The 115,343-nt window shown below is 50.8% G+C and carries 95 protein-coding genes and 1 pseudogene (2 of these 96 only partly in view); 48 read left to right on the top strand and 48 right to left on the bottom strand.

Translation table 11 applies throughout. The features are described from left to right. The 6 genes in view from gatZ to AC3RPL_RS01625 are tightly spaced (at most 36 nt apart) and all read left to right on the top strand, a layout consistent with a single transcriptional unit that may run on beyond the window. Positions 1–96 carry the 3' portion of a tagatose-bisphosphate aldolase subunit GatZ gene (gatZ, locus tag AC3RPL_RS01600; protein WP_490738727.1) on the top strand. The gene continues 1,200 nt to the left of window position 1, outside the view, so 96 of the gene's 1,296 nt are visible here — the last part of the coding sequence; the start codon falls outside the window, past its left edge; its stop codon occupies positions 94–96. Beyond that, the gene (gene gatA / locus AC3RPL_RS01605; RefSeq protein ID WP_034934389.1) at positions 89–547 is read left to right on the top strand and encodes a PTS galactitol transporter subunit IIA; all 459 of its coding nucleotides are present in this window, start codon (positions 89–91) and stop codon (positions 545–547) included. The genes gatZ and gatA overlap by 8 nt, the downstream gene beginning before the upstream one ends. Positions 548–579: 32 nt before the next feature. Then, a complete protein-coding gene (gene gatB / locus AC3RPL_RS01610; RefSeq protein ID WP_034934387.1) occupies positions 580–864 on the top strand; it encodes a PTS galactitol transporter subunit IIB in 285 nt (94 codons plus the stop codon). A gap of 4 nt (positions 865–868) precedes the next feature. Beyond that, complete coding sequence (locus tag AC3RPL_RS01615) at positions 869–2,245, top strand: PTS galactitol transporter subunit IIC (RefSeq protein ID WP_490738728.1); 1,377 nt, start codon at positions 869–871, stop codon at positions 2,243–2,245. 36 nt (positions 2,246–2,281) lie between these two features. After that, positions 2,282–3,346 carry a zinc-binding dehydrogenase gene (locus tag AC3RPL_RS01620; RefSeq protein ID WP_490738729.1) on the top strand — a complete coding sequence of 355 codons (1,065 nt, stop codon included), beginning with the start codon at positions 2,282–2,284 and terminating at the stop codon, positions 3,344–3,346. Further along, a complete protein-coding gene (locus tag AC3RPL_RS01625) occupies positions 3,346–4,200 on the top strand; it encodes a tagatose bisphosphate family class II aldolase (RefSeq protein WP_490738730.1) in 855 nt (284 codons plus the stop codon). The genes AC3RPL_RS01620 and AC3RPL_RS01625 overlap by 1 nt, the downstream gene beginning before the upstream one ends. Positions 4,201–4,224: 24 nt before the next feature. Here the strand turns inward: AC3RPL_RS01625 and AC3RPL_RS01630 are convergent, their stop codons facing one another. The 13 genes from AC3RPL_RS01630 to AC3RPL_RS01690 form a co-directional block, all read right to left on the bottom strand. Next, entirely contained in the window at positions 4,225–5,463 is a 1,239-nt protein-coding gene (locus tag AC3RPL_RS01630) for an ATP-grasp domain-containing protein (protein ID WP_490738731.1), read from the bottom strand. Positions 5,464–5,525: 62 nt separating this feature from the next. After that, positions 5,526–6,773 (bottom strand): ATP-grasp domain-containing protein, encoded by a 1,248-nt coding sequence (locus AC3RPL_RS01635; RefSeq protein WP_034934377.1) that lies wholly within the window; start codon positions 6,771–6,773, stop codon positions 5,526–5,528. A 133-nt stretch (positions 6,774–6,906) separates the two neighbouring features. Further along, positions 6,907–8,007: an amidinotransferase gene (locus AC3RPL_RS01640; RefSeq protein ID WP_490738732.1), complete on the bottom strand. Its 1,101-nt coding sequence runs from the start codon at positions 8,005–8,007 to the stop codon at positions 6,907–6,909. A gap of 565 nt (positions 8,008–8,572) precedes the next feature. Further along, positions 8,573–10,336 (bottom strand): gamma-glutamyltransferase, encoded by a 1,764-nt coding sequence (ggt, locus tag AC3RPL_RS01645; RefSeq protein ID WP_490738733.1) that lies wholly within the window; start codon positions 10,334–10,336, stop codon positions 8,573–8,575. Between the two features lie 60 nt (positions 10,337–10,396). Continuing rightward, positions 10,397–11,176 (bottom strand): phytochelatin synthase family protein, encoded by a 780-nt coding sequence (locus AC3RPL_RS01650; protein WP_490738734.1) that lies wholly within the window; start codon positions 11,174–11,176, stop codon positions 10,397–10,399. A gap of 74 nt (positions 11,177–11,250) precedes the next feature. Continuing rightward, positions 11,251–11,802, bottom strand: a complete 552-nt coding sequence (locus AC3RPL_RS01655; protein ID WP_490738735.1) for a disulfide bond formation protein B — start codon at positions 11,800–11,802, stop codon at positions 11,251–11,253. A gap of 8 nt (positions 11,803–11,810) precedes the next feature. Then, entirely contained in the window at positions 11,811–11,969 is a 159-nt protein-coding gene (locus tag AC3RPL_RS01660; protein ID WP_034934368.1) for a DUF5993 family protein, read from the bottom strand. A gap of 541 nt (positions 11,970–12,510) precedes the next feature. Next, entirely contained in the window at positions 12,511–12,840 is a 330-nt protein-coding gene (locus tag AC3RPL_RS01665; protein WP_490738736.1) for a hypothetical protein, read from the bottom strand. A gap of 1 nt (position 12,841) precedes the next feature. Next, positions 12,842–15,472 (bottom strand): family 78 glycoside hydrolase catalytic domain, encoded by a 2,631-nt coding sequence (locus AC3RPL_RS01670; RefSeq protein WP_490738737.1) that lies wholly within the window; start codon positions 15,470–15,472, stop codon positions 12,842–12,844. A 37-nt stretch (positions 15,473–15,509) separates the two neighbouring features. Then, positions 15,510–16,787 (bottom strand): MFS transporter, encoded by a 1,278-nt coding sequence (locus AC3RPL_RS01675; protein WP_490738738.1) that lies wholly within the window; start codon positions 16,785–16,787, stop codon positions 15,510–15,512. Between the two features lie 216 nt (positions 16,788–17,003). Next, positions 17,004–17,690: a FadR/GntR family transcriptional regulator gene (locus AC3RPL_RS01680; RefSeq protein WP_490738739.1), complete on the bottom strand. Its 687-nt coding sequence runs from the start codon at positions 17,688–17,690 to the stop codon at positions 17,004–17,006. Positions 17,691–17,714: 24 nt separating this feature from the next. After that, entirely contained in the window at positions 17,715–18,740 is a 1,026-nt protein-coding gene (locus tag AC3RPL_RS01685) for a zinc-dependent alcohol dehydrogenase (protein WP_490738740.1), read from the bottom strand. 794 nt (positions 18,741–19,534) lie between these two features. Beyond that, on the bottom strand, positions 19,535–20,125 hold the full coding sequence (locus AC3RPL_RS01690) for a cyclic nucleotide-binding domain-containing protein (RefSeq protein WP_034934001.1): 591 nt from the start codon (positions 20,123–20,125) through the stop codon (positions 19,535–19,537). Positions 20,126–22,064: 1,939 nt separating this feature from the next. Here AC3RPL_RS01690 and AC3RPL_RS01695 point away from each other — a divergent pair. The 13 genes from AC3RPL_RS01695 to AC3RPL_RS01755 all read left to right on the top strand — a co-directional run bounded on the left by AC3RPL_RS01695 (position 22,065) and on the right by AC3RPL_RS01755 (position 41,174). After that, on the top strand, positions 22,065–23,381 hold the full coding sequence (locus tag AC3RPL_RS01695) for a TolC family outer membrane protein (RefSeq protein WP_052018654.1): 1,317 nt from the start codon (positions 22,065–22,067) through the stop codon (positions 23,379–23,381). 23 nt (positions 23,382–23,404) lie between these two features. Then, on the top strand, positions 23,405–24,664 hold the full coding sequence (locus AC3RPL_RS01700) for an HlyD family secretion protein (RefSeq protein ID WP_490738741.1): 1,260 nt from the start codon (positions 23,405–23,407) through the stop codon (positions 24,662–24,664). Positions 24,665–24,694: 30 nt separating this feature from the next. Continuing rightward, the gene (locus AC3RPL_RS01705; RefSeq protein ID WP_490738742.1) at positions 24,695–26,749 is read left to right on the top strand and encodes a peptidase domain-containing ABC transporter; all 2,055 of its coding nucleotides are present in this window, start codon (positions 24,695–24,697) and stop codon (positions 26,747–26,749) included. Positions 26,750–27,067: 318 nt separating this feature from the next. Continuing rightward, a complete protein-coding gene (locus AC3RPL_RS01710; RefSeq protein ID WP_490738743.1) occupies positions 27,068–27,595 on the top strand; it encodes a winged helix-turn-helix domain-containing protein in 528 nt (175 codons plus the stop codon). Positions 27,596–28,496: 901 nt separating this feature from the next. Beyond that, positions 28,497–29,027: a fimbrial protein gene (locus AC3RPL_RS01715; protein ID WP_490738744.1), complete on the top strand. Its 531-nt coding sequence runs from the start codon at positions 28,497–28,499 to the stop codon at positions 29,025–29,027. Between the two features lie 55 nt (positions 29,028–29,082). Further along, on the top strand, positions 29,083–29,766 hold the full coding sequence (locus AC3RPL_RS01720) for a fimbrial biogenesis chaperone (RefSeq protein ID WP_490738745.1): 684 nt from the start codon (positions 29,083–29,085) through the stop codon (positions 29,764–29,766). A gap of 79 nt (positions 29,767–29,845) precedes the next feature. Continuing rightward, a complete protein-coding gene (locus tag AC3RPL_RS01725) occupies positions 29,846–32,398 on the top strand; it encodes a fimbria/pilus outer membrane usher protein (RefSeq protein WP_490738746.1) in 2,553 nt (850 codons plus the stop codon). Positions 32,399–32,430: 32 nt separating this feature from the next. Then, the gene (locus AC3RPL_RS01730; protein ID WP_490738747.1) at positions 32,431–33,372 is read left to right on the top strand and encodes a fimbrial protein; all 942 of its coding nucleotides are present in this window, start codon (positions 32,431–32,433) and stop codon (positions 33,370–33,372) included. Between the two features lie 250 nt (positions 33,373–33,622). After that, positions 33,623–33,979, top strand: a complete 357-nt coding sequence (locus AC3RPL_RS01735; protein WP_490738748.1) for a hypothetical protein — start codon at positions 33,623–33,625, stop codon at positions 33,977–33,979. A gap of 506 nt (positions 33,980–34,485) precedes the next feature. After that, positions 34,486–35,127 carry a response regulator gene (locus AC3RPL_RS01740; RefSeq protein ID WP_490738749.1) on the top strand — a complete coding sequence of 214 codons (642 nt, stop codon included), beginning with the start codon at positions 34,486–34,488 and terminating at the stop codon, positions 35,125–35,127. After that, positions 35,120–38,290 (top strand): ATP-binding protein, encoded by a 3,171-nt coding sequence (locus AC3RPL_RS01745; RefSeq protein WP_490738750.1) that lies wholly within the window; start codon positions 35,120–35,122, stop codon positions 38,288–38,290. The genes AC3RPL_RS01740 and AC3RPL_RS01745 overlap by 8 nt, the downstream gene beginning before the upstream one ends. Continuing rightward, positions 38,283–38,843: a DUF1090 domain-containing protein gene (locus tag AC3RPL_RS01750; RefSeq protein ID WP_490738751.1), complete on the top strand. Its 561-nt coding sequence runs from the start codon at positions 38,283–38,285 to the stop codon at positions 38,841–38,843. Before AC3RPL_RS01745 ends, AC3RPL_RS01750 begins: the two co-directional genes overlap by 8 nt. Before the next feature lie 183 nt (positions 38,844–39,026). Beyond that, positions 39,027–41,174 carry a fimbria/pilus outer membrane usher protein gene (locus AC3RPL_RS01755; RefSeq protein WP_490738752.1) on the top strand — a complete coding sequence of 716 codons (2,148 nt, stop codon included), beginning with the start codon at positions 39,027–39,029 and terminating at the stop codon, positions 41,172–41,174. Between the two features lie 41 nt (positions 41,175–41,215). Here the strand turns inward: AC3RPL_RS01755 and AC3RPL_RS01760 are convergent, their stop codons facing one another. Further along, entirely contained in the window at positions 41,216–42,079 is an 864-nt protein-coding gene (locus AC3RPL_RS01760; RefSeq protein ID WP_490738753.1) for an SDR family oxidoreductase, read from the bottom strand. Positions 42,080–42,224: 145 nt separating this feature from the next. Between AC3RPL_RS01760 and AC3RPL_RS01765 the strand changes: the two genes are divergently transcribed. Next, positions 42,225–42,644 (top strand): winged helix-turn-helix transcriptional regulator, encoded by a 420-nt coding sequence (locus AC3RPL_RS01765; RefSeq protein ID WP_490738754.1) that lies wholly within the window; start codon positions 42,225–42,227, stop codon positions 42,642–42,644. Positions 42,645–42,735: 91 nt separating this feature from the next. Here AC3RPL_RS01765 and treF read toward each other — a convergent pair whose 3' ends face one another. Next, the gene (gene treF / locus AC3RPL_RS01770) at positions 42,736–44,382 is read right to left on the bottom strand and encodes an alpha,alpha-trehalase TreF (RefSeq protein ID WP_490738827.1); all 1,647 of its coding nucleotides are present in this window, start codon (positions 44,380–44,382) and stop codon (positions 42,736–42,738) included. A 346-nt stretch (positions 44,383–44,728) separates the two neighbouring features. Here treF and AC3RPL_RS01775 point away from each other — a divergent pair, with 346 nt between their 5' ends. Then, positions 44,729–46,060, top strand: coding sequence for an MFS transporter (locus AC3RPL_RS01775; RefSeq protein WP_490738755.1), 1,332 nt, complete (start codon positions 44,729–44,731; stop codon positions 46,058–46,060). Positions 46,061–46,181: 121 nt separating this feature from the next. Further along, the gene (locus tag AC3RPL_RS01780; RefSeq protein WP_490738756.1) at positions 46,182–47,078 is read left to right on the top strand and encodes a LysR family transcriptional regulator; all 897 of its coding nucleotides are present in this window, start codon (positions 46,182–46,184) and stop codon (positions 47,076–47,078) included. A gap of 35 nt (positions 47,079–47,113) precedes the next feature. On the opposite strand, the gene AC3RPL_RS01785 is transcribed toward AC3RPL_RS01780, so the two are convergent. Both AC3RPL_RS01785 and AC3RPL_RS01790 read right to left on the bottom strand, forming a co-directional pair. Beyond that, on the bottom strand, positions 47,114–47,893 hold the full coding sequence (locus AC3RPL_RS01785; protein ID WP_490738757.1) for an L-threonylcarbamoyladenylate synthase: 780 nt from the start codon (positions 47,891–47,893) through the stop codon (positions 47,114–47,116). 188 nt (positions 47,894–48,081) lie between these two features. Then, on the bottom strand, positions 48,082–49,149 hold the full coding sequence (locus AC3RPL_RS01790) for an SDR family oxidoreductase (protein ID WP_490738758.1): 1,068 nt from the start codon (positions 49,147–49,149) through the stop codon (positions 48,082–48,084). 101 nt (positions 49,150–49,250) lie between these two features. Between AC3RPL_RS01790 and AC3RPL_RS01795 the strand changes: the two genes are divergently transcribed. Further along, complete coding sequence (locus AC3RPL_RS01795) at positions 49,251–50,156, top strand: LysR family transcriptional regulator (RefSeq protein WP_490738759.1); 906 nt, start codon at positions 49,251–49,253, stop codon at positions 50,154–50,156. A 12-nt stretch (positions 50,157–50,168) separates the two neighbouring features. Here the strand turns inward: AC3RPL_RS01795 and AC3RPL_RS01800 are convergent. Further along, a pseudogene (locus AC3RPL_RS01800) lies at positions 50,169–52,284 on the bottom strand (putative bifunctional diguanylate cyclase/phosphodiesterase); the annotation flags it as partial. 521 nt (positions 52,285–52,805) lie between these two features. On the opposite strand from AC3RPL_RS01800, the gene sbmA reads away from it, so the two are divergent. Then, positions 52,806–54,026, top strand: coding sequence for a peptide antibiotic transporter SbmA (sbmA, locus tag AC3RPL_RS01805; RefSeq protein WP_034932856.1), 1,221 nt, complete (start codon positions 52,806–52,808; stop codon positions 54,024–54,026). A gap of 25 nt (positions 54,027–54,051) precedes the next feature. Here the strand turns inward: sbmA and AC3RPL_RS01810 are convergent, their stop codons facing one another. The 3 genes from AC3RPL_RS01810 to gltP all read right to left on the bottom strand — a co-directional run bounded on the left by AC3RPL_RS01810 (position 54,052) and on the right by gltP (position 59,433). Further along, positions 54,052–55,689: a dihydroxyacetone kinase subunit DhaK gene (locus AC3RPL_RS01810; RefSeq protein WP_490738760.1), complete on the bottom strand. Its 1,638-nt coding sequence runs from the start codon at positions 55,687–55,689 to the stop codon at positions 54,052–54,054. Positions 55,690–56,280: 591 nt separating this feature from the next. Further along, positions 56,281–57,825: a methyl-accepting chemotaxis protein gene (locus tag AC3RPL_RS01815; protein WP_490738761.1), complete on the bottom strand. Its 1,545-nt coding sequence runs from the start codon at positions 57,823–57,825 to the stop codon at positions 56,281–56,283. Positions 57,826–58,128: 303 nt separating this feature from the next. Beyond that, positions 58,129–59,433: a glutamate/aspartate:proton symporter GltP gene (gene gltP, locus AC3RPL_RS01820; protein WP_490738762.1), complete on the bottom strand. Its 1,305-nt coding sequence runs from the start codon at positions 59,431–59,433 to the stop codon at positions 58,129–58,131. 537 nt (positions 59,434–59,970) lie between these two features. Between gltP and acs the strand changes: the two genes are divergently transcribed. The 3 genes from acs to AC3RPL_RS01835 all read left to right on the top strand — a co-directional run bounded on the left by acs (position 59,971) and on the right by AC3RPL_RS01835 (position 64,130). After that, positions 59,971–61,926: an acetate--CoA ligase gene (acs, locus tag AC3RPL_RS01825; RefSeq protein WP_490738763.1), complete on the top strand. Its 1,956-nt coding sequence runs from the start codon at positions 59,971–59,973 to the stop codon at positions 61,924–61,926. A gap of 237 nt (positions 61,927–62,163) precedes the next feature. Then, on the top strand, positions 62,164–62,475 hold the full coding sequence (locus AC3RPL_RS01830; protein ID WP_034932868.1) for a DUF485 domain-containing protein: 312 nt from the start codon (positions 62,164–62,166) through the stop codon (positions 62,473–62,475). Next, positions 62,472–64,130, top strand: a complete 1,659-nt coding sequence (locus AC3RPL_RS01835) for a cation acetate symporter (protein WP_490738764.1) — start codon at positions 62,472–62,474, stop codon at positions 64,128–64,130. The genes AC3RPL_RS01830 and AC3RPL_RS01835 overlap by 4 nt, the downstream gene beginning before the upstream one ends. A 52-nt stretch (positions 64,131–64,182) precedes the next feature. Here the strand turns inward: AC3RPL_RS01835 and AC3RPL_RS01840 are convergent, their stop codons facing one another. From AC3RPL_RS01840 to AC3RPL_RS01850, 3 genes are all read right to left on the bottom strand, one after another. Next, positions 64,183–64,728, bottom strand: coding sequence for a YfaZ family outer membrane protein (locus AC3RPL_RS01840; protein ID WP_034932871.1), 546 nt, complete (start codon positions 64,726–64,728; stop codon positions 64,183–64,185). A gap of 133 nt (positions 64,729–64,861) precedes the next feature. Next, positions 64,862–65,560 carry an LrgB family protein gene (locus AC3RPL_RS01845; protein WP_261642306.1) on the bottom strand — a complete coding sequence of 233 codons (699 nt, stop codon included), beginning with the start codon at positions 65,558–65,560 and terminating at the stop codon, positions 64,862–64,864. Next, complete coding sequence (locus tag AC3RPL_RS01850) at positions 65,553–65,975, bottom strand: CidA/LrgA family protein (protein ID WP_490738765.1); 423 nt, start codon at positions 65,973–65,975, stop codon at positions 65,553–65,555. The genes AC3RPL_RS01845 and AC3RPL_RS01850 overlap by 8 nt, the downstream gene beginning before the upstream one ends. A gap of 101 nt (positions 65,976–66,076) precedes the next feature. Between AC3RPL_RS01850 and AC3RPL_RS01855 the strand changes: the two genes are divergently transcribed. Beyond that, a complete protein-coding gene (locus AC3RPL_RS01855) occupies positions 66,077–66,979 on the top strand; it encodes a LysR family transcriptional regulator (protein ID WP_261642303.1) in 903 nt (300 codons plus the stop codon). A 376-nt stretch (positions 66,980–67,355) separates the two neighbouring features. On the opposite strand, the gene AC3RPL_RS01860 is transcribed toward AC3RPL_RS01855, so the two are convergent. The 4 genes from AC3RPL_RS01860 to soxR form a co-directional block, all read right to left on the bottom strand. After that, positions 67,356–69,005, bottom strand: coding sequence for a Na+/H+ antiporter (locus tag AC3RPL_RS01860; protein WP_490738766.1), 1,650 nt, complete (start codon positions 69,003–69,005; stop codon positions 67,356–67,358). Positions 69,006–69,178: 173 nt separating this feature from the next. Beyond that, positions 69,179–70,528: an NCS2 family permease gene (locus tag AC3RPL_RS01865; RefSeq protein ID WP_490738767.1), complete on the bottom strand. Its 1,350-nt coding sequence runs from the start codon at positions 70,526–70,528 to the stop codon at positions 69,179–69,181. A 217-nt stretch (positions 70,529–70,745) separates the two neighbouring features. Continuing rightward, a complete protein-coding gene (locus AC3RPL_RS01870; protein ID WP_490738768.1) occupies positions 70,746–71,408 on the bottom strand; it encodes a glutathione S-transferase family protein in 663 nt (220 codons plus the stop codon). Between the two features lie 44 nt (positions 71,409–71,452). Continuing rightward, positions 71,453–71,920 (bottom strand): redox-sensitive transcriptional activator SoxR, encoded by a 468-nt coding sequence (soxR, locus tag AC3RPL_RS01875; RefSeq protein ID WP_490738769.1) that lies wholly within the window; start codon positions 71,918–71,920, stop codon positions 71,453–71,455. 125 nt (positions 71,921–72,045) lie between these two features. Between soxR and soxS the strand changes: the two genes are divergently transcribed. Together soxS and AC3RPL_RS01885 are read left to right on the top strand one after the other, a co-directional pair. Further along, entirely contained in the window at positions 72,046–72,387 is a 342-nt protein-coding gene (gene soxS, locus AC3RPL_RS01880; protein ID WP_490738770.1) for a superoxide response transcriptional regulator SoxS, read from the top strand. Between the two features lie 223 nt (positions 72,388–72,610). Then, the gene (locus tag AC3RPL_RS01885; RefSeq protein ID WP_034932894.1) at positions 72,611–72,892 is read left to right on the top strand and encodes a YjcB family protein; all 282 of its coding nucleotides are present in this window, start codon (positions 72,611–72,613) and stop codon (positions 72,890–72,892) included. Between the two features lie 49 nt (positions 72,893–72,941). Here the strand turns inward: AC3RPL_RS01885 and AC3RPL_RS01890 are convergent, their stop codons facing one another. Both AC3RPL_RS01890 and AC3RPL_RS01895 read right to left on the bottom strand, forming a co-directional pair. Then, positions 72,942–73,895, bottom strand: coding sequence for an ATP-grasp fold amidoligase family protein (locus AC3RPL_RS01890; RefSeq protein WP_490738771.1), 954 nt, complete (start codon positions 73,893–73,895; stop codon positions 72,942–72,944). Then, positions 73,889–75,172, bottom strand: a complete 1,284-nt coding sequence (locus AC3RPL_RS01895) for an MATE family efflux transporter (protein ID WP_490738772.1) — start codon at positions 75,170–75,172, stop codon at positions 73,889–73,891. Before AC3RPL_RS01895 ends, AC3RPL_RS01890 begins: the two co-directional genes overlap by 7 nt. 523 nt (positions 75,173–75,695) lie before the next feature. On the opposite strand from AC3RPL_RS01895, the gene AC3RPL_RS01900 reads away from it, so the two are divergent. Next, the gene (locus AC3RPL_RS01900) at positions 75,696–76,091 is read left to right on the top strand and encodes a transposase (protein ID WP_490738773.1); all 396 of its coding nucleotides are present in this window, start codon (positions 75,696–75,698) and stop codon (positions 76,089–76,091) included. A gap of 798 nt (positions 76,092–76,889) precedes the next feature. Here the strand turns inward: AC3RPL_RS01900 and AC3RPL_RS01905 are convergent. Beyond that, positions 76,890–77,855, bottom strand: coding sequence for a DMT family transporter (locus AC3RPL_RS01905; protein WP_490738828.1), 966 nt, complete (start codon positions 77,853–77,855; stop codon positions 76,890–76,892). A 261-nt stretch (positions 77,856–78,116) separates the two neighbouring features. Here AC3RPL_RS01905 and AC3RPL_RS01910 point away from each other — a divergent pair, with 261 nt between their 5' ends. Beyond that, positions 78,117–79,049, top strand: a complete 933-nt coding sequence (locus AC3RPL_RS01910) for a VirK/YbjX family protein (protein WP_034932899.1) — start codon at positions 78,117–78,119, stop codon at positions 79,047–79,049. Positions 79,050–79,061: 12 nt separating this feature from the next. Here the strand turns inward: AC3RPL_RS01910 and AC3RPL_RS01915 are convergent, their stop codons facing one another. From AC3RPL_RS01915 to AC3RPL_RS01925, 3 genes are all read right to left on the bottom strand, one after another. After that, positions 79,062–79,496 carry a DUF3828 domain-containing protein gene (locus AC3RPL_RS01915; protein WP_490738774.1) on the bottom strand — a complete coding sequence of 145 codons (435 nt, stop codon included), beginning with the start codon at positions 79,494–79,496 and terminating at the stop codon, positions 79,062–79,064. A gap of 134 nt (positions 79,497–79,630) precedes the next feature. After that, positions 79,631–80,332, bottom strand: coding sequence for an alpha/beta fold hydrolase (locus AC3RPL_RS01920; RefSeq protein ID WP_490738775.1), 702 nt, complete (start codon positions 80,330–80,332; stop codon positions 79,631–79,633). 90 nt (positions 80,333–80,422) lie between these two features. Then, positions 80,423–81,349: a carbon-nitrogen hydrolase family protein gene (locus AC3RPL_RS01925; protein ID WP_490738776.1), complete on the bottom strand. Its 927-nt coding sequence runs from the start codon at positions 81,347–81,349 to the stop codon at positions 80,423–80,425. A gap of 77 nt (positions 81,350–81,426) precedes the next feature. Here AC3RPL_RS01925 and AC3RPL_RS01930 point away from each other — a divergent pair, with 77 nt between their 5' ends. From AC3RPL_RS01930 to AC3RPL_RS01950, 5 genes are all read left to right on the top strand, one after another. Then, the gene (locus tag AC3RPL_RS01930; RefSeq protein ID WP_490738777.1) at positions 81,427–82,323 is read left to right on the top strand and encodes a LysR family transcriptional regulator; all 897 of its coding nucleotides are present in this window, start codon (positions 81,427–81,429) and stop codon (positions 82,321–82,323) included. 118 nt (positions 82,324–82,441) lie between these two features. Further along, the gene (locus AC3RPL_RS01935) at positions 82,442–84,628 is read left to right on the top strand and encodes a TonB-dependent receptor (RefSeq protein WP_490738778.1); all 2,187 of its coding nucleotides are present in this window, start codon (positions 82,442–82,444) and stop codon (positions 84,626–84,628) included. Between the two features lie 16 nt (positions 84,629–84,644). Then, complete coding sequence (locus tag AC3RPL_RS01940; protein ID WP_490738779.1) at positions 84,645–85,643, top strand: ABC transporter substrate-binding protein; 999 nt, start codon at positions 84,645–84,647, stop codon at positions 85,641–85,643. Between the two features lie 108 nt (positions 85,644–85,751). Further along, on the top strand, positions 85,752–86,411 hold the full coding sequence (locus AC3RPL_RS01945; RefSeq protein WP_490738780.1) for a hypothetical protein: 660 nt from the start codon (positions 85,752–85,754) through the stop codon (positions 86,409–86,411). 225 nt (positions 86,412–86,636) lie between these two features. Then, positions 86,637–87,752, top strand: coding sequence for an endonuclease/exonuclease/phosphatase family protein (locus tag AC3RPL_RS01950; RefSeq protein ID WP_490738781.1), 1,116 nt, complete (start codon positions 86,637–86,639; stop codon positions 87,750–87,752). Between the two features lie 128 nt (positions 87,753–87,880). Here the strand turns inward: AC3RPL_RS01950 and AC3RPL_RS01955 are convergent, their stop codons facing one another. The 6 genes from AC3RPL_RS01955 to AC3RPL_RS01980 form a co-directional block, all read right to left on the bottom strand. After that, a complete protein-coding gene (locus AC3RPL_RS01955; protein WP_490738782.1) occupies positions 87,881–88,096 on the bottom strand; it encodes a hypothetical protein in 216 nt (71 codons plus the stop codon). Positions 88,097–88,264: 168 nt separating this feature from the next. Then, positions 88,265–88,816, bottom strand: a complete 552-nt coding sequence (locus AC3RPL_RS01960) for a chorismate mutase (RefSeq protein ID WP_034932927.1) — start codon at positions 88,814–88,816, stop codon at positions 88,265–88,267. A 194-nt stretch (positions 88,817–89,010) separates the two neighbouring features. After that, positions 89,011–89,235, bottom strand: coding sequence for a tautomerase family protein (locus tag AC3RPL_RS01965; protein WP_490738783.1), 225 nt, complete (start codon positions 89,233–89,235; stop codon positions 89,011–89,013). A gap of 15 nt (positions 89,236–89,250) precedes the next feature. Further along, complete coding sequence (locus AC3RPL_RS01970; RefSeq protein ID WP_490738784.1) at positions 89,251–90,189, bottom strand: pseudouridine-5'-phosphate glycosidase; 939 nt, start codon at positions 90,187–90,189, stop codon at positions 89,251–89,253. Next, positions 90,179–94,063 carry an amino acid adenylation domain-containing protein gene (locus AC3RPL_RS01975; protein ID WP_490738785.1) on the bottom strand — a complete coding sequence of 1,295 codons (3,885 nt, stop codon included), beginning with the start codon at positions 94,061–94,063 and terminating at the stop codon, positions 90,179–90,181. Before AC3RPL_RS01975 ends, AC3RPL_RS01970 begins: the two co-directional genes overlap by 11 nt. 151 nt (positions 94,064–94,214) lie before the next feature. Continuing rightward, positions 94,215–94,700: a MarR family winged helix-turn-helix transcriptional regulator gene (locus tag AC3RPL_RS01980; protein WP_034932933.1), complete on the bottom strand. Its 486-nt coding sequence runs from the start codon at positions 94,698–94,700 to the stop codon at positions 94,215–94,217. Between the two features lie 136 nt (positions 94,701–94,836). Here AC3RPL_RS01980 and upp point away from each other — a divergent pair, with 136 nt between their 5' ends. Genes upp through AC3RPL_RS01995 form a run of 3 tightly spaced genes read left to right on the top strand, consistent with a single transcriptional unit; the run spans position 94,837 to position 97,140 of the window. Further along, positions 94,837–95,502 carry a uracil phosphoribosyltransferase gene (upp, locus tag AC3RPL_RS01985; protein ID WP_490738786.1) on the top strand — a complete coding sequence of 222 codons (666 nt, stop codon included), beginning with the start codon at positions 94,837–94,839 and terminating at the stop codon, positions 95,500–95,502. After that, positions 95,495–96,415, top strand: coding sequence for an EamA family transporter (locus AC3RPL_RS01990; RefSeq protein ID WP_490738787.1), 921 nt, complete (start codon positions 95,495–95,497; stop codon positions 96,413–96,415). Before upp ends, AC3RPL_RS01990 begins: the two co-directional genes overlap by 8 nt. Positions 96,416–96,450: 35 nt before the next feature. After that, positions 96,451–97,140 carry an HAD family hydrolase gene (locus AC3RPL_RS01995; protein ID WP_490738788.1) on the top strand — a complete coding sequence of 230 codons (690 nt, stop codon included), beginning with the start codon at positions 96,451–96,453 and terminating at the stop codon, positions 97,138–97,140. Positions 97,141–97,266: 126 nt separating this feature from the next. Here AC3RPL_RS01995 and AC3RPL_RS02000 read toward each other — a convergent pair whose 3' ends face one another. Continuing rightward, positions 97,267–97,734, bottom strand: coding sequence for a DUF1203 domain-containing protein (locus tag AC3RPL_RS02000; protein WP_490738829.1), 468 nt, complete (start codon positions 97,732–97,734; stop codon positions 97,267–97,269). A 175-nt stretch (positions 97,735–97,909) separates the two neighbouring features. On the opposite strand from AC3RPL_RS02000, the gene AC3RPL_RS02005 reads away from it, so the two are divergent. Together AC3RPL_RS02005 and AC3RPL_RS02010 are read left to right on the top strand one after the other, a co-directional pair. Next, complete coding sequence (locus AC3RPL_RS02005) at positions 97,910–98,782, top strand: AraC family transcriptional regulator (protein ID WP_490738789.1); 873 nt, start codon at positions 97,910–97,912, stop codon at positions 98,780–98,782. Between the two features lie 52 nt (positions 98,783–98,834). Beyond that, positions 98,835–99,224, top strand: coding sequence for a cupin domain-containing protein (locus AC3RPL_RS02010; RefSeq protein WP_490738790.1), 390 nt, complete (start codon positions 98,835–98,837; stop codon positions 99,222–99,224). 155 nt (positions 99,225–99,379) lie between these two features. Here the strand turns inward: AC3RPL_RS02010 and AC3RPL_RS02015 are convergent, their stop codons facing one another. Next, positions 99,380–99,982 carry a glutathione S-transferase family protein gene (locus AC3RPL_RS02015; RefSeq protein ID WP_490738791.1) on the bottom strand — a complete coding sequence of 201 codons (603 nt, stop codon included), beginning with the start codon at positions 99,980–99,982 and terminating at the stop codon, positions 99,380–99,382. A 276-nt stretch (positions 99,983–100,258) separates the two neighbouring features. Here AC3RPL_RS02015 and AC3RPL_RS02020 point away from each other — a divergent pair, with 276 nt between their 5' ends. Both AC3RPL_RS02020 and AC3RPL_RS02025 read left to right on the top strand, forming a co-directional pair. After that, positions 100,259–101,113 (top strand): AraC family transcriptional regulator, encoded by an 855-nt coding sequence (locus AC3RPL_RS02020; protein ID WP_490738792.1) that lies wholly within the window; start codon positions 100,259–100,261, stop codon positions 101,111–101,113. A gap of 77 nt (positions 101,114–101,190) precedes the next feature. Then, positions 101,191–101,832 (top strand): LysE family translocator, encoded by a 642-nt coding sequence (locus tag AC3RPL_RS02025; RefSeq protein ID WP_490738830.1) that lies wholly within the window; start codon positions 101,191–101,193, stop codon positions 101,830–101,832. Positions 101,833–101,866: 34 nt separating this feature from the next. Here AC3RPL_RS02025 and AC3RPL_RS02030 read toward each other — a convergent pair whose 3' ends face one another. From AC3RPL_RS02030 to AC3RPL_RS02045, 4 genes are all read right to left on the bottom strand, one after another. Then, complete coding sequence (locus tag AC3RPL_RS02030; RefSeq protein ID WP_490738793.1) at positions 101,867–102,604, bottom strand: carbon-nitrogen hydrolase family protein; 738 nt, start codon at positions 102,602–102,604, stop codon at positions 101,867–101,869. A gap of 216 nt (positions 102,605–102,820) precedes the next feature. Beyond that, the gene (locus AC3RPL_RS02035; RefSeq protein ID WP_490738794.1) at positions 102,821–104,665 is read right to left on the bottom strand and encodes a M48 family metallopeptidase; all 1,845 of its coding nucleotides are present in this window, start codon (positions 104,663–104,665) and stop codon (positions 102,821–102,823) included. Positions 104,666–104,905: 240 nt separating this feature from the next. After that, complete coding sequence (locus AC3RPL_RS02040; protein ID WP_490738795.1) at positions 104,906–105,331, bottom strand: DUF2628 domain-containing protein; 426 nt, start codon at positions 105,329–105,331, stop codon at positions 104,906–104,908. A 63-nt stretch (positions 105,332–105,394) separates the two neighbouring features. After that, positions 105,395–105,685, bottom strand: coding sequence for a hypothetical protein (locus tag AC3RPL_RS02045; RefSeq protein ID WP_490738796.1), 291 nt, complete (start codon positions 105,683–105,685; stop codon positions 105,395–105,397). Positions 105,686–106,196: 511 nt separating this feature from the next. On the opposite strand from AC3RPL_RS02045, the gene AC3RPL_RS02050 reads away from it, so the two are divergent. Next, a complete protein-coding gene (locus tag AC3RPL_RS02050; RefSeq protein WP_490738797.1) occupies positions 106,197–106,751 on the top strand; it encodes a DcrB/PsbP domain-containing protein in 555 nt (184 codons plus the stop codon). A gap of 227 nt (positions 106,752–106,978) precedes the next feature. Here AC3RPL_RS02050 and ssb1 read toward each other — a convergent pair whose 3' ends face one another. Then, complete coding sequence (gene ssb1 / locus AC3RPL_RS02055) at positions 106,979–107,509, bottom strand: single-stranded DNA-binding protein SSB1 (protein ID WP_261644191.1); 531 nt, start codon at positions 107,507–107,509, stop codon at positions 106,979–106,981. 304 nt (positions 107,510–107,813) lie between these two features. On the opposite strand from ssb1, the gene uvrA reads away from it, so the two are divergent. Together uvrA and AC3RPL_RS02065 are read left to right on the top strand one after the other, a co-directional pair. Then, a complete protein-coding gene (uvrA, locus tag AC3RPL_RS02060; RefSeq protein ID WP_490738798.1) occupies positions 107,814–110,636 on the top strand; it encodes an excinuclease ABC subunit UvrA in 2,823 nt (940 codons plus the stop codon). Between the two features lie 1,320 nt (positions 110,637–111,956). Beyond that, positions 111,957–113,009, top strand: coding sequence for an NAD(P)-dependent alcohol dehydrogenase (locus AC3RPL_RS02065; RefSeq protein WP_490738799.1), 1,053 nt, complete (start codon positions 111,957–111,959; stop codon positions 113,007–113,009). A 111-nt stretch (positions 113,010–113,120) separates the two neighbouring features. On the opposite strand, the gene AC3RPL_RS02070 is transcribed toward AC3RPL_RS02065, so the two are convergent. Next, positions 113,121–114,038 carry an ABC transporter substrate-binding protein gene (locus tag AC3RPL_RS02070; protein WP_490738800.1) on the bottom strand — a complete coding sequence of 306 codons (918 nt, stop codon included), beginning with the start codon at positions 114,036–114,038 and terminating at the stop codon, positions 113,121–113,123. A gap of 539 nt (positions 114,039–114,577) precedes the next feature. Between AC3RPL_RS02070 and AC3RPL_RS02075 the strand changes: the two genes are divergently transcribed. Beyond that, positions 114,578–115,343: the 5' portion of a LacI family DNA-binding transcriptional regulator gene (locus tag AC3RPL_RS02075; RefSeq protein ID WP_367168232.1), read on the top strand. Its footprint extends 251 nt past the window's final position; only the first 766 of its 1,017 coding nucleotides appear in the window; its start codon is at positions 114,578–114,580; its stop codon lies beyond the right edge, outside the window.

Genomic DNA, 115,343 nt, shown 5'->3' on the forward strand with positions numbered 1-115,343 from the left:
TCACTTATCATCGACAAAATCCAGGACGTGCTCCGTGATTACGCCTTTGGATGTGAACCACAGATAAACCCGACAAAAGAGGTAAGCCATGCATAACTATCGCCTGAGCATCTCCTGCGGGCTGCAATTTGGCAGTGCCGACGAGGCACTTCGCTACATTGGGGAAAAGATGGTGAAAGACGGGATCTGTCGTGATTCTTATCCGGCAGCCCTGTTGGCGCGTGAAGTCGCTTTTCCGACAGGCATTGCGCTGGATGGTCACGCGGTTGCCATTCCTCACTGTGAAGCCACTCACGCCATTGAACCCGCCGTCTGTCTGATTCGCCCCGCATCGCCCGTTAAATTTCAGCAGGCTGACGATGACGGCATGATTGACGCCGAGCTGATTATTGCGCTGGTGGTGACACATCCGGAACAGCAGCTGGATCTGCTGCGTAGCCTGTTTGGCCAGCTGCAACAGCCTGAGTTTATCGAAAGCCTGCTCAGCGCGCCTGAAGAAGAGATTGCTGACGTCTTTAATAGCCGGCTTTTCGCACCGGCAGCATGACAACACCCTGACCCTGCAAACGGAGAATAACAATGAAACGTAAAGTGATCGTAGCCTGCGGCGGTGCCGTCGCTACCTCAACCATGGCCGCCGAGGAAATTAAAGAACTCTGCGAGGAGAACGGCATTTCAGTCGAGCTGGTGCAGTGTCGTGTTAATGAAATTGAAACCTATATGGATGGTGTCGACCTGATATGCACCACCGCCCGCGTTGACCGTCAGTTTGGTGATATCCCGGTGGTACACGGCATGCCCTTTATCTCCGGGGTGGGTATTGATGTCCTGCGCCAGAAGATTCTGACTATTCTCCAGGGTTAAGCCTATGTTTACTGAAATCATGCGTTACATCCTCGACCTCGGTCCGACAGTGATGCTGCCGATGGTTGTCATCATTTTCTCCGTTTGCCTGGGAATGAAAGTGGGAGATGCGTTTAAATCAGGCCTGTTTATTGGTATCGGATTTGTCGGTATCGGGCTGGTCATCGGGCTGATGCTGGACTCTATTGGACCGGCTGCCAAAGCCATGGCGACAAATTTTGACATCAGTCTGGATGTGGTTGATGTGGGCTGGCCGGGGTCTTCACCCATGACCTGGGCTTCACAGATTGCCCTGGTTGCGATTCCTGTTGCCATCGCGGTCAATATTCTGATGTTGGTGACCCGGATGACCCGCGTGGTTAACGTGGACATATGGAATATCTGGCATATGACTTTTACCGGCGCGATGTTGCACCTTGCGACGGGTTCATACTGGGCGGGGATTCTGGGCGTTGTTTTGCATGCTGCATTCGCTTACAAGCTGGGTGACTGGTTTGCGCGCGATACTAAAAACTATTTTGAGCTGGACGGGATTGCTGTTCCGCATGGGTCATCAGCTTACATGGGGCCGGTGGCCGTTATGGTTGACTGGATCATCGGGAAAATCCCTGGCCTGAGGCGTATACATTTCAGCGCAGACGACGTGCAGAAACGTTTTGGCGCTTTTGGTGAGCCGGTCACCGTGGGATTCATTATGGGCCTGCTGATTGGATTACTGGCTGGCTACGATGCAAAAGGCGTGTTGCAACTGGCGGTAAAAACCGCAGCGGTCATGTTACTGATGCCGCGTGTGATAAAGCCCATTATGGATGGCCTTAATCCGATTGCCAAACAGGCCCGCAAGCGTATGCAGGCAAAATTCGGTGGACAGGAATTCCTGATTGGTCTTGACCCTGCCCTGCTGCTGGGACACACCTCGGTGGTATCTGCCAGCCTGATTTTCATCCCGCTGACCATTTTGATTGCCGTCGTGCTGCCGGGCAACCGCGTGCTGCCGTTTGGCGACCTGGCAACAATTGGGTTCTTCGTCGCAATGGCCGTGGCAGTGCATCAGGGGAACCTGTTCCGCACGCTGATTTCAGGCATCGTCATTATGGGCATGACGCTGTGGATTGCCACCCAGACCATCGGACTGCATACGCAGCTGGCTGCAAACGCCGGGGCACTTAAAGCAGGTGGCCAGGTTGCCTCAATGGACCAGGGCGGCTCGCCGATCACCTGGCTGCTTATCCAGCTTATGACCTGGCAGAACGTCACGGCACTGATGGTGATTGGCGTGATTTATCTGTCGGGCGTGGCTCTGACATGGCGACGAGCCCGTCAGGCAACTGAAGCGGCCCCCAACAATCACCTGCCAGAAAACAACCATTTACCTGAATAACTAACTGGGGCACCCCGTCTTTCCGGAGTTAACCCAATGAAATCTGTCGTGATACACGCCGGAGGCAGCGTTACGGTTGAAGAAAAGCCGATGCCTCAAATTGCAGCCGCAGATGAGGCGCTGATTGAAGTCATCTGTTCCGGGCTTTGCGGTTCTGACATTCCGCGTATTTTTCATGGTGGTGCGCATTTTTATCCAATTACCCTCGGTCATGAGTTCTGTGGCCGGGTCAGGGACACCGGTGCCGACATTAGTGACCTGAACGTTGGCGATCTGGTCTGCTGCGTGCCGTTGCAGCCCTGTTTTGACTGTGATGAGTGCCTTCGCCAGCTCTGGTCGCAGTGCCGTCATTACCGTTTTATCGGCTCACGCAGTGACGGTGGCAACCGTGAGTTCATCGTGGTGCCGCGCAAAAATCTGTTCCGTCTTCCGTCCGGTACATCGCCCGTTGAAGGCGCATTTTTTGAACCCATGACGGTCAGCCTGCACACCATTGAGCTTGCGGGTGGTTGTCGTGATAAGGAAGTCATTATTGTGGGGGCCGGCACCATCGGGCTTCTGGCCATGCAGTGCGCACGGGCGCTGGGGGCACGTTCGGTGACGGCAATAGACATCAACCCGGCGCGGCTGGCGTTATCAAAAAGTCTGGGTGCCGACTACGTGTTTAACAGTGCGGAGATGCCCCCGGAAGATATCCGGCAGGCGATGGATAACCGCCGTTTCGGGCAGTTGATCCTTGAAACAGCGGGTGCACCACAAACGGTCGAATTGAGTATTCAGATTGCCGGCCCACGCGCGCAATTGGGTCTGATCGGCACCCTGCACCGTGACCTCACTCTCAGTAGCAGCACGTTCGGCCTGATTCTGCGTAAAGAGTTGCAGGTGCTTGGCAGCTGGATGAATTACTCCGGCGAGTGGCCGGGTGTGGAATGGCAGCAGGCTACTGAGCTGTTCAAGGCGGGCCAGATTGATTTGTCGTCACTGATTACCGTTCAGGGGAACGCGGATCGCTACGCTGGTGCCGTCAGTGAACTTCAGGGCAAACCGATGAGCGGCAAGATCATGCTCGATTTTTCAGTCGATAAAGGAGAACAGGCATAATGTATCTCGTCTCAAATCGCGCCATGCTGATAAAGGCGCAGCAGCAAGGCTATGCCGTTCCGGCCTTTAACGTGCACAATCTTGAAACCGTGCAGGTCATCGCTGAAACCGCCGCAGAAATGGCGTCACCGGTGATTATGGCTGGCACTACCGGCACCTACAATTACGCCGGACTCCATTATCTGGTCGCCATCTGCCAGCAGGCGGCGCAGAAGTATAATCTGCCGATTGCCCTACACCTTGACCACCACGAAGATCTTAGTGACATCGAAAATAAGGTCAGAGCTGGCGTGCGCTCGGTAATGATTGATGCCTCGCACTTTGCCTTTGAGCAGAATATAGAGAAGGTCGCAGGGGTGGTGCGTCTCTGTCATCGGTATGACGCCAGCGTTGAGGCCGAGCTGGGACGCCTTGGCGGGCAGGAAGACGATATTGTCGTGGATGAAAAGGACAGTTTTTTCACCGATCCTGATAAAGCGGATGAATATATCCGTCGTACCGGTATCGATTCGCTCGCCGTCGCTATCGGCTCAGCTCATGGTCTGTATCGTGGTGAACCAAAACTTGATTTTGAGCGTCTGGCTCGCATCCGCAATAAAGTGGCTATCCCGCTGGTTTTACATGGCGCATCGGGTATTCCGGAAGCGATGCTGAGAAAATCTGTCGAGCTTGGGATCTGTAAGGTTAACGTGGCTACCGAACTGAAAATTGCCTTTTCTGACGCGGTGAAAGCCTTTTTCCATGAGAATCCGGGCTCCAGTGATCCTCGCGAATATATGGAACCCGGCAAACGGGCGATGAAAGCGGTAGTGAGGGAAAAAATTCGCATGTGCGGCAGCGCCGGGCAGCTTTAAAGTTGTGCAGCTACGGTAAGCCCCTCACTCGGGGCTTACCGTAACGCAGTAATCGGCAACGATAAGTTTCAGATCCCGCGCCACGCTTTCCCGCTCACCGCAAAAGACAAACGAGCCAAGACAATCCTTGTGACAGAAAAACTCCCCTGACGCCACCTCTCCCAATTGAGGAAGCTGCTGCATCTTCAGCGTCGGCATGCTCTCCACGGAAGGGACAGACAGCCGGGAAACATACAGCGCCTCTCTGGCAAGATGCTTTTTAGGGAAGGTCATATATCCCCACGCCTCGCCCTGCGGTGCAAAATGACGCCCCACTTCCAGCCCCAGTTGCGTAGCAAGGTGTGTGAAACGCAGATCCACTCCCCAGGCAATAGCGATCATCTCTACCGTCGCCGCCCCGCCGGGCCGGTATGCAATCTCAAGTAATTCCGCGCCCTGCCCGCCATCACCAAAGGCTTCAATATGATAAACACCGTCCGGGCCGCCAAAAGCCGCTAATACCTTCTCAGTGAAAGGCCGCCAGACCTGCCGCAGATCGCGCTCCGCCACCGAAAAAAATCCCAGAGGATGCTCATCGAGGTAGTCGATGGGTTTACCGATATATTCTCCCGCAGAGAGAAGCGCCAGCCGCCCTTCCAGCATCACCGCATCAAGCTGATAAACCGGCTGGGGATTGTAGCTCTCAAAAAAATATTGCTGCTCATCCATATCGCGATAGTCATCACCCTCGGCCAGGGTGATTGCGCTGAGCTGCCCGGCATCCGTGATAATTTTTACCCCAACGGAGCCTGCCAGCGAGCGAGGTTTCATCACCAGCGGGAAACTCACATCGCCACGTTTAATCGCCTGCGGGCTGATTTCCCGTGCGGTGAGAATGCCTGCGCGACAGGCAATCTCCTTCATCCTCTTTTTATCGCGAAAGCGGGCCGCCATATCGAAGGTCAGCCCTGGCAGTTGCCAGCGATGGTTGGCCCAGGCCGCAATCCATACGGCAAATTCATCATTCGGAATCACCCGAGTGACTGAAAATGACTCAGCAATCTGGCTGAACACCTCTTCCACATCGTGATGGCGGGCAAAATCCCTGACGATAAAGACGTCCTCGCGATGCAAATCGTCTCCCGCCTGGTTCTTCAAATCTTCAAGAAGATAGATAAACCGCCACGGCCGGTCGGGATATGCTGCCATGATGTCAGTGACCACCTCACCAACATCCAGTTCTGATGAAACGATCAGGATGGTCTGCATCTCTGTGTTACTCATTCTGTGACACCTTGTGCTGGCTGTAACCCCGGCTGCTCTTCACAGCCGGTGAGTGACCATTCTCAATATTCAGGCTGATACTCTGGCGCAACCTGGACCTGGTAATGTGCATTGAGATAATTCACATCCTTCGAAACCTGCTCGCGATCGCCACAAAATACAAAAGATCCCAGCGAATCTTTGTAGCAATAGAACTCTCCTGAGGCGATATCTCCGGCAACGGGAACCTTATACAACTTCAGCGTTGCCATATGCTGTAATGGCGGCAGGTGGACACGGGTAACATACAGTGCCTGAGTCGCAAGATGTTTCTTTGGAAAAGTCATATAACCAAAGGCTTCTTCCCTGCGCTGCACCAGAAGGCCATCGTTAAGCCCCAGCTGCGCCGCCAGATGAATATGTTTCAGATTCAGCCCGTAAACCATCTCGACCATTTCCACGATTGCCGCACCGCCGGGACGCCAGGCAATTTCGAGTAATTCCACCCCCGCACCGGAATCAGCAAAAGCTTCGATGTGGTAAACCCCCTCCGGCGCGTCGAAAGCTGCAAGAACTTTTTCGGTAAAAGGTCGCCAGACATCCTCAACGGTATGATCACAGACGGACAACACACCGACAGGCTTTTCCTGCAAAAAATTAATCGGCTTACCTAAATATTCACCGACGGAAATAAATGACAGACGACCATTAATCACAACACAATCAATATGATAAATTGTGTTTGGATTATATTGCTCGATAAAGTATTGCCGCTCGTCCATATCGCGGTATTCCGGCGACCAGTCAATATCTATATCGGCAAGCTGACTGGCATCAGAAACGATTTTTATGCCCATTGAGCCTGCCAACGAACGCGGTTTGACTATCACCGGAAAGGCGACATCCCCTTTTTCAATATCCTGAAGGGTTATTTCCCGCGCGGTGGCAATGCCAGCCTGCTGCGCCAGCTCTTTCATGCGTTTTTTGTCGCGAAATTTTCTTGCTTCCTCGCAGGTTATTCCGGTTAATTGCCAGAAATCATTGGCAAAGGCAGCCACGTAAACCGCAAATTCATCGCAGGATATGACCAGCGAGACATCATATTGCCGATCGATGTTGTGCAGTACCGCCTTAATATCCGCCAGCGCGGCGAAGTCACGCACAATAAAGTTTTCAGGCCGCTCCTTTTCATCGGTGGCCACACCAAGATAATCCTCTATCAGATAGATGAAATGGTGTGTTTTCAGCCCGTGCATGACCTTAACGGCCTCGACCGTTTTCGCCGCATCCAGCTCGGAGGAGACAATCAGTACTGTCTGAGTGGGTTGCATTTTGACATCCTGTTATTTTTCTTTTAATTGTGTAAAACGTTGTATGCCGGAATGCAGGGCCAGATGGCCCTGCGTGAGATCAAATGCTCTTTATCCATTGCATACGGGAAAATGGCTGCCAGGAATAAAACTGTCAGATGTAGCTCTTCAGACTGCCGCTGCGTTTCACATCCAGCGTCGCGCAGTGGAATGAACCACCAAATGTCTGGAAATGTTTAAACGGACAAAGAATGGTTCTGATACCCCATTTGCGGAAGGCAGAAATCAGTGCTTCTTCATCTTTCTCAACCACCACGGTTTTTTCATCCAACATCAATACATTCACGTGGATCCATTTTGAGGTGATGTATAAGGGATGGTCGTCCGGCAGATTAGAAGCAGGCGGATGCAATATTTCCCAGTCTTTGAAAATGTCAGGGATCTGCGGTACCCAGCCTTTATTAATTAATACGCGGCCCGGTGCCAACGGCAGTATTGTCGTATCGATATGCATCGGACCTGGCTCTTCAAACTCATAGATATGGACGCGATAATCAGGCCCCAGCGTTCTGCGCAGCCACTCGATACCTTTATTATTGGTGACATGACTACGCTGACCAATAATGTCCCGCCCCATTTTCATAAAGTCGGCCGCGTCAAAAAGTGGCTCCACTTCGGTAATGATCGAATTAAACGGAATTTCCTGGTCGAAGTCATACTCTGTTTGCCAGACATCATCTTTCAACATCGGCTTGGGTGCAGAGATCCACTCCGCTCCTCTGGTGAAATAGTCATTCAGGATGCTGCGAAAGGCGAAGGTTTCGAAATAGCGGCTGCGCCATGACATCGGCACTTCAATGATTTTCTTTCCGATAGCAAACAGGCAGTCGCGCGGCATCGCGGAATAGAAGGTTCCACCGGTGGTAAAGTGCGGGGTGACGATCGGCTGATGGTGATTTGACTCGTCAGGGCGGCGTACCCTGATCCCCTCAGCCTGCAGGATTTCGGCAAGGGTATTCACTTCCTGCCTGGCTTTTACGACCAGTTCTTCCGGGAAACGTTGCCCGGAGTACTCGCGGAAAAAACCACTGGTTTCCTTAGGAATAATAGCTTTAAGGCCGGTGTCCCAATCCGGAACACGAATATCATCCATGATCCCGACAATGACCTCTTCGAGTGGGTCCCATTCCGTATAAACTTCTACCGGGCTTTCATCTGTTGAAAAACAGGAGGTCTCTTCTTTTTGAAACTGCATGATCTACCTTGAATGTAATGTAATTTTTTGAACACTTTTCCTTAACATACATAAACCGTCACGCCGCTGAAAATCCCCTTAGCAGCTGAGCGGGTAACAGCAAACTGGCGGCTTAGCGCAGTGTTCTCCTGACAGATGATAAATATAATCATTTGATAGTAATCATAAAATCATCTGGGGTGGTGGGTGGTTAAAGACAGATATGAGTTCCTTAGTAAATTTCTTATCGGAACAATCCTGGTGTGTTAGTAATTATTTTTATTAATCATTACCACAGTATCGACAACGCTACTGAACTGAAGATACGGGCTGGGTTGCGCGGGTCAGGTGGGATCCCGGTGGCATAACCGCCATGCAGGAAAGATGTTTTTTCGCTGAAAAAGGCACGGCAAGACCTCAGGCCGTTCAGCAACGTCAGGGTGCTCAGGCGCTGTCATAACGTGGTGGGCAGGGTTAACGCGGGCGTGATCGGGCGGGACGAAAAGCCCCCGGGACACTGAAAAAACAGCGTCCGGGGTAACTTAATTATCAGGCAGTAAAACGCTTAATCAGGCTGGCGGCGGGATTAAAAACCCACTGCGGCCCCTGCCGGACGACGGATGTCATTGGCACCGTACAGCCAGCCTGGTCTCAATTTGCCAGAAACGGCAGAATCATTACCGGAGTCGGCTGCTTTTTTACCCTCGCTGAGTTTTGGCGTAACCATAATCAGTTCGGTCGCTCCCCACGGGGTCTGCTCGGTCATCTTATAACCGCGCTGGCGCAGCAGTTTTAAGGTATCAAACGACAGCCCGCGCTGCTCATAATAGACTTCATCCGGTAGCCACTGATGGTGGACCCTCGGCGCATCCACCGCTTCCTGCGGCAACATCCCGTGATCGATGATATTCAGCGCCACCTGCAATGATGCAGTAATAATGCGCGACCCGCCCGGCGAGCCCAGCACCAGGAACACGTCATTATTGTGCGTCACAATGGTCGGTGCCATTGACGACAGGGGACGTTTGCCTGGGGCAATCGCATTGTTTGCTCCCTGTACCAGTCCGAACATATTCTTCTCACCAATTTTGGTGGTGAAATCATCCATTTCATCGTTGAGGAAAAAGCCGGTGCCCGGTGCCATAACCACCGCACCGAATCGCCCGTTGACGGTATAGGTGGTGGAGACGGCATTACCCTGTTCATCAACCACAGAATAGTGGGTGGTTTCCGGACGCTCACCATTAACCTGCTTGCTTTCAGGTAGTCGGGATGGCGTCGCATCGGTCGGATGAATACCCCGCCGCATTTCATCTGCATAAGATGTGCTGAGCAATTTATCCAGCGGGTTGTGGATAAACTCAGGATCGCCCAGTGAATTATTGCGATCAAAGTAAGCGATACGCATCGCTTCCGTCATCACATGAACCGAGTCGGCAGAATTAAAGCCCAGCGCACGCATGTCATAGCCAGACAGGATATTCACCATCTCACAAAGCGCGACGCCACCAGAGCTGGGAGGTGGGGAAGAGATAAATTCATAACCCCGGTAGTGACACCGCAAAGGTGCACTTTCAGTGACACGATAACGGGCAAAGTCCGCAGCGGTAATAATGCCACCGCCTTTCGCCGCAGCCGCCTCAACGCGCTGGGGAATCGGCTGCTTGTAAAAGTAATCGGTCCCGGATTGAGAGATATGGCTCAGGGTTTTGGCCAGCTCAGGCTGTTTCAGGTTGTCACCCGGCTGAAGTGGCGAACCGTCTGGTCGCAGAAACCAGCGCGCCGCCTGCGCATCCGTGCGGAACCGGTTGACGGTAGTATCCAGAATATCGGTATCCGCTCGTGTCAGAATAAAGCCCTGGCGGGCCAGTTTTATCGCCGGAGCCATAACCTGCTGACGGCTGAGTTTGCCATAGTGGCTCTGAGCGTAATCCAGCCCCATCACCGTGCCGGGGACGGCCACCGCAGAATAACCATGCAGGCTGGCGTCAGAGCGCACCTTACCCTGCGGGTCAAGATACATATCGGCACGCGCAGCGGCAGGCGCGGTTTCACGGAAGTTAATAAAGGTGTCTTTGCCGTCAGCAAGGTGGATCAGCATAAAGCCACCGCCACCAATATTGCCGCAGCAGGGGTTAACCACAGCCTGAGCATAGCCTACTGCCACTGCCGCATCGATGGCATTGCCACCCTGTTTGAGGATATCGACCCCCACCTGGGAAGCAATCGCCTGTGAGCTGACCACCATTCCGTGGCGAGCTTCAACGGCTGGCGCAGAAGCAGCCTCAACCTGGCCCGCAGCAATAACGCCGGACGTTAAAAGAAAACTGAAAAGAAGATTGCGTGACATGGAATAATTTCTCTTTAAACAAAAAACATGGCGCATCCCTTCGCCATAACAGCATGATTCTTATGCCTTATCAGCTTCACTGACCAGCAGATAGCCCCGGTCCTCAGCACCATCAAGCGTGTGCATCCCTTTGAACAGCGTCTGACTGTCGATCCAAATCCACGGATGTTCGGTATTGGAGACATCCATGATCAGGAATGAATCAGACTTGGCATCATAAGCGCCCAGAGGAGAGAAATGACCGTCGCCCGTCTGGCCGATGGCACTGCGTAAAAAGTTGACGATGACAAAAGAGTTATCCTGCTGCATGGCAGCAATAATCTCTTTCTTCATCTTCTCCTGCTGTGCGAGATCTTTCACCGGCACCGCTTTAACCTTTAATCCGGCATTGCTGAGCAGACGACGCTCATCTTCCAGATGCAGACCATAATCAGACTGCCCGCCAGGCGTCTGCGGTTTACCGAAAATCTCAATGCGTGGTTTGCTGCTGTATTCAACTACGCTGGTCTGAGTGTATCGATTCCAGAATGGCTGCCAGCCGTTTTTCTTTGGAAAATAGGCGCGATCCTCAGCGTTAATTAAGCTGGTGTCTGGCTCAATTTTTTTATTCTCATGCAGACGTAATGTATTCAGCACGATAGTTGCCGAAGCAACGCCACAATAGACTTTATTATTCTGCCCTTCGAACTGAGGGGCGAGAGAAAAGAAATCCTGTTTAACCGTTGCCTGTGATAAACGCTGAATTCCTTCTGCGCTTTGCCAGTCAACAAGCTGACTGAATCCACTAACAGGCACCAAACAAATCGCCAACAGGGCGATACGAGAAGTTATTTTTTTCATTACTGTTCTCAAATTTTATAGCGCGCGCCTCAACCTGCCGCGAAAGGGCATGATGCAGGTGAGATCGGTAAAAACTATTTCAGCAGTTGATAATAGGTAGGGTTATCGTCACACTGCCCACCGCCACATTCCAGCACCGTTGACAGCAGATTCGCCACCATCAGCAAAGCAAAAACAGCGACAACTGCATGCTGGATCAATGGCTTGCGGTCAGGTGCCTGTGTGGCATTTTCAGGCGTAACCATCAGGGTAATGGCCACAACAATCACAATCGCCACCGCTAAAATAAAACTCCATGTATAAAGATGCAGACCGAGGAAAGGAAGACCATAACCTTTATCGCCCGGCACAATATGCAGGAAGATATGGCGGGCAGCGACGGCAGCCAGCGCCAGAGCGCCAATAATTACCATGCCGTAATGCAGCTTTTTATTGCCGAAATACAGGTTAAACAGCAACCCCGATCCGATAAGTAACAAAGCCGCACGTTGCAGCAGACAAAGCGGACATGGCAGATCGAAAAATCTCAGCTGAAAATAGAACGCGCAGAGTAACGCAACACTCACCATAACCAGCATCAACAGATTCAGCGGACGCGAAAAATCTTTTTTTTCTGACAATTGCATAGTGGCCTCTAGAACGAAAGGAGAAGTGCATCGGTGGCGTGATATTTCAACCAGGCGAGAATAATGACAAGGTCGGCAAACCAGAACAGATAAGCCAGTTTTCGTTTACCGGCCAGCGCACTGAAAATGGTTCCGCAACCAATCAGGAAGGGTAAATACATAAACATGTATGACTCCATTAATAAAAGTAAAATGCCATATCATCTTCCTCCGGCGGATAACCGGATAAGGCGATAGTTCCACCCTGTGTTCGCAATCCGATGAACACAACCTGAGGAACAGATGAACGGCGTTAAGTGGTGAGAATAAGTATTGGGTTCCAGTGAGACTAAACAGAACAGTGTTTTATTCTGCCGGAAGGCCGGTAAATATTGTTGGAAGGGTGTATGTAATTACCTGAATATATTGATAAAGATAAAAAAACAAAGCAGAAAAACAAAATAAAAATACAGGCCAATGGATAGAAAACCAGAATAAATTCCAGTCATAATAATTAATTCGACATATTACTCTGTAGAAATTGTTATCACATCAGCTGAATAATGCCTTCCTGCCGATCAGGACATCAAAACAATCCGTAATAATCCCACATCCGGCCACCACCATCAGACGATAGCCAGCACCAGGAAAGATATGTGGAACAACCACAGGGCATAAGAGTGCGCAGACGGGCCTTCCGCCGGAAACCGCATCAGACCCGCATTGCGGCTACTGCATTTTCTGCCAGAAATGGTCGTATTGCCGCCGTTGCATCTGCTCCTCCCACTGCTGCCCATAGACTCGTTTGGCAAAAGGGGTCAGTTTATAAAACACATCGGTAAAAAATACCTCGGTTGCCCTGTCCGTAATCCTGATCGTGCGCTCCGGCAGGCCGCTGGCGGGATGACCATTGAGATCCCAGCTGTCGCTGTGCACCTCGCCATCCACAGCGATATATTCACCGACCAGACAGATCGAATTGCTGTTATCAATGCTGATTATTTTTGCCTGAGTACCACCCTCTGTTTCGCAGTTAAACGGATGCAGTGGAATGATCATGTTATTTTTCCTCTCTGATAGCCCTGACAGAGGCGATACCGGTCACACCTTCAGCTGGCTGCCACAGAAAATGATAATCACCCGGCCCGCTCAGTGGCAGGGTGCTATCCTCAATCACCAGTTCTCCACTGGTGCCAAAGGGCAGTTGAAGATGTATCTCAATCCCCTCACCCACCCGTTTCCAGTTAACGGAAATCTCGCCGTGCACTGAAAGGTAGCGCGCCTTCGCCCAGTCGATTGCGGAAAAAAAGTGCGGCTGAAAACGGACCTGCTTATATCCGGCAGCAGTGGGCATCAATCCGGCAAGATACTGATACAACCAGTTACCCACCGCGCCCAGCGCATAGTGGTTAAAAGAGGTCATCTGCCCGCTGTTAACTTTCCCATCCGCCAGTAAGCTGTCCCATCGTTCCCAGATGGTGGTTGCGCCCTGCTTCACCGGATAAAGCCACGAGGGGCAGCTCTCTTCGGTAAGCTGGCGAAAAGCGGTGTCGGCGTGCCCGGTCAGACACAACGCGTTTAAAATTAACGGCGTACCGACAAAACCTGTCGCAATATGATAATCCGCCTGCCTGACCAGCTCACTCAGCCGCTGGCCTGCCATGTCACGCTGGCTGTCACAAACAAACAGCCCAAAACAGATAATTAACGCATAGGCAGTCTGGCTCTCACGCGCTACCCGCCCGGTATCACTGACATAACGGTGGACAAAAGCCTGACGAATATCGCTGAAAAGACGCTGCCAGCGATGGGTATCTTCCGGTCTGTTCAGCACCGTGGATATGCGGGACAGATGATACGCCGACCAGGCAAAATAAGCGGTGGCAACCAGCCCCTTATCGGTCATGGCTGCCGACGGATCTTCAGGCGGTGCGGAGGGATCAAGCCAGTCGCCAAACTGGAATCCCTTATCCCAGATCAGGGATGCACCTGCGCGTGTTCGTTGCAGCTCCACCCAGGCGCAGGCGCTCTGATACTGTGCTGCCAGCATCTGCTGGTCAGCCGTGCTCCAGTAAAGGTCCCAGGGCGTGAGCACCGCCGCATCGCCCCAGGCGGCCGCGGCATGCTTGCTGTTCCATGTCCAGGGTTCATAATCCGGAATATCCGGGATGTACCACGGAACCATACCGCAGGGGTGTTGATCGCAGATCAGGTCTTTTAACCATCCGCGCATCATGCCAGAGCAATCATAGAGAAATTCTGCCGTAGGCATAAACACCTGAATATCACCCGTCCAGCCCAGTCGCTCATCTCGCTGAGGACAATCGGTCGGAATATCGAGGAAGTTTCCGCGCATCGACCAGATGATATTTTCATTCAGCCGGTTAAGCCTGTCGTCGGAACAGGAAAACCATCCCGTTCGAGGTAAATCGGTATGGTAAACGCAGGCGATAACGTCGAGGGAGTCATAAACCTGTTGCGAAGCTTCGATTTCCAGGTAGCGAAAACCGTGAAAAGTGAAGCGGGGCTCCCACTCGATCATCGCCTCATCGGCGAAAATATAGCTGTCCGCCGCAATGGCCGTGCGTAATGTCCGGGTATATAACGCCCGATCCTGAATGATCTCCGCATGCCGTAATTTGATGATGTCACCCCGGCGGCCACGGGCTTTTAAACGCACCCGCCCCACCAGATTTTGTCCAAAGTCGAAAATTTGTTTGCCGCCATCGCTAATCCAACTTTGCACCGGTTTTATTTGTTGCGTACAAACCACTAATGGGCCATCCGGAGCCTGAAGAGTCTGATAGTTCCGGTGCCCGATGCTGACCGGAAACCAGTGACTGTCGTCAAAGCCAGCAAGTGTCCAGCCCTGCTGCTCCAGACGCGCATCGTAAATTTCGCCTTCATAGATACCGCTGAACAGAACAGGCCCACGATCTGAACGCCAGCTGCCATCGGAAACAATCCGGCTTGTTGACCCATCGGTAAACGTAATTTCCAGCTGGGCGATAAGTGAGAGGTCCTTTCCCCAGGCATCACGTACGCCGCCCCGGCAGCCAATCCGTCCGCGATACCAACCATCCCCCATCAGAGCTGAAATCACGTTTTCTCCGCTGACCAACAGGGAGGTGACGTCCAGCGTAAGATAACGCAGTCGATGGTGGTAGCTGGTCCAGCCGGGAAATAAGGCATAATGGTTAGTGCGTTGACCATTGAGCAGCGTTTCACAAAGTCCATGAGCGCTCAGATAAAGTCGGGCCTTAGCAACAGCCTTTTCCAGGACAAAGCGGTGACGAATAATCGGCGGATGCCTGTCCGTACCCGGTTGCTCATGCCAGCCCGCACCAACAGGAAGCGCCTGCCAGTCGGCTGGACTCAGCCCGCGCTCAACGTAACTTCCTGCACTCCAGTCAGAGTAGCGCCCGTTCTCATCCCGGACACGCACGGCCACCGTGGCCGCTTCGCGGGGAGCGAGGGGCCTGCCGGGCCAGGCCAGCAGAACGGGGTCCCGCCACGGTATCGGGCCATAAATCTCGGTGTTTCCGTCACGGCTGATCATCACCTCATAGCTACTCAGCACTAACGCTTCTTCAGTTAAAACCCGCCACGAGAGACGCGGGCATGGCTCATCAATGCCCAGAAACCGGGTGTGATGTTCAAAAACAGGGGCAGTAAGTTGAGCTGGCAACATAATCATTCCTGAATGCTAATAACGAAGAAAAATACCCTTATTTAACAGCCATACTGGTATTTTCCGTCCTTTTAAAATTAATTCCTTTGAATCTGCTAATAATCAGCAACGCAAATATGCCACCTGTCGCCGTCACCGCCACCAGTAACCATATTAATAATGAAGGGCTGTAATTAATGATGGCCGGTGAGAATAAAGAAATCAGCGCAACGACAAATCGTGATACGGCATAGGTCATTCCCTGCACCGTTGCTCTGATATTTACCGGGAAGCTTTCCTGAATCCACACTTTATAAATTGCCTCGCCCGAAAAAGGCACGCTGATGCCATAGATAAAGAGACAGACAAACATGATGGTGGCGTTTTGCGCGCCGGTAATGGCCATGACTGAAATAGCAATAATCTGCCCAGCCAATCCGGTAAAATACATCCGGTTGCGCCAGGGTGTATCTGCAATACGGCTGAATATGATGGCGCAGAGTAAGCCAATTACAATCATGGGAAAAGAGATGCCGGTAGCCATCTCCTGGCTTGCTCCGCTGACTTTTGTCAGCAGATAAAATTTGAACTGTCCGGTGGTATTTGCCGTGATATTCTCAAAAATGTAATAACCGCCAATGAGAAGTAGAGGAACCAAAAACCCGGAAGCAAAAAGCGCGCGGTAACCCAAGTCTGACGCATTGTCTGGTTCTTTTTCCACGGGAAGTTGTTTTTCAATTTCTCTGATGGGTTTATAAAAACAGCGAAGCAGCCAGGTCAGAGTGCCCAGCACGGCCAGATGTAGCCAGAGTATTTTCAGGCCATATACGCCCAGTGAAGCCACGGCAAAACCAATAGCCGTTACGCCCAGAATACCCACACTCCACATCACCTGAGTGAATGCAATAAATTTTCCCTGCTTCCCCTTTGGGGCACGCTCCGAAATAATTGACAGTGAAGTAGGCAGGTCAGCGCCCGCAGAAATTCCGCTGATAATAATTCCGACAAAGAGAAAAGAAATACTTTCAGCAAAAACGATACAGAACACGCCAACCGAATACATAAACACCGTAATACTGAATACCCTTGTTCGCCCAAAAATATCGGCGAGCCGTCCTCCTATCAGGGCGCCAATCGCAATACAGGCGGTAGAAACCGCAGAGACAGAACCAATAACCAGAGCAGTGGCCTGATAATGTGTTTCCCATAATGCCAGGCTTATTCCTATAGAAACAATTAACCCGGCATCGAGATAAGAAGCCATCCCTGCGAGAACAGTAATTATCCACATGGACCTGTCGCGTTTTTTTTCGGCATCGTTGTCACGCTCTTTCATATATTCACCATTGATAAACAATCATCCTGAAGGCATTGTTTTATGATTATATTGACGAGTCAGCCCACCCGGATTTTATTTCCCAGCCTGGAGATAAGCAGCAATCAGAAGTAACGGATGACGTTTATACCTTCTGATTTCAGGCACTGATTCTCCAGATCAGTGGTAATAATCACGCTGGCAGGAAAGACCCTGCTGATAAAGGTGAGTAGGCAATCAGATAAAGTGAGTTATTCTTTCGAGATGATTAACCATAGCACTCCTTGCATTATGTCCATTGCCTTCCCTGATGGCTTGCACAATTTTTTTGTGATCATCATTAAAAAGCACGAGTTCTTCCAGGCTGGAATCCGGTTCATCGAGATTTAAATAAGGAATATTAACCCGACGATTCCAGACTATTTTATTCATTTCACTAAGAATATTATTTGCGGAAATTTCCCCGAGTGATAAATGAAATTTTCTGTCTGACCGATAAAAATCAGCCACACGGTTTTCGCGGATACAAAAATCCATCTCTTCAACCAACATATTCAATATGTCAACGTCTTTGTCAGTATGAGAATTGGCCACAATAGTGACAAGCTCACACTCCACAGCCTGACGGGCCTGCATAACATGATGGGGAGAATACTCGTATGAAGGCAGAGTCAGACTCTCACGACCCTGCATTTCGCAAACATAAATACCACTACCAGAGCGAATCTCCACCCAACCTGAAAGCTCCAGAACAATTAATGCCTCACGCAAAGTCGAACGGCCAATATTAAGTAACTTCGACATTTCACGTTCAGCAGGTAACAACTCTCCTGGTTGATAACGCCCCTGCCGGATCAGACCGATTAAGATATTTGCTGCTTTTTGATACAAACGTTCTTTTTTCACTTCATAAGCTGAATACATTGGGAATATCCTGTATGAAAACAGTCATTGTGAAAAAACAGCATTTACCTTCAGATACCTGTCCGGGAAATCTGATAATTCTGCGATTAATTCAGGAATTTCATGCATGGTAATAACCTTACTGAGAACCGATGCAGCAGGAATAATGCCTGAAGAAAGCAGTTCAATCGCTTCCACAAACTCATTGGCGCTGGTACGGGAGCCACGAATATCTGTCTCTTTAAAAGTAATCAGGTTAGTGGGCAATAATGTCTCTTCTTTGGGCCACCCTGTAAGCGCGATGCGACCGGCAAAAGAGACATAATCCAGCGTGGAACGAATGGCACTATTGGCCCCTGAAGCTTCAATGACCACCTCAGCCATTCGTCCTCTGGTAATCTCGCGGATTTGTTCGATAACAGCCGTGCTGGCTGGATTAATTTTGTGTGGGATACCGTTCTGAGAAGCATGATCGAGTCTTTTCTGAACAATATCAATCAGCACAGGCGTTGCCCCGTAATGTATTGCCACCATTGCGGCCATCAGGCCGATAGCACCGGCACCAATAATAACCACATGCTCTCCTGCTTTTACCTCCGTGCGATGCAACGCATGCAAAGCAATGGTCAACGGTTCAGCCAGAGGTGCTGTAGAAAGAGGCATATCTTCCGGCAATTTATGCAGTAAATGAGCAGGATGAACAAACCGCTCACGCATACCACCATCAATATGCACGCCAATTACCTTTAAATTTTCACAACAGTTTGGGCGACCAATTATGCAGGGATAGCATTTACCACACCAGATGTAAGGGTCAACAATAACCCGATCGCCCGGGCTGAGATTCTTCGCATTATTGTTAATACTCAGAATACGTCCCACTATCTCATGTCCCAATATTCTGGGATAGGTCACCAGAGGATTTGTCCCTCTGTATGCGCCAATGTCTGAACCACAAATACCTGCGGCTTCAACTGCTATCAGCGCCTCATTATCACCTGGCTCCCCCAAAGACTTTTGACGGATACCCACTTTGTCAGGAGCCTGCAATACCACACAGTCTGTATTCATACCTTAATCTCTGTAAATATTTCCATTTTTACAGGCCGATATTATTAATATGTGGCCTTCTGGCCTGACCACATTTTCAGTTAACAGCCATCATAATTTAAAATAAATTCTTTACTAAGAAAAATGCAGATGAAATCACAAAATAAAAGAAAATAAGCTTAACTTCATAAGGTTACGAAATTAATAATATATTTCCAGCCTGGTCTCCGTTATGTGAGGTTTGTCGATAACATCTTTACAGCGATGCCACTTAAAAATAAACAATGGCAAAAACACAAAGGTAATTTTCAGAAATGAAAAAAACGTTTAAAAAAACATCACATAAGGAAAATATTGACAGATTAGGGAAGGCAGAAAATATTTCATTTCCTGAATAAAAAGCACGGAAAGGTAGTCTGACGGTAGCAGTTTAATTCATTAAGATTCAGTCGGTGTCAGAGGCTTTTATACGACGAATCAGAACCCGCGAGGTCAGATGAGAAACCCGGCGCATCGTGTGCAGAAACTTACAGGCCAGTTGAGGCATCAGGAAGTCGTTTCACTGGAAAGATATCACGGCGTCGAGGAAAACGTTCGACCACTCTGTTGTGCTTAACACAGCAATAAAGCATGACTTATGCAGTTCTCAAAGAAGACTGCGACCAGAGCAAGTCCCTGCGATCTTTATCCACAGGGTGGAACAGACCTGACGCCATAAACAAAAACGGTAAAATTATAACACCATGAGGCATTTGGCCGGGCAACCTCCTTACTGGCAGACATCCCCTGCAATTCTCTCAGGTATGGCAAGCTGTCTAATCAAAACGCCCTCTGTCCAGTGATATTTCACCACTCTCCTTCATCTCCTTCAGTACGCGGCTGATTGAGCTTTTGGATAAGTCAGAACTATTTTCGATCAAATACATCACTGAAAATCTTTTCTGCAAATGCTGTGGAATTTTTTGCCAGCGCTGTACCAGCGCCCGGACTTCCTCAGAAGAGGTGCTTTTGTTCAGTGAAATCACATTCATCAGATCGGTATATTGTGCCGACATAATATTCATAACCTCATCAACCATCTTCTTTTCGTTTACAAATTTCCAGAAGGAATCATAATCAATATGTTTTATTTTCCCGTAGTCAACTCGTTCCAGATACAACGGCACCTCCTGTGACGAAGGTATGAAACCGATGATATAGGGAGCTGACAAAATACTCAGTATCTTATTGTTCCCTTTTATCTTAAGACAAAAGTCACCCTCTAACAGAAGATATACGACACGGGAATCATTTTTATAAAATTTATATCTGCGCTTGCCTCTGGATATCTCATCAGGTTCAGAGTTTTCCGCATCAGACAAGATTGAATTAATTATTAGTTCACTACTTTTAAGAGCGCTAAACATATACTTTCCAACTGTATTAGACCTACAATCGTATATGACCAGACACCATTGCATGATTAGCTTTTTCCCTCCCCCGACTTCAGGTCTGGCTTAAGTAATCATCCGGATATTCCAGCACGATGCAGAAAGAACCCCTGGCTGTATGCCAAATAACGATCGCCAGCGACCTTACCTGGTCAGAAAAAAACGATGATATGCCTTATATGTATACTAAATTGCGAGTTATTTTTATATCCCGACAAGATTAATCTCATAGAAAGCCCCTGGTGTTATGTGTTTGTATATAGGCTAAAGCGACAATTAAGTTATCGCTGTTATATTTTCGGCTACTATTGGAAAGTTAAATATAAATTAACATTTAACTCCAATAGCGAAAACGCCAATAAAAGGCTATGAACTACAACAATATTACGCTTAGTATGCCATTTATCAGGCCCTTTTCCTCAGTTAAAATAAAAATTCCCACACTCATTTTACACTAATTGTTATTAATTTTCCGTAGAGCCATCTCATAATCACTGATGCAACGGTCATGATATTTTGTTAATTTAAAATAAAATACATGTTGATTATTCATACTTTTTTTATAAAAAACCACGCTGACTCCTGAAGCCAGGAAATTCGTTATTATACCAGGAAAACTCTGTTTATCCTCTGCTATCCGGCCCTTAACTACACAAAAAATATTACATGAGAAATTAAACAGCACATGATTACGACATTATTTTTATGAATTATTTAATCCAATCTTAAATAAACCTTACCGACACATTAGATTAACACGCACTCCAAATAAACCCCAAAACGGAATCAGCATGAATAAAAACCATTATGCTATAAATAAGAAAAAAGAAATGAAAGAGATAAAGCAAAATACAATAATGAAGAAAAAATAAAATAAAATAAATTCAATAAATTAGCCACACATGCACTCACTGAGGATGATGAGTTTACAAAACTCATTTAAAAAAAATGCATGAGTAAGTAAGATAACACCGGGAGTAATCAACAGAGCAACATTATCACTCTGCTCAGTTCATATATGTTAAGAAAAAAAACAACAACACGTAATGACAGCCAGTCATACACCAGTGTTAAATTGAAGCCAGACTAATCGCTTGCGTTCAGCAACATTAACTTAATCGGATGATTTATTCATAGTGAAAGCACTTTGCAGTAGTTATTTTTTTGGCACAAATGATTATAAGAAAACATCGGAGGTGATATTATCACAATCTCCATTTTTAATAATCATCGCACCGCAATGATAATGTAAACAGAAAAAAATTCAGGAAATAATAAAAAATTTCAGGCGCAGATTCCTGTTATATTCTTTTTTATAACATTCGCATTCAAATACAGCAAAAAAACAAAAAAAATAGGACTACAAGAGATAGCGATAATAGATCAATCATCAATTAGCATCTGTTCAATGAGATAAAAAAAGAGTATCTTTACGCTCGCAGAATTCAACCTCATGCTAAATACGGATATATCTTCACAGCACATCCTGTTGTCATCACGTGAAGAGAGAACATCAACTCGGTGATATTTATGGAAACAAAGCATAAGCCAGACATAACTTCTGGAACACAAAAGATGTTATCCATCTCAATGGGTGACAACCTCTCTGTGGATAATATAAGCAATGAAAAACATTGTACTTTTTCAGATCTAAAACAATATAAATTGTCAGGGACCCCACTCATTTCTACTGTCATTCCCAAAGAAAAATCGGGAATGCACCCTCTGAAATTTCCGATTAATCCGGAATGTGAATACACATTATTAAAATCGTCACACAGCGTTATTGTCAAAAAAAGTCTGGCACTCGCCTGTGTTCAGAAAATAAAAAAATGTAGATATATCAGTAATGAAAATCTTGTGAACTCAGGTTTTTTGTCCCCAAAATATTATTTCCATGGGACATTTTAGCCCCATGAAAATAGAAATTTTCGTATTATATTCGGTAATAGCCTGTTTTTTTGTTAACAGTGCCCAGGCAGTCAATCTTCAACAGTCAGTACTGGCTGCAAGTCATTGGGATAGTGAATATCAGGCCGCTGTTGAACTGCATGATGCTGAAGGTCAAAAACGCTATCAGGGTTTTGCCGGCCTGCTACCAGAGATCACGCTTAATGGTACCTGGTACAAACAGGATCAACCCGGCGCTTCCTATGCCGCTGGTATCAAACGTCATAACTACAGCCTGAATCTCCAGCAACCGATTTTTGATCTCAGCCGCTATGCCAACTGGCAGCGGGCGAAAGCAACGGCCAACGCAGCTGACGCTACCTTTATGTTGGCTCAACAGAAACTGATTCAGGCTGTAGCTAAAGCCTATTTTTCTGTGCTTTTTGCCCGTAAAAAGCTGGACACATCGCAACAGGAATCAAGGGCCTATCAGTTTCAGTTAAATAAAGCCAGACAGGGACTTGCCATTGGTGATGGTACCCAACTGGATATTGATGAAGCCAAAGCCAGTTATGACCGCTCAATAGCAGAGATGTTATCTGCTGAAAACGATCTCAATCAGGCTGGGATTGATTTTAACCGCCTTACCGGACTGGCAGCCGATGAAATAAAAGAAGGGGATCTGCAATGTCTCTTTCATCCGGTAAACGAGAAAATCGACTCCGCAGTACAACGTGCTACACAGAAAAATTTCAATGTTATTGCTGCCATTCATCACCTGGAAGAAGCAAAAGCTGATGTGACTGCAACCACAGCGGCACATCTTCCGGTGGTATCACTGCAAGCTATATATGGTAATAACTGGAGCCGAGCAGAAGATGGCAATCTGCTGGATGAAGTCTTTGGTACCACATCAAAAACCCGTAATACCTATATTGGCGTCAATGTATCAGTGCCTATTTTTGCCGGGGGAAAAATGTTGTCGCAAAGTTTTGAGGCAGCAAGTCGCCGTAATCAGAATGTTCTTCTGGTAGAGGATGCCAGGCGTAAGGTTGCACAGGATGCCAGAATTTCATGGTTGGGCATGAAAAACAGTCTGGAAAAAATTCAGGCTTACACACGGCTGCAATCTTCTTCGAGAAAGAAACTCGACTCGACAATTTACGGAACCGAAGTGGGTCTGCGAACGTTGCTTGATCAGTTTGATGCTGAGAAGGATTTATTTCGTGCCATACAGGACCGGACCGAAGCAGAAAATAATTTTCTGCAACAGAAAATACAGTTAGATGCCTCAACGGGCGATTTGGATTATTCAACATTGAATAATTATGTCTGTCATTAGTTAAAGGTAAGGTAATTAAACCTATGAGCGATAAATTATTCAGGGATGAAGCGCTGGAAGCTAATCGGTCCAAAGCCGTGGGCAAGGTGGCCCTTTATTGCCCCCCCTGGCGATGGGTTCATATATCACTGGTCATCTTTGTCACAATAATTGTGGTTTTGTTTTGTATTTTTGGTAGTTACACCAAAAGGGAAACAGCTAAAGGTTCACTACGCCCCGTTCAGGGGATGATGAACATCATGGCGGTCAACAGCGGCACCATTACCGATATTAATATGGTGGAAGGCCAGAGAGTAAAAAAAGGGGATATTTTGGCCACCGTTTCTTCCGAAATTGCCACGCAACTTGGGCTGACACGCGTAATGATTGCGCAACAGTTGGAACAGCAAAAAGCGGGACTGGAACTTGAGCGCAAAAATCTCAATATTTTGAATCATGAAACACTCAGAGGACTCGAAGAAAAAAGGGTCCTGCTGTTACAGCAAGCCGATCAACTTAAACGCATGAAAAATCAGCGAGTTCTTCAGGTAAACCTGGCACGTAATCAGGTAAATAAATTGCAACTGATGCGTGAAAAAGGCTTTGCATCTGCAACCCAGGTTGAACAGCAACAATCCGCGCTGCTGGATGCTGAAGCGCGGCTTCTTGAAGTCGATCGACAGCGGGTTGATGTGCAACAACAGTTAACCCAGACAGATCAGCAGCTGCGGGAACAACCCGCTAATTTTCAAAGTAAAAAAAATGAGATTGAGCGACAGCTCGCCACAGTACAACAATCGCTGGTGGAAAATGAATCGCGTCGTTCTGTCAGACTGGAGGCACCAGAGGACGCCGTTGTTGGGTCGGTACTGGTAAAACCCGGACAAATTGTCTCTTCCGGGCAGTCAGTCGCTTCACTGTTGCCGGAAAACGCAGAATTACAGGCACGTATTATGCTGAGCAGCCGGGCTATTGGGTTTATCAAACCGGGTCAGCGGGTGGTGCTGCGCTATGAAGCCTACCCTTCACAGAAATTCGGGCCGCAGTTTGGCATTGTTACTGATGTTTCCCGCGTTTCACTCTCGCCGCAGGAAGTTTCTCATATTACCGGAGATATGCAGGTCCAGGAGTCGTTTTATCAGGTTCGCGTCAAACTTGATCATCAGTTTGTTCGCGCCTACGGCAAGGAGGAAAAACTCCAGCCAGGAGGGGCTCTGGAAGCAGACTTCATTATCGATAAACGTCGTGTATACGAATGGGTGCTTGAGCCTTTGTATGCATTAGGTCGCCAGACGTCTGTTTAACCTGTTTATTTTATTCCGGGCTTAATTACTATGAAAATATTAGAAGACTTACAATTCTCGTGGCGGAAAAAACTGCCTGTACTGCATCAGACCCAGGCCGCAGAATGCGGACTGACCTGCGTCGGGATGATAGCCGGTTATTATGGCCACAAAACCGACATGATTACCCTGCGCCGCTCACATAATACCTCGCAGAAAGGGGCGACGCTGGCTGATGTGATGGTAATCGCCAACAATTTAGGCCTTTCTGGTCGCGCATTACGGCTGGAACTGGATGAACTGGATAAGTTGCAGCTGCCTTGTATCCTGCACTGGGATATGAACCACTTTGTGGTGCTGAAAAAAGTTACAAAAAAATCGATAACTCTGCACGATCCCGCCAGAGGACAATGTGAAATTCCGCTCGACCAGGTTTCTGATTCATTTACCGGCGTGGCGTTAGAGCTTCACCCCAACAGTCATTTTGAAGCAAAAACCGAAAAAACAAGCCTGTCGATGCTGAAGCTTATTGCCGGAGTGTCCGGCATAGGAGCCGCCTTTGCTCAGGTGATGGCGCTCTCCATCGCGCTGGAAATCTTCGGTTTGCTCTCCCCTTTTTATATGCAGTGGGTGATGGACCAGGTGCTGGTTTCCGCCGACAGGGAATTACTGACGCTTTTAAGTTGTGCTTTCCTTTGTGTGGTGGCTCTCAGAACCGCTATTTCAGCGCTACGCTCCTGGGTGACGACATGGTTTTCCAGCCTGCTCAGTGTGCAATGGTCGACCAATGTCTGTACGCACCTGCTGGGGTTGCCGATGACTTATTTTCAGGAACGACACATTGGTGATATCGTCTCGCGATTTGGCTCTATTTCCACTATCCAGAACACACTCACTACCCGTTTTATCAGCTCTGTTCTTGACGGGATAATGGCTATCGTCACCCTGATTGTCCTGTTTTGCTACAACATGACGCTGACTTTAATTGTTCTGGTCACCGTTGCCATTTATACCCTGTTACGCGCCGTCTCCTTCCGCCCATTTCGTCAGGCCAATGAAGACCAGTTAATTGCGGGTGCCAAGGCTCAATCGCAACTACTGGAATCCATTCGCGGGATGCAGGCAGTAAAACTCAATAACAAAGCAGAAATCCGGGTATCAAGTTATGCCGCAGAACTGGTTCAGGTGACCAATAAGGGCATACAGATTCAAAGATTATCGATTTTATTCAGCGTATTACAGGGGCTGGCATCAGGCATCAGCCGGATTGTCCTGGTCTGGTTGGCAGCTATTCAGGTGCTGGATGGCAACTTTACCGGCGGTATGCTGGTCGCCTTTATCAGTTTCTCCGATCAGTTCATCTCGCGAACCACCGGCCTGGTGGATGCCATAATTGAGTTCACTATGTTACGGCTGCATGGTGAACGTCTGGCAGATATTGTGCTGACTGAAAGCGAAGAATACACCGAAAACCAGGTACAACTTGAAGACCAGACCGCAGCCTGTTCCGTAGAGATTCATAACATTGATTTTCGTTACGCTGAAACTGAGCCTTTTATCCTCAAAAACACCAGCCTTACCATTCAGCCTGGCGAATCTGTTGCCATAATTGGCCCTTCCGGTCAGGGGAAAACCACACTGGCGAAACTTCTGTTAGGACTTCTTCGTCCGGAGAGTGGCGAAATCTGTATCAACGGTATCGATATCACCCGGCTGGGAATGAAGTACTACCGCAATCGAATTGGCAGCGTAATGCAGGATGATATTTTATTTGCCGGTTCAATCATGGATAACATCTGCTTTTTTGACGCGGTCTACGATGAAGCACGGGCGATGGAAGTGGCTCAAATTGCCCGGGTACATGAGGACATCATGGCCATGCCAATGGGTTACAACAGTTTAGTAGGTGACATGGGTTCATCTCTCTCTGGTGGTCAGATTCAGCGTGTATTGCTGGCCAGAGCTCTCTATCGTCAGCCACAGCTGTTAATTCTTGATGAAGCCACCAGTCACTTAGATGTTGAAAGAGAGAGTGCTATTAACAACGCTATTGCCAGCATGAACGTGACACGCGTATTATTGCCCATCGCCCGGAAACCATCATGAGCGCAGACAGAGTAATCTGTCTTGATAAAGGCGAAATTCGCCAGATAGATAAAGAGCTCCTGTTTCAACAACGCCCAACGATGATATTGAATTAATACCTTCGCTGAATAAAAAATCAACAATCAGGTGGCTTAGAAGATGCTCCTCCTGATTGTTATCTTTTGATATTTTTTAACCTGAAATCTTATTTTGCCCTTTAATAAAAAACTTATTATTTTCTATTTTATAAAAGCATTTTCATATTTGTTATATTTACAAATAATATACATTAAGGTTACTATTTAAAGCGCCAGAAATAAATTTAAGGCCAGAGAAATTATGAATAACTATTATATCATCAATGATTTTTTGCAATTTTCCCCACTGAGCAACAGATTAACAAAACTAAATGAAAAGAATGTTTATGTTACTCTTAATTCACCGGCCAGTCGGTGTCTGTTAATGCTAATTAAGCAACAAGGCAATATCATCACTCAGCAAGAATTTATGGATGAGGTATGGCAAAAAAAAGGGATGGTTGTTGGAAAAAACACTTACTACCAAAACATATCAATATTAAGAAAAACGTTTAAAAACATTGGAATGGATGAAGACATTGTTATCACCATACCTCGTATTGGTTTAACTCTGGCGCAGGGAGTTGATATTCGTTTTGTTCCTGCTGAAGAAAATAAATCTCTATTAAAATCAAGTAAAAAAACAAGCAGACAGAAAAAAGCATTCCGGATTTACATACGCCACGGGATAGCTTACCGGAATTTCCCTCTGAACCTCCCGAAATATTGTTGCCTGAGCATAACAGCAGTTACATCGAAATTAAGTCAGACGCATCAGCAGAACGTGTGACTGCTCAACCCCTTAAAATTGCAGGAAAGAGATCAAAAATTGGTTGGTTAGTCAGGCCATGCACAAAATACAGAATACTTATTTTTCTTATTTTAATAATAATTCTGACGGCCAGACTGATATTTCAAGCCAGGTCTGAATATGAAGATAAATCGGGAACACTTTCTGACAAAAATTATGTATGCTTATATATGAAAGATAAAAAACAAGATTGAAAATTCAATTACTCTCATAAAAATCACCTGATTGAAAAATTTCAAGCAAACATTAATTAAAAAAAGGCATTCCAAATCCGGATGTGATTTATCGCAAAAATATGATTTATGAAAAAGAAAATTAATTCAGGATAGTTTATATAAATTAAATAAACCTGCAATTATCCATAAGTGTCCTCCCTCTGCTTGTTTTAATCTTATCACCATTTTATTCATTATTTACATTTCTGATATAACTGTCTGAACAGAGTCATCACTCCTTTATTGAGTTATAAATTGACAGGGGTTTATTTTCAAAACCTCAAAAAGAGAACATTTAATAATTGCCATATATCGCTCAACCAAAACTGACTAAAAATATTTAGTCGCGTTATTAAAACCAGCATCTGCGCCAGCTTTAATAACGAAATAAAGATTACAAATAATGCTAATTTTAGTTCCCCCCCCAAAAAAAACCATTTACTCAACCTATCTTAATTAAATTATTTTTTCTGAATATTTCAACACACCCATAAACTTAACTGGCATTCATTTATCATGTAACAATATAGTACCACCGCTGCCAATGTTCCCATTGCAGTAACAACAGACTGGAATCTGTATTTCGTCTTGCATCACATCTCATCAATTAGCGTTAAAGCCTGGTAATGATCAGATCGCCAGGATTAAATTTAAAGGAATAAATAATGAAAAAGATCGTATCTGTTTTAGCATTAATGACCGCTATCTCTTCAGCTTGTGCTGCTGATGGTACCATTAATTTCACAGGGAATATCATTGATGCAGCATGTACCGTTGACCTCAATGGCGCAGGCGCAACAACCATGGATGTTGCGATGGGTAATGTCAGTAAGTCTTCATTTACTGGTGTAGGATCCACTGCCGGCGGTAGTTCCAGTGCGACTAAATTTAATATCCTGCTGAAAAATTGTCCCGAAACGGTGTCCACAGCCACAGTTAAATTTGATGGTACAGCTTACTCAGGTGACAACAGCGTTCTGGCACTGACCGACGAAACTGGCGTAGCTACCGGCGTGGGTATCCAGCTCTCTGACAGCAATGGCGTACTGTCTCTGTTCACTGAATCTGCTGCATATACCCTGACCAGCGGCAGCAATACTAACACTCTGGACTTTACCGCACGCTACATTCAGAAAGCCGCAACCGTAGTAGCTGGTAAAGCTAACTCTGTGGCTACTTTCACCGTTAATTATTAATCTGAACACCATCCATTGCGGATGGTGTTATTCATTATGTTCAGAGGAATGCAGCGTGAGATATGTTCACATATTTCTGTTATCAGTGGTGCTGTCAGTTACAGGGCGTGTAAATGCAGGGGTTATTATTGGTGGTAGTCGACTGGTGTATGAGAGCAGCAAAAAAGAAAAATCGATTAGCGTGGAAAATCCTGATAAATCACCTTTTCTCATCCAGTCATGGATAGAGGATGCCGAAGGTAACAACATCAGACAGGCTTCTCCTTTTATTATTACACCACCTCTGTTCCGGTTAGACGGTGGGCAAAAAAACCTTCTGAGAATTGTCAGAACCACAACTCAGCTTCCTCAGGATAAAGAATCTTTATTCTGGTTAAACATCAAATCCATTCCTTCAAAATCCGAGAATGATAAAAATACGCTACAGATAGCAATACGTTCTCGCCTGAAATTATTCTATCGCCCGGAAGCGCTCAAGGACAGTTCACCTGAAGACTACGGCAATAAACTTCTCTGGCATGCGCAAAATGGTCAACTGAAAGTCACAAACCCATCAAGCTACTTTATGAATTTTTTGTTCATTAAAATTAACGATCATAAAATTATTGATGGCGGTCTGATTGCACCATTATCTTCTGCCACATTCAAACTCCCCGCTCACATTCAGTCTGGCGATATCAGCTGGAAATTAATTAACGACTATGGAGGAACAGGTCAGCTACATCATTCGCGGATTTGATGACCGCCGGGAAATAATCAATCAAATAATGAATGTCTGCTGGACTGTACGACGGGTTATTCATACACGACGGAGTGTGATGATGAATGGGATTCGCAAAGTTAATGCAGGACGCGCGACTCAATGTGTTTGGGCTTTTTTCGTTTCAACAATCGCATATAACTATGCTGGCCATTTTGCTTATGCCAGCGAAACGTTTAACCCCAATTTCCTGCAAACCAGTGGTGGGAATAATATCACCACCGATCTTTCTGTTTTTGAAAAAAAATCACAACCCGAAGGTGTTTATGTTGTCGATATATGGCTGAATGGTTCATTTGTAGAAACAAAACCGGTTAATTTTCACAGCCGACAGGATGCCAGTCGCGCTCTTCCTGAGCCTTGTCTCAATGTTGAATTACTGGCCACCTATGGTGTACGAACAACAGCATTTCCCGGATTAATTAATGATGATAAAAGTTGCACAGAAATTACTGTCATTCCCCAGGCATCTGCCACTTTTAATTTCAGCTTACAGCGCCTGGACCTGAGTATTCCGCAAGCTGCAATGCAAAACAGTGCCAGAGGATTTGTATCATCAGAACAGTTTGACGAAGGAATCACCGCGCTACTGCTTAATTATCGTTTTTCCGGCGCACAAAATAAGGCTTTGAGTCTCTCATCGAGGGACAATAACAGTCAGTATATCAATCTGCGTCCAGGATTGAATTTTGGTGCCTGGCGTTTACGTAACTACAGCACCTGGAACCGCAACTCCCTGAGCGGGGGGAACGGAAAATGGGATACCCTCTACACCTATTTACAACGCAATATCGTTCCGTTGAAAGCTCAGTTAACTTTAGGTGAAAGCACCTCGCCTGCTGAAATTTTTGAAGGTGTTCCTTTTCGTGGTGCTCAGCTCGCCTCAGACGATGAAATGCTGCCAGAAAGCCTGCGGGGATATGCTCCGGTGGTAAAGGGAACCGCGAGGACTAATGCGCAGGTTATTATCCGGCAAAATGGCTACATCATCTATCAAAGCTATGTTGCACCGGGTGCTTTCGAAATCACCGACCTGTATGCAACGGGTGGCAGCGGCGATCTTTATGTGACGGTAAAAGAAGCCGACGGCAGTGAGCAAACTCTGGTGGTGCCCTACGCCTCGCTGCCAGTGTTGGTTCGCGAAGGTTATCTGAAGTACAGCCTGACCACGGGTCAATATCGTCCATACGATAACGCCGTCGAAAAAAAAGCATTTTCTCAGGCAACGGCCATTTATGGTTTGCCCTGGAATTTTACCCTGTATGGCGGAACGCAGGCCGCAGCCAGTTATCAGTCGGTTGCCTTTGGCATCGGGAAAAACGTTGGTCGTTTTGGTGCATTTTCTGGCGATGTCATCAACGCATGGTCGACGGTGAAAAACGCGGCAAGAACCGACGGGCAGTCTTTACGGGTACGCTACAGTAAAAACTTCTATGAAACCGGCACCAACTTTGCCATTGCCGGTTACCGTTACTCAACCCGGGATTATTACTCGTTGCCAGAACTGATGGATACCTGGCGCTCTGGCGTCAGTTCATCGCTGCGGGAACAGGCACGAAATCGCACTGAACTGACACTTAACCAGAACCTGGGATCGACAGCCGGCTCAGTCAGCGTCAGCCTGTTGCGTGAAGACTACTGGAGAACCGAACGGCGTATGGAGTCGATCTCTACCAGTTACAACAACAGCTACAAGGGCATCAGCTATGGCATCGGATACAGTTACAGCCGTAACTCGCAGAATGCCACCCGCACCCGCAGTTACGAAAGAAATCAGATTTTTACCTTCAACATTTCCATCCCGCTGGATCGCTGGTTATCAAATTCATGGGTGAACTATACCGTCGCTCACAGCAAACCGGGAAATACCAGCCATAGCGTTGGGCTTGGCGGTACCGCGCTGGAAAACAATAACCTCTACTGGAATGTGCGTCAGGGCTATACCACTGCGGGTAAAGGTAACAGCGGCAGTGTTGACGGAGGCTATCGCGGGACCTACGGCGAACTCACCGGAGGTTACAGCTATGACCAGGATATGAGGAGACTGAATTATGGCGTGGAGGGAGGGATGATCCTGCATGCAAACGGACTGACTTTGAGCCAGGCCTTTGGCAATACCGCCGCTTTGATAAAGGCACCTGGTGCAGGCGGTGTACAGGTGACTAATCAGACCGGGGTTAAAACGGACTTTCGCGGCTACACGGTTACGCCCAACCTCACCCCTTATCGTCGTGCAAACGTCATGCTCGATACCACAACGCTCTCCAGTGATGTCGATCTGGAACTAAGCACACAAAGCGTGGTGCCAACCCGGGGAGCGATCGTTCGTGCGACTTTCTCCGCTCAGATTGGCGGCAGAGCCATGATGTCTCTTATCTATCAGGGACAGCCCGTTGCCTTTGGCGCAGTGGTCAAAGATGCCGGCGAACAGAATAAACATATTTATATTGTGGGGGATGAAGGACAGGTTTATCTGAACAGTCTGAAGCCTTCAGGTGTTTTGCAGGTGCAATGGGGGAAAAGTTCAGATCAGCAATGTCGTGTGAATTACCTTTTGCCTGAGAAAAAATCAGAAAATGGCATTCAGATGTTGAATGGCGTCTGCCAGTAATCGGAAAATCTAACTATTCTCTGGAGCCGTAAATGAACATATTTAAATTTATCCATCCATTTCCCGTCGTTATTTTATTCATTTTCCCGTCATTGTCCTATGGTGCCAGCTGCGTCATGGGAGCAACTGGAAAAGGGACAACCGGCGCCATCACGCTGGCCGTCGATCCCAGTGTTGCTGTTGGTGAAACCCTGGCTTTACGTTACAGCAAGGGGTTTTCCGGACAAACGCTGGTGATTGGTTGTACCGGCAGCTCTTCTTACCGTTCAGCATCCGTGTTGACGCAAAGTACAACCGTAGAAGGTGCTTATGAAACCGGAATTGCAGGTGTAGGGGTGATTATTGGTGATTTATATAAAACAGGAATGACAGTTCCTTACAGCACCTCCATTTCACCCGCCGCTCTGACTCCCTGGAGTAATCAAAATGAGGTAAGGCTGACCTTTGTCAAAACCGGTGCAATTACGCCAGGTACCGTCAGTAGCAAAATTTACAGTCGCTACTATCTGAACTCCAGTATATTTGCCACCTTCACCATGGGCAGTCTGACCGTTATTCAGAAAAGCTGCCTGGCAGACGTCAGCTCGAAAAACCAGACGGTCAATCTGGGAAGCCCCAGCCGCAGTGAGTTCTCCGGTGTGGGCAGCACCGCAGCCTCTTCTGAACGGTCCTTCACTATTCTATTGCAGTGCGAGTCCGATAATATTCCGGTACAGGTGACATTTGATCCGGTCAGCAGCTCGACGGGTGACGGAATGCTGAGCATCGATGAGGGGACCGGAGCCGCTAGCGGTGTCGCAGTTGAAGTGCTGGACAGTAACAGCACGCCCCTCACCTTTGCTACCGCGAAGACTTATCATAACCTTGCTGAGAAAACGATTGAGATTCCCTTAACGGCTCGCTATAAACAGACCGGCGAGATTACTGCGGGTACGGCTAATGCGGCAATGACCTTTACTATTACGCAAAACTGATGTGATCTGAATTCGATAAAATAATGAAGATTAAAAAAATTTTTTTTATTGATTCAGACACAGACATCCAGAAAGTCTTACCCGTTAGTTAGAAAAAAAACGAAGATGAATCACAATAATTAAAATTAAATGAGTTGAACAGTGGTCACAAAAACACTAAATTTAAATCAGCCCGAAGAATCTCGGGCAATTCAAAATAAATAAGGAAGACCTTTAACCCAGGGTCAAATACATAAAAGGAATCTATATAATGAGAGAACTTTCTACAATTGAAATGAGTGAAGTTTCGGGTGCATACAGCTGGGATACGACAAGTGCTCTTACTCTTATGGGTAGCCTTGTTCTTAATGCAGTCGAATTGGTCGCATCGGCAACTTTAGGGGCAAGCGTTGGCGGAGCTGCCGGAGCATTTGTTGGTGGTAAACATGGAGGCGACGGTGGTGGCCTGCTTGGCTTTGGTACTTTAGGACAAGGTGTTGGTATGATTGGCGCTGGTGTCATTGGTGCTATAGCATTCGGAATTGCCGGAGCCGTCGTTGGCTGGGATACCATATCTGAGTATGCTTCAAGTGCGATTAATGGAATGATTTCTGGTACGCTGAGTTAATACCACAGCATCATTAATATAATTAAAAGAGCCGTCCCTGGCTCTTTTTTTAAAATTAAAAATATTCACTTTGACTCGCAATTATATCGTCACCTTTAATTCAGATAAAAACCAGCAAAATATAAACCTCCTCACGCGCACTCTCATCATTAATGGATGAAAGAATTATGATCGTTATAGCATCATCAACTCACCAGACAAGCCAAAATCATTCAACCAGCAGAGAAAATAAGAAAATTAACACCTTCCAAAAAAACCAATACAATAACTGAATCATCACTTTTCAGTGTCAGATACTATTTTCCAGACAGCAGCCAACAAAAACATTCAATACTCACCAGTAATTTCCCACTATCACCAGATTCACTCCCATCATATTCACCAAAACATATTTAAGACTCTTTGAACCTTTCATGAGACGGTGGGAAACGCAATAATCCACTCCTTTAAAAAGGCATCTTGCCCGGATATCTCCGGGACTGAAGGTTGTTAAAAGGATTTTTACCATGCCTGATATTGTGGTGATTGATGACCACCCTGCGATTTGTTTCGCAGTCAAAACGCTGCTGGCCCCGCTGGCACAAAGTGAAATACGCACCGCCACTAACGGTATTACCGCGCTCACCTGTATTAAACAGCACCAGCCCGAACTGGTTATTCTCGATATTATGCTGGATAAAATGGATGGCCTACAGATACTCCAGCACATCCGGCAGTTAACCCCCGGCGTGCAGGTTATCGTTTATACCAGCCTGCCCGCCGATATTTATGCGCCAAGAGCCCTGCGTGCAGGGGCATCTGCTTTCTTTAATAAAGAGGCGGATATCCGGCAGCTGATCCCTCTGTGCCAGCTGGTATTACAGGGCTATGCCTGTTTCCCACAGGCAACGCTGGCCCAGAAAAAAGAGTCGGCGTCGGCTGCCAGCGAGGAGGATCTGCTGGCCCTGCTGTCCGATCGTGAAATGACCGTATTACGCTATCTCGCCACCGGTATGAGTAACAAAGAGATTGCCGATCGCCTGTTACTGAGCAACAAAACCATCAGTACTTATAAACGACGCCTGCTGGATAAACTTCAGCAGGAAAGTACCGCTGGGTTAGCCGACCTGCTGGCGTTGTCGTCAGAAACAGGAGCGGACAATGCGTAAGCTCTGGTGCCTGCTCTGGTTGTGCTGCCTGCCCGTGCTGGCCGGGGAAAAACAGAACTATCGCCAGCTGGAACTGGTCAGCCGGGAACATATTCAGACCCCCTGGCCGGTGTTGAAACAGAACCAGTGGCAATGGCTGCATCGCAGACGCACGCTCAGTTTTGGCGTGGCCAGGCCAGAGTCGCCCCCCTATGAGATGATCACCGGATACCATCAGTTTGACGGTCTGAATGCCGACTATCTCGGCCTGCTGGCTTACAACCTTAATCTGAAAATCGTGGTGCATTATTATCAGAACAAATCGCTGCTGATGGATGCGCTGAGCCGGGGAGAAGTCGATTTTATTGGCAGCGTCACCTCAGACGAGGCCAGAGAATATGGTCTGATAGTAACCACCCCTTATCAGACGCTGATGCCCGCCGTGGTGGAACGGAAAGATATGCCAATCCATCAGACAACAAAAAAGCGGGTCGCCATTGAACCGCTGTTTGAGGCACGCAAAAGTTTGGCTGGTTATCTCAGCGGCAACCTCGTGCAGCATTATGATTCCCCGCGCAAGGCACTGGAGGCGCTGTCGTTTAACAATCTTGATAGCTGGATAGGCGATGCCATTTCCGCTCGCTATCTGATCAATCAGAACAACCTGATGAATCTACGTTTGCAGGTTCTGTCACAGGAAGAAAGTAATGATTTTGCCTTTGGACTGACCGCCAATAATAAACCGTTGCAGGCTATCCTCAACGCGGTACTGGAACGCATCCCCAAAAATATTCAGGGCAATATTCTCAGCCGCTGGCGGGGAAATGTCCCTTCCCCCACCACCGCCCCCACTCTGCTGTTCACCGCTTTCGAGAGTAAATGGCTACAGGAAAACGCCCTGGTGCGTCTGGTCATTAACGAAGATGCCGGACCGCTTAACTTTTTCGATGATACCGGCCATTTTCGCGGGCTGACGGCGGATATCATCAACACCATAGCGGAACAAACCGGCCTGAAATTTACTTTAGTCCGCTCCGCCACGTTGGCCGAAGCCCTGTCGATGGTGAAATCCGGTAAGGCCGACGCCATCGCCGGCGTGCCCAGAGATGCAGCCTGGTATAACGGACTGATCACCACCCGATCCTATCTGCTTAATTCCTGGGTACTGGTTGGGCATAAAAGCCAGAAACGTCCCGTCAAGCTGCAACGGATTGCATTAATCAGGGGGCATCCTTTAGAAACCCCGCTGCAACAAAGCTATCCTGGTGTGCAGATCCTTCCTGTCGATACGGCGCAGGAAGGGTTGGTGGCCGTGGAAAAAAATCAGGCTGACGGGCTGGTCCTGCCAATGATTGAGGCAAACTCGCTGCTTGCCCAGAGGAGAGAATCCAGCCTGACAATCCTGACCGGGCTGGATACTGAACAATCACATTTTGTCATTGCCGTGGGGAATGAAAAATACACGCTGGCGACCATCCTCGATAAAGCGTTACTGAGCCTGACGCCTGAAGAAATGCATGCCATGATCCGCAACTGGTACAGTGACGCAACCCGCATTCGGGTCAACCCGGAAAATAACGATCTGAGCGCTGGCTGGCTCCCCCCTTTGCTGGTGATGGTCGCCATTCTGTGTACCTCTGTGGCGATATACCATTATCTGCGGCGACAGCAGGCACAGCAGCACCGGCTGACAGAGCAGTACCAGCAGGCCAAAAATCAGGCTGATGAAGCCAGCCGGGCCAAAAGCACCTTCCTGGCGACGATGAGCCATGAAATTCGCACGCCACTCAATGCCATCATTGGCACACTGGAACTGGTGCTGCGTCAGCAGCAACAGCAGCAACCTGTTGATATCTCGCTGCTGACCATCGCTCATGATTCGGCACATTCACTGCTGGCGCTGATTGGCGACATTCTGGATATCTCACGCATTGAAAGTAACCGTCTGGTACTGCATCCCACCCGTACCAGCCTGCGGCAACTGATTGAATCTGTAGCCCTGTTATTTGAAGGCGTGGCGCAGCAAAAAGGACTGAATTTCAGACTGGAAATTGAAAATGGCCTGACCGGCGATGTGCTGGCCGACCCGGTCAGAGTAAAACAGATTCTGTCCAACCTGGTCAGCAATGCGATCAAGTTTACCGAACAGGGCGAAGTCACCCTCAGCGCTCAGTTGATGAGTATCACTGAGCAGCGGCTGGACATTTGCCTGCGTGTTACCGACACCGGGCAGGGAATGGAACCCGCCGTGCAGCAACGACTGTTTCAGCCATTTGTGCAGGGCAAAAATCCGGCGGGCACCGAGGGTGCGGGTCTGGGGCTCTATATCTGCCGGATTCTGGTTGAAATGATGGCCGGAGAAATTACCCTCTCAAGTCAGCAAGGGACTGGCAGCACCTTCACCGTAACGCTTTCCCTTCCCCGCATGCTGGCAAAAGTCGATCCGCCCGCGCAGCCTGCCGCAGCACAGCCTCCACACCCCCTGAAAATCCTGATAGTTGAAGATCATCCCGCCGGTCGCGTGCTGCTGCTTCAGCAGTTGCAACACCTGGGGCATCATGCCACGGCGGTGGCAGATGGTGCTGAGGCGCTGCAATACTGCCAGCATCACCGCTGTGACCTGGTCATCACCGACTGCCACATGCCCAGGCTGGATGGCTTTCAGTTCACTCAAAAGCTACGGCTACTGGAGCAGGAGCGGCAACAGAGCCGCACCCCGGTCTGGGGGCTAACGGCCAATGCCCAGAGCAGCGCACAGGAGTCTTGTCTTCAGGCTGGCATGGATGATTGCCTGTTCAAACCCATCAGACTGAAGCTGCTGAAAGAAAAACTGCAAAGCCTGCGGTGCCCTGCACAGGCCGCCTTCAATCCGGATCATCTGCCCGACGAGCTGAAAGATCCCGCGGTGCTGAGGGAGTTCATGCAGACCATGCTGACCAGCCTGCAACAGGATTTAACCCGCCTGATCGATGAAGCTCAGCATTCGCCGCTGCGCGAGGAAGCGCTTACTGAACTGGGCCACAAAATTGCCGGTGGAGCACGACTTATTCAGGCCGCCATGTTGGAAACCGCCTGCCGCAGGCTTGAGGATGCGCCCTCCGCAGAGACGCTCGCCACCGTCATCCAGGAAACAGAGCGCCTGATCGCCAGTCTGGTGGCTGTGCCGGGGACTACAGATGAATAGTCCGGTCCTACAAGCCGATGAGTCCGCTCGCCGCTTTTATCTCGCCGCTCATCACACTATTCTTTTTCGCACTGAGAGGGAGAAAGGGTTTCTCCCCGGTACAAGAATAAAGGATGCCAATATGAACAAGTTCAACACTCGCGTAATCCCTCTGATGCTTTTACTGACCGCCGGTTTCAGTGGCATGGCCTTCGCCGATTGTGATACCAAAATTTCCGTACTCGAAGCCAAAATCAGCGCAGCAGAAGCATACAATAATACGGCTAAAGCCACTGCACTGAAGAAGGCACTGGCAGAAGTAAAAGCCAACTGTACGGACAGCGCTAAACTGGTGGCGGCCGAGCAAAAAGTGGCCAAACTGGAAGCAAAACTGGCGGATAAACAAGCGAGCCTGGCCGAAGCTCAGGCGGATCTGCGTGAAGCTCAGGCCGCAGGTAACAGTAAGAAAATTGCCAAATACCAGAAAAAAGTGCTGGAAAAACAGGCTGACGTAAAAGAAGCCACCGCAAACCTGGCGCAGGCCCGCGCGGCTCTGGCGGCATTACAGGGGTAATTGCCCCCTCGGAGCCTGGCGTCCTACCAGCACGCCAGCGGGCGTTAATAAACTGCACGCCCGGTGTCACCGGCCACGTTATGGGCCGGTGACATGATCATTACAGGCATATTATGCCAATAAATACTGGCGTCCCGGATGGGACGCCTTTTGCCGTTACAGAAGGAAAAGTGTATTTCACGGATGAACATAGTGCCGCGCCTGCTGGCCAGTCTTCTCATTGATGCGGCTTTGGTCAGTTTTGCCGAAGGCGCGTCACAATACATACTGGTTAACGATATTTATCGCGGGCAAACCGAGCTGAATTTCAGTAAGACAAACACGCCCTGCCTGACCGCCCCCCTGTTGCAGGAGTGGGGAATACGCCAGCAGGAGATGCAGAGGCTACACTTCTCTTCGCCCGCAGGCTGTGCCACCGCCCGTTCGCTCGCCGGGCTAAAGATACGCTACTACTATGACCAGCAGGCTCAGGTTTTTACTCTGTATATTCCGCCTGAGATTGCCAGTCCGGTGACCAATGGCGTGGCAACCAGCCGCTGGGATGACGGCGTTAATGCTGCTTTTCTTGACTATGACCTGAGCTATTCACATTTCACCGGCGGCAGCTATCGCCGCTATCCCCGCCAGCACAGCCTGGATGTCACCACCACCTGGGGTGCCAACCTGGGGCCGTGGCGCTTTCGCTATCAGCCGGTCTACAGTAAGGATGCCTACAGCGACCCTGTCTGGCACACTGAAAATGCCTCAGCCTTTCGCACCATACAGCCCCTGCGTGCCCTGCTGACGCTGGGTGACAACAGCACCACGGCAGATATGTTTGACAGCGTCAGCTATCGCGGTTTCAGCCTCACCACCGACGATCGCATGTTGCCCGATGAGATGCGTCCTCTCTCCCCGTGGATCAGGGGCTTTGCCCACAGTCAGGCACAGGTCAAAATCAGGCAGTATGGTACGGTTATCTATCAGACTACCGTGCCAGCAGGCGCGTTTATTCTGAAAGACATCTACCCGGCTGATGCCACCGCTGATATTGAAATGACCATTAAAGAGAGTGACGGCACGGAAACCGTGCGCACTATCCCTTACTCCGCCATGCCTAATCTGGTCCATGGCGGACAGTGGAAATTTGCGCTTTCGGCAGGAAAATACCGCCCTTACTATACGCTTGACCAGCAGGAGCCCTTTTTCTCTCAATTCTCGCTCAGCTACGGACTGCCTGATAACCTCAGCCTGTTCGGCAGCGTGATGGCAGCAGATATCTGGCAGGCTGGTCTGTTTGGCGTGGGAAAGCGACTGGACCGCTGGGGCGCGCTGTCACTGGACATCAGTTACAGCAACGCGACAGATCCGCGCCGGACAGGGGGCGATCACGGCACGATGACCCGGTTGCGATACACCAAAGCCTTCTCAGAATGGGAATCCTCGTTCAGCCTGACCGCTCAGTACTATCCTGACCAGCGCTATCGCACGTTCAGCGAAGCCGTTGCGCAGCAGACACAATACTGGTGGGACTGGGAAGACGGCGTTTTTGTGGGTGAGTTTGATGCAGAGAAAAAGAACAAAATCGCCGTCAGCTACACGCAAAATCTCGCAGAAGAGGACAATCTCTACCTGACGCTGGCGAGTGAAGCATTGCGTGGCAGGAACAGGCGGGAAACCTCCGTTGAAGTGGGCTACAGCGCCAACTGGCATAAAATTGACTATGCCATTTATGTTGCCTACAACCGCCTCGATGATGAAAAAGAGGAGAGTAAAATTACCTTTTCCTTTTCCATTCCGTTTCAACTGTTTTCTTCACCCCGCATCAAGCTGAATATGGAAAACACCCTGGCAAAAAACGGTGCCGCAGAGCGCAAAGTGGGGATCAGTGGCACCGCGCTGGAGGATTACAGTCTGAGCTATAACCTCAGCACCAGCCAGCAGAAGGGAAAAGGAAGCAGCAAGAATCTCACCCTCGATTATCAATACAACGCCGGTGAACTGATGGCGGTATACACCCGCAAAAAACAGACCAGCACGAAATATCTTGGTCTGACGGGCAGTGTGATGGCACACCCGGGCGGCGTGACCTTCGGACAGGCGCTGGGGGAGAGCCCGGCGATCGTGGAAGTGGAGAAGACCCCCGGCGTGGGAATAATCAATCAGTATGGCACCACCACAGATTCACGGGGATTTGCCATTATCAGCAGCCTGACGCCATACCGGGTTAACGAGCTGTCGCTGGATGCTTTCAGCCTGGCCTCGGGGGAAGAATTGCCGGACAGTGAACGCGAGGTGGTGCCTACCGCAGGGGCAATTATGTACAGCCGCTTCAGAGCGCCCACGCCCTGAAGCGTTATGGCCGGTACGGCGTGTCAACCGGCCAGACTGACTTACGCCTTTGCCTGCGCCACGAAGGCGCTGACAACATCCTGCCATGGGGTGGTTGCCCGACCAGTCAGTTTGCTTAGCGTGTGACTGTCATCAAACAACGCGCCCCTGGCGGCATTGACATCAGAGTCGGCCAGCATCTCCGCCAGCGCGGCGGGCAGTCCGGCTGCGGTCAGCGCCGCCACAAATTCCGCCTGGGGCAGGTTGACATAATTGACAGCCTTACCGCTTTGCCGCGCAATTTCCGCGCTGAATTCAGCCAGCGTATAGGCCGTATCCCCCGCCAGCTCATAGATTTTGTTGCTGCTGCCACTGCCGGTCAGCACCGCCGCCGCCGCATCGGCATAATCTTCCCGGCTGGCCGAAGCGATTTTGCCCTCCTGCGCTGCGCCAATAAACGCCCCATGGCTGATGGCTGGCGCGATGCTGACAGCGTAGTTTTCGGTGTACCAGCCATTACGCAGGATCGCATAAGGAATGCCGGAAGCAATCAGCGCCTGTTCGGTAGCACGATGCTCTCCGCCCAGCCCCATTTCGGTGGTATCGGCGTGAAGCAGGCTGGTGTAAGCCAGCAGTTTAACCCCCGCCTGTCTGGCGGCATCAATCACCGCCCGATGCTGTGTTTCACGCTGACCAATTTCGTTGGAGGAGATAAGCAACACCTTCCCGACCCCATCAAAAGCACGCCGCAGCGTGGCAGGATCGTTATAGTCAGCCTCTCTTACCTGAACGCCTGAAGCCACCAGCTCAGCCGCCTTCTCAGCTGAACGTACCATTGCGACTATTTCTGACGCCGGGACTTTTTTCAGTAACGCCTTAATCACTAAACGGCCAAGCTGGCCAGTTGCGCCGGTTACAGCAATCATAATGCTCTCCTTGAGTCTGAAGGATGATAAGCCTGGCAGACCAGGCTCTGAAACGACGGGCCAGTCGGATGCTGGCGAAATCGTTTGGACCCGAACAGACTATGCCATACACTTACAAAAAGTAAGTACGCACAGGAATGTTAGTATGAAAATAAAAGAAGAAATATCCGCCAGCTCGCTCAGCGAAAAATTTCGCCGGGGTGAACTGCTGGATGCGAAATGTCCTTCACGCGAGGTGCTGAAACGGCTCACCAGCCGCTGGAGCCTTCTGGTGCTGCTGGCACTGGAAGAAGAGACATTGCGCTTTGGTGAACTGCGCAGAAAAATTGGTGGCGTCAGTGAAAGAATGCTGGCGCAGACCCTGCGCCATATGGAGGAAGATGGTTTCGTCACCCGCATCGATCACCAGATGAACCCACCTCACGTTGACTACAGCCTGTCGCCGCTGGGTTACCAGGTGCGGGGGCAGGTCACCGACCTTGCCGACTGGATTGAAATGAACCTCCAACAGATTATGGACAACCGGCGCACCTTTGCGGCTTCATCAGACCAGCACAATGGTTAAAGCCACCTCTCTGTCGCCAGCAGCAAGGCTAAACGCCACAGAGGGTAGCTTTTGAAACAGGCGTGCCGGTCGGTGGCGGCGCTGCGGACGGTTATGACGGCAGCAGATCCGGGTACATCACCATCAGGCGGCGGGTGACACCATTGGTCCAGCCAAAGCCATCCTGAAGGGGATATTCGCCACCGCCCGCCAGCACCGGAGTGGTGCCGAGAACGTTATATTTCTCCACCATCTTGTGATGGCGATGATAAGTGGCGGCCACCACCTGTAACCAGCGCGCGGCGATCTCCTTCGCCAGCAACTCTTCGCCGTAGTGATTCAGCCCCTTAATCGCCATCCACTGCATCGGTGCCCAGCCGTTAGGTTTATCCCACTGTTCACCGCTCTCTTCTACCGTGGAGAGCAGACCACCCGGTGCCAGCAGATGTGAACGAATGGCGGCGGCGGTATCCGTGGCCTGTTCCAGGCTGGACATCCCGACATACAGCGGCGTTACCGAGGCCGCCGAGAACGCGGCTTTTTCCCGTTCACGCCAGTTATAATCGCGATACAACCGCGCTTCACTGTCCCACAGATATTTATCAACATTGTCGCGACGACGCGCCGCACGCTGCTGGAACAGCTCAGCCGTCAGCAGGTCGTTGCGGCCTGCTGCCAGCCGGGCGATGGTGGTTTCCAGCTTATAAAGAAAAGCATTAAGGTCGACTGGCACAATGCTGGTAGTCTGAATGCTCTCCAGCCGTCCCGGCTCGCTCAGCCAGCGGGAAGAGAAATCCCAGCCTGATGCAGCACCCGCACGCAGATCACGGTACACCTCGCTGGAAGGTCGCGCCGAATTCCTGGCGGTTTCCACGTCTTCAATCCACGATTCGTCACGCGGCGTATCGCGGTCGTCCCAGTAGCGGTTGAGGACCGAACCATCCTCCAGCATCACCACATGGCGATATGCCTCATTGGGTGCCAGGGTATCAGCCCCCTCCATCCAGAATTCATACTCACGTTTCAGCTGTCGCAGATAACGATGCGCCTCATTAACGCCATCCTTCTCAAACAGTTCCACCATCATGGCGAAAACCGGCGGCTGTGAGCGGCTGAGATAGTAGGTGCGATTACCATTGGGGATATGCCCGTAGGTATCAATCATCCAGGCAAAGTTGTCTGCCATCTGGCGCAGCAGGCCGGTCTGCCCACTCGCCGCGAACCCCAGCATACTGAAGTAAGAATCCCAGTAATAGGTTTCGCCAAAACGACCGCCCGGCACCACATACGGCTCCGGCAGGGGCAATAATGAAGAAAATTCAGAATGCTTTTCCGGCTGACGGGTTAATACCGGCCACAGGGCATCAATGTGCTCTGCCATCGTTCTGCCGGGATCGGAGACATAGCGGCTGTCGTGCGCCCTGGGAAGATCGAAGTTCTCCAGTACAAACGTCAGCAAATTAAAATCATCCTGCTCACGTTGCAGGTAATAACGATAAAGAATGCGTTCCGGTTCAGTTTTAGGCGCACAGTCAGCGAAGGTTTTGCTGTCGCTGAATATTCTTGCGGACTGAACGGCTTCGAAAAGTTCCTGATAACGGTCCGCTGGGGTCAGGATATCTGATACGGGCAGACCACGAATGCTTTCCGGTTGCGGCTCAGCCACGCAATCCGGACCTGCTTCATAGTCGTGATACCAGGTTTCATAATCCGTCTGGCTAATGTCAACAATCTGGTCATTTTGATTAAAAGTGATAATAACCTCCAGATGCCAATGACGTTTGACAATGTTACAGAGTGAATTTCGAAACAAGCGATCAGTATAGTACCCTCGTCTCACAACGCAACCCAATGATTTTATTACTTCTGATGAGATAATATGTCAAAAAATGAATGTCTGTTCCCAATATTTCCGCCCTGATTTTATTTTTTCACGCCCTGTTATGCCGGGGAAAAATAAATAACAGATTGCCGTTATCTTTCAGTGAAAAATAATGGCCTGACCATTTACATTGCATCTGAACAGCCGGATACTGACGCGGTCAGAATGGCTTGCAGGCCTTGCTACGTCTGACATCAATAACTTTATCTGATAGCAAACCAGTATGTTCAACCACAACCAGGGGACTCTCGTGGCACCGGTAGTAAATAAATCCGTGGCGTTGCACCCGGAAAATCTCGCTGAAGAAGATGACAGTTTAGTTTCACCCGCCGAAGTAAATAATCCAGCCATAAATAAAAGTTATATTACCCGTGGCACCCGCAGATTTACCCATGCCACGCTGGCGCTGTTCTGCGCAGGACTTTCCACCTTCGCCGTCCTTTATTGTGTCCAGCCCATCCTGCCCGTGTTTTCGCAAAGTTTTCATCTTACTCCCGCGCAAAGCAGCCTCTCTCTCTCCGTCACCACGGTGATGATGGCGCTGGGCCTGCTGGTCACTGGCACGTTATCAGATGCCATTGGACGTAAATCGGTGATGTCGGTTTCGCTGCTGCTGGCGGCGCTGTTTACCCTGATGTGCGCGGCCATGACCAGCTGGCAGGGAGTGCTGGCAATGCGCGCGCTGACCGGGCTGGCGCTGAGCGGCGTGGCGGCAGTGGCGATGACCTGGCTTAGTGAAGAACTGCATCCGGTCTTTCTTTCGTTTTCGATGGGCCTGTACATCAGCGGTAACTCAATTGGCGGGCTGGTGGGGCGTCTTTCCAGCGGAATGCTTGCCGACCACTTCTCATGGAACGTGTCGCTTCTGGTGGTCGGACTCTTTGCACTGGCCGCTGCCGGGCTGTTTTTCCGCCTGTTGCCCACTTCTCAGCATTTTCGGCCCAGCTCCCTGCGGCCACGCAAGCTTTTAATCAACTTTATGTTTCAGTGGCGGGACATGGGATTACCGATGCTGTTCCTTGTCGGTTTCGTGTTGATGGGCAGCTTTGTCACCCTGTTTAATTATGTCAGCTATCGCTTTTTATCTGCCCCCTTCTCCCTGAGCCAGACCGTGGTTGGCCTGCTGTCGGTGGTCTATCTTACCGGCACCTGGAGCTCGCCACGAGCGGGAATGATGACCGTGCGTTACGGCCGGGGCGTGGTACTGATCGGCGCACTCTGTCTGATGTTGACGGGCCTGATTGCCACCCAGTTCACCACGCTGTTTCTGGTCCTGCCCGGGCTGATGCTGTTTGCCGCCGGGTTCTTTGCCGCCCATTCCGTCGCCAGCAGCTGGGTCGGCCATCGCGCAAGGCGCGCCAGAGGTCAGGCGTCCTCACTCTATCTGTTTTTTTATTATCTTGGTTCCAGCGTGGCAGGTACGCTGGGCGGCGTGTTCTGGCACGGCTTTGGCTGGCCGGGCGTCTCGGCGTTTATCGCCGTGATGTTAATCGCCGGTCTGGTACTTGCCAATCAGCTGCGAAAGATTCCGGTTCTGGTAAAAAAAGTGCGCTGAACAGACAGGGCGGTGCCCGCCTCCGCCCTGTCTCACCTGCGGTGCCAAAGATTTACTTCCCGTCCGTCACCCCTTACTCTGTCGCCATTCTGATTAGCCGCCGTTGCCGTCCGGAGTCACCATGAGCGATGTGGAAAACCTGCATGCGATGATTATCTTCGCCAGAGTGGTTGAAACCCTGAGTTACACCGAAGCCGCAAAACGGCTGGGCCTGTCCAAATCGTCGGTCAGCAAGGAGATCTCCGCGCTGGAAGTGCGGCTTGGCACCCGGCTTTTACAGCGAACCACCCGCAAAATAGCCGTCACCGATGTCGGTATGACCTGGTATCACTACTGCGCACGCATACTTAGCGAAGTCAAAAGCGCCGATCTGTTTATCCGCCAGTACCATGAGGAACCCACCGGCAGCCTGCGTCTGGTGGCCCCGGTAACCTTTGGCTGTCAGTGTATTGTCCCGGTACTGAACAGGTTTGTCGCCAGCAATCTGCACGTCAGCGTCGATCTTGACCTCACCGACCGCCCGGTGAATCTGGTGGATGACAATATCGATCTGGCCATCGTGGTGCGCCGTGAGCGACCCGAGCACAACCCCTGTCAGAAACTCATTGATATCAGCTGGGGGCTGTATGCTTCACCGGCGTATCTGCATCGTTTTCCGGCTATCAACACGCCCGACGATTTGCCGCGTCATGATTTCATTCTGTTTCGTGGCCCGGCCCACACCATTTCCCTGCCGTTTCGCAAAGAGAAGCTGAAGCGGGATATTGATGTACGCAGCCGTTTTCGCGCCAACAACAGCACCGCGCTGGTCAATTCCGCTATCGCCTGCACCGGCATTGCCTATCTGCCGGACTACAGCGCACAGGAAGCGGTGAAAGCCGGAAAGCTGGTGCGCATTCTGCCGGAGTGGGAGATGGATCTGTATCAGTCGTGGATTTTAAGTAAGGGCGACAGCTTTATTTCACCGCGCGTCAGGCTGTTTATCGAGGCATTGCAGGAGGCGTTACAGCAGCAGTAATCAGGGGCGGAAAAAACGCTTCCGCCCCCTGTTGATCAGTAGTAGTTACCGTGACGGTAATCCCAGGTGCTGAAGGTGTCAGAAAGCATCGACATGATTTTATCCACGTCCAGACCTTTACGGATCAGCACCGGGCAGGGAGTGATATTACGCTCGCCTTTCTGCTCCGGCACCAGTTTGCCGCTCTCATCAACCATGGCTACCATCACGCCCTGCTCGTAGCGAGTCTTTTCAGACTCATTTGGCTGAATAGACTTCACATAGTCGTTAGCGGCGATGATCAGATCGGCCTGCGATTCAATGCGCTCACCGATGCCTTCAACCAGACCACGGTTGCCTTTACCTGATGGGTTAGCCGAGCTGGCGAAAGAGAATTTACCGTGGTTTTCCCACAGCTCTTTTGCCAGTTTTTCGCCCGGAATACCAAATTTGATCACGAAACAGCTGGTCTGACGGCGATCCATCATCAGATCTTTAGATCCATCGTCCGGGATGCGCGCCACGGCTTCCTCTTTCCACGGCAGGATGCAGCCCAGCAACACATCTTTATCCCAGTGCTGTTGATACAGCGCTTCGATCTCAGGATTCAGCTGCGCCAGCTCTTTCAGCTGCGCCAGTGAGCCACACAGCACCACGCCGGGTTTATTGCGGTTACGCTGCTTGGCATCAAATTTACGCTCCAGACCTTTCGCATCAGAGGTCATGATGATGTAGCCGACCTTGGTAGGACACACAATCATGCCACCATCGGCAGAAAGAATTTCAACCGCTTCTGGTTGTAAGCCGCCGTTCCACTGAATTGTCTTATTGCTCATAATCATACCTTGTCTTAAAAGGGTTAATTTTGCGGGCCAGGCATGCTGATTTTTCCTGCATCAGAAGATGCGGTGCGACGCCTGCCACTGAAAACCGGTTGCATTCATCCTAACCTGTTACGCCTTTTAAGCAACAATAAAGCAACGGATTGCATTATTGTTTCCATCTGGAAACAAATGTTGCGAGGTCAGGCGGGGATCAGCCGTTCAGACTTCAGCTGGTCGAACAGGGCGAAAAACGCGTCTCGCGTACACTGGTAGCCGGTAAAGCCTGCCTTGCGACTCTTGCTGATATCCGTGAAAACTTCTATTGGCCGACCCAGGTCAGCATCGGTATGCCACCAGGAAACCAGTTTATCGATATCCGCCTGATGCAAACCATATTTTTCCGCAATCGACCGCCATTCAGTCGGTGCCGTCTGCATACGATCGGCCAGCGGCTGTACCTCAGCGGGAAACGCCGCGGCCTCAATGCCGAAGTAGTCAGCAATCTGGCTCCACATCCACTTCCAGCGGAACACGTCACCGTTAACCACGTTGTAGTCCTGGTTTTGTGCGGAAGGCGTGGTCGCTGCCCACTCCAGGTGCCGTGCCAGTAAACGCGCATCGGTCATGTCGGTTACCCCCTCCCACTGCGCTCGGGAACCGGGAAAAATAAACGGCTGACCGCTCTCTTTACACAGGCTGGCATACACCGCCAGTGTCTGGCCCATATTCATCGCGTTACCCAGCGCAAAACCGATAATGGTATGCGGGCGGTGAACGCTCCAGCTGTAGCCATACTTTTTCGCACCGGCAAAAACTTCATCTTCCTGGGCGTAGTAGAAATTATCCACCGGCTGGCGGCCCTGTTCTTCGCGAAAAGGCGTCACCGGCACTGCCCCTTTGCCATAAGCATCGAACGGCCCAAGGTAATGCTTCAGGCCGGTGACCAGCGCCACATGCCCGCCTCGCAGGCTGTCACCCAGCGCGTCGATGACATTGCGCACCATCGCACCGTTAACGCGAATATTCTCCTGCTCATTCGCCTGACGCGACCAGGCGCTGAAAAAGACGCTGTCCACCGTCACCGTCTGCAAGGCCTGGCGGACGGAGTCGCCGTCGGTCAGATCGGCGGTCAACGCTTCACATCCGGCGGGCACCGGTGTGCGACCACGGGATAACCCCGCTACCTGCCAGCCATCGGCAATCAGTTGTTCTGCCAGTGCCGTGCCAATGACTCCACTGATCCCGACGATCAACGCACGCTTTTGCATACTTTGTCTCCTTATTGAAGTGCAGAAACAAAGCTTAATAGAGAATTTAATTCTTATCTCAGGTATAAATTCACATCATTAGAGAATATGAGTCATCAATTATGAACGGTCAGGATCGCCTGAAGGGGATCACTCCCTTTGTTGCCAGCGTGGAATCCGGCAGCTTTACCGCCGCCGCCAGTCAACTGCATCTCACCAGCTCAGCGGTCAGTAAAAGCGTGGCGCGGCTGGAAGCCAGACTGGGCTCCCGCCTGTTTGAACGTACCACCCGCAGCCTGACACTGACCGATGCCGGGCTGGCTTTTTACCAAACCTGCACCCGCGTGTTGGGCGAACTGACAGAAGCAGAGTCCGTGCTGGCGTCACAACGAACCATTCCGGTTGGGCGACTACGAATCTCGCTACCCAATACCTTTGGCCGGATGCACGTGATGCCACTGCTGACTGCATTTTGTCAGCAAAATCCGGAAATGCAGATCAACCTGTCGTTTTCCGATCGCTTTGTTGATCTGTTTGAAGATGGCGTGGACGTGGCGGTGCGTATTGGCGGGCCTGCTGAATATCCGCCATCGCTCGGCTATCGGTTTCTGGGCAATGAACGGCTCATTTTTTGCGCCGCCCCGGCCTGGCTGGAAAGCCACGGTGAACCTGCATCGTTGCAGGCATTAAGCCAGCACCGGGCAATTGTCTACGACAGAGTGGATGGCAGCACCAGTCCGTGGTATCTGCCTGCGCCGGATGGCCGTATCGCCACCCGCACCGTCGCGCACCGGATGGCGCTGGGTGATGGTGAGGCGCAGGTGGCGGCGGTGGTCGCCGGGCTGGGCATTGCGCAGATGGCCACCTGGCTGATGGCAAAACAGCTGGCAGACGGTGAGCTGGTGCAAATCCTGCCAGAACTGACGGTAGATGGCCTGCCGCTCTCGGTCATCTGGCCGCGCAAAAAGCAGCTGACGCCCAAAGTACATGCGCTACTGGCCGCGCTGGATAACCTGCGTATCACCTGAACCCCGGCGGTTTTACTCCTGCTCCGGCGCAGGCAAGGCGTCCGGCAGTGTCGGCACCACCGGGCTGAACAGTCGGAGCCTGTTTTCCGCCAGCTGCGGGCGACCAAAGTAGTATCCCTGAAACAGGGTGCAGCCTTCGATTTTCAGCTGCTCATACTGCTGAATGTTTTCCACCCCTTCGGCAGTGATCTGGATATCCAGGCTGCGGCTCATCCCCGTAATCGCGCGAATGATAGCCAGCGCTTCCCGACTCTCATGCATGTCATTAATAAACGACTTGTCGATTTTAATTTTATCGAACGGAAACGAGCGCAAATAGCTGAGGGAAGAGTAGCCGGTGCCAAAATCATCCAGTGCGATGCGAATGCCCAGCGCCTTCAGCTGTTGCAGGACGCGAATATTATTCAGCGAGCTGTCCAGCAGTACCGATTCGGTGATCTCCAGTTCCAGCCGGTGTGCCGGCAGCCCCGATTCGGTCAATGCCTTTTCCACCACCGACACCAGCGAGCTGCTTTTAAACTGCAATGGCGACAGATTTACCGCCACGCTTTGCTGTTCAGGCCAGCCCGAGGCTTCCCGGCAGGCTTCAAACAGGGCCCATGCTCCCAGCGCGTGGATCAACCCGGTTTCTTCCGCCACGGGGATAAAATCTATCGGCATAATCATGCCTTTGACCGGGTGATGCCAGCGCATCAGCGCTTCATAGCTGACCACCTCGCGTCCGTGTGCATCGGTAATGGGTTGATAATAAAGTTTAAGATGGTTGCCGGTTATCGCTTTTCGCAGATCGGTTTCTATCATCCGCCGTCTGCTGGCCGCCTCGCCCATCGCCATAGAAAAGTACTCAAAACGGTTACGCCCGTTGCGTTTACTCTCATACAGAGCCATATCCGCGCAGCGTAACAGTTCATCCGACGTGGCGATGGCATCACTTCCAATGGCGATACCAATGCTCAAGCCGATCGACAGCGTATGCCCATCAATGGTGAACGCCGGATTAGTGACATCAATCATCAGCTGCGCGACGGTTTCTGCCTCCGTTGAGTAGTTCAGTCCGGGCAATACCACCGAGAACTCATCACCGCCCTGACGTGACAGAGTATCTTTGCCGCTCACCGTGCTGGCTAAGCGGCGGGCAACGGCTCTCAGCAGACCGTCCCCCACCTGATGGCCCAGCGCATCGTTAACGTTTTTTAAAGTTATCCAGATCGAGGCAGAGCACCGCCGTCAGATTACCGGCCGCACGATCACGCCACAGGGCATCGTTCAGACGCTGACTGAACAGCGCGCGGTTAGGCAGACCGGTGAGATTATCGTAATGAGCCATATGGTGAATACGCGCATCGGCGTTGCGCTGATCGGTGACATCATCCGCTATCAGCAGGATATAGTTGCTGCGCACATCATTGCCTCGAATGATGGTGGCCGAGGCGCGGATAATCTTTTCCCCCCGGCCGGTAACCAGCAACTGCTCATTTTTATTGACTCCCGCACTACGCTGTACTGTCGATGTCAGCTGCGCAAAATAGCTGCCCACCTCCGGCGAGGTGCAGTCGGCCAGTTTTCTGCCGTTACACTGGTCTTTGCAGATGCCGAGCAGCTGTTCTGCTTTGCTGTTCAGCAGCAGAATTTCGCGGGAGACCAGGTCCTCCACCATCACGCAGGAAGGTATATTGGCAATGATGGTGTCAAGGAAGGTCGAGAGCGAGGCCAGCGACAGGCTGTTCTGCTCCGCCAGCTCTTTCGCCAGCAAAATTTGCTGTTCATATTCATGCGCTTCGGTGCAGTCGCGGGTAATCTTCGAGAAGCCGATTAGCTCGCCACTTTCATTATGCACCCCCTCAATCACCACATGTGCCCAGAAAGCACTGCCATCTTTGCGATAGCGCCAGCCGTGATCCTCAAAGCGTCCTTCGCTGCGCGCCAGCCCAAGATTAGTATCAGGCACACCGGCCTGGCGATCCTGAGCGCTGTAGAAGCAGGAGAAGTGTTTGCCGACGATTTCATCGGCCGTGTAGCCTTTGGCACGACGTGCTCCGGCATTCCAGTTGATGACAAAGCCGTTGGTGTCGATCATATAGATGGCATAGTCAACCACGCTTTGTACCAGAAAGCGGTACATCACATCGTTATGGTTAGTCATTCTTTTCCGCCTTAGGGGGCTTATCGCCACTCAGAAGAGGGTCACAACATGCAGCCCGGCCCGTGAGCAGCCTGCATAGCGAACACCCCCCTGCAAGGCTGAGCCATTGAGGCCAGTTCCTGAGAGAGGTCGCTGAATCAGGAAAATTCACCTGAAAACGCTCAAAGGGTTATCGACCACCCGCAAATAAAATTCAGGATTAATTCTGGAAATGGGGGGCAGGCAGCACGATTTAATTCGCCATTTTCCCGACGGATTAAAGAATTATCCTGCACTATCCATCGTCGTTTTTTTTAATTGCATTTAAACCAGAATGAATGGCTGACTATTTTGCTTTGAGCAGATTTACTTTCTGATACCTCATCAACCGCAGAAATTGTGCGGAAGATAATGCCGGAAATATAAGTGTTACAAAGATAAGAACACGGACATTTGCCGATACAACCCTGGCAAGACCATTAACATTTTATCGCGTTATATAGCTGTGCTAATGGTGTGGAGTGCCTATGTTTAAATCTTTTTTCCCCCGACCTGCGCTGTTTTTCAGTAGTGCCGCCATCTGGTGCGCGATAGCGATTCTGGTCTGGTTTGAAGGCGGCAGGAACTGGCTGTCTCACTTTTCAGCTTTTGCCCATTCTGCCCCGCTGCCGGTTAACGCACTGCGTTTTATCGCGCCCTCTGAAATTGCTTTTTATCTCTATTATCTTGCGGCTTTTCTGCTGTTTGCCGGATTCTGGCGCATCTACAGTCCGCATCCGTGGCAACGCTGGTCGGTGGCTGGCTCTGCGCTGATTATCTTTGCCACCTGGTTTTCGGTTCAGGTGGGTGTGGCAATCAATGCCTGGTATGATCCGTTTTACAACTTAATCCAGCGGGCCATGACTCATCCCAACACTGTCAAAGTGGAAACGTTTTACAGCCAGCTGGCAGGGTTTCTCAGCATTGCGCTGATTGCGGTGGTGATTGATGTGCTGAATATGTTTTTTATCAGCCACTACGTCTTCCGCTGGCGTACGGCAATGAACAATTATTATATGGCGCACTGGTCCGAACTGCGCGGCATTGAAGGGGCTGCCCAGCGTGTGCAGGAAGACACCATGCGTTTCTCCTCCACGCTGGAAGATATGGGCGTCAGTTTTATCAATGCCATCATGACGCTGATCGCTTTTCTGCCCGTGCTGGTCGCCCTCTCGGTGCACGTCAAAACCGTGCCGCTGCTGGGCGACATTCCCTATGCGTTGGTGATTGCCGCCGTACTGTGGTCGCTACTGGGCACCGGGATGTTGGCGGTGATCGGCATCAGGCTGCCGGGCTTGTCATTCCGCAATCAACGGGTGGAAGCGGCTTATCGTAAAGAACTGGTTTATGGCGAAGACGACCCGCAACGTGCCAGACCGCCCACGGTGCGCGATCTGTTCCACAACGTGCGTAAGAACTATTTTCGCCTGTACTTTCACTATCTGTACTTCAATATTGCCCGCATCCTCTATCTGCAACTGGATGCGGTCTTCAGCCTGTTTGTTCTCTTCCCGTCAATCATTACCGGTGCCATCACCCTGGGGCTGATGACCCAGATTACCAATGTGTTTGATCAGGTGCGTAGCTCCTTCCAGTACCTGATTAACTCCTGGACCACGCTGGTGGAATTGCTGTCAATCTACAAACGTCTGCGCAGCTTTGAGCAGCGGCTGAACGCCCTTCCTGGCCCGCATGATATGGCAGCATAACGCCTGCGAAAACCGCCGGGCGGCTTTATTCCGCCAAACCGGCAAAGACCCGTTCGACGGCAAAAGCACCGGGATCTTTCACACCGTGGAGACTCTGCGCATTCAGAAAGGATGAGCGTCCGGCGCGGGCAGATTCCATCTGTGCGGTGCTGTCAGCCCCTTTTCTGGCTGCGGCGGCCACGTCGCTGAGCGATGCTCCCCGTTCCAGCGCGGCGAACACCGGGGCCAGCGCATCGATCATCGTACGATCCCCAGGCCTCGCCCCACCATAATGCTGCATACGCGCCAGTCCGTCGTTCAGCGCCTGCGCCAGTGATTTTCCCTCTGCCAGCTGTTGCCCTGCCGCCGTAAACATAATCGACATCAGCACACCCCCTGAGCCACCCATCACCACCGCCAGTTCGTCACCCACCCATTTCAGCAGGCTGTGCAGCTCATTTAGCGGCAGTTGTCTGTCCCGTAGCGCCTGTAATACTTTTCCGGCACCGAGAGCAAAGGTGGAACCGGTATCCCCATCGCCGACTCTGGCATCCAGCTGGTTCAGTTCACTTTCCAGAGCCAGCAGCGTACGGCAAACAGTCTCAACAATGTGGGCGACGGCGTCATTCTCTGAAGGAGCAGCCTGATGACGTTGCGCCAGCTTTTCACCGTTGACCAGCGTCGGTTGCCTGACATTCACCACCGGATGCCAGCCACTGGTTTCTACCGGGGCGCAGAGCGCTTCGCTGAAATAGTCCGACAGCACCAGGACGGAGAGGGAGAACCCTTTCATGTCCAACGCGCTGACCAGCGTGGCCGGCCCAATCAACTGCTGCACATTGTTGCCCAGCGGCGAACAGAGCACCTGCCTGGTCAGCGCCGCCATTTCCAGCATCGAGCATCCGCCAAGATTATTTACCAACAGCGCCACTTTTTTATCCTGTGAATACGCCATCAGTTTTTCCGCCAGCAGGGCAACGATTTGCTGACTGTTCTGCGTGTTCAGCGTCGAGGCACCCGGCTCTCCATGAATGCCCATGCCTAACTCGCTGCATCCCGCTTGCACCCGCTCATCGCGTTTTTCCTCGGGCATATGGCAACCGGATAAAGCCACACCAATACTGGAGAGGGCGTTGATGGCATCATTCGCCACAGCTACCACCTCTTGCAGAGATTTTCCCTGCGCAGCGGCATAACCAGCGATTTTATGCACCAGTGCCGTTCCGGCAATACCGCGCGGCTGGGGATTGTCCGGCAGTGAAATATCGTCACAGACCATCACCAGCTCAACCTGGTAGCCCAGCGCCCTGGCTTTTTCCGCCGCAAGGCCAAAATTAAGCCGGTCACCGGTGTAGTTTTTGACAATCAGCAGGCAGCCTTTCTCGCCGGTGACATTGATAATGGCGCTGAGTACCGCATCTACGCTGGGTGAAGCAAAAATATCGCCGCACACTGCCGCCGTCAGCATCCCTTTGCCAACAAAGCCAGAGTGAGCAGGCTCATGCCCTGAGCCGCCGCCGGAAATCAGCGCCACCGCATTTTTGTCCCAGTCATTGCGGACCACCACGCGGATGTCCGGCCCAACATCCAGCAGGCTGATATTGTGATAACGGCTGCTGAGCAGCGTTCCTTCGATGGCCTCGCTGACCAGTCGATTTTTCTGATTCATAAAAAACTGACTCATGATGTTTTCCCTCTGGCAACAGGATAAAAATATCTGCGTCAGTAACTGTAGTTTGCATTGTTACGATGAGCGAGGTGGGATATTCCGTTAAGGAAAATGCAGGAGTGCTTAATTATTATAAGCACAAATGAAAAAAGATTTAAAAATGCTACCCGGATAACATTATTTCCATTTCATTACGATTTTATCACCCTGAAAAACGGTTGATTTGCGCAATTCCCCGGTTAAAAGAACTCGTAATAAAAGAGCGTATGTTATGATAAATAAGGGTTTTTATTTAAAAAAAACGGAATTTATCTTATTTTTCCTGTTATTTGTTGTTAAGAATTGCGATTGCTATGAGATTTATTATAAAGTTCCCCCATGATTTCAAAAGCAAGAAACTGATAAAACATTTTACCCTCTGCATCAGGCTTTACTGATGTTGTTATGAAATGAGCGTCATTACGATAAAAAACATATCTTACTGCCAGTTATATCTGGAGTTTTTAATTACGCCAACACCAGGGCGTTAATCCGTGCAGGTCGTAAGACCTGCTTTTTTTTACCGCCTTTCGCCTCGCAGAGGCCTGGTCAGGACGGGCAAAATATCTACCTTAGTACATTGATCGCACCCACCAGCCGGGTTGCCTGATGCGTCATCAACTCAGAAGCCTGCGCCCCTTCTTCCACCCGAGCCGCATTTTTGTGGGTAATATTGTCCAGCTCTTCCACCGCAAGGCTGACTTCACCCAGCGCCCTGCCCTGCTCGGCGGTAGCGGCACTGATTTGTGCAATCAGCGAAGTCACGTTTTGCACCTCGCTGACAATGTTTTCCATCGTTTTTCCCGCATCATTGACATGATCGCTGCCGGATTGAACTTTTGCGACGCTGTTTTCCACCAACGTTTTGATTTCACTGGCGGCTTTAGCACTGCGCTGGGCAAGACTACGAACTTCCCCTGCTACCACGGCAAAACCTTTCCCCTGTTCCCCGGCCCTCGCCGCCTCGACGGCAGCGTTGAGCGCCAGAATATTGGTCTGAAAGGCAATGCCGTCGATGACGCTGGTAATACTGGCAATTTTCCTCGAGCTGTCAGCAATCTCTGCCATCATGCTGACCATGTCCTGCATCACCTTACCACCCTGCATGGCCGCATCGCGGGTATTGTTTGACAGGCTGTTAACCTGCTCTGCCATCTCCGTATTGCTTTTGACCGTAGCGGTCATTTCATTCATCGTCGCTGCGGTCTGCTGCACATTAGCGGCAGCCTGTTCAGTGCGGCGGCTGAGTTCACTGTTACCCTGAGTAATGGCATCACTGGCGCTCAGCACACCGACGGCCTGTTCACTGACATCATCCACCAGCCAGCGGAACATCAGGCCCAACTGGGCAATCGCACGCAGGGTGGTGCCGACTTCATCCACTCGGTCCATCTGATCAACCGTATGCCTCTCTCCCGTCGCCACCCGCAGCGCCTGCTGACACATCTGCTCAATCGGGCGCGAAATCTGCTGCTCAAGCAGAACCGACGTCAGCAGCAGCAATATCGCCAGCACGGCAGCCATTATCCCGACAGCCTGGAGATGCAAGCCCAGCGCCCAGGCAGCGGCAACGCTCAGCGGCAGCAGTGCCAACAGGGGAGAACGGATACGCCAGCGCAGCGGCATGGTTTTGCCAATCGAAGCCCAGCGCAGCAAACCGGTGCGCACCAGTACACCTTTCTGAAAGCGCCAGCCTTTGCGCCTGCCTTCACTGAAACCACGATAAAGCGCCTCCGACTGTTGGATCTCCTGCGGCGAAGGCCGGGTGCGCACCGACATATAGCCCTGAATCTTACCCTTGCGTACCAGCGGGACAGCATTCGCCCGTACCCAGTAGTGATCGCCATTCTTACGTCGGTTTTTCACCAGTGCCGTCCAGGGTTCTCCCTGTTGCAGGGTCGCCCACATATCCTTAAAAGCCTCGGGCGGCATATCCGGGTGACGCACAACGTTATGAGGCTGTCCGGTCAGCTCATCTTCGCTGAAACCACTGACGGCAATAAAGGTATCGTTGGCCCAGGTGATGTGGCTTTCAGCATCGGTGGTCGACATCAGGGTGGCGTGCTCGTCAAACACATATTCCTGTTGTGTTACGGGAGAGTTCGTGCGCATTACATGAGTCCTTGCTGCGATTTTCAGAATTGAATTGCGGGAGAATGATTTACGTTGTTACTGTTTTCGGCGCAAACATCGCATTCTTTAACATTACCTCGCGATAATGTAAGCAAGGTCACAAAGTTCGCCAGACGTGCGACAGATAACTGCACGGGGATCGAACGCAGGGTAATGACCATGAAAAAATCAGGTCATTATTCTACAGAGAAATTTCAGGATGATTGGGGGTATCTTTGGCGGGATAGCCAACCCCGGATATCACCAGGGTCGGCGTTCAGCTCTGAGTCAGTATTATGGCGGTCAGGAAGCGCCAGGCAGATGCTTCAGTTTCGCTTCGTAAGCCTGCGCCTGCTCACTGTCAAACTGGTTTTCCCACTTGGCGATAACCAGTACCGCCAGCGCATTTCCCACTACGTTAAGAGCGGTACGCGCCATATCCATGATACGGTCAACCCCGGCGATAAAGGCCAGGCCTTGCAGTGGGATCCCCACGCTGCCCAGTGTCGCCAGCAGCACGACAAACGAAACGCCAGGCACACCGGCAATCCCTTTCGACGTCACCATCAGGGTCAGCACCAGCACAATTTCCTGGCCGATGGAGAGGTCAATACCATACAGCTGGGCGATAAAGATCGCCGCGATGCTCTGATACAGCGTGGAGCCATCGAGGTTAAATGAGTAGCCGGTCGGTACGACAAAGCTGGTGATCGACCTGGGCGCACCATAGGCTTCCATCTTCTCCATAATGCGTGGCAGCACGGTTTCCGAACTGGAAGTGGAATAAGAGAGGATCAGCTCATCCTTCAGAATACGCATCAGCGTGGTAATGCGCAGTTTGCAGATTCGCGCAACGGCACCCAGTACCACAAAGGCAAAGAACAAAATCGCGGCGTACACCAGGATAACCAGCTTCGCCAGCGGCCACAGCGAGGCAAAACCAAAGTTAGCAATGGTCACCGCAATCAGCGCAAACACGCCTACCGGTGCGTAACGCATAATCATATGCGTCACTTTAAACATGGTTTCTGAAGTGGAACGGAACACATTCAGCAAGGGCTCACGCTGTTCAGACGGCAGTGAAGAGAGGCCCAGACCGAACAGCACCGAGAAGAAAATGATTGGCAGCATGTCGCCTTTGGCGATCGCCGCGAAAATGTTCTGCGGTATCAGTGACAAAATGGTGGCGACGAGACTGTGTGCGCCACTTTCGACCTGTGCCGTGGTGGCCTCGTATTTAGAGATGTCCACCGTTGCCAGCGTTGACATATCAATGCCATTACCCGGTTGAAACACATTCGCCAGGGTAATACCAATAACAATGGCAATGGTGGTAATCACTTCAAAATAGATGATAGTTTTCAGGCCGATACGTCCAAACTTCTTTGCGTCACCGACCCCGGCTATACCGACAATTAACGTGGAAATAACGATAGGCACCACGATCATTTTGATCAGGTGGATAAAAATATCCCCGGCCGGGCTAAGGATGTTAGTGATTAACCATTCACGCTCAGACGGTTGGTTATGCAGTATTGCGCCGACGATAATCCCCAGTACCAGTGCCGTCAATATTTGCCAGGCAAGGCTCAATCTTACAGCTTTCATAATAATGTTTTCCTTTACAAAACCCGTTCTCCGCATGAGGCATGCAGAGTGAATTACTCTCAGGGAGGATGAGCCGAAATCGGCCAATTCGCGGATAATGGATGGTTAATTACTGATTTTCAGGCCCAAGATATCTACCATTTTAGCGGGTATAAATGCAACCCTGTGTGATATACGGCTGCCAGGATATCGACTGGCAGGATATCGACTGGCAGGATAAAACTCCGGATTGTTCGTCACCCACTAAATCATTGTTATAATTGGCAATATTTTAGTCTTTTTTCGCATAGCTATGCAATATATCTGTCACTTTCAGAACCACAACCCGATTCAACTGGCTAATTTTTAACCAGCAAAATCTCTCAGATAGTCTAGCGGTGGCAATAACAGGGCTACATTTTGCCTGTTAAGCATCATTTCAGCCCCATGCCCGATGACGACGACGTGATCTGTGGCGCAAAAAGCAAACAAAGCCCACCGACTCGCTTCATTTAACTTTCAGCTGACATATCATTAACAACTTCAAGGAGATCAGCCATGAGCCAACAACACCGTCATCCCGTTCCCGCCACGGTTGCGGAAAACACCCTGATTAATGCCCAACAGTACTCATCGATGTATCAACAGTCGGTGCAGGACCCCGATGCATTCTGGGGTGAACAGGGCAAAATCCTTGACTGGATTAAACCTTATACCACGGTGAAAAATACCTCCTTTGCACCAGGCAACATTAATATCCGCTGGTTTGAAGATGGTACGCTGAATCTGGCCGCCAACTGCCTTGATCGCCACCTGCACCATCGCGGCGATCATCCGGCGCTGATTTGGGAAGGTGACGATGCCAGCGAAAGTAAAACACTGACGTTCCGCGAGCTGCATCGCGACGTGTGCCGCTTTGCTAACTCACTGAAATCGTTGGGTGTGAATAAAGGCGACGTGGTGGCGATTTATATGCCGATGGTGCCGGAGGCCGCCGTCGCCATGCTGGCCTGTGCACGTATCGGTGCCGTGCATTCGGTTATCTTCGGCGGCTTTTCACCCGAGGCCGTCGCCGGACGAATTATCGATTCCAGTGCAAAACTGGTTGTCACCGCTGATGAGGGTGTGCGGGCAGGTCGTAGCATTCCGTTAAAGAAAAATGTCGATGACGCGCTGGCCAATCCCGAGGTAAAAAGCGTCACTCAGGTGGTGGTTTTTCGCCGCACCGGCAAGGATACAGGCTGGCAAAGCGGCCGCGATATCTGGTGGCATGAGCTGATGAACAGCGCCAGCGCTCATCACCAGCCAGAGGAGATGAACGCGGAAGATCCGCTGTTTATTCTCTATACCTCTGGTTCCACCGGGAAACCCAAAGGGGTGCTGCATACCACCGGCGGCTATCTGGTTTATGCGGCCACCACCTTCAAATATGTTTTTGATTACCATCCCAACGATATTTACTGGTGCACCGCCGATGTCGGCTGGATAACCGGTCACAGCTATCTGCTGTATGGGCCGCTGGCCTGTGGGGCCACCACGCTGATGTTTGAAGGTGTGCCTAACTGGCCAACCCCTGCGCGGATGGCACAGGTGGTGGACAAACATCAGGTTACCCTGCTTTACACCGCGCCCACCGCGATCCGCGCCCTGATGGCCGAGGGCGATAAAGCGATTGCCGGGACGGACCGATCCAGCCTGCGCATTATGGGCTCCGTAGGTGAACCCATTAACCCGGAAGCCTGGGAGTGGTACTACAACAAAATTGGCAATGGCCGCTGCCCGATTGTTGATACCTGGTGGCAGACTGAAACCGGGGGTTTCATGATAACGCCGCTACCAGGTGCCACAGAGCTGAAAGCCGGTTCTGCCACCCGCCCCTTCTTTGGCGTCCAGCCCGCGCTGGTGGATAACGAAGGCAATGCGCAGGAGGGTGCCGCCGAGGGCAACCTGGTGATCGTTGACTCCTGGCCGGGTCAGGCGCGCACGCTGTTTGGCGATCATGATCGTTTCGAACAGACCTATTTTTCCACCTTCAGCAATATGTATTTCAGTGGCGACGGGGCGCGCCGGGACGAAGATGGCTATTACTGGATCACCGGTCGCGTTGACGATGTGCTGAATGTTTCCGGTCACCGTCTGGGGACCGCTGAAATCGAATCGGCGCTGGTTTCGCACCCGAAAATTGCGGAAGCCGCCGTGGTAGGTATCCCGCATAACATCAAAGGCCAGGCCATTTACGCCTATATCACCCTCAACAGCGGTGAGGAACCCTCGCCGGAGCTGTACAGCGAAGTCCGGAGCTGGGTGCGTAAAGAGATCGGGGCCATTGCCACCCCGGACGTGTTGCACTTGACCGACTCTTTACCGAAAACCCGTTCAGGAAAAATCATGCGCCGTATTTTGCGCAAAATTGCCAGCGGCGATACCAGTAATCTGGGGGATACCTCTACCCTTGCCGATCCGGGCGTAGTGGAAAAACTTCTCGAAGAGAAACAGGCAATTAACATGCCCTGAATAAGGGGACAGCCTCACCGGCAAGCCAGGCAGACGGCATTCCGCTGCCTGGCTTTTTTCTAAAACAGGCGCAAAACCAGCGGACGTTGGCCGCCAGCAATCACGCGAAATCCGGCAGGTTCTGCCAGTGTGCATCCTTCGTCGTATTCATCCGTTCAGCCAACAGGGTGCCCACCGTCAGAACACTGAGTTGCAGATAACACAGCCCGTAAAACCCTTACCTCTGGAGGCTCTGTGATGAATAGTCTTATTTATCAACGGCTGGAAAAGAGTGCCCGCTTTAAAGAACTGGTCAGGAAACGCCAGAACTTTGCCACCCTGCTCTCCGTCATCATGCTCATTCTGTACGTCGGCTTTATTCTGTTAATCGCCTTTGCGCCTGACTGGCTGGGAACACCGCTGAGCGCCGGAAGTCACGTTACGCGCGGCATCCCCATCGGTGTCGGGCTGATTGTGGTCTCGTTTCTGCTGACCGGTATTTACGTCTGGCGGGCCAACGGGGAATTTGATCGGCTGACCAGAAAGCTGCTTGATGAGGTGAAAGGATGAAACGACACGCTCTTGTCGGCGCGCTAACCGTTCTGCTACCGGGCTACGCCCTGGCAGCCGATGCTATCAGCGGTGCGGTTCAGCAGCAGCCCATTAATCGGGAAGCCATCGTGATGTTTATCATCTTTGTGGCAGCCACGCTGGGCATCACTTTCTGGGCGGCAAAACGTACCCGGTCGCGTAGCGATTATTACACCGCAGGCGGCAATATAACCGGCTTTCAGAATGGCCTGGCGATGGCAGGCGACTTTATGTCTGCCGCCTCATTCCTGGGTATTTCAGCGCTGGTCTATACCTCCGGTTTCGACGGGCTGATTTATTCACTGGGCTTTCTGGTGGGGTGGCCGATCATTCTGTTCCTGATTGCCGAGCGCCTGCGTAACCTTGGCCGCTACACCTTTGCAGATGTGGCCTCTTACCGTCTGAAACAGATGCCGATCCGCACGCTTTCCGCCTGTGGTTCTCTGGTGGTGGTGGCGCTGTATCTTATTGCGCAGATGGTGGGCGCGGGCAAACTTATCCAGCTGCTGTTCGGGCTGGATTATCAGGTCGCCGTGGTGCTGGTGGGTATTCTGATGGTGCTCTACGTGCTGTTTGGCGGCATGTTAGCCACCACCTGGGTACAGATTATTAAGGCGGTGCTGCTGCTGTTCGGAGCCAGTTTTATGGCAATTATGGTGATGAAAAGCGTCGGCTTCAGCTTCAATAACCTGTTTGCTCAGGCGGCGATGGTGCATCCGAAAGGCATTGCCATCATGCGTCCGGGTGGCCTGGTGCACGATCCCATTTCGGCGCTGTCACTGGGGCTGGGGCTGATGTTCGGCACCGCCGGTCTGCCGCATATTCTGATGCGTTTCTTTACGGTAAGCGATGCGCGGGAAGCGCGCAAAAGCGTATTCTACGCCACCGGTTTTATGGGCTATTTCTACTTTCTTACCTTTATTATTGGCTTTGGCGCCATTCTGCTGGTCGGTGCCAATCCGGCATTTAAGGATGCTTCCGGCGCGCTGATTGGCGGCAACAATATGGCCGCCGTTCATCTGGCGGATGCCACCGGAGGTAGCCTGTTTCTCGGCTTTATTTCCGCGGTGGCCTTCGCCACCATTCTGGCAGTGGTTGCCGGTCTGACTCTGGCGGGCGCGTCGGCGGTTTCGCACGATATCTACGCCAGCGTCATGCGTAAAGGCCAGGCGACAGAGCTGGAAGAGCTGCGGGTTTCTAAAATCACCGTGGTAATGCTGGGCTTTGTCGCAATCGCCCTGGGGATTCTGTTTGAGAAGCAGAATATTGCTTTTATGGTCGGACTGGCGTTTTCCATTGCCGCCAGCTGTAACTTCCCGATTATTCTGCTGTCGATGTACTGGTCGAAGCTGACCACACGTGGCGCGATGGCAGGTGGCTGGCTGGGGCTGCTGACGGCGGTGGTACTGATGATCCTTGGGCCAACCGTCTGGGTTCAGGTGCTGGGCAACGCCCGAGCCGTTTTTCCTTATGAATACCCGGCGCTGTTTTCCATGATTACCGCCTTTGTCGCCACCTGGCTGTTCTCCATTACCGACCACTCCGCGCAGGGCGCAGAGGAACGTCAACGCTTTCAGGCACAGTTTGTACGGTCACAGACCGACGTGGGCATCGATCGCGGTAAAACGCATTAAGAAAAGAAAGGTGCAGGCAGTAGAGGGGCGGAATCATTCTCCGCCCTTCGCATCAGAAATGCAGCGAGGCACCGACATAAGGACCATCGGCAATGACGTTATCTTTGCGACCGTCTTTACCATTCAGCGCCATATACTGGTAACCGACATGCACATCAACCAGTGAGATCGGCTGGAAACTGACGCCAGCAGACGCTTCCTGATAATTATCAATATGGCTGGAAAACGCATCCGGCGAATAGTAGTACTGGCCGTAAATGTTAAACATTTTGCTCACCGGCACGCTGACGCCCAGCCCGGCGGCAACAGCATAGCCATCTTTGCTGTTGCGCGGATTAGTGGAGATAGCCTTCACGCCCGGTGTCAGGAACACATCTCCCAGCGCCACGTTATAGCCCAGTCCGACGCTGCCCATGCTGCCATCATGGTCACTGCGCAACCAGTTACCGGTCAGCGCAAAACCAGGGGAGGTGGTGCCAAGCCCGGCGTGCAGATTGGTGTATTCACGGCCCACATCCACGCCACCTTCAATTGCCTGCGCCGATCCCGCCAGTGCCAGTAGCGCCAGAGCGCCTGCGGTAGTTGCCACTGCTTTCATCTTATTCTCCTGAAAAATTAACTCACGCCGCTTGCCGACGGCCTCGCCGAGAGTAAACCATCATCAGCTGGAATAACATGAGAGTCGGGCTGATTTACTTAACATTAAAATTCAGTGGGTAACAGAATATGTCTCAGACGGTTGCCCACATCAGATGGCCAATCGCCGGGGCCAGCACCACCGTGACAATCCCGGAAAGCATCATCACCAGGCTGGCAACCACCCCTTCCTGCTGGCCGATTTCGTAAGCTCTGGCGGTCCCGGCACCGTGAGACGCCGCGCCAAATCCGGCCCCTTTTGCCATGCCCTGCTTTACCGCCAGGCGCAGAAACAGCACGTCCCCCACCGCCATACCAAAAACCCCGGTAATCACCACAAACAGCGCGACAAGATCGGGCTGGCCGCCGAGCTGCTTCGCCGCCGCCAGCGCAAAGGGTGTGGTAATTGAGCGCACCGCCAGGCTGCGCTGAACCGCTTCCGGCAAGGTTAACAATCTTGCCAGCCATACCGAGCTGCACACCGCAACCAGCGTGGCGGTGATCACCCCGGCGGTGAGCGACAACCAGTGACGACGAATCACCGGCAGGTTTTCGTAAACCGGCACGGCAAACGCTAGCGTCGCCGGGCCCAGCAGCCACATCAGCCAGTGACTTTCACCGATATAGTTCTGCCAGGAGATGTGCGTCACCAACAGCAACGCCACCAGCACCATCGGCGTCATCACCAGCGGCATCAGTAGCAGCCGGTGCCAGCGGCGATACAGCCGTTTATTGAAAAAGTAAATCAGCAGCGTGACGATCGGGCAGAGTGTGGTGATAATCAGATCATTCATGGTTGCGACCTGATTTACGCTCTGCCAGCCATATTTCAAAACGGTAAACGCGGTCCACCACCAGCGCCGTCGCGCTTAAGACCAACAGTGTACTGATGCCAATAACCAGCAGAATACGCCAGCCCTCAACCCGCAGCAGATGTGAATAATTCACCACGGCCACCACTGCCGGAATAAAGAACAACAGCATTTCGGCCAACAGCCAGCGCGATCCGGCTTTCACCCAGTTCAGCGGCATGACCCGCAAGACAATCAGCGCCAGTAACAACAGCATCCCCACGATATTGGCGGGTAACGGCAGATGCAGCCAGTCCACCAGCTGCTGCGCCATGATGAAAAAAGCGATGTATAAAACCACCTGAAGCGCAACCTGAATACGTTGCCACCACCCCGTAGCGGGTATTGCCAGCGCCATAATGCCTTTCCTCTGATAATGCATCCGCAAAGTATAAAGCGGTAACAGAAGGTGAAAAAAATGACTTAATATTATTTCAACTATGCATAAAAGGAATGTTTATGGACGTCCGCGCGTTGCGTTATTTTGTCGAAGTGGTCCGCCAGCAAAGCTTTACCCGCGCCGCAGAACAGCTGTATGTCACCCAACCGACCATCAGTAAGATGCTGCGACAGCTGGAGGATGAACTGGGCTGCACGCTGCTGATCCGTGAAGGGCGCAAACTGCATCTTACCGATACCGGGCAGGCAGTGTATCAGCGTGGCATGACCATCCTGCAGGAGTTCAAACAGCTGGAAGCTGAGATCAGTGATATTAACGATTTGAAGACCGGCGAGCTGAGACTGGGCATTCCGCCAATGGTCGGGATGCAAATTGCCGGATCGATTTCCGCTTTCCGTCAGCGCTATCCCGGGGTGGAGCTGAAGATTTCAGAATTTGGCGGGCTGACGGTGCAGCAGGCAGTGCTGTCCGGTAGCCTCGATATTGCCCTCACCGCGTTGCCGGTGGCTGACGATTTACCGCTCAACGCCCTGGCATTAATGAGCCATCCCCTGTGTGTGCTGGTACCACGCACCACCGAATGGCTGCGTCGTAGCCATATTCCGTTGGTGGAACTGGCCGGGCACCCCATTTTGATCTACAACGAGGAATTTTCACTTAACCGCCAGTTGATGCGCGCTTTCCAGGCCAGCGGCTTTACACCGCAAATTGCAGTACGCAGCGGGCAGTGGGATTTCCTCGCGGCGATGGTCCAGGCGGGAATGGGCGTGGCGATCCTGCCAGAACCTATCTGCCAGCGGCTGGATACAAGCCAGTTGTTGTGGTTACCGCTGGAGTCCGATTTGCAGTGGAAACTGGGCCTGATCTGGCGCGAGGGAAGCTATCTGTCGAAAAGTGCCCAGGCATGGATCAGTTGCTGCCGTGAATTCTGGCCCGGTGATACCCCTGCGCTGTCGGTATAAAACGTAGCAGAAACAGGGGCAGCGGAGAAGGCAAAAATTCGCTAACCGCCTCCGGTTACGCACTCATTTCTCCGCAGGCCATAAACACCTTTCTTAGAACGACCACGGGAAAATTTCAGGTCAAGGCTTCGCAACATCATTGGTTATATTCACCCCATTCTTAATATTGTTACTAAGATTATTGCGCACGGGTAAAGCATTAACAGGAATGGTGAATTTATCCATTACAACAGAGGGCACAGGATAACGGTCGTGAATTATTTAAGGCGAGTGGGCGACGCAGTCAATTGTACTTTATTAAATTAAATGACGATTAAATAATACTATTCAAAAAAACAGCCAGGTGAATCGCGCACCAGAAGGTGCGCGCCTCTCTCTACGCTTCCTTCTCTATCAGCAATGCCTCCAGCAGGTCGAGTTCGTGCTGTATCTTTTGCATGGTCTCGTTACTGATCTTCTGCGTCGCACGCAGATGATAGAGCTCTCCGCGCTCCGCCCGCAGGGCAGTCAGCCGGAAACGACGCTCCAGATTCTCCGCGTAAAGCGCCTGCTCCAGATCCTCTTTACCTTCCACCCGTCGACGCAGATTACCAATCACCCGCGAGCTGATCTCTTTCACCAGTTCAGGGTCAATATTCTCCTCGGTGTCGGCAATCAACCGCTCTTCCATTTTGTGCAGGCTGTCGATGGCGATACCGGCCATTACCGCGCGGGCCATCTGCGTTTCGTGACGATGAGCGGTTTTATCCATGCCTTCCACGCCACGCAGCAACAGCGGTAGTATCACCACACCAACCAGCAAAGAGAAAAGAATCACCCCTGTCGCCAGGAAGACCAACTCATAACGCGCCGGGAATCCCTCACCGGTCGGCAGAAACAACGGAACAGAGAGCACACCGGCCAGGGTGATTGCGCCACGTACACCGGCGAACGAGGCGATCAACAGTTCGCGTAATGAATAACTGGTGAACTCCATCGGGTGCTTTTTCAACAACCGCTGGCTTATCAATCGCATGGTCCACAACCAGGCAAAACGCACCAGCATCAGGGCGGCGTAAACCATCACGACCGACAACACCAGCATCCAGAAATCCACATTCGGATCGGCGTTTGCCTCGGTGACGGAATTTTGCAGAATGTCGGGTAATTGCAGACCCAGCTTCAGGAACACCATGCCGTTAAAGACAAATTCCAGCATCTGCCAGACGCTGTTAGCACGCAGGCGCATTGCCAGCGGAGCCTGACGAATAATGCCCGAGCGGGTGATGGTCATCCCGGCGGCCACCGCTGCCAGAATGCCTGAAAAACCAATATGTTCCGCAATCAGATAGGATGCAAACGGCAGCAGCAACAGCAGGACGGTCTGCGTGGCAGGATCATCACCGCTCCAGCGGCTGAACAGGCGCAGCGACCGCCCATACAGCCAACAGATAACGATCCCGGCCACCAGACCGCCAACCGCCACCTTCACGAACTCCAGCGAGGCACCGGAAACGGTAAACACCATCGTCCCCATCGCCACCGCCACGGCAAATTTCAGTGAAACCAGACCTGATGCGTCATTCATCAACGCCTCACCCTGTAAAATCGCCATAATCTTTTTGGGGATACGCCCTTCACCTACGATACCGGAAAGCGCCACGGCATCGGTGGGTGACAGCACCGCCGCCAGGGCAAAAGCAGGCAGTAGCGGAATACCCGGCACCAACCAGTAAATCAGATAGCCGATTCCGACCACGGTTATCAACACCAGCACCAGCGCAAGGCCAATAATTTCCCGGCCATGCCGCAGGAATTCACTGGTCGGCGTTTTCCAGCCATCAGCGAATAGCAGCGGAGGGATAAACAGCACCAGAAACAGCTCAGGATCAAAATCCACGTGCAGTCCAAAGGTAGGCCAGGCAAGGAGTGCACCTAATACAATCTGTACCAGTGGCAGTGGAATTTGAAAGGGGATGATGCGGGCCGCAACGCCAGACAGCGATACCATCAGCGTCAGTATCAGGATAGTAAAGAATATTTCCATGTTGTCCTTAAAAAAGCTCTTCCAGTGTGTGCCACAATCCTGCCTGGGGCAGGCGCAGAGGAATAGTAAAACAAAAATATAAGCCGTTTAAAAACAGGATGTGCGCAGATGCGGAGAAAAAAGAGGAAAATGACAGAGAACAGAGGCCGGATGCCCGGCCTCTGGAAGAAGAGTTAAATCGCCCAGCCTCCTGCGTAAAAGGCCACCAGCGCCACGGCAATCACCACGGTGCCCAGGTTAAGCTTGCGCCATTCTCCGGCGAAAATACGACCAATCACCAGTGAACCAAACCCCAGCATAATGCCGGTCACAATGTTACAGGTCAGAACGATAAACACCGCAGCCAGCAGGCCGGACATCGCATCGACAAAATCACTGAAGTCAATTTTCGACACATTGCTCAGCATCAGTAAACCCACATACATCAATGCGGGGGCTGTGGCATAGGCCGGAACCAGGTAAGCAAGCGGAGAAAGGAACAGGATCAGCAGAAATAACACGCCAACCACGATAGCCGTCAGACCGGTTTTGCCACCGGCTGCCGTACCCGCCGCCGACTCGATGTACACCGCTGCTGGTGCGCCGCCTACCAGGCCTGAAAACACGCTGCTCAGCGAATCCGTGGTCAGGGCTTTGCCGCCATTGATAATCTGCCCTTCTTTGTCCAACAGATTTGCCTGGCCCGCTACCGCACGAATGGTGCCGGTGGCATCAAATACGGCAGTCATCACCAGCGCCAGTACGCTCGGCAGTACCGCAGGTTTCAGCGCGCCGAGAATATCCAGGCTGAATACCAGTGAATGACCCTGAGCATCTGACAGGGAAGGCATGGCAAACAGCCCCTGATATTTCACCGTTGGATCAAAACACAGGCCTACAACCGAGATGACAATCATTGTCAGCAGGATACCGCCCGGCACGCGCAGTTTCTCCAGGCCAAAAATAACCGCCAGCCCAAGCAGCGACATCAGCACCGGAAAAGAAGCAAAATTACCCAGCGCCACAGGCAGGCCGGGTGCCGGATTTTTTACCACCAGCCCCACACCATCAGCGGCAATCAGTAGCAGAAACAGGCCAATACCCACGCCAGTTCCGTGCGCCACACCCATCGGCAGGTTGCGTAAAATCCATGCGCGAATACCGGTGGCGGAAATAAGGGTAAACAGCACCCCCATCAGAAAGACCGCGCCGAGCGCCACTGGCACGCTGATGTGTTGTCCCAGTACCAGGCTGAAGGCGGTAAAGGCCGTCAGTGAGATCGCACAACCAATCGCCATCGGCAGGTTGGCCCACAGCCCGATAATTAAAGAACCAAAACCGGCCACCAGACAGGTGGAAACAAATACGGCGGTTGGCGGGAAGCCCGCTTTGCCCAGCATTGAGGGCACTACAATCACCGAATAGACCATCGCGAGGAAGGTAGTCAGACCTGCTACCACCTCCTGACGAACGGAACTGCCACGTGCAGAAATAGAAAACCAGGCATCCAGCGAACCGCCGGCCTGAGAAGAAGGAGTAGACATTGAGAAATTCCCCTGAGATTTCTTATCATTTATGGAAAGGCAAACGATTATCCTGCCTTTATCAATGCACTTTCAACTCCTGACCGTGCATAAGTTAATGTCAGAACGCTGGCTCTTAACAGAAAAGACTCTACCCATCCCGCAAAGCGTATCCTAATAGCACTTTCTTATGGACACAGGGGCACCTGGCAGGATGAAAGTCTGATGCTACGGGAAATCAGTCCAGATGAACTTCGCCGCCCTTCTGCACTGCACGTTGCCAGGCGGCACGCTGTTTAACTTTCCCCAGCCACGCCTGAATAGCCGGGGAATCAGCCGCACCACCACGACTACTAAGCGCCTGCAATGGAAAACTCATCTGCACATCAGCAATACTGAACCGCGATCCGGCAAACCACTCATGGCCCGCCAGATGTTGCTCAATAAAATCACGGTGGGTGGCAAGCTGCTTATCCAGATAGCCCTTCCCGACCCCTTTAGCAAATGCGTTGCCTATCGGGCGCATCAGCCAGGGCACCGGCGGCTTACCCAGCCGACTGAAGATCAACTTCATCACCAGCAGCGGCATCAGCGAACCTTCGGCATAGTGCAGCCAGTAACGAGACTGCAAACGGGCATCCTCATCATAAAGTGTCAGTCGGTTTTCGCTGTCGTATCGTTCCTGAAGGTATTCAAGGATCGCCCCGGATTCCGCGATAGTGCGGTTACCGTCAGTAATCACCGGGGATTTGCCCAGCGGGTGAACTTTTTTCAATGCCTCCGGGGCCAGCATGGTGCTTTCTCGCTGGTAAAGTTTGATTTGCCAGGGCAACTCCAGTTCCTCAAGCATCCACAAAACACGCTGTGAACGGGAGTTATTCAAATGATGAACAGTGATCATAACCGGTCCTTGTGTGAAACGAAGAACCCTCAGTATAGACGTCGCTAGTCGCTGGCAGGCTCCAGCAGGATCGCCCCGGTCCCGCGCGCGCTCAACTGGTCATCAGGATTGCGCAGCGGACAATCGGCCATAGACAGGCAACCACAGCCAATGCAGCCATCAAGATCTTCACGCAGGCGGGTCAGCGTATTGATGCGATCGTCCAGCTCTTCGCGCCATTTTGCCGACAGCACCGCCCACTCTTTTGGTGACATGCGCTTACTCACTGGAAACTGCATCAGATGCTCGCCAATGGTTGCCAGCGGAATACCAATACGCTGAGCGATTTTAATAATCGCCACCCGCCGGAGCACGTCGCGGTTGTAGCGCCGTTGATTACCGCCGTTACGGAAGCTGCTGATTAATCCTTTGCTTTCATAAAAATGCAATGCCGAAACCGCCACCCCACAACGCCGGGCCACATCTCCGGGGGTCAGCTCACGTTTGTTCAGAGAGTGAAGATTTTTTTTCATCTTTACGCTTTACCTCAAGTTAACTTGAGGAATTATACTCAGCAGCCATTACGAAGGCGAAAGAAAGTTACCCATTATCCAATGACCAACAGGCCAGTCGTCAGAAACCAGGGAGAACACAACGTATGCATGATCAAATCATCAACACGCTCACCAACTGGATCGACAGTAATCTGGATAAAACACTGTCTATCGATAAGGTGGCGGAAAAATCCGGCTATTCGAAATGGCATCTGCAACGTATGTTTCGCACCGTAACCCGGCAGACGCTGGGGGGCTATATTCGCGAACGTCGTCTGACCCTGGCCGCAGAAGCCTTACGCCAGACCCAACGTCCGGTTTTCGACATCGCCATGCAGTATGGTTACGATTCACAGCAGACCTTCTGCCGTGTTTTTCGGCGGCAGTTTTCTCTGACGCCCACCGCCTATAGTCACACCATGCGTCGCCGCATTGTTACCCATTGAGCAGCCCCATCCCGAACTCGGCTGACATTTCCGGCGTAAAAAACCACCTGATTACGCCTTAAAAGTGTTCAGTTTTTGAAAATGGCTGATATAATGTGACCTTCGTCACACTTCTTTGACTGACTGGTCAGTTCAGGTGAAAAGCATTCCTGGCAACTTTCTTACCTGAATTGTGATGAAAATCCACTGTCAGGCCTGATTTGTCGCGGAGTTTGCAAAAGAAATGGGTACCCTAACCGCCAGCCTGGTGTTAATGAGATGGGAACTGTTAAGTGCAGTAATGATGTTTCTGGCCAGCACCTTCAACGTGAAATGCCGTCAGGCAAGCCATAACGGTATGGCTTTTGTTTTCACCGGCGTGGGCATCGGTATGTCCTGCTGGTTCGTCACCGGCCTGCTGGGTATCACTCTGAGCATGGAAAATCTGCTCAATTTCTGGCACATCACTAAAGATGTCTTTGTGGATGTGATGAGCCACACCCCAACTGACTACCCAATGCCGTAAAAATTTCCCGCCGCGCTCTGAAGAGGGCGGCGGCAAGACTGACCTGTGATTAAACTTTTTTCAGCATCACCGGCAATGCAGTAACAAGGCTGCCCGCCTTTTCGGCGTTTTGCGCTTTGCGGTCCTGCTCCCACATGTTGCCCATCATTTCATTCAGCCCCTGATCCAGGCCAGTCACCAGGCCTGCGCCCGGCGTGAAAGTCAGTTCGCCAAAATAGATTTGTCCTTCATTGATATACCAGTCAACCCGGACATAATCGAAGTCCGCCGCCAGCTTTTTACTTAATTCCAGCGCTTTTTCCAGCGACGGCATCTCGCTACTGGTATCAAACCCGGTATCGCGAATTTTGTAAAAACAGGTCTTGAGGTTATTTACATAAAAGCTCATTGACAAAGGTGCCGCGCCGACACGGTTATAGATAACCTGCAAAACATACTCAAAATGGCCATTTTTCTTATTAAACATGTGGAATTTATAATCCACTGCGGCGAATTTACCGTCGCCGACATATTGTTCAACCAGGATGCGTGGCTTGATATAGCGATAATGAATTTCGCGCGCTTCCAGAGAAAAATCACGGCTTAACCACTCTTCGCATTGCTTAATCAGCAATTGCTTTTTTATACAGTCCGGCTCCTCAAGCACAATTTCGACCATTCCGGAGCCATGATTCGGTTTGATGACTGTATTCTTTAATGACTTCAGCTCCAGCAACGTAATCGGTTGCGATGTTTCATGTATCATAGGAATCAGATACTTGTCACCAATCGTTTTTGCTATGTAATCTCTCACTAAAATTTTATCTGAAAGAATGCCATAACGAACATGATCACCCGTAACAAATTTACGATGCAGTATTTTTTCATTAAATAATTTCGGCTGATATATATTTGGCAACCTCTTAAATTTACGAAAATAATTGATTCTGTCCTGATAAACCCACGGCATTTTCTTAAAAATATACGAGATGCTTTTTCTCAATTGTGTTTTGAGTTTTAACATTTTTGCCTCAGTTTGTATGTTTTGTAGTTGAGTGAGGAAAGTTGTATTTTAAGAATGACACCATTCTTAAAGAAATAATTCATTACGGTCAGAGACAAAATCTCAGTAATGAGCACGCTCCAGGCTGCTCCTGTTAATCCCCAATGCTGAATGAAGTACCAGTTGGTCACCACGCTTATCATTACCAGCAAAATAATTTTTATCAGCAGATAATTGAACCCACCTTCTTTCACCATATAGCGATAAGCGACGGTGCCCATTGCCGAAAAACAGGTTGCCAGTGACAACAGCGTAACCAGATCGCCGGACGCGGAGTAATCATGCCCGTACAGGGAACGAATCAGATGCTCCCCTGACAATGCCACCAGCAGAAGCATCAGTAATGATACCGCCATAACATAGCCATTCAGCCTGGCGGCCAGCTGTATCGCAACCTCCTTACGCTCCCTGAAAATTTCAGCAAAGCTGGAAGTAATAAGAGCCACCGGGATAAATATCCACGAGGCAGAAATCGTATTTGCAGCGGTGAACAGCCCTAACTGATGGGCAGAACCGACGCCGACCAGGAAAAACTGCGCCAGCCTGACCTGAACGGAGATAAACACGCTGGAAATCGCCAACGGCAATCCGGCGTGCAGCAGATAGCGCAGATAGTTACGCTGCTTCCGCTTTGGTGGCGAGCTGATGCTGTTGGCCTGATAAAACAGAGTGCGCTTAATCAGGTACGGTACCAGCGTGACCGACACGACAGACAGAGACAACCACAATGGGCTGAGCCTCAGCCAGGCAATGGTAAAGCTGATGGTAAAGCTGATGGTAAAGCTCAGTATCATTCCCGTTGCGTTAGCAAGGGTATTCATGCGCGATTCCAGTCGTGCATTGTTATAGACGCTGAAAATATCCTGAGTGACAAAAATGGCAGACAGGAAAGATGCCACGGTGAAAATCAAAAAATTTTCCCGCATCATCAACCAGACATAAATTAATACCGGCACGGACAGTAATAATAACAATGTTATACGTAGCTGCTTAGCAACAGCCATCAGGCGCGTCCCTCGATTTACACTCTTACTGATACTTTTAAACAGAATGGTTTCCGTACCGAATATAGCAATTGTCTGAATAATAGAAAAAAGCGAGGCAGAAAATGCTATTTGTCCGAATACAGATGGCCCAAATGATTTAGCCACATAGGACGTTACAAATATCACACCGAAAACTGAAACCACTTTTTCAGACATCATCCAGGCGGCGTTTGATACAACACTGTATTTCATTGGAGCATCCTTTGTCGTACTTAACTTAATGCCAAACTGCGTACATCCTTGTCTGGAAGAGAAAAAAATTACGTCAGACACCCGAAAAAAAAGGAATCTGAAAATAAGATTACAAAAAAACCAGACCGCTCTTATTTTTAGTTTTTATTGCTGCCATACGCTCCGTTCAGGAATATTCCGATCTCAGTCGGACTTAATTCAAGTGAAGCATATTTAAAACACCTGACTAATAAATAGCAGAGACACAGGAACTATCCTGGGGATTATTCTTAATTACGTTCAGCCAATGCCTGACGACGTGAAAAGAATTTATAACAAAAAACGAAATATCGAAAGTCAACTGGCACCATGACAAATAAAATAGGAGAAATCCCATGATGATATTTCTTCATAATACCTTAACGTAAAGCATTCAATTCAAATCGCGTACTTAACGAGACTGAACTAATTTATGGATTATTTAGATCCATTAATTAATGAAATCGTTCTCATCACATTATAGTTAAGAAAGGTAATAGCATTTATGAGAAAGTCACGATATACCGAAGAGCAAATCACCAGTGCTATTAAAGCATCGGAATGTGGCGTTAAAGTGAAAGAGATTTGTGAAGAACTGGGGATTTCTGAAGCCACCTTTTACAGCTGGAAAAAGAAGTATTCTGGCCTTTTCTCAGAGGAAGGCAGGAAAATCAAAGACCTGGAGGATAAAGTTCACACGATGGAGCGCGAGCTGCAAACTCTGTCCTCAGATAAGGAAATGCTGCAAAGCGTGATGAAAAACTTCTTTACTACCAATGAGAAACTTCAGGCAGTTAATTTTTTACAGGAAACCTTTGAGATCGGCACCCGACGCAGCTGCCGGTTGATGGATATTAGTCGCAGTGTTTATCACTATCCTTATAACTTAGAAAATCATTAATTGCGGCTGGCATAAATGTCTTCTTTGACAGTATGAATTTTAAATATTCTGGTTATTGTTCTTAAGTTTAGTGCCTTTTTTGAACGACATATTTTCTGTATTGTTAATCATTAAACTCAACGTCCATCCGGGCGCCACATCCGTCGCACGTCAAATTTAACCTGCAATATCAGTAGAATAGAAGCACATCTCTCTCAGTAGCTGAGAGAGATGTGCTTATTACTACATTAGCATCACTGACGATTATGTCTCTTCTGGCGGCAGATAAGATAATCTGTTTCCTGCTATGTCTACGAACTCTGCTGTGCCCTGCGCGCTCTCATGGCGAGAATATGCGTATTTACGGCCATAACGTCAGGAAAGGCGATGCCCCTCTCACCACTAACCGAAGATAAAACTCAGTAAAAACACTTAACGTTTGATTCATTATCCAGCAATGACTAAACAATGATGACTCTTTTATCTCTCTGTGGTTAATGTGTTCGGAAAGATAATAGCCATTATTAACCAGAGCGAGACCAAAGAAATTTGAGTTAATGATGGCTCACAGGGACGAAGACAGTCTGGTTAATTCTGCGGGAGGAAATGAGTAGAACAAATTGACTGTCCCTGAAAAGCAAAGAATAGGATTAGCGATTATTCTGATAGCGGAACAATTGTTCCTTGTGGCAGGCAAACCATGACTGCCACTCCAAAGAAACTGATATCGTAATTGTGCAAAAATGAGGCAAACGTCACAAATTTTTGCCCGGAAAAGTTCCGTTCTTTGTTTATATCCCGGCGAGAAGGGTGCCTGATTCATTTAACGGCAGCGATTTTTCGAACCAGTGGTTGCGGTTTGATTCGCGTGGCCAGCACCACCCCAACGACCAGGCAGCCAATACCAACACTGGTCAGCAGTCCAGGCCAGCTGTGACGTAATATAAAGGTATAAGCCAGACCGGCGAGTATCTCGAAAACAATCAGCGGACCCACCAGAACCGTTGGCAGCCGCTGGCTGGCTTCATTCCAGCACAGCGCTCCCAGCCAGGAACAGAACAGACCAATAGCCAGCATCAATGCCAGAAATATTGCCGGTCGTGGCCCAAGCGGCAGGGGAAAATCAGGACGACTGAAGTGCAGCTGCATATTCACCAGCAGATACCCCATCACTGCCAGGGGTAAGGTGGCGATTCCCTGAGCAGTAGCCCAGGTGGTGGCTTTGCTGCCCGGATGTTCACGCAGCCAGCGGGCGTTACGCAGGGGATACCATGTCCAGCAAACCATTGCCGCCAGCGCCAGCAGGATGCCGCTGAGATAACGCAGCAAATCGTTTTGCTGCCCCATTGCCTGCCATTCCGCCACGTTAACCAACCCCAGTCCGGCAGCGATCAGCACCAATACGGGAACTAACTTCAGCCAGGGTAACCGGCCATCTTCACCGCCATACAGTAGATTCGCGCTGATGGAGATCACTACCGGCAGCGTGCCAATAATCATGGTGGATACCGGTGCGCCAGTGCGCTGGATGGCACTGGCCAGGCAGGTGTAATAAAGAAGGTTGCCAACCAGCGCCAGCTTCAGGGCTTCAATCCAGTCGCTGCAAGCCAGCAGTTTCAGGCGGTGGCGATCGCGCCAGGCAAGCGGCAGCGCAATCATGCCAAAAGCAACATAGCGCCCGACAGATTGCAACGCGCCGGGATAGTCCGGCACCAGCAGCGGGCCAACGAAGATCAGTCCCCACATCAGCCCTGCTGCCAGAGCAAAAAGTACACCTGCTAACATCATCGTCCTGCCTGTCTCAATTCAGAATAGTTTTCAGCCCAGACCACATATCATGATGACATTTCCGGTGAAAAATCATCACAACATAATGACACTGCGCAATATTCCCGCTCCGAAAACAACATAATAATTTGCCTTTAGTTGCCCTAATTTAAACACCTCATCAACCATTTATAAAGACAGCTAACGACAAATTTATCATTTATCTGATGTTGAAGATTGGGGTGTTTCACTGGGCTTTTGACCCCTGGAATACTTAACATGTCTGATACCACTTTTTTACCTCATCCGGAGAGCAGTCTCACATTCTTCTTATCCCTGGTTTCGGGCAGGCTCAAGCCGGGTAAACTGTGGTATGACCGTGAATATCGTGTTAAGTATCTGATGCGTTCGCTGATTTGGCCCGCCCAGACTCATCGTCTGGTCAATGCCATTACCGCCGAGCCGGTGATGCGCAGTATTCTCTCCGTCCAGCACACCTTACCCAGTAAGATTCACCGCCCTTATCTCTATGGGGGGATGCCGGTGATGCAACGCGTGCAGGCCGTCATCGATCATTATGATTTCATTAAAAATCTGTCGTCGCCGCGCCTCAGAGAGGCGATGCTGACGGCGCAAGGCGTTGAGTTGTTGCAGTTCGACGGTAAAAATGGCGAGCACTTCAGCATTACGCTGGCCTGCACCGGTCGCTGTGAACGTGAAGGAGAAGTTAATCTGTTCGTCAGCGTCGATGGCGAGAAGCTGGCGATGCTGACCTTTGCCGTTGTGTGTCAGAACGGAAACCCGGTGGTGGTGATCGGCGGTATTCAGGGGGCACACAGAGACACCCCACATGAACGTATTCGCGAAGCGACCAAAGCCTGTTATGGCCTGTTCCCCAAACGGTTGCTGATGGAAACACTGCTGTTATTTTGCCAGGCAACCGGCGTAGTGCAAATCCAGGCGGTCAGTGATCACGGACATATTTTCCGTAGCCTGCGTTATCGTCTGAAGAAAAAGAGCCTGTTTCACGCCAGCTATAACGAGTTCTGGGAGTCACTCCATGCCGTACCGCTGTCGGCTCAGCTCTATGCCATCCCAATGACATTTCCGCGCAAGCCGCTGGACGAGGTGGTCAGCAAAAAGCGTTCGGAATACCGTAAACGTTATGAACTGCTGGACAGGCTCAGCCAACAGTTTGTCGGGCGGCTTTGAGTGCCGCGCGACTTATTTATTCTCTTTAACCACATCATCAATCCGCCAGCCATGACGATCCCGGTGCAAAGTGACCAGCAACAGTTGCTGATCGCTGGGATCGTTGCCGAGAACGACATCCCCTGACGCAGTATCGCCATCAATGGTGAAACGACTGACGCTGACGTGATCAATCCAGGCATCGCTGTAATCCTGATCCTGCAAAAAATAGTCATCCTCCATGCCATCCGGACTTTTGATCAGCACGTTGATTTTTTGCAACAACCGGGGCGTGACATAGTCGTTCAGTAACGGATCATGCTCATCTATTGGGCTTTCTTCTTTATTCAGTGCAGCAAGATACCAACTGTAAAAATTTTTGCTGGTAGTCTGAGGATCGCTATTTTCCGCCGCACTGGCGTACAACGCACACAGCGCCAGGCCCAGCGCCAGTAACCATTTTTTCATTCGTACCATCTCTTCCCAATTCATGCTTTCAGTAACTGCCCCGTTGCATCCATGCTCTCTGTAACAGGACCCCCGCTAATTTACCCTTTCACACTATTTTTTGAGCGGATTTCTGCAATTTATTTAGTAAATTTTTATCCTGGCGTGTCGGACAGCCAGCGACAGATACATCTGGTAAGAGAAGCGGGTTGTTCCAGCGGCAGCATATGCCCTGAATCATCAATGATTTCCAGCGTGGCATCAGGAATAAGTCGATATATTATTTGCGACTCCTCCAGGCTGCGCATCCTGTCCCCGGCAGCCGCGATCACCAGCGTCGGACAAGAGATTTGGTTTAACAGATGTGTATCGCTGTGACGGTCCATCAGTAACTGACGGCAATATGCCTCTTTGCCCATCCGCAGACTCATCTGCCGGATTTGTGACTGCAACCCGGGATCACTGGCATGGTCTGCACTCAGTGACAACGCGATAGCCTTTTGCCCAAGGCCATGAAAAGCCCCCTGGCTACCCGACAGTGATTTTGCAGTGGCGACTTTAACAGCACGGGTTTGTGGGCTGTCCTGCTGGCTGGACGTGGCAATCAGGATCAAACGCTGCACCCGCTCGGGAGCCTGTCGAATCATCTCTCGGGCCACAAATCCGCCCATTGAGAATCCGACCAGCGTAAAACGTTCAGGAGCCTGAGAAAGGCACCTCGCCGCCATCTTCTCCAGCGAAGCGTCGCGGGATAAATCACCATAAATCAACGGCCCGTATCCTGCCAGGTCGGCTACCATCTCCTGCCACAGCCCGGCATCACACATTACGCCAGGCAATAAAACCATCCCCGCCATCTTATTCTGCCCTGTATAAGCCAGCGGTGATGATAACAGTCCTGCAACAATTTTTTCAGTGGATTCGTCTGACGTTGCTTTACTGGCTGGCTACGATCTGAGGAAAGTGACGTTCTGTTTCGCCCGCTCATCCACCTGAAGCGAGAACACATCAGGGCGCGAGTAGTGTCCGGAAACGTCAAAATCATAACGCGCACGGACCAACTCAGCGCTGTCGATTTGCACCACCAGCAGGCCGCTAACGCCAGTCATCGGCCCCGCCAGCACCTCGCCCAGCGGCCCGACGATCATACTGTTGCCATTAATTAATGCGCGCTGTGGCTCCCAGCCCGCCACCTCTATGCCCAGTTCGGCCGGAGAAGGCTGAATCTGGCAGGCGGTGATCACAAAACAGCGCCCTTCGTGCGCAATGTGCCGCATCGAAGCCCGCCAGACATCGCGTTCATCAACGGTGGGCGCACACCAGATTTCCACTCCTTTGGCATACATGGCTGCGCGCAACAGTGGCATATGGTTTTCCCAGCAAATAGCACTGCCCGCTTTACCCGCGGCGGTTTGCACCACCGGCAGCGTCGAGCCGTCGCCCTGCCCCCAGATCAGACGCTCGGTCCCGGTTGGCATCAGCTTGCGATGCTTCGCCACCAGTCCCACCTGCGGGGAGAAAAACAGCGAACTGCAATAGAGCGTGCTGCCGTCACGTTCGATGACGCCGATAACCAAATCGGCGCCACTGCGTGCAGAAAAAGCCGCCAGCTCGTCACACTCCGGGCCAGGAACGTCAATGGCATTGGCGTAATAATCAGCAAATGCGTCGCGCCCCTCCGGCAGTCGGAACCCCAGCCAGGTACCAAAATTACTGCCTTTCGGGTAGCCCCCCAGCAAGGCTTCCGGCATCACCACCAAGCTGATGTTCTGACGGCGGATCTCATCTTCATAACTCAGGATCTCCGCCGGGGTGGCGGCTTTTCCGGCGGGATGCGACCCCATCTGTAATGCGGCAACAACGGATAGCGACATGATGATTCTCCTGTGATTTTTTCACCATGCTGAGATAGATTGAGTCATCAATCAATCATTCCGGGACGCTAAGTGATATGAATAAAATTGATATCAGCAGACTGGATCTGAACCTGCTGAAAGTGTTTGAAGCCCTGTATGAGGAAGGCGGCGCGGGCAGGGCCGCAGTGCGTCTGGGACTGACGCAATCTGCGGTCAGCGCGGCGCTGGGAAGATTACGTCTGGTCTGGCATGACCGGCTGTTTGAACGCACCGGACGGGGTCTGCGCCCGACCGCCAGGGCCAGCGAACTGAAGCAGCCCATTTCTGACATTCTCAATCAGTGCCGCCTGACGCTGTCAGCCTTTTCTGCTGAAACATCCGGCTGGCAGGGACGCACGGTGATTCTGGCCCTGTCAGATGATTTTGAACTTGCCTGGGGCAGTGCGATCATCGCCGCTGTTCGCCAGCAAATGCCGGGATTACGCATTCAGTTCAGGCAAACTTATGCGCAATTGGTGGAGGAGATGCTGATACTGCGCCAGGCCGATCTTGCGATAACTTCCGGCGGAATCAAATCCCCTCTGCTGAGCCGACAACTGTCAGGAACCGGCCGTTACCGCTGCCTGCTGGCCGGTAAGCCTGACGGTCCTTTTGAACTGGCCGATTTCCTTGCCAGACCGCATATTCTGGTCTCTTCAGGCGGCTTCATCGGTATTGTCGATGAGAAGCTGGCAGAGCTGGCGCTGACCCGCCATGTCATTGCCTCGACCACGCATTTTGCGGCCTTGCCGTGGATGATTGGCGAGACAGACGCCATCGCCACCCTGCCCGCCCATGCCGCAGAGGCGCTGGCAGAGAGAACCGCCCTGACGGTGGTGGACTGCCCTCTTGCTTTGCCGACGTTTTCCGTGGATCTGGCCATGCGTCTGGACAACCAGCGCGATCCGGCGGTGAACGGCGTCCGAAATCTGCTGACCGCGCTGCTCACATAATATCGAGCAGCTGAACAGTCCTTACCGTTAAGCGATGTGCCTCGCAGAATTGAATTACCTGCGCCTGTATCGTCAGGAGTGGTCGAAATATAATCATTTACACAACGGAAAAGAACTTATGGACAAGATCTTTCTGGCCACACTGCTGGCCGCTCAGGCCGGGATGGCCTCAGCCGCATCATCCCAATCCCCCTCGCAGCCCACAACAGATAACGTTTTTACCAAAGAGAAACAGATAACGGTCATCGCATCCCCTGATTGTTGCACAGAGGCAGACAATCAGGCCGGTGCGGGTTTTGTCACTGAGGATATCAGCGTCGGCCCTGTGGGTAATCTGCCCTGGATTGAGGCCCCGTGGTCTGCCAACACCATTACCAGTGAGATGCTGACCAATCAGCAGGATAACAGCGTCAGTGAATTACTCAGGTATGCGCCCTCCAGCCAGATGCAGGCGCGTGGCGGCATGGATGTTGGCCGGCCACAAAGTCGTGGCATGCAGGGCAGCGTGGTGGCTAACAGCCGTCTCGACGGACTGAATATTGTCGCCACCACGGCGTTTCCGGTAGAGATGCTGGCGTGGCTTGATGTGCTTAACAGCCTGACCGGCGCGCTGTACGGGCCTGCCAGCCCGGCCGGACAGTTTAATTTTACCGCCAAACGTGCTGGCGCAGAGACGCTGAACCGCATCACCGTAGGCTACCAAAGTCGCAATAGCTGGCAGGGCCACGCAGACTTTGCCGGGCATATTGATAGCGTAGGTTATCGTCTGAATCTGCTGAATGAAGATGGCGAAGGGAGTGTGGCTGACAGCACGCGGCGTCGCAAACTGGCCGCCCTTGCGCTGGACTGGAATATTCAGCCGGGGACGCAGCTCCAGCTGGATGTCAGCCACTATCAGTTTATCAAGAAAGGCATGACGGGTAGCTTCAGCTACGGCGACACTATCCCGTTGCCCGCCGCACCCGACAGTAAAAACAAAAACTACACCCTGCCCACCAGCGGTAGCGTGCTGACCACCGATACCGTCAGCACCCACCTGCTCCACTATTTTAATGACAGCTGGTCAATGACAGCTGGCGTGGGATATCAGCAGGCGGACCGGGCGATGCGCTCGGTTTCCGGCACGCTGAGCGACAGCAATGGTACGCTGTCGCGCTCCCTGAGTGATTCAGCCGCAGCCGGTCGCTTTCGGGTGCTGAGCAACATGCTTACGCTGAATGGGCATCTGCAAACGGGCAGCCTGACGCATGATCTGGCCCTCGCCACCAGTGGATATATCTGGTCCATATACGCGGCGAAAGGGGCCAGTCAACGTTACAACCTGGGTGAAACGTCCTTCTTTGACCCCGCGCCATTAGAGGAACCGGCAGCAGGCCGCATCATCAGACAGGGCGCACGTTATAAATCCAGCGAGAACAGCCAGCAGAGCCTGACCGTGGGCGACACCCTCAGATTTACCCCGCAGTGGTCAGCGATGATCTATCTCAGCCACAGCTGGCTGTCCACCCGCAACTACAACCGACAGGGCCAGAAGACCAAAGAAATCAATGATAATGGTTTCAGTCCGATGGCCGCGCTGCTTTACAAAATCACCCCTTCCGTCATGGCTTACATCAGCTATGCGGATTCACTGGAACAGGGTGGCACCGCGCCGACCGGACAAAACATTGTTAATGAGGGACAAACGCTTAACCCCTATCGCAGCAGGCAATACGAAACCGGACTGAAAAGCGAATTTAACGACATTAACCTGGGGGCAGCGCTGTTCTGGTTGCAACGCCCGTTCGCTTATGTCGATCCCGCTGATAATCGCTACAAAGAACAGGGCGAACAGCGCAACAGAGGCGTGGAGCTCACCGCCAGTGGCAATGTCTGGCAACAGCTGAATATCTACAGCGGCATCACCTTCCTCGACCCGAGGCTGAAAAATACCCTGTATGACAGCACCCGCAATAAACGGGTGGTTGGCGTGGCAAAAATACAGGCTAATGTCCTGCTGGAATACAGCCTGCCCGCTCTGCCCGCCTGGGTGTACAGTGCCAACCTTCACTACACCGGTAAACGAGCGGCGAACCAGGTCAATACTTACTGGACAGCCAGCTACACCACCCTGGATCTGGGTGCACGCTATACCTCCAGGCTGAATAACCTGCCCACCACCTCTCGGCTGAGCGTCAAAAACATCAGCAATAAACATTACTGGGCTTCTCTGTTTCCTTCGGACAGCGACGGCAACGGCGGCTCCGCCAGCGCATTCGCCGGGGCGGGCAGGGAAATCCGCGCCACCGTAACCGTTGATTTCTGAATAGCAGGAGCACCCGATGAATATTCTGCAACACCTGAGATATGCGCTGATGGCGGGAGTGATGTTGTTCTGCGGCTTTGCGCTTGCAGGCAGCGAAAACCACAGCGAAATACGCGTTGCCACGCCGTGGCCTGCGCAAAGCACCATTATTGCCATGCTGGGCTACAGCCGGAATATCGTTGGTACCTCGGCGGTGGCACAACGCATTCCTCTTTTTCGTCAGATCTATCCCGACATTATTCGGGTCCCGGTGGTTGGTGTGACCAGTGCGCACGAGATCCACCCTGAGCAGGTGATTGCCCTGCGGGCACAGCTGCTGATTATTCCGCAAAACATGCATCTCTCGCAGGCCGGGGGGCTGGCCCGCGCCGGTATCAAAACGCTGGCGCTGCCGGCCAACTCTCTGACGGCGCTACGTCAGCGGGTTACCCTGACCGCTCAGGCGCTGGGGCCGGATGCACAAGCGCAGGACAGGCGTTATCAGGCTTACTTTGACCGTAATTTCAACCTTGTCAGGCAACGGCTGCGTCATTTGCCTGACACCGAGCGGGTGAGGGTTTATCACAGCATGGGCAGCCCGCTCATCACCAGTGGCCGCCCTTCACTTAATCAGGACTGGATGGATGTGGCGGGTGCGGAAAACGTGGCAGAAAGCTGGTTTCCGGCGAAAAAAAACGGTGCAGGAGAAGTGCCGCTGGAGAAAATAGTGGCGGCTAATCCGCAGGTGATTGTGGCGATGAACGCCAGGGATGCCACCGCCATCAGAGGGAACCCGGCATGGCAGGGAACCTCAGCGGTACAGCATCAGCGTGTTTATACCAATCCGCAGGGATTATTCTGGTGGTGTCGGGAAACCAGCGAAAGCGCGTTGCAAATTCTCTGGCTGGCAAAAACACTTTATCCACAGCACTTTGCTGATATTGATATGGTGCAGGAAACCAGAGCGTTTTATCGCCGCTTTTTTGCGGTCACGCTCAGTACAGCGCAGATTGAAAAGATACTGCATCCTGAATAAATTCGTTTTCTGGCTCATGAAAAAATATCAATATTTCTTGATTGTGACCTGAAAAATTCGATAATGAGGCACGGTATAAAGTGATGTGATGATCGTCCGGAAAATAAAATGAATGCCAAAAGAAAAATTGGTGAATCACAGGTTATCGATTTTTTCTCTGCGGTATTAAGAGATAAATTCAGTGACAGATATAAAAAAAACGAACCCATCAGCATCGGAAATTTTTCTGGTTCGCAGGACAGAAAATTTGCTGATTTTTTTGCCGGAACCGCCTCTTCCAATATCCTGATTGAATTCAAAGAGTTTGAAAGCGATTATACAAAAGAGTGGGATAAACCGCTTCGTCAGACGCTTTGCCGGATTATCGATACTGATACGGCGCAGTTTTCCCGTCGTTGTCATTTTATCGCCTGGCGGGAATCTGGCCCCGAGGTGCAAGTCAGTATCGCGCCCTATATTGATAAAGTCTGCCCTCAATACAACACCATCCCACCGTTACAGGCTTTTGATAACATACCGCACAAGGATTTCATTAATGATTTCCTTGATGACGAAAAGGGCATAACGCCTGAAGAATTTAAAGATTACGTCAAATATATGGCTGACATTGCGGGCGGAAAACACGCCGGAGAAAATGTCCCGTTCAAATCTATTCTTTACAGTTATAAAGCCGGGGAAATGGTTGCTACTTGTTTTAAAAATCTTGGTGAATTAAGAAGCCTGATTACCCAACTCTTTCCAGAAAGAAAAATGAAAAGAAAAATTTAATCAGCCGCAGTCTGGAAATAGTTGCAGCAGACTTTTTTTCGATGAATATATCCCGCTTTTCTGCCTCAGGCATCAGGCGGGCAACAACCGGTCAGCAGAGCCGTATCTTTGTCATATAAACCCGGCAGAATAGCATCACACTGACGCCTCAGGACTGCACCCCCTGGTAAATTTAACGGCCGGGTACATACTACAGGCAGGCAGAAACCCTATCAGGAGAGACACATGCGTCTGGCTTCATTCAATGTAGAAAACCTCTTTGATCGTGCGAGGGCCATGAACCAGGGGGAGTGGCAGTCAGGTAAACCGACTCTGGAAAAGTTTGCCCGGCTCAATCAACTGTTGGGTGAAACAACCTACACGGCGACGATCAAAAAAGAGATGGTCTCTCTGATGAATGAGCTGGGCCTGCAAAAATCGGATACCGGCCCCTTTGTGATCCTGCGGCGTAACCGCGGCAAACTGCTGACCCGGCAGAAAGAGGGGGCGGGCATCAGCATTGTTTCCGACGGGCGTGCTGACTGGGTAGGTTCTCTGGAACTGCGTCGCGCTCCGGTCGATGAAGTGGCGATGGGCCTGACCGCTCAGGTAATGGTGGATTTACATGCCGACCTGCTGACCGTGGTGGAAGCGGAAAACCGGCCCGCTCTGCTGGCATTTAATAACGAGATGCTGCCCGCGCGTAACGGTCAACCTTTTGAGCACGTTATGGTTATCGATGGCAATGACGAGCGGGGAATCGACGTCGGTCTGATGACCGCTGCGTCTTTCCCTGTTGATACCATGCGCAGTCATGTGGATGACAAAGATAAAGCTGGCGCGCTGATCTTCTCCCGCGATTGTCCTGAGTTTGCCATTCCACTTCCCGGAGGGGAAACGCTGCTGGTGATAGTGAATCACCTGAAAAGTAAAGGCTACGGCGGTAAAAGCAGTTCAGACAGCCGCCGCCGCGCCCAAGCGGAACGCGTAAAAGCGATCTACCAGCAACGCATTCAGCAGGGCATTACGCTTATCGCCATCAGCGGCGATTTTAATGATACGCCGGACAGCGAACCGCTGGCACCCCTGCTTCGTGACACCGACCTGAAAGACGTTTTTACCCACCAACAGTTCGACAATGGCGGATATCCCGGTACCTGGGGGAGTTGTACTGCTGCCGGTAAAATCGACTACATTCTGCTCTCGCCTGCGCTGTGGCAGAAAGTGGAAAAAGGCGGCGTCTGGCGCAAAGGGATGTGGCCCGGTGTACGTCCGGTGAAATGGGAAACCTATCCGGAGCTGAAAAAACCGGTCAATGCCGCATCCGATCATGCTGCTGTATGGGTTGATTTAGCGCTCTGAACGGTTTTCGGGGAAGGCCTGTTTTCCCGGCTACAGCTTGCTATATGGAGTTATCCGGTCGCAGCGTTATCCCTGCTGTCAGCGCAGACTGGCTTTTCATTATCCTGTGCTACGGTCAGACAGTTGTTTCACAGGGAGCAAGCTGACCACCCTTTTTTGCTTTTTTTGATAATTTGAGAAAATACAAGCCGGTCCATAATTACGACAAACAGGGCAACAGCCAGCACTATCTGATCATTGCTTAAAGACAGGCCGAAAATATCTGATGTTTTTCCAACCGCCCAGCCCAGAAACGCGCCAGTAGTAAGGGCCATCACCGCCCTGAATATCAGGTTTTTACCCATCCCTCTTCCTGTAACAAATAGCACTTATGTCTGCTCATTAAAATTTATCCAGCAATACAGTGTTCACTTATCACTGGAAATAAGATGCTCTACCCACAGCCGTTTTATCAGCCCTGTTTATCACACCGAGGAGAAACCGCCGCCTTCCTGTCGGCAGAGCCCTGCCGGTTATTTATCGCTGCGTTTTTTCAGGGTGATCTGGCCCAACGTCTGCCACAAACGGGCTTTGTCACTGGCGTTTAAATGCTTCTGATTCAGTGAGTTCATAAAAGCCTTTTTATCGTTAAAGCGCTCTCCACGGCTTAACCTGGTGCCAATTCCGCTAAGAATGCGGGTGCTTAACAGGCTGATTTTTGAACGTACCTGATCCAGAGGTTGTGGCTGCCAGCCTGTTTCCACGGTCGACAGCCAGTCTGCGCGATAGCGATACTGAATCGCTTTGGCGGCATCCATCTGTGCCTGAATAAAAGGTTTCACCGACTCCCCGTCCAGGCCCAGCTTCTCCGCCTCAGAGACGGAGGCGGAAAGTACCTTGCTTTCCTGGGATAAATCTTCAATGGCAAGGTGATTATTTGCTTTATATCCCGCCACGTCTTTCATATAAGACAGACGCTGGTTAATCAGGGAAACCACCTCGTCGTTGCTGGCTGGCGCGGCCATCGCGGCGACAGAAAAAAACAGTCCGGCCAGCAGTACGCTTGCGGAAATCTTCGTGTCCATTCAACTTCACCTTTATTTCATTAACAGCCTGTTTCACCAGGCATCGTTCTTCTCAGCTGTTCCACACAGCCACGGCGTAACAGCATCACTTATACCGTCAGTGAGTGAGGACTTTGCGCTACCCGGTTCCCGCCTCATATCTGATCTGCGCCCGACACGGATGCTGAGACTGCCTTAATCAGCACCGGCGGTTATCAATACGCCACCGGTTTTATCACCTGATACCCCGGCTGATTGATATATTTTTCCAGCACCTGTTCCGACCACCGGTTTTTGTCCACCGGCTCGATGGTGACAGAGACAAACTGACCATCCACGCCCAGTTTTTCAGTGATAAGGTTGCTCAGAGCAGCGGAGAGATCCGCCAGATCGATATGTTCTTCAGGGCCCTGATGAAAACTCAGATTAATATGCGGCATAGTGTCTTCTCCTGATTACTGGCTGAAGCTCTGGCAATAAAGGTAATGGGCCATGGCGATTTCCCCTGCCACTCGCGCCGTGTTAATCAACACCGCCTTATTAGCCTCGGCAGAGCGACCGGCGGTCATTTCCTCGGTCGCTTTCATGATGAATTTTGTTACTCCGCTACCGGTTATTCCATTCTGTCTGGCCTGCAATATGGCGCTGTCGATCACCTGCTGAATTTCCTCACTGTTAATCGCGTCCTCTTCGCGTGTGGGAGTGGCAATAACCAGTCCCGCAGAGCCAGGCAACTGACGATTAATCTCAATGGCGCTGGCAAGATGCTGAGTGGAATCAATACGCATCGGGCTTTTAAAACCGCTGCTGCGACAATAAAAGGCCGGGAAATCATCTGTCTGCCAGCTGACAACCGGCACACAATGCGTTTCGAGATATTCCAGCGTCAGTCCCACATCAAGAATGTTTTTCACCCCCGCGCAGACCACCGTCACTTTTGAACGCGTTAACTGAATCAGATCCGCTGAAATATCCATCGAGGTTTCAGCACCACGATGCACCCCACCTAATCCTGCCGATGAAAAAAACGGGATACCGGCCAGCTCTGCAATAATCAGCGACGAGGCCACGCTGGTCGCCCCCATTGCTTTTGTTGCCAGAATAAATGGCAGGTCGCGACTTGAAACCTTGGCAATATCTGGCGTGGTGGCAAATTTTTCTATTTGCTGATGATTCATCCCCACCAGAATTTTGCCATCATCAATGCCAATGGTTGCCGGAACCGAGCCGCTGACCCGCACCGCCGCTTCAACTTTCAGCGCCGTGGCCACGTTGTCAGGATAATTAAGCCCGTGGGTAATGACGTTAGATTCCAGGGCAACGACCGGACGCCCCTGCTCAAGCGCATCTTTGACTTCAGGTTGATATTCCAGGGCCAGCTTTTTATTCAACATACTTTTTATCCTTGTGATGAATAGCAGGGGGTAATTTTTGCAACAGCTCGTCGATACCCTGGGATTTGAGCACGGCATAATGATCGACATTCAGCTCAATCAGCGTCGGCGGTTGCAGGCTGAAGCCGGGCGCATTATCGAGGAAGGAGTAATGATCCCCCTGCGCTTTAACAATGGTGACCGGGGCGTTCAGTTGACGATTTTGTAGCTCATCGAACGCATAGCTAAAGTCATAGGTGATTTCAACAATACGCATGATCCGCTCGACGATCTCTTCATGCAGCAAGGGAAAACGCTGACAGATAAAAGCCATAAATGCTTCACGCGTCTGGCATTGCGCTAGGCAGCGCGCCAGCAAGGGGCCATCGATTTGATGGGCGAAGACGGAAAATAAAATCGCCAGAAACACCGGATTATCAAAAGCGGCTTTATGCTCATAGCGCTGCTCACGCTCCATCTGGGTAACAGGAGCCCCCGGAGCCAGCAGGCAGAGCGTCTCAACCTCTTCCCCCTGCGCTTCAAGCTGTGCCGCAGTTTCGAACGCCACACGGGCGCCAAAGGAGTATCCCCACAGGGTATAAGGCCCTTGCGGCTGCACGGCTTTGATTTGCGCAATGTCCGCCAGCGCCATCTGTTGAATGGTTTGCAGGGGCGCTTCCCCTTCATTAATGCCGAGAGCCTGAACGCCGAAAAAAGCACGCTGGTCAGGCAGGTTTTCAGCCAGCTGCTTGAGATTCAATGGATAGCCTCCCAGCCCCGGCCAGCAGAACGCCGGACGCTCGCTGAAGGCGTTAAGTTTGATCAGCCGCGAGCAGTCCACGTCAGACTGCCTGCATGCGGCAACCGCTGCCGCCAGGCCTGAAATAGTGGGCGTCTGAAATATCACCTGTAACGGCAGTTTGATATTGAAATGCCGGTTAATACGATTAACCAGTGCCACGGCGGTAAGGGAATTTCCCCCGCCCTCAAAAAAATCATCGTTGGCAAAAACCGTTTCCCACTTCATCACCACACACCAGATTTTACCGACAGCCTGTTCCAGCGCAGTGCTGAGCGGTTTTTTCTCACCGCTATCCGCTGTCTCGTGCAATTCCGTCCGCGCCTTTAGCGCCTGAAGGTCAATCTTTCCATTGGCGGTATGCGGCAGGTTGTCCACAATGATGACTTTATTCGGCACCATATATTTCGGCAGCTGCGCCGTCAGGTCTTCTTTCAGTAACTCAACCGGGCCCTGCATATGAATGCGATCCTCATTCATTCCCTCATGCAGATACTGCGCCTCGCTTACAGGCCCGCCAAGGCAAAAATATAAGCAATCCATCGGCAGCTTGTTCTCCGTCAGAATGCTGCGCAGGGTTACCGCCGCTGGCAGATCATGCTGGCTTTTCGAACTGTAGCCGGAAGACATCATGCCCAGCAGTTGGTCATTTGATTGCAGCCGATGCATTTCACGCCCGGCAAGCGTGTAATGTTCATCAGGGTCTGCGCCGTTGCACACCACGCTGATACCAAACGGTGCCCGTTCAAACACCCGTTGGTTAATGGCAATCACATCCTTTTTTTGCAACATGCTGTTGGTCAGAAAATGCAATGCGCCCTGACGAAAAACATAAAGTCCGGGTTGCAACCCTCCAGTGGGTTGGTGAATTTGCAGATAGCGTTCAATCTGCGCCGCGTCAGGTCTGGCCGGGCGACGACTGACCAGATAACCGCCCAGGTAGTCATCATACTCTTTACCCTCATACCAGACGGGCAACTCGCCTCTCTGCGAGGCTGAACGCTCAGCGTGCAGGCCGAACTCAGGAAGCAGTTGATCAAAAAGCCCCAGCATATGGCCCGCTTCCATCTCCAGCACTTCGCGCAGATTATTTTTATACACCGGCTGAATGGCATCACGGTTGCCGATGAAATGCAGTTTTATCCAGGGCTCGGTGGTTGCCACCAGTGGCGCAACCGGCACCAACAGATGCTCAATCGGGTGATAGTAATAAACGCCGGTCGGCAGCCCTGCCACACCACTCAGTTCAAGATAGAGCTGTGTCGCGTACAGCGCGCCCGGTGAGGCATAGGCATATTTAGGCAGCAGCCTCTCCTCATTAATAAACTGCCCGAAATAACGCAGCATTTTGCCGAAAGCCTCCGCAGTCAATGTGCGCTGGCCCGGCGGTACTTCGCCTGCTGGCGGCTGGCAGCTCAGCACCCTGATCAGCCGTTGCTCGGTGAGAGGGGTACCGCCTGCAAAAAAACGGTAGGTCTTGCGACCAAAAGCGGTTTTGCGCTGCTCGCGGTCAGGCTCCTTAAAGGCTAAGGCAATGCTTTGCGCCCGCTGCTCAGTAGAGAGCTGGCGGCAGCCCGCATTAGAGAGTTGCGCCCGGACCTGAAACTTACTGGATTTGGAGATATGGTGGCTGTCGTGATTGCCCTGGTCCATCAGGGCGGCCTGCCGCTTATCCAGTTCAACGCAGGCAATCAGCGTTTGAAAACCTGAGCGAGGATCCTGTTTAACTATCACTGCGGCGGTCTTAACCCAGTGATGGTTTTCAATCGCCAGCCGGATTTCATCCAGTTCCACGCGGTAGCCACGCAGCTTAATCTGGTTGTCTGCACGCCCGACAAAAAAGGTATTGCCGCTGCTGTCCTGACGGACGAGGTCGCCGGTCCTGTACAGGCGATTGTGGCCGGGAGTGGTTTTGCCCGGCAGCGTAATAAACTTCTCGCGGGTCAGGTCGGGGCGCTGCCAGTAGCCTTGCGCCACCTGTAGACCTGAAATGTAGAGTTCTCCCGTCTCACCGGGCTTAACCGGCGCGCCTGCGCTGTCCAGCACATGGTAAAGGGTATCAGCGACCGGCCTGCCTATCGCAATCGCATCCGGATAACCTTCAACGGATTCAGGTTCGAGGGTAAAGGAAGAGGCATTAATCGTGCATTCGGTTGGACCATACAAGTTAGTGAGAGTCGCCTGCGGCAAACGCTGAAAAAATTCTACGGCCAGATTGCGGGTCAGAATTTCTCCGCCGCTGAACACCTTTTTCAGCGTCAGACAATCCGGAAAGAGCGGGTGCCCGACCAGTGCCTGAAGCAGAGTGGGCACACACTGCAAGACGGTTATGCGATGATTTTGCAGCGTTTCAATCATCGCATCGGGGTCGCGATAACAGTTTTTGGCTGCCACCACCAGCTGACTGCCAAAAGCAGGTGCCAGTATTTCCCACTGCGCCGCATCAAAACTTACCGGTGTTTTTTGTAAAATCCGGTCTTGATGATCAAAACCAAACTCTTTTTTCAACCAGGCCATCTGATGAGAAATATTAGCGCCGGTCACCACCACACCTTTCGGTTTACCTGTACTGCCAGAGGTATAAATCATATAAGCCAGCGGCTCCCGCTGAACAGGTAACACCGGAGACAGCGCGTCTGTGGTGGCGTCCTGAAGCTCGTCACAGCTGATAATCTTCACCCCCGCGCCTGCGATATGCGCCAGCTGAGCTTTCAGATGCGTTTGTGTTAATACCACCTTAATGCCGGAGTCATGCATCATATAGCGCAGACGTTCGGCAGGATAATCCGGCGCGAGGGGAAGATAGCCACGCCCGGCCGCCAGAATGCTCCAGGCACCACAAATCATCTCCACGGAGGGGTCGCAATAGAGCCCGATAAACTCCACGCTTTCATCAATCATTGAATGCAGAGTGGTGGCATTGCGCCTTATCGTCTGAAAAAAATCACGATAATTCAGCGAACTGCAATCATCTTTCACCGCGATATTTTCTGGCCGGTGAGCAGCCTGTTTCTCCAGCATAGCCAGAAGACCGTCAGAACTGGCGCAGATAACTGGTTCTGGTAACGATTCAGCAACAGGGCTTTTGAAAGTCATGAGAGGTGATCTTTCTGAATGTTATAGTTCACCTAGAAGATACTTTTTTTGTAAATCGATGTCAAGTGTCTTTTTATGAAGATACTTTCTTATGGCTGGGGTGGCACTAAAAAGTCAGCCGCTCACCGACCGTACATGGCCGGTGAAAAGATTATTTTTCTTTGGCTAACAGCCAGATACGTAATAGTGAAGCCAGCTGTTCACGCTGTTCGGCGTTAAGGGGAGACAAGATGTCATCTTCATTAGAGACATGCTCAGATATAGCTTTGTCTATCAACTGCATCCCTTTATCCGTTAATGACAGATTGCAGCTGCGCCTGTCAGCTTCACTGTACACGCGCTCGATAAAGCCCCGCTGAACCAGCCGCTCCACGCGCGTACTCATCGCACCGGAGGACAGCATCAGCGTCTGATACAGCTCGGTGGGCGTGGTGGGTGTATTAAGCCGCCTGAGCGTCGCCAGAATATCAAATTCAGTCTGACTTAAATTATTATTCTTAAATGTTTTTTCCAGATTTTTCTCTACAATCCGGCTCATTCTGCTCACCCGGCCAAGCACCCCCATAGAAGAACAATCCAGGTCGGGGCGTTGCTGAAGCCACTGGACGAGTAGCCTGTCTACATGGTCGTACTGCATGGTCTTCCTCATAAAAAGAAACTTGAAAAAAGCGGAGCATGTGATTATCTTTTTCTTAAATATCTTTTATGAAAGATATCTACATGAAAGATATAATCATCTTAACATCTTATTGTCGTTTCTCAAGGACGCATCTATGTCTGATTACCGAAATGTCCATGTGTTGCCTGATTCGCCCTGGTTATCCTCTTTACATCTTCAGGCTCGCGATAAAACGGCAAGCCTGAACACCTTTGTGCACTCTTCCAATCTGATTATCCGGTTGTTATTAGAAAGTGCAGCGCAATATCTGCCTTACAGCGATAAGACGGTTATCACGCCGACAGGGGATGTTTTCCAGGGAAAAATGCTTAAAAACGGCATTTGTGGTGTTTCGGTAATCAGGGCCGGAGAAAGCATGGAGGCTGAGTTTCGGGCCATGTTTCCGGGCTCCTCCATTGGTAAAATACTTATTCAGCGGGATAAAGAGACGAAACAGCCCCATTATTTCTATTCTCATCTTCCCCCCTCTCTGGACAGCATGTCGGTCATGCTGTTTGAACCCATGCTGGCAACCGGCGGTTCGTTACTGAAAGCAATCGAGGTGCTGAGGGAAAGTGGCGTGGCTGTTGAAAATATTATCGTCGTCAATCTGCTGGCTTCACCGCCCGGCATTGAAAGGGTGACGAATACATGGCCCACATTGAAAATTGTCACCTCCTCCCTTGAAGAAGGGCTGACCGAAGCCGCGTTTATGCGTCCCGGGATCGGAGATTTTGGCGACCGGTATTTCGGAACCTGGCCTGGGGCTACTCATGAATAAATTTACGACATTATTTAATATCCTGATCACGGCACTGGCCCCGGTCATCTGGGGCAGCACCTATATCGTGACCACCCAGACCCTTCCTCCACATATGCCCATACTGGCATCGGTAATCAGGGCGCTGGGTGCGGGTCTTATCCTGTTACTTATCTGCCGTATTCGTCCGTATGGCATCTGGTGGCTGCGTATTGCGATTTTAGGATTTCTGAATATTGGATTGTTTTTTTATTGCTTATTTACCGCCGCTTATTTTCTGCCTGGCGGGCTGGCCTCGCTGGTGATGTCCTGTCAGCCGGTTATCGTGATGGTTGTCGGTGCGGTGGTTTTCCGCCATAAGCTGAGGATGGTACACGTTATATCAGCCGTGATTGGCGTAACAGGTATCAGCCTGCTGGTGTTGAACAGTGCTGTGGTATTAAATTTTTACGGCGTGGTGACCGGGCTCATTGGCGCGACCAGCATGGCGCTGGGCATTCTTCTGACCAAACACTGGGGCCGACCGAAAAATATGTCTTTACTGGCCTTCACCGGTTGGCAATTAACGCTGGGCGGATTAATGCTGCTGCCCGCTGCGCTGACGCTGGAGAAATTACCTTCGACGCTGACCTTTACCAATATGCTGGGTTACAGCTGGCTGACGCTGGCCGGTGGCGTACTGGGCTACGTTATCTGGTTCCGCGGAATAGAAAAATTGCCGCCGGTGACCACGTCCTTCCTGGGATTTATGAGTTCCCTCGCCGCCTGCGTTCTTGGCTATGTCATTCTGGGGCAGACATTTACGGGCTTACAGCTGGTGGGCTGTCTGGCAATTATTACCGCCATCTGGCTTGCCCGTCCGCAACGTGAAAATCCGCCCGCACGGGCATCGCAGCCTGAAAACATAACGCATTCCGTTAAACGGCGCTGCTAAGCTTTCCTGATAAATGCATGTCTGAGAGTCATATAATGAAAGATAATCACATCGTCGTGATGTTTGACCTTGACGGTACGCTTTTCGATACCGCACAAGCTATTCCTCTGGCGTTTAATGCCGCTTTTCGCACTCTGGGGTTAAGTGAGCTTCCGCCTGCAGAAATAAAAAAAACCATCGGATTACCGTTGGAAAAAGCCTTCTCCGGCCTGATGAATTTACCGGTGGATCAGCCCCAGGTGGTTTGCGCGGTGAAAGAGTATCAACAGCAGTTTAAGACTCTTATTCTGCCCTTAGCGAAGGAGCTGCTTTTTGCCGGTGTTACCGTGGGCCTTGAAAATCTTAAATCATCGGGGTTCCGTTTGTCGGTCACGACAAATAAATTTGCGCACAGCGCCAATACCCTGCTGACCGCAGCCGGAATTTCTCACCTGTTTGATATCGTGGTCGGCGCGGATGAGGTGACCCTGAAAAAGCCGCATCCTGAGTCCGGACAGAAAATACTCGATTTCTTTCAGGTAGATAATTCGCAAGCCATTATGGTGGGTGACACCACCCACGACATTTTGATGGCAAACAATCTGGGCTGCGCGTCGATAGCAGTAACCTACGGTATTCATGACCAGCAGACGCTGATCTCTGCCCAACCCATCGCGCTGGCAAAGTGCTTTGATGATGTGGTCGAACAGTGTCATCAGATAAAGTCATTACGATTTCCCGCTTAATATCCGCCCCTCTGACTATTTCAAATATCATTGGGCTGTTTTATTACCTGTTAATCACAGAGCTGATTAACGGCTATCTGTCAGGGCGGGCAGGCTGCCAGCCCCACCAGAAGGGAAGATCGCATATCACCAACGCTCGGCAAGACATGCATAGCATCCCTGTTTTGCATTATGGATCTGAATGTAAGCGATCCTCTGGTCGCTGAAAAAACGTTGAATCAGACCCTCTGCCCACTCTCCGTCACAGAGATCCGCCTGTTTCAGAAAATGGTGCTGGTCATATGCCCGTAACGAAAGGATTCGACCTGTCAGCACTTCCGGCAAGGCGTTAGCGTAGACGCCTTGCTTCGTGCATCCTTCCCAGATGTAAATTGCGTGGGAACCGTAATATGGCGTATCCGCAGGCTGATAGATATGGTTGACCAGAAGCGCCGTTTCTCCGGCAGGAATTTCACGCAATGAAATTCTATCCGGATAGCCGGGATGGCTGTCCACCGTTATTCTCACTGCACCCTGTTTTTTCAGATCGCACTCGCTCTGACCAAAAAGATGCGTAAATTCTGCGGCTTTAAGACCTGAAATTTTATATCCCATCATTATCTCCCGTGATGACCAGACAGATTCTGGCCTGCACTGACGGATTAAACTCGCTGTTTCAGGACATCGAAGCAGAAATAATCAACGTTTCTGTTATGTTAATGTCTGGTGATCACCCCCTTTCATGGCCCTTTTTGTGCCAGAAGATCTGTTCGAGGTAAAAATTGAGGTTATGAAAGCGGAGAAGATCAATACCGGCCTGCCGGATAAAAGTGACTGGATAGCGCGTATCTCCCCGCCGAATAAACCAGAGTGCATTGAGGCTTATTTTTCCGGTCACGGCTACGACCTGCATCGCCATGATACCTGGGCAATTGGTCAGACTCTGGCGGGCGTGCAGAGTTTTCATTACCGCCGCACTCTGGTTCACAGCCTGCCAGGCAGAACAATGGTGCTTCATCCCGACGAGCTACATGATGGTCATGCGGGAACGGAGAAAGGATTTCGCTACCGCATGGTCTATATCCAGCCCTCGCTGATACAGCATGTATTGCAAGGCTTACCTTTGCCATTTATCGCAGGCGGTCTTTCTGATCATCCGGGACTGTTTGCCGCATCAAATGCTTTACTCAACCCATGGCAAAGCGCCGATCCGCTGGAAACCGATGATGCCCTGTTTGATCTCGCCCATGCCCTTGCCGCCGCATCGGGTGTCCGACGTGGCCGAAAAAGTATTGATTACCGCTCGGCTGAACAGGCCAGAATTTATCTGCTGGACAGTCTTGAACATCCCGTAACGTTAGAAGAGTTAGAACAAGCCACCGGTCGTGAAAGATGGTCTTTATCCCGTGATTTCAGGGTGCTTTTTGGCACAAGCCCTTACCGGTATTTAACCATGCGACGACTGGAACTTGCGCGGTGCCTGATTTCCTCAGGCATTCCGCTGGTCCATGCCGCGATAAGGGCAGGATTTGTTGATCAGAGCCATATGACCAGACATTTTAAAAAAACCTATGGGCAGACGCCCTGGCGTTGGTTGCAGGTTCAGCAGCACTCTCCTGCTGAACATCGCGTTAACCTGCACGATCGTACAAGACGGTGGTAAGAGGCCTGTCTTATCCTGGCGTCTCCGGATATTTAAACAGGCTCTTATTACTATGCGTAGCACAAATGAACGTCCTGATTCTCCCCAGGTGGTTAACTTTCATCACAAACTGAATTTGTTAACCGAACACTGGCAGCCCCGGATAGTGGCTGAAATGAATGATTATCAGTTTAAAATAGTCAAAATTCTGGGTGATTTCGTGATGCACACACATGCCGATACCGACGAAGCCTTCATCGTGTTAGAAGGTCAGCTTCGTATCGATTTCCTGGAGGGGCACGTTGTGGTTAATGCGGGCGAGATGTACGTTGTCCGGGCGGGTACAGCCCATAAACCCCGCGCAGAAAGCGAGGTCAGGATGCTGATGATCGAGCCTGAAGGCGTGACCAATACCGGTGATGAAGGGGGCGAGCGAACAGCACCCAATGACGTCTGGATATAATCCTGTCTGATATTTTAATGATTAAAATATTATCGAACTGCTAAACCGGCACCTGATATTTTTATTAAAGCCATCGTTAAGAAAAAAGATGGCTTTATTTATTATCAGAACAAGAAAAAAACTTCTGATAATTTAATTCTGTCAGCCCCAGCGATTTATTTCATGGGGGCTGACAGAAACTCTGGCAACTGTTCTGCCAGCATGGCGAATCTGTCTGACTCTGGATACTGTCCACTACTGACGCTATCCGGCAACATCATAACCGTAAAACTCCGGGCCACGGCGATAGTAATACCCGCAATGCTCAGGGCATCAGGAGCACTTTCCCGCAGGCTCTCTTCCAGCGTCTGCCACGCGCCATGAAGTTGCCCGGTCACCCTCTCCACCCACGGCTGATGCTGCTTTTCCTCCGGCCTCAGACGCCGTTCGTAAACAAGCTGCACCGCCTTCTCGCAGGCTGCCAGAGCAAGCCCCGTCAGGCATAAATCCCGCACGCCTTCCGGGCCGGATGCTGATACCCGCCCTGAAGTCTGAGCATCTGATGTCGCGAGGTAATCCATTATCAGCGTTGAGTCCATCAGGACCTGGTGGTCATCGGTGATCAGCGTCGGGACTTTAACCACCGGGTTAATTTTTTTAAATGCCTCAAAATCAGCAAAAACCGACAGCGGACGATGTTCAAACTCTGTACCCAGCACCTTCATAAAGATGGCAACACGTCTGACATACGGCGAATCCAGCATTCCGATCAGTACCATCGCTTTACCTCATAATATGTTGATTAACAGACTCAATCACCTGCGCGCCAACACGCAGTATAGTAAGCCGCCTGGAAGTTAACCGTTGCCGGGCAGATATTTCACCGCTGAGCATGAATACGCCTGCACACAGACCTTAAAGAAAGAGCAAAACCTGCGGCAATGACTTATTACCTGGCAGCGGTAATTCCGGCTTGTTTTTAAATCAATGGCGTCAGATCTGACTTTACGCCATGCTGCTATGACAACGTCAACTCGCATCAGGATCAAAACGCTATGCTCATCAGGACCGCCCCGCCCTCCGGAAGTTTTTTCAACTGCGCTGACGCCGGTGACAGCAGGGCAGAATTCTGGCGGGATGAGTATGTGGAAAGTCGTCGCGCCTGTCACAGCCGGGCATGTTATAAACCTCACAGCCATCCAACCTTTTCCGTTGGTGCCGTTGATGCGGGTGGCAGTCTGTTCACAGGGACATCAGCTGGCCCCTGTGCGTTGCGCCCGGGGATGATGGTGTTCATTCCGGCAGGCGGCGTTCATGCCTGTAATCCTTTACCCGATCGGCCCTGGAGCTACCAGATGATGCATCTGGATACCGGATGGTTAAGCGAGGTTATGGCTGAAATAGCGGCTGTTTCAGGCAAATTCTTCAGTGAAAGTGAAATCCGCATCATTGATGATGGCGCTGTCTATGGTCGCTTCTGTCAACTGAATACCCTGCTATTTTCATACGCCAGCGCAGAAGAAAAAAATGCCGCGTTGATCGAATTTATTGGCGATTGTGAGTGTGATATGGATGCGGTGAAAACCTTTGCGGTGACCCCGCCGTCGGCCAGGCTGGCGCTCAGAAGCGTTATTGAGGCGTTACAGCAGGCCAGGCCGTGGGCGCTGGCCGAACTGGCCGATATTGCAGGCATGAGTCGTTATCAACTCATCAGGGAGTTTCACGCCGCCACCGGCATGACACCACATGCTTATCAGCTCAATGTGCGTATTAATCAGGCTCGCCGTTGGCTTCAGTCCGGTCATGACATCGCCGATATTGCTTACCGGCTGGGTTTTGCCGATCAAAGCCATTTTCAACGGGTTTTCAAGGCACATACCGGCGTCACGCCGGGCTGCTATCGTATCTGAAAAACCTGCAATTTTATTCAATACAACGCAGAACCGGGACTGCATCCTGTTAAAAATTTTAAGAGGATAATGCAGTGATGGAGCAGTTTTTATTAGTGGCAGCCGCACATTTCCTGGCGTTACTGTCGCCCGGCCCGGATTTTTTTCTGGTTGCACGCACCTCAATCAGAGCCGGCTGGCGTCATGCCGCAAAAGTTTGTCTGGGTATAGCCACCGCCAATGGGGTGTTTATCCTTGCGGCTTTCAGTGGTATCACCCTTTTCCGTCCTGAAAGCATCAGTTTTATAATTATTCAGCTGGCAGGCTGTAGCTGGTTATTGTATGTCGGCATACTTTTTATTCGCTTTGCTGGCAGCAGTGGCCTCGCTGAGCATGACGTCAACCGCATGACAGAATCTGCCGATATACTGCGTGACAGTCGGGCATTCGGCATGGGCTTCCTGTCTGCAATTCTCAACCCTAAAAACGCACTGTTTTATGTCAGCCTGGCAACACTGATTGGTAATTCTCATACTGCGCCGGGTTTGAAAATCGCCTATGGCGTGTGGATGTTTAGCGTTGTGCTGCTGTGGGATTTATTGATCGCCATCTTCATTGGCAATCAGCGGGTACTGCACTCTTTCTCGCAGGCATTGCCCTGGCTGGAACGTATTTCAGGCGTCATTCTGATTGGACTGGCACTGGGTGTCATCGCGGTCAATGTCATCACTCTGGTCTGACGGGCGGCACGATCTCCATCAGCCCATCAGCCCATCAGCAGGTGGAAGCACTGATTAACTGCCCTTTTCCCGCGTCGGTATCCCAGACCACTAAAACCTCGGCAAAGGGATCGGCCGCAATGACTAAATCGCCATCTGGATTCCAGATACCCGATTTACCGGCGCTGAGGAAATTATCTGACGGCCCGGTGCTGTTTGCCATCATTACGGTCATTCCGTGTTTTTTCGCGATAGCTGGATAATGAACATATGCAGCGTTAACACCGTTGTTTGATTTGGCAACACTGGCGAGGTACAGCGTGGCTCCGGCTTTCGCGGCCTTCTCCGCATGGCTTGGCTGGAGTGATTCATAGCAAATGGCCGGAGCCATCACCTGCTGTTCAGCATAGAATAATTTATCTTCTCTGCCCGCCACGAAAAAAGGCAGTTCATCAGCGTGTAAATGCTGTTTAGCGTAAAGGCTGCGTGGCGCATCTGGCTGGAAAACGATCATACCTATCTTCACTCCCGACGCATCCTGCACGGGTGCGCCAGCAGCGATCACTATCCCATGTTGGCGGCTTAAGTCCTCAAGCGGGTTCAGTTCTGGATCTGTCGGAGCGATAGCCAACTGCCTGGCAAGGCCCGGTTCATAACCCGTCAGGGAGAGTTCAGGGAAAAAAATAACTGAAATGCCGTTAGCAACCGCCAGTTCTGTCAGCTGTATATGCTTTCTGAGGTTTAACCCGACATTACCTGCCACGGTAGATATTTGCGCAGCTGCCAGCTTCATCGCGACTCCAGACCTGAATAATTCTGCTTAAGATATCAGCACTATAACATTCTGATAACCCATCGAACATTTGCTGCAGGTGCAAAATTAGCCAGCCGCGATGCTGCATCGCGGATTGTGGGCCCGCTCATCATTTCAAATCGCCAGCCTACGTCCGGCATACAGGTATGAGCGGGCTAAGCATTTTACGCCACCAATGTGATGGCGTAGCGGTTCTCAGCTCTGCGTCTGTTGTTCCAACAGCGCCCGCACGGTCTGATGGCGATGCCAGTAAAGGCCCAGCGTGTGCTTAACCTTCTCAATCTCCTTTTTCAGACCAGGCAAGCGGATCTCACTGCGTTTTTTTCCCTGAGCGTTCGGTTGCAGATGCTGCACATACAAAATATCTCTGCCGAAATTGCGAATAACGTTAATATTTTTGACATTATCCCAGGCTAACAGCTCAGCCGTTTTCGGCGTCACAATACCCTGCCAGGTGATTTCAATCTGCGAGCCGTCTTTTAAGGTAAAAGGCATATTGGGGAAATGCTTCAGCACCAGCGCGGTCTCTTCTTCACCAGTGGGCTGATAGCGCCAGGCCAGGCTTTGTTCATGAACAGCAGAGAAATCACGCTCATATTTTTGCCACAGCTGTCGCTCAATCTGTTCGGCAACAGGCATCAGATCAACCCAACTTTCACCCGGCTGTTCAGAGGCAACAACGACATAACGGGCTTCTTCGACGGTATAACCAACATTACGCATCCTCTCCACCAGCGGCGGGTGTGAATCAAACGGATGCGGCACATTCTGTTCACGCATGATGCTGATAAAGTCGGGTGAGTTGACGTGTTGAGGCAGCCCGTCAGCTATCGCTTTATGGATCCCCAGTTCATTCTCATGCAGCGTTTGATTCTCAAAAAGGGTGTGTTCGACTTCATTACGATAGCTGGCATAAGCCGAAATTTTGATCAACGATTCAACAATCGCTTCGGGTGAAACCAGCGTTGACGCCCTTCTGTCAGCCACAAATTCACGCTCACGACTGTTACGCTGCCATGCCAGTTCAAACAGCATGCGATACAGATAAAGCGGATAGAATACGATCAACGTCGCCAGATTCTCGCCCATCAAATGCATGTAGAGATCGAAGCGGTTTAGTTTGGGCCCGAGCAATGCGCCTGAAGCAGTGTCACCTTTATGCAGGTGAGTCAGCTCATGTACCATGACGCCATCAGCCTGCGCCGTGGTCAGCTGCCGCAAGAGTGGCAGACTGACATACAGTTTGCGGCCACGGAGCTGTTGTTCATTGACACTCAACGGCGCTTCTGTCACGTAGAAGTTAGTGTCGATACCGGCAACAATATGGTCAGGGGGGGATGTCCCGACCCTGGCGGCCAGGGTATCAATTCTTGACCAGAGTGCAGGCGCTGCCTCACGGGTCACAATCTCACCTTCAATACTCTCTTCAGGCGGGAGCTTTTTAAAGATACCTTTGATCATATAGTACATACCGGCCAGCGCCAGCAGTCCTACCCCAAACACCAGCTTTGGATAGTAAGTTTGCGTGAAGAAAGCGGTTCCCCAGAACGAGAGCCATACCAGCATTGCGCCCTGCACCACCACTTCCAGTGAACACGCGAACATCAGAAAGCGACGCGCCAGCGTCAGGCTAAGTGCCTGTCCCCTTCGGTCTTTGAAGGCCAGCGCACCAAACAGCAATACCATCAGCAGTACCACGCCGCTACCGAGCAGGGTCCAGCGTGCGGCTTTATCCATCGTGTAGAATTGCCACAGTTCGGATTTTGGCGCGCAAACTGCATTTTTATAGCTGAGAAGTTGCTGGGCTACCGGGCCGCAGACGCTGTCAGGTGGATACTGTTGCAGAAAATTCGTCAGGTCGCTGACATCCTGATTCTTTGCTCGCGCATCATCAATAAAGATTTGTGTGTATTGCTGATTGAGTTGATTGCTACCGTATTCGGCAAAAACCAGAGTGATAATCGGAATAAGGAAAAGCGTGAACAAAAGCCAGAAGAAGACCTTAGCATAACCTTTTTTCAAAGCCGTTAATTTGTTCAAAGTATTAAACTCGCTAACTGTAAGTGGGAGGAAAAGCTGCTTGTCAGGAAATACCGGAACAAACTTCCCACTCAGGGGAAACGGCGTGAGATCCTTCTCTGCATGCTTCAGTTAAATTAATTTAATAATTACCGCAACTTGATTATAAAAAAGTAACGTTAACATTCCGGAAAAATACGGAATAATTTTTCAGCCGCTACTACCTGTCATCGAGCGGCTGTGAATAGCGCAGGTATATCCCTACCAGCGCATACCTTTAAACGGGCTCCAGCCCTGCTCACCTTTTCTTTCTTTGAGATAATAAGCATAGTTGGTGGCAATGCCATACAGTGCATTAAACCCAACTCCCAGACCGAAATCGAGATGCTTTGGATAAGCGATTCCCAGCATGGCAAATGCAATCCCCAGCACAGTATATACGGCTATCATAATCAATATCAGCGTTATATTTTTCTTCCATAACCCAAGTACAAACAGATAAATGGGACCAAAAAAGAAAGCAATAAGATTAAAATTTATTTTCACCTTAGCTTTGAAAGGGAGCTGCGCTAGCGCAGGCTTGTAACCCGGCGCAGAAGGCGCACCATGCAGGTCAAAAAAATCAAACCGAGCCTGCCACTTAGCACTGTAACTTTTCCCTGCATGGGCTTTTTTAGTACTTTCCATTTGTTGATCCATTATGACCTCAGAGTATTGATTGTTTTTTATGCTTATGATTTTAAATGACTTTTATTTTATTGATAAATAAATTACCGCGCAGATAACACTTATAAGCAGGGCAGGCCATTGCATGGGAATATAAAAAAAGTGATGGCGTAAGCCAGAGCTATCAATTCTTCTGTTTAATAAAAATCCCACCAGGGTATTAATCGCTGAACCGATTCCTGCACCCAGAAGAACCTGTTCCAGTGATGTATTACCCTGCCTGACCGTAGGGTCTGGAAATAACCACATGGACAACAGAATCATCAATATGGGAGTGAGAAGTGTCAGAATACCGGCACCACGATAGATAATCATTAAAGAAGTTCTCGTCAGAATGAGAAATATATGTTAATTTTTTGTGAATTATACATTGAGCTTTTTAAAATTCAAGGGTGAAGACAATGATTGTCTGGAAGGGCGTGGGTTTTTTCGTTGCTGCATTAATTGCTGTTGCTTACGTATTTTGCAAATGGACTATTAATATCATCTGGCAGGATGGTTATTTCTCAACGCATTAATGGGCAACAGGCGTAACATTTATCCTTTCCGCCATTTTTTGTACGGTTTTTATTTTGCTTATAAAGCAGGAAAAAACCCTGGACTACATTGCCAGGATGACCAACAGCTAACCAATGATGGCACCTGAAAAAACGCACAGTTTCTTTTTTATCCCGGTCATTTACTGGCCGGTGATTCTGTTTTTATCCGGTCTGGGCATATGTATTTATGACCTGATGAAGTAAGCCACTACCTGTAATCTGCATATGGTGTGTGCCATCTTTATTCCGGCGTAACAAGAACATTAACCATAAAGAGGGAGTTTAAAGTGAAGTTAAAAAAATCATTAAACGTTATCGGCACACTTTGTCTGTTGGTCACACTTACCATCACGACGGTTGAAGCATCGGCTGCTGAAAGTCAGTCATCTACAACAGCCAACAGCGAAGTCCTGACACTGCTTGAGGGTAAGCTGTCTTTTAAACTTCAGGGTTATGACGTTCAGCCGGTTCCGGGCAATGGTCCTGGCAAAATGTATGTCAATAAGCAGGCTAAGCGCGTGCTGATCATTGGCGAAGAGGATGTTCCGTTAATTTCCCGTAGTCTCAGTGAACAGGAGGCTCTTGAAAGTATGGAAGAATCTATCAAGGAGCGGCAAAAACAGGCTTCACCAGCCTATACCGTAACCAGCGAAAAAACTGAAAACGTTAAGGGTCTGAAGGTGTATCACATTGAAGCCACCAGTAATATGGGCGGGAATAATGTGCTCCAGGATACGTTAATAGCTACAGCTGACAATAAATTCACTGTTATTCAGGTTATTTCTAATCCTAAAAATAAGGCGGGTCACATCAGCGCGGTGAACAATATCCTCGGTAAGTGAAATATTTCCGGCCTTATAAGGAGAGGAATGCCCACCACATTCAGATCACAATCTGGCTCGCCCTGGCGCAATATCTGATACTTCAGGTAGGCAAAACGCATAGATTTGTGCCGGGAGAGTCTTACAAAGAAAAGCCCCGAATAACGGGGCTTGCAACAGATACGCTAACGGCTGCTAATAACCTGGAATATCGAGATAACCATCTGATTTTTTTTAAAAAACCTGAATCAGAATGGAATATCGTCGTCAAAATCCATCGGTGGTTCATTGTTTGCCGGTGCGCTGTTCTGCTGGGGTTGTGGTCGCGACTGCTGACCACCACTGAACTGGTTTCCGCCCTGCGGCTGCTGTGGCTGACCCCAGCCATTGTTGTTGCCCTGACCACCGCCAGCCGGCGCGCCGCCACCCTGACGGCCACCCAGCATCTGCATGGTTCCACCCACGTTAACTACAACTTCGGTGGTGTATTTCTCCACGCCAGCCTGATCGGTCCACTTGCGGGTCTGAAGCGAACCTTCGATATATACCTGAGAACCTTTACGCAGATATTCGCCTGCAACTTCGGCCAGCTTGCCGAACAGCACCACGCGATGCCACTCGGTTTTTTCTTTGGTTTCACCGGTCTGCTTATCACGCCAGCTTTCAGACGTAGCCAGAGTAATGTTGGCAACAGCACCGCCATTCGGCATGTAACGGACTTCAGGATCCTGACCCAGGTTGCCCACCAGGATCACTTTGTTTATGCCTCTGCTGGCCATGTTCGCGTCTCCGATAAATGTTCTGCGTTAAGTCTAAGCCGGAAATTCTAACATTGTATACCCGCAAATCCTATCTTCCGATCGCGATCGACAGGGACAGATGCCGCTTGCAGTGTTACATCTTGCCGCGCAGGCAGGCTCGTAAATTTTCCCCCGTCATCGCCAGCTGTCTTCCCGACCTGACATCCGACCACGCCACAGAACACTGTATATCCATTCAGGTTTTTTTGTGCCATAATGACAGGCTTCATTCTGGCCGTGCCAGACAGGCATGGTGAGGTCTGCGTTAATCCGGGAATTGTGAATGGATAAGATCGAAGTTCGGGGTGCACGCACCCATAATTTGAAAAATATCAACCTGATCATCCCTCGCGACAAACTGATTGTGGTCACCGGCCTGTCAGGTTCAGGTAAGTCTTCGCTGGCGTTTGACACGCTCTATGCAGAAGGACAACGTCGCTATGTGGAGTCGCTGTCGGCCTATGCGCGTCAGTTTCTTTCCCTGATGGAGAAGCCGGATGTCGATCACATCGAGGGCCTGTCCCCCGCAATTTCCATAGAGCAGAAATCAACCTCGCACAACCCGCGTTCCACCGTGGGCACCATCACGGAAATTCATGATTACCTGCGCCTGCTGTTTGCGCGCGTAGGGGAGCCGCGCTGTCCGGATCACGATGTACCTCTCGCGGCTCAGACGGTCAGCCAGATGGTGGATAACGTGCTGTCGCAGCCTGAAGGACGCCGCCTGATGCTGCTTGCTCCCATCGTCAAAGAGCGTAAGGGCGAGCATGCGAAAACGCTGGAGAATCTCGCCTCACAGGGCTATATACGCGCGCGTATTGATGGCGAAGTGTGCGATCTCTCCGATCCCCCCAAACTGGAGCTGCAAAAGAAGCACACCATTGAAGTGGTGGTGGATCGCTTCAAGGTGCGCGAGGATCTGCAACAACGCCTCGCAGAGTCCTTTGAAACGGCGCTGGAGCTATCCGGTGGCACTGCCGTCGTTGCCGATATGGACGACAGCAGTGCGGAAGAGCTGCTGTTTTCTGCCAACTTTGCCTGCCCGGTCTGCGGCTACAGCATGAGCGAGCTGGAACCACGTCTGTTCTCCTTTAACAATCCGGCAGGAGCCTGTCCGACCTGTGACGGACTGGGCGTCCAGCAATATTTCGATCCGGATCGGGTGGTACAAAACCCGGAGCTGTCGCTGGCCGGCGGGGCCATTCGCGGTTGGGATCGCCGTAATTTTTATTACTTCCAGATGCTGCGTTCGCTGGCCGAACACCTGTCATTTGATATCGAAGCCCCTTTCAACTCACTCGATGCCGCCACACGTAAGGTGATCCTGTACGGTTCAGGCAAAGAAAATATTGAGTTTAAGTACATTAACGATCGGGGCGATACCTCGGTCCGCCGCCATCCGTTCGAAGGCGTACTGCACAATATGGAGCGCCGTTATAAAGAGACGGAATCCACCGCCGTGCGTGAAGACCTGGCGAAATTTATCAGCAACCGCTCCTGCACCAGTTGTGATGGCACGCGTCTGCGACGTGAAGCCCGCCATGTATTTGTTGAAAATACCAGCCTGCCAACGATTTCCGATATGAGCATCGGCCATGCAATGGAATTTTTCCACAACATGAAGCTGAGTGGTCAGCGGGCAAAAATCGCCGAGAAGGTGCTGAAAGAGATTGGCGATCGCCTGAAATTTCTGGTTAACGTTGGCCTCAATTATCTGTCAATGTCCCGCTCGGCGGAAACCCTCTCCGGCGGCGAAGCGCAGCGTATCCGTCTGGCCAGTCAGATCGGTGCCGGTCTGGTCGGGGTAATGTACGTGCTGGATGAGCCATCAATCGGCCTGCACCAGCGCGACAATGAACGACTGCTGGAAACGCTGGTGCATCTGCGTAATCTTGGCAACACAGTGATCGTGGTGGAGCACGATGAAGATGCGATCCGGGCCGCAGACCATGTGATTGATATCGGCCCTGGCGCGGGCGTGCATGGCGGTCAGGTGGTAGCGGAAGGAACCGTAGAGGATATCATGGCGGTGGAGGCCTCACTGACCGGTCAGTTCCTCAGCGGCAAGCGGGGCATTGCCGTACCGAAAGAGCGTGTTAAAGCCGATCCTAACAAGGTCCTGAAGCTGACCGGCGCGAAAGGCAACAACCTGAAAGACGTGACTCTGACGCTGCCGGTCGGTCTGTTCAGCTGTATCACCGGCGTATCGGGTTCCGGCAAATCAACGTTAATTAACGACACGCTGTTCCCGATTGCGCAGCGGCTGTTAAACGGTGCCACGCTTGCCGAACCCGCACCTTATCGTGAAATCAGCGGTATGGAACATTTCGATAAGGTTATCGATATTGATCAAAGCCCGATTGGCCGTACGCCGCGCTCCAACCCGGCAACGTATACCGGCATTTTTACTCCGGTCCGTGAGCTGTTTGCCGGTGTTCCGGAATCGCGCAGCCGTGGCTACACGCCGGGACGTTTTAGTTTTAACGTTCGTGGTGGTCGCTGCGAAGCCTGCCAGGGTGATGGCGTAATCAAGGTAGAGATGCACTTTCTGCCCGATATTTACGTGCCTTGTGACCAGTGCAAAGGCAAACGCTACAACCGCGAAACGCTGGAGATAAAATACAAAGGCAAAAGCATTCATGAAGTGCTGGAGATGACCATTGAGGAAGCGCGGGAATTCTTTGAGGCCGTTCCGGCGCTGGCACGCAAGCTGCAAACGCTGATGGATGTCGGGCTTTCCTATATCCGCCTGGGTCAGTCGGCCACCACCCTGTCGGGAGGTGAGGCACAGCGCGTTAAGCTGGCACGAGAATTGTCCAAACGCGGCACAGGCCAGACGTTGTATATCCTTGATGAGCCGACCACCGGCCTGCATTTTGCTGATATTCAGCAACTGCTGGAAGTACTGCATCAGTTGCGCGACCAGGGCAACACCATCGTGGTGATTGAGCACAATCTGGATGTGATTAAAACCGCTGACTGGATTGTTGATCTGGGGCCGGAAGGCGGCAGCGGGGGTGGAGAGATCCTTGTATCCGGCACGCCGGAGACGGTGGCAAAATGCAAAGCGTCACACACCGCGCGCTTCCTTAAGCCGCTGCTGTAAAAAAAGTGATTAAGCCGGTCATTTTCTCTGACCGGCTTAAAAATATAATCCTTAAGATGTGGCAGGCATGACCGTTATTAAAATAAAATCCGAAGAATAGGTTCTTAACAGTTAACCATTGAAAATCATGATACATTCAGGCGGAATACGGCTTTATTTAACACGCTTTATTTCTTTTAATTTTCCATCATTAGCCTGATACCATTCATTATGTATCCTGTATCTTCATACGTTCGCATCATCATCTGCCATACCGGCTGACGAAAATTGTCAGAGCCGCAGCAATCAACTTGTAAAAATATTATAACAGTAGCTGACAGTCCGACATCCTTTGACAAAGAAAAAACAAGCAGATTTTTTCGAGAAAATTATCTGAATGGCCCAGCTTCTTAAAAAGAAGTAAAAAAATTCATTTCATTGCCAATAGCGGTTAAAATCGATCAATTTGCAAAAATGAAAAAACCTAAGCGCAACCGACGCGGTATATTTATATGACATGCCAGGAAAAGGAGATACTTCTGTTGCCTCTTCTTTCATCGACTCAACACCATTCAAAGCCAGTACGGTACACCATAAGAACGACATTATAGTCGATGGAAACTCATCCGAAGAATTATATGGTGCATCAAAGCTGCCTGTATTCCATTATCTTATCAATCATCCAGATATTACGTCAGATGACGGAGTATATAAGAACATCATTATCAGGAGGGATGGGGAACTTTTTTTCAACAGACCATGCCGATACCTTTATGTCAGGAAAAAGCACCCCATTATTTACGCCTGAATAATTGCGGGCATTTTTACCCGACAGAAAAATATAATTTATTGAATAATACAGAACAAAAAAAATTCATTCTTACATCATTTAATCCGATTTTGAAAAAATACGGAGAATGTGCTGACCTTCATCAATTCATAAATATCAAAGATCTCGAATTCAGCAGAGACCAAATCATCAATCAGTATAAGCTGGCTTTCGGAAAAAAAATGCCACCGTAAAAAATAGCGAAGGCTTTAAACAACCATAATTGATTAAACTGGAACCAGGTTACAGGCGCGAAATATACAGCCGGACAACGCTCTGGTGCCAGGAGTCTGGTGATGGAAGAACGAAATGCCAGAAAATGAACATATTACTCAGGTTCCGGCACCAGAGTACAAGCGCATCAGCTTAGCGCTACACTATATGTTTACACTTCAGCAGGATCAGGCAAGATTTAAACAGATTCCGGCATGTCAGCTTTGCCAATCGCTGACTATCCTTACAGTTCTCTTTTCTGCGTGACCAACAAAGCACTTTTAATCACTGGAGATACCATGAATATTACTCATGCTTATGCAGCCCAGGACGCAAAATCGAAGCTGGCCCCGTTTGAATATCAGCCACGCGAACTGCGTGAACATGACGTGCAGATTGAAGTGATGTACTGCGGCGTCTGCCACTCCGACCTCCATCAGGCCCGCAACGAGTGGAAAAACACTATTTTTCCGGTCGTACCTGGTCATGAAATTGTTGGTCGGGTGACCGCCGTGGGCAGCCATGCGCATAAATATAAAGTCGGGGATTTGGTCGGCGTGGGCTGTCTGGTTGACTCCTGTCGCACCTGTGACAGCTGTAAAGAGGACCTGGAGCAATATTGTGAAAACGGCTTCACCGGCACCTATAACGGTCAGGACCGCATCACCGGTGAAACCACCTACGGCGGCTATTCCACTCAGGTAGTGGTGACCGAAGATTTTGTGCTGCGCGTTCCGGAAAACCTCGATCCCGCAGGTGCAGCACCGTTGCTGTGTGCTGGCATCACCACATACTCTCCGCTGCACCACTGGGGTGCCGGTCCGGGTAAAAAGGTTGGCATCGTTGGTCTGGGTGGCCTGGGCCATATGGGCGTTAAAATTGCCCATGCGATGGGTGCCCATGTGGTGCTGTTCACCACCTCCCCATCAAAAATTGAAGACGGTAAACGTCTGGGTGCCGATGAAGTCGTTATCTCGAAAGATGCCGATCAGATGGCGGCGCACGCTAACAGTTTTGACTTCATTCTGAATACCGTCGCGGCTCAGCACGACCTGAATCCGTTTATTAATCTGCTACGTCGCGACGGAACCTTAACGCTGGTTGGCGCACCTGAACACGATCATCCGTCACCACAGGTTTTCAACCTGATCTTTAAACGCCGCAGCGTGGCAGGTTCGCTGATTGGTGGTATTAAAGAGACCCAGGAGATGCTGGATTTCTGTGGTAAGCACAATATTGTTTCCGATATTGAGATGATCAAAATGAATGAGATCAACGAAGCCTATGAGCGCATGTTGAAAAGTGATGTGAAATATCGCTTTGTTATCGACATTGATTCCCTGCGCGGCTAAACACGAGGGGGCGGTGTTATCGCCCCCTGCATTCGGTCAGACAATTTTTTCGGCATCCGGTCCAGACCCACACTTAACATTCAGACGTTTAATTCTTACTCGTGCGGCATATCAGCTGTTTCCCGTAGCAGCTTTAAACAATGGACGGTAAGCATCCACGTTCTTTTTTGTCACTACTGTCGCCGGAACCAGAATTCTTTTTTCCACGGTTTTACCCGAGGTAATGGCATTCAGCGCTTTCAACGCTTCCGCTCCCATTTTCTCCGGGTCCTGCTGTAATACCGCCGCCACATAGCCACCATCAATGCCGTTAATCGCTTTTGCGGTCAAATCCCAGCCAAAGACCTTAATATCACCCTGGCGGCCCTGGTTTTCCACAGCGGCTATTGCCCCTAATAATGCAGGCTCCCCGGTGGCGTAAATTGCCGTTAAGTCCGGGTTACCGGTAATCAGATTTTCTGCCGCCGTCATCGCGCTGTCCTGAATATTACGACCATCCACGACATCAGCCACGCTGATATTTTTGTTGCTGCTGATGGTATCGGTGAATCCTTTCTGGCGATCGTTCTGAATAGCCGAGTTGAGCGCGCCGACAATCCCCAGTCGCACTTTGCCGCCCATATTTTTCTGCGCATAATCCAGGAAAAATTTACCGAGGATTTTTCCTCCCTCAATATTATCCACACCCACCTGAGCAGCCTGCGGGCCGGATGGCAATACGGCATCAATCGCCACGACCGGAATATGCGCAGCCGCCGCCTCTTTAATGGCTGGCATAATGCCGTTGACATCAATAGCGTCAACCAGAATCCCCTTCACGCCCTGCTGAATATAATTTTCGATAGCATCGTTCTGCGCAACAGGATTGTCTGTCGCATTGAAGATCACCAGATTTTTACCGCTGGCTTTGGCGGCTTCCTGTGCCCCCTTATTCATCAGATTGAAGAAAATCGCCTGCTGATTAATCTGCACTAATGCATAGTCAGGTGCTGCGGCCATCGCTCTCGAGATACAACCTGCTGATGCCATTAACGCCGTTGCCAGGGCAATGACACGCAGTTTTCCGGTGTTGAATTACATTATCTCTGTCCTCTATTGGGATGAAATTTTACCCTTCAACCTGAGGCCATAGTCATATTTCTGGCGTAAAGTATTGCTGTCCGATCGGAGATATTCTGCAATCAGAAAGATATTTACTGATACGCCTGGCTACGGCATCAACGGTTATGGGAATTTGCACACGTTATATTTCGGGTTGCATCTGTGTTGGCAGGACAAATATCAGATTGAAAAACGGCGATTGCCCGTTAATAAAGCAAGGCCGTCAGCAAAACCTTGAGTAAACATTTTGACAGCCGGTCCATGCTGCTGCCTGGATAAAATGTTCACTGTCGGCTGGGAATCGCTTCCCGGTAGTGCAGGTAAACTGGCTATTACAATTCTTCGTCGCTCATTTTTTGTCAAGCGCTATTTTAATTCCGTTGCCTGAAACGGCTGACCAGAAAGTACTGTAACCCCAACGCTTGTCTGTGTTACAGATAGCGCTTATTTCCTGCATGGCGTGACTGATGATTAAAAAACGCGTTCTGTTATCCGATGTGGCAACGCTGGCGGGGCTGTCAAAAACGACGGTTTCGCGCTACATGAACAACAGCATTGTTCTGCCGCAGGAAACCATTGCCCGCATTGAGTCCGCCATCCGTCAGCTTGATTATCGCGGCAACAGCCTGGCGCGCCGTCTCAGCAAAGGAGGCAGCGAAACGCTGGGACTGGTGTTACCGGATATCACTAACCCCTTCTTTGCCGAACTGGCCGACGCGGCAGAGGAAACCGCTTCCGCCTGGGGTTACAGCCTGGTGCTGTGCATTACCCGCAACAATCTGGAGAAGGAGTGCCAGTTCGTCCGCTGGCTGGATACCTGCCAGGTAGACGGCCTGCTGTTTATCACCAACCGGCCTGATAACGGGCTGCTACGCCAGGAAATTCACCGTCACCAGCGGATCGTTCTGCTTGATGAGGACATTCCCGGCAGTCTGGTCCCCAAAGTGTTTGCTGACAACGTTCAGGGCGGTCTGATCGCCACGCAGAAGCTGATTGCTGCCGGACACCGCGATATCGCTTTTGTGGGTGGCCCGGATGAACTGATGAGCGTGCGTGAACGCTATCAGGGATTTTGCACCGCGCTGGAGCAGGCCGGTTTATCGGTTTCGCCAGAATGGGTAATGTACGGCGACTATCAGCGTGAATATGGTCAGCAGGCACTGCACCAGCTGTTCAGCCGCGATCGCCGTCCCACTGCCGTGTTTGCCGCCAGTGATTTTCTGGTGCTGGGAC

The sequence above is a fragment of the Erwinia papayae genome (genome assembly GCF_058241465.1).

Bases quoted from the DNA above. Each gene is read 5' to 3' on its own strand.
- AC3RPL_RS01950 (WP_490738781.1), top strand. From the start codon at position 86,637: ATGCGTCTGGCTTCATTCAATGTAGAAAACCTCTTTGATCGTGCGAGG.
- AC3RPL_RS01650 (WP_490738734.1), bottom strand. From the start codon at position 11,176: ATGAAAAAAATAACTTCTCGTATCGCCCTGTTGGCGATTTGTTTGGTG.
- AC3RPL_RS01850 (WP_490738765.1), bottom strand. From the start codon at position 65,975: ATGGCGCTGGCAATACCCGCTACGGGGTGGTGGCAACGTATTCAGGTT.
- AC3RPL_RS01660 (WP_034934368.1), bottom strand. From the start codon at position 11,969: ATGTTTATGTATTTACCCTTCCTGATTGGTTGCGGAACCATTTTCAGT.
- AC3RPL_RS01910 (WP_034932899.1), top strand. From the start codon at position 78,117: ATGTCTGATACCACTTTTTTACCTCATCCGGAGAGCAGTCTCACATTC.
- AC3RPL_RS01845 (WP_261642306.1), bottom strand. From the start codon at position 65,560: ATGAATGATCTGATTATCACCACACTCTGCCCGATCGTCACGCTGCTG.
- AC3RPL_RS01885 (WP_034932894.1), top strand. From the start codon at position 72,611: ATGGGTACCCTAACCGCCAGCCTGGTGTTAATGAGATGGGAACTGTTA.
- AC3RPL_RS01980 (WP_034932933.1), bottom strand. From the start codon at position 94,700: ATGCAGTACGACCATGTAGACAGGCTACTCGTCCAGTGGCTTCAGCAA.
- AC3RPL_RS01915 (WP_490738774.1), bottom strand. From the start codon at position 79,496: ATGAAAAAATGGTTACTGGCGCTGGGCCTGGCGCTGTGTGCGTTGTAC.
- AC3RPL_RS01965 (WP_490738783.1), bottom strand. From the start codon at position 89,235: ATGCCGCATATTAATCTGAGTTTTCATCAGGGCCCTGAAGAACATATC.
- AC3RPL_RS02020 (WP_490738792.1), top strand. From the start codon at position 100,259: ATGCTCATCAGGACCGCCCCGCCCTCCGGAAGTTTTTTCAACTGCGCT.
- AC3RPL_RS01755 (WP_490738752.1), top strand. From the start codon at position 39,027: ATGAACATAGTGCCGCGCCTGCTGGCCAGTCTTCTCATTGATGCGGCT.
- AC3RPL_RS01630 (WP_490738731.1), bottom strand. From the start codon at position 5,463: ATGAGTAACACAGAGATGCAGACCATCCTGATCGTTTCATCAGAACTG.
- AC3RPL_RS01840 (WP_034932871.1), bottom strand. From the start codon at position 64,728: ATGAAAGCAGTGGCAACTACCGCAGGCGCTCTGGCGCTACTGGCACTG.
- AC3RPL_RS01855 (WP_261642303.1), top strand. From the start codon at position 66,077: ATGGACGTCCGCGCGTTGCGTTATTTTGTCGAAGTGGTCCGCCAGCAA.
- AC3RPL_RS01620 (WP_490738729.1), top strand. From the start codon at position 2,282: ATGAAATCTGTCGTGATACACGCCGGAGGCAGCGTTACGGTTGAAGAA.
- sbmA (WP_034932856.1), top strand. From the start codon at position 52,806: ATGTTTAAATCTTTTTTCCCCCGACCTGCGCTGTTTTTCAGTAGTGCC.
- AC3RPL_RS02010 (WP_490738790.1), top strand. From the start codon at position 98,835: ATGCGTAGCACAAATGAACGTCCTGATTCTCCCCAGGTGGTTAACTTT.
- AC3RPL_RS01895 (WP_490738772.1), bottom strand. From the start codon at position 75,172: ATGAAATACAGTGTTGTATCAAACGCCGCCTGGATGATGTCTGAAAAA.
- AC3RPL_RS01955 (WP_490738782.1), bottom strand. From the start codon at position 88,096: ATGGGTAAAAACCTGATATTCAGGGCGGTGATGGCCCTTACTACTGGC.
- AC3RPL_RS02030 (WP_490738793.1), bottom strand. From the start codon at position 102,604: ATGAAGCTGGCAGCTGCGCAAATATCTACCGTGGCAGGTAATGTCGGG.
- AC3RPL_RS01785 (WP_490738757.1), bottom strand. From the start codon at position 47,893: ATGAGCAATAAGACAATTCAGTGGAACGGCGGCTTACAACCAGAAGCG.
- AC3RPL_RS01935 (WP_490738778.1), top strand. From the start codon at position 82,442: ATGGACAAGATCTTTCTGGCCACACTGCTGGCCGCTCAGGCCGGGATG.
- AC3RPL_RS01695 (WP_052018654.1), top strand. From the start codon at position 22,065: ATGAAAATAGAAATTTTCGTATTATATTCGGTAATAGCCTGTTTTTTT.
- AC3RPL_RS01945 (WP_490738780.1), top strand. From the start codon at position 85,752: ATGAATGCCAAAAGAAAAATTGGTGAATCACAGGTTATCGATTTTTTC.
- AC3RPL_RS01705 (WP_490738742.1), top strand. From the start codon at position 24,695: ATGAAAATATTAGAAGACTTACAATTCTCGTGGCGGAAAAAACTGCCT.
- gatA (WP_034934389.1), top strand. From the start codon at position 89: ATGCATAACTATCGCCTGAGCATCTCCTGCGGGCTGCAATTTGGCAGT.
- uvrA (WP_490738798.1), top strand. From the start codon at position 107,814: ATGGATAAGATCGAAGTTCGGGGTGCACGCACCCATAATTTGAAAAAT.
- AC3RPL_RS01760 (WP_490738753.1), bottom strand. From the start codon at position 42,079: ATGATTGCTGTAACCGGCGCAACTGGCCAGCTTGGCCGTTTAGTGATT.
- AC3RPL_RS01685 (WP_490738740.1), bottom strand. From the start codon at position 18,740: ATGAATACAGACTGTGTGGTATTGCAGGCTCCTGACAAAGTGGGTATC.
- AC3RPL_RS01925 (WP_490738776.1), bottom strand. From the start codon at position 81,349: ATGTCGCTATCCGTTGTTGCCGCATTACAGATGGGGTCGCATCCCGCC.
- AC3RPL_RS02015 (WP_490738791.1), bottom strand. From the start codon at position 99,982: ATGGTACTGATCGGAATGCTGGATTCGCCGTATGTCAGACGTGTTGCC.
- AC3RPL_RS01710 (WP_490738743.1), top strand. From the start codon at position 27,068: ATGAATAACTATTATATCATCAATGATTTTTTGCAATTTTCCCCACTG.
- AC3RPL_RS01920 (WP_490738775.1), bottom strand. From the start codon at position 80,332: ATGGCGGGGATGGTTTTATTGCCTGGCGTAATGTGTGATGCCGGGCTG.
- AC3RPL_RS01750 (WP_490738751.1), top strand. From the start codon at position 38,283: ATGAATAGTCCGGTCCTACAAGCCGATGAGTCCGCTCGCCGCTTTTAT.
- AC3RPL_RS01930 (WP_490738777.1), top strand. From the start codon at position 81,427: ATGAATAAAATTGATATCAGCAGACTGGATCTGAACCTGCTGAAAGTG.
- AC3RPL_RS01745 (WP_490738750.1), top strand. From the start codon at position 35,120: ATGCGTAAGCTCTGGTGCCTGCTCTGGTTGTGCTGCCTGCCCGTGCTG.
- AC3RPL_RS01860 (WP_490738766.1), bottom strand. From the start codon at position 69,005: ATGGAAATATTCTTTACTATCCTGATACTGACGCTGATGGTATCGCTG.
- AC3RPL_RS01680 (WP_490738739.1), bottom strand. From the start codon at position 17,690: ATGTATTCAGCTTATGAAGTGAAAAAAGAACGTTTGTATCAAAAAGCA.
- AC3RPL_RS01970 (WP_490738784.1), bottom strand. From the start codon at position 90,189: ATGTTGAATAAAAAGCTGGCCCTGGAATATCAACCTGAAGTCAAAGAT.
- AC3RPL_RS02065 (WP_490738799.1), top strand. From the start codon at position 111,957: ATGAATATTACTCATGCTTATGCAGCCCAGGACGCAAAATCGAAGCTG.
- AC3RPL_RS01640 (WP_490738732.1), bottom strand. From the start codon at position 8,007: ATGCAGTTTCAAAAAGAAGAGACCTCCTGTTTTTCAACAGATGAAAGC.
- AC3RPL_RS01995 (WP_490738788.1), top strand. From the start codon at position 96,451: ATGAAAGATAATCACATCGTCGTGATGTTTGACCTTGACGGTACGCTT.
- AC3RPL_RS01665 (WP_490738736.1), bottom strand. From the start codon at position 12,840: ATGATCATTCCACTGCATCCGTTTAACTGCGAAACAGAGGGTGGTACT.
- AC3RPL_RS01655 (WP_490738735.1), bottom strand. From the start codon at position 11,802: ATGCAATTGTCAGAAAAAAAAGATTTTTCGCGTCCGCTGAATCTGTTG.
- AC3RPL_RS02045 (WP_490738796.1), bottom strand. From the start codon at position 105,685: ATGATTATCTATCGTGGTGCCGGTATTCTGACACTTCTCACTCCCATA.
- AC3RPL_RS01690 (WP_034934001.1), bottom strand. From the start codon at position 20,125: ATGTTTAGCGCTCTTAAAAGTAGTGAACTAATAATTAATTCAATCTTG.
- AC3RPL_RS01735 (WP_490738748.1), top strand. From the start codon at position 33,623: ATGAGAGAACTTTCTACAATTGAAATGAGTGAAGTTTCGGGTGCATAC.
- AC3RPL_RS01835 (WP_490738764.1), top strand. From the start codon at position 62,472: ATGAAACGACACGCTCTTGTCGGCGCGCTAACCGTTCTGCTACCGGGC.
- AC3RPL_RS01975 (WP_490738785.1), bottom strand. From the start codon at position 94,063: ATGACTTTCAAAAGCCCTGTTGCTGAATCGTTACCAGAACCAGTTATC.
- gltP (WP_490738762.1), bottom strand. From the start codon at position 59,433: ATGAAAGCTGTAAGATTGAGCCTTGCCTGGCAAATATTGACGGCACTG.
- AC3RPL_RS01670 (WP_490738737.1), bottom strand. From the start codon at position 15,472: ATGTTGCCAGCTCAACTTACTGCCCCTGTTTTTGAACATCACACCCGG.
- AC3RPL_RS01700 (WP_490738741.1), top strand. From the start codon at position 23,405: ATGAGCGATAAATTATTCAGGGATGAAGCGCTGGAAGCTAATCGGTCC.
- AC3RPL_RS01615 (WP_490738728.1), top strand. From the start codon at position 869: ATGTTTACTGAAATCATGCGTTACATCCTCGACCTCGGTCCGACAGTG.
- AC3RPL_RS02040 (WP_490738795.1), bottom strand. From the start codon at position 105,331: ATGGAAAGTACTAAAAAAGCCCATGCAGGGAAAAGTTACAGTGCTAAG.
- upp (WP_490738786.1), top strand. From the start codon at position 94,837: ATGTCTGATTACCGAAATGTCCATGTGTTGCCTGATTCGCCCTGGTTA.
- ggt (WP_490738733.1), bottom strand. From the start codon at position 10,336: ATGTCACGCAATCTTCTTTTCAGTTTTCTTTTAACGTCCGGCGTTATT.
- AC3RPL_RS01625 (WP_490738730.1), top strand. From the start codon at position 3,346: ATGTATCTCGTCTCAAATCGCGCCATGCTGATAAAGGCGCAGCAGCAA.
- AC3RPL_RS01775 (WP_490738755.1), top strand. From the start codon at position 44,729: ATGTTCAACCACAACCAGGGGACTCTCGTGGCACCGGTAGTAAATAAA.
- acs (WP_490738763.1), top strand. From the start codon at position 59,971: ATGAGCCAACAACACCGTCATCCCGTTCCCGCCACGGTTGCGGAAAAC.
- AC3RPL_RS01765 (WP_490738754.1), top strand. From the start codon at position 42,225: ATGAAAATAAAAGAAGAAATATCCGCCAGCTCGCTCAGCGAAAAATTT.
- AC3RPL_RS01715 (WP_490738744.1), top strand. From the start codon at position 28,497: ATGAAAAAGATCGTATCTGTTTTAGCATTAATGACCGCTATCTCTTCA.
- gatB (WP_034934387.1), top strand. From the start codon at position 580: ATGAAACGTAAAGTGATCGTAGCCTGCGGCGGTGCCGTCGCTACCTCA.
- AC3RPL_RS01780 (WP_490738756.1), top strand. From the start codon at position 46,182: ATGAGCGATGTGGAAAACCTGCATGCGATGATTATCTTCGCCAGAGTG.
- AC3RPL_RS01635 (WP_034934377.1), bottom strand. From the start codon at position 6,773: ATGCAACCCACTCAGACAGTACTGATTGTCTCCTCCGAGCTGGATGCG.
- AC3RPL_RS01960 (WP_034932927.1), bottom strand. From the start codon at position 88,816: ATGGACACGAAGATTTCCGCAAGCGTACTGCTGGCCGGACTGTTTTTT.
- ssb1 (WP_261644191.1), bottom strand. From the start codon at position 107,509: ATGGCCAGCAGAGGCATAAACAAAGTGATCCTGGTGGGCAACCTGGGT.
- AC3RPL_RS02070 (WP_490738800.1), bottom strand. From the start codon at position 114,038: ATGGCATCAGCAGGTTGTATCTCGAGAGCGATGGCCGCAGCACCTGAC.
- AC3RPL_RS01870 (WP_490738768.1), bottom strand. From the start codon at position 71,408: ATGATCACTGTTCATCATTTGAATAACTCCCGTTCACAGCGTGTTTTG.
- AC3RPL_RS01815 (WP_490738761.1), bottom strand. From the start codon at position 57,825: ATGCGCACGAACTCTCCCGTAACACAACAGGAATATGTGTTTGACGAG.
- AC3RPL_RS01675 (WP_490738738.1), bottom strand. From the start codon at position 16,787: ATGAAAGAGCGTGACAACGATGCCGAAAAAAAACGCGACAGGTCCATG.
- AC3RPL_RS01865 (WP_490738767.1), bottom strand. From the start codon at position 70,528: ATGTCTACTCCTTCTTCTCAGGCCGGCGGTTCGCTGGATGCCTGGTTT.
- AC3RPL_RS01795 (WP_490738759.1), top strand. From the start codon at position 49,251: ATGAACGGTCAGGATCGCCTGAAGGGGATCACTCCCTTTGTTGCCAGC.
- AC3RPL_RS01900 (WP_490738773.1), top strand. From the start codon at position 75,696: ATGAGAAAGTCACGATATACCGAAGAGCAAATCACCAGTGCTATTAAA.
- AC3RPL_RS01790 (WP_490738758.1), bottom strand. From the start codon at position 49,149: ATGCAAAAGCGTGCGTTGATCGTCGGGATCAGTGGAGTCATTGGCACG.
- AC3RPL_RS02000 (WP_490738829.1), bottom strand. From the start codon at position 97,734: ATGGGATATAAAATTTCAGGTCTTAAAGCCGCAGAATTTACGCATCTT.
- AC3RPL_RS01730 (WP_490738747.1), top strand. From the start codon at position 32,431: ATGAACATATTTAAATTTATCCATCCATTTCCCGTCGTTATTTTATTC.
- AC3RPL_RS01905 (WP_490738828.1), bottom strand. From the start codon at position 77,855: ATGTTAGCAGGTGTACTTTTTGCTCTGGCAGCAGGGCTGATGTGGGGA.
- AC3RPL_RS01830 (WP_034932868.1), top strand. From the start codon at position 62,164: ATGAATAGTCTTATTTATCAACGGCTGGAAAAGAGTGCCCGCTTTAAA.
- AC3RPL_RS01810 (WP_490738760.1), bottom strand. From the start codon at position 55,689: ATGAGTCAGTTTTTTATGAATCAGAAAAATCGACTGGTCAGCGAGGCC.
- AC3RPL_RS01740 (WP_490738749.1), top strand. From the start codon at position 34,486: ATGCCTGATATTGTGGTGATTGATGACCACCCTGCGATTTGTTTCGCA.
- AC3RPL_RS01940 (WP_490738779.1), top strand. From the start codon at position 84,645: ATGAATATTCTGCAACACCTGAGATATGCGCTGATGGCGGGAGTGATG.
- AC3RPL_RS01890 (WP_490738771.1), bottom strand. From the start codon at position 73,895: ATGTTAAAACTCAAAACACAATTGAGAAAAAGCATCTCGTATATTTTT.
- soxR (WP_490738769.1), bottom strand. From the start codon at position 71,920: ATGAAAAAAAATCTTCACTCTCTGAACAAACGTGAGCTGACCCCCGGA.
- AC3RPL_RS02025 (WP_490738830.1), top strand. From the start codon at position 101,191: ATGGAGCAGTTTTTATTAGTGGCAGCCGCACATTTCCTGGCGTTACTG.
- AC3RPL_RS01990 (WP_490738787.1), top strand. From the start codon at position 95,495: ATGAATAAATTTACGACATTATTTAATATCCTGATCACGGCACTGGCC.
- soxS (WP_490738770.1), top strand. From the start codon at position 72,046: ATGCATGATCAAATCATCAACACGCTCACCAACTGGATCGACAGTAAT.
- AC3RPL_RS01725 (WP_490738746.1), top strand. From the start codon at position 29,846: ATGATGAATGGGATTCGCAAAGTTAATGCAGGACGCGCGACTCAATGT.
- AC3RPL_RS02005 (WP_490738789.1), top strand. From the start codon at position 97,910: ATGAAAGCGGAGAAGATCAATACCGGCCTGCCGGATAAAAGTGACTGG.